At 65.8% G+C, this 115,343-nt stretch carries 93 protein-coding genes (2 of these 93 running past the window's edge); 54 read left to right on the top strand and 39 right to left on the bottom strand.

Annotated features, from left to right (window positions below):
- Positions 1–294 carry the final stretch of a hypothetical protein gene (locus ROV95_RS03280; protein WP_312542966.1) on the top strand. It extends 1,704 nt beyond the left edge of the window, so 294 of the gene's 1,998 nt are visible here — the last part of the coding sequence; its start codon lies off the left edge, out of view; it ends in the stop codon at positions 292–294.
- 41 nt (positions 295–335) lie between these two features.
- Here the strand turns inward: ROV95_RS03280 and ROV95_RS03285 are convergent, their stop codons facing one another.
- Both ROV95_RS03285 and ROV95_RS03290 read right to left on the bottom strand, forming a co-directional pair.
- Entirely contained in the window at positions 336–1,328 is a 993-nt protein-coding gene (locus ROV95_RS03285) for a patatin-like phospholipase family protein (protein ID WP_312542968.1), read from the bottom strand.
- A gap of 234 nt (positions 1,329–1,562) precedes the next feature.
- The gene (locus ROV95_RS03290) at positions 1,563–2,576 is read right to left on the bottom strand and encodes a TIGR00266 family protein (protein ID WP_312542969.1); all 1,014 of its coding nucleotides are present in this window, start codon (positions 2,574–2,576) and stop codon (positions 1,563–1,565) included.
- 159 nt (positions 2,577–2,735) lie between these two features.
- Here ROV95_RS03290 and ROV95_RS03295 point away from each other — a divergent pair, with 159 nt between their 5' ends.
- Positions 2,736–5,006: a TonB-dependent receptor gene (locus tag ROV95_RS03295; protein ID WP_058983198.1), complete on the top strand. Its 2,271-nt coding sequence runs from the start codon at positions 2,736–2,738 to the stop codon at positions 5,004–5,006.
- A 132-nt stretch (positions 5,007–5,138) separates the two neighbouring features.
- Here the strand turns inward: ROV95_RS03295 and ROV95_RS03300 are convergent, their stop codons facing one another.
- Positions 5,139–5,978 carry a phosphatase PAP2 family protein gene (locus tag ROV95_RS03300; protein WP_224328823.1) on the bottom strand — a complete coding sequence of 280 codons (840 nt, stop codon included), beginning with the start codon at positions 5,976–5,978 and terminating at the stop codon, positions 5,139–5,141.
- A 261-nt stretch (positions 5,979–6,239) separates the two neighbouring features.
- Between ROV95_RS03300 and ROV95_RS03305 the strand changes: the two genes are divergently transcribed.
- Both ROV95_RS03305 and ROV95_RS03310 read left to right on the top strand, forming a co-directional pair.
- Positions 6,240–7,118: a hypothetical protein gene (locus ROV95_RS03305; RefSeq protein ID WP_312542977.1), complete on the top strand. Its 879-nt coding sequence runs from the start codon at positions 6,240–6,242 to the stop codon at positions 7,116–7,118.
- 11 nt (positions 7,119–7,129) lie between these two features.
- Positions 7,130–8,332 (top strand): DUF4785 domain-containing protein, encoded by a 1,203-nt coding sequence (locus ROV95_RS03310; protein WP_019658840.1) that lies wholly within the window; start codon positions 7,130–7,132, stop codon positions 8,330–8,332.
- 128 nt (positions 8,333–8,460) lie between these two features.
- On the opposite strand, the gene ROV95_RS03315 is transcribed toward ROV95_RS03310, so the two are convergent.
- Positions 8,461–9,246, bottom strand: coding sequence for an ATP-binding cassette domain-containing protein (locus ROV95_RS03315; protein WP_227844187.1), 786 nt, complete (start codon positions 9,244–9,246; stop codon positions 8,461–8,463).
- Positions 9,247–9,433: 187 nt separating this feature from the next.
- On the opposite strand from ROV95_RS03315, the gene ROV95_RS03320 reads away from it, so the two are divergent.
- From ROV95_RS03320 to ROV95_RS03335, 4 genes are all read left to right on the top strand, one after another.
- Positions 9,434–10,636: a fatty acid desaturase gene (locus ROV95_RS03320; protein WP_312542985.1), complete on the top strand. Its 1,203-nt coding sequence runs from the start codon at positions 9,434–9,436 to the stop codon at positions 10,634–10,636.
- Positions 10,633–10,965 (top strand): EF-hand domain-containing protein, encoded by a 333-nt coding sequence (locus ROV95_RS03325; protein ID WP_155028744.1) that lies wholly within the window; start codon positions 10,633–10,635, stop codon positions 10,963–10,965. The genes ROV95_RS03320 and ROV95_RS03325 overlap by 4 nt, the downstream gene beginning before the upstream one ends.
- Before the next feature lie 19 nt (positions 10,966–10,984).
- Complete coding sequence (gene mutM, locus ROV95_RS03330; RefSeq protein WP_134731978.1) at positions 10,985–11,797, top strand: bifunctional DNA-formamidopyrimidine glycosylase/DNA-(apurinic or apyrimidinic site) lyase; 813 nt, start codon at positions 10,985–10,987, stop codon at positions 11,795–11,797.
- A gap of 105 nt (positions 11,798–11,902) precedes the next feature.
- Positions 11,903–13,507 carry a glucan biosynthesis protein D gene (locus ROV95_RS03335; protein WP_019658845.1) on the top strand — a complete coding sequence of 535 codons (1,605 nt, stop codon included), beginning with the start codon at positions 11,903–11,905 and terminating at the stop codon, positions 13,505–13,507.
- Positions 13,508–13,907: 400 nt separating this feature from the next.
- On the opposite strand, the gene ROV95_RS03340 is transcribed toward ROV95_RS03335, so the two are convergent.
- Positions 13,908–14,528: a thymidine kinase gene (locus ROV95_RS03340; RefSeq protein ID WP_021204637.1), complete on the bottom strand. Its 621-nt coding sequence runs from the start codon at positions 14,526–14,528 to the stop codon at positions 13,908–13,910.
- Positions 14,529–14,629: 101 nt separating this feature from the next.
- Between ROV95_RS03340 and ROV95_RS03345 the strand changes: the two genes are divergently transcribed.
- Both ROV95_RS03345 and ROV95_RS03350 read left to right on the top strand, forming a co-directional pair.
- Positions 14,630–16,606, top strand: coding sequence for a UvrD-helicase domain-containing protein (locus tag ROV95_RS03345; protein WP_312542995.1), 1,977 nt, complete (start codon positions 14,630–14,632; stop codon positions 16,604–16,606).
- A 261-nt stretch (positions 16,607–16,867) separates the two neighbouring features.
- A complete protein-coding gene (locus ROV95_RS03350; protein ID WP_058983216.1) occupies positions 16,868–17,395 on the top strand; it encodes a GNAT family N-acetyltransferase in 528 nt (175 codons plus the stop codon).
- A 71-nt stretch (positions 17,396–17,466) separates the two neighbouring features.
- Here the strand turns inward: ROV95_RS03350 and ROV95_RS03355 are convergent, their stop codons facing one another.
- Positions 17,467–18,120 carry a DUF480 domain-containing protein gene (locus ROV95_RS03355; RefSeq protein WP_019662241.1) on the bottom strand — a complete coding sequence of 218 codons (654 nt, stop codon included), beginning with the start codon at positions 18,118–18,120 and terminating at the stop codon, positions 17,467–17,469.
- A 101-nt stretch (positions 18,121–18,221) separates the two neighbouring features.
- On the opposite strand from ROV95_RS03355, the gene ROV95_RS03360 reads away from it, so the two are divergent.
- From ROV95_RS03360 to plsB, 4 genes are all read left to right on the top strand, one after another.
- A complete protein-coding gene (locus ROV95_RS03360) occupies positions 18,222–19,145 on the top strand; it encodes a 5'-nucleotidase, lipoprotein e(P4) family (protein ID WP_049432499.1) in 924 nt (307 codons plus the stop codon).
- Positions 19,142–19,867 (top strand): orotidine-5'-phosphate decarboxylase, encoded by a 726-nt coding sequence (gene pyrF, locus ROV95_RS03365; protein ID WP_021202271.1) that lies wholly within the window; start codon positions 19,142–19,144, stop codon positions 19,865–19,867. Before ROV95_RS03360 ends, pyrF begins: the two co-directional genes overlap by 4 nt.
- 424 nt (positions 19,868–20,291) lie before the next feature.
- The gene (locus ROV95_RS03370) at positions 20,292–21,245 is read left to right on the top strand and encodes a hypothetical protein (RefSeq protein ID WP_164145431.1); all 954 of its coding nucleotides are present in this window, start codon (positions 20,292–20,294) and stop codon (positions 21,243–21,245) included.
- A complete protein-coding gene (gene plsB / locus ROV95_RS03375) occupies positions 21,245–23,881 on the top strand; it encodes a glycerol-3-phosphate 1-O-acyltransferase PlsB (RefSeq protein ID WP_019662245.1) in 2,637 nt (878 codons plus the stop codon). The genes ROV95_RS03370 and plsB overlap by 1 nt, the downstream gene beginning before the upstream one ends.
- A 116-nt stretch (positions 23,882–23,997) precedes the next feature.
- Here plsB and ROV95_RS03380 read toward each other — a convergent pair whose 3' ends face one another.
- Entirely contained in the window at positions 23,998–24,201 is a 204-nt protein-coding gene (locus ROV95_RS03380) for a YdcH family protein (protein WP_005407501.1), read from the bottom strand.
- Positions 24,202–24,292: 91 nt separating this feature from the next.
- Here ROV95_RS03380 and ttcA point away from each other — a divergent pair, with 91 nt between their 5' ends.
- Genes ttcA through ROV95_RS03395 form a run of 3 tightly spaced genes read left to right on the top strand, consistent with a single transcriptional unit; the run spans position 24,293 to position 26,994 of the window.
- Positions 24,293–25,213 carry a tRNA 2-thiocytidine(32) synthetase TtcA gene (gene ttcA, locus ROV95_RS03385; protein WP_171953210.1) on the top strand — a complete coding sequence of 307 codons (921 nt, stop codon included), beginning with the start codon at positions 24,293–24,295 and terminating at the stop codon, positions 25,211–25,213.
- Positions 25,214–25,249: 36 nt separating this feature from the next.
- The gene (locus ROV95_RS03390; protein WP_021202267.1) at positions 25,250–26,155 is read left to right on the top strand and encodes a recombination-associated protein RdgC; all 906 of its coding nucleotides are present in this window, start codon (positions 25,250–25,252) and stop codon (positions 26,153–26,155) included.
- 59 nt (positions 26,156–26,214) lie between these two features.
- Positions 26,215–26,994, top strand: a complete 780-nt coding sequence (locus ROV95_RS03395) for a SprT family zinc-dependent metalloprotease (RefSeq protein ID WP_155028750.1) — start codon at positions 26,215–26,217, stop codon at positions 26,992–26,994.
- 351 nt (positions 26,995–27,345) lie between these two features.
- On the opposite strand, the gene ROV95_RS03400 is transcribed toward ROV95_RS03395, so the two are convergent.
- Positions 27,346–28,212 carry a methylglyoxal synthase gene (locus ROV95_RS03400; RefSeq protein ID WP_155028751.1) on the bottom strand — a complete coding sequence of 289 codons (867 nt, stop codon included), beginning with the start codon at positions 28,210–28,212 and terminating at the stop codon, positions 27,346–27,348.
- Positions 28,213–28,379: 167 nt separating this feature from the next.
- On the opposite strand from ROV95_RS03400, the gene ROV95_RS03405 reads away from it, so the two are divergent.
- Positions 28,380–30,788 carry an ATP-binding protein gene (locus tag ROV95_RS03405; RefSeq protein ID WP_312543805.1) on the top strand — a complete coding sequence of 803 codons (2,409 nt, stop codon included), beginning with the start codon at positions 28,380–28,382 and terminating at the stop codon, positions 30,786–30,788.
- Here the strand turns inward: ROV95_RS03405 and ROV95_RS03410 are convergent.
- The 3 genes from ROV95_RS03410 to ROV95_RS03420 all read right to left on the bottom strand — a co-directional run bounded on the left by ROV95_RS03410 (position 30,774) and on the right by ROV95_RS03420 (position 37,299).
- Positions 30,774–32,219 (bottom strand): FAD-dependent oxidoreductase, encoded by a 1,446-nt coding sequence (locus ROV95_RS03410; protein WP_019661976.1) that lies wholly within the window; start codon positions 32,217–32,219, stop codon positions 30,774–30,776. The genes ROV95_RS03405 and ROV95_RS03410 overlap by 15 nt on opposite strands.
- Positions 32,220–32,280: 61 nt before the next feature.
- A complete protein-coding gene (gene gltB / locus ROV95_RS03415) occupies positions 32,281–36,735 on the bottom strand; it encodes a glutamate synthase large subunit (protein ID WP_312543013.1) in 4,455 nt (1,484 codons plus the stop codon).
- Positions 36,736–36,909: 174 nt separating this feature from the next.
- A complete protein-coding gene (locus ROV95_RS03420; protein ID WP_312543015.1) occupies positions 36,910–37,299 on the bottom strand; it encodes an I78 family peptidase inhibitor in 390 nt (129 codons plus the stop codon).
- Between the two features lie 111 nt (positions 37,300–37,410).
- On the opposite strand from ROV95_RS03420, the gene ROV95_RS03425 reads away from it, so the two are divergent.
- Positions 37,411–38,469, top strand: coding sequence for a DNA topoisomerase IB (locus ROV95_RS03425; RefSeq protein WP_312543017.1), 1,059 nt, complete (start codon positions 37,411–37,413; stop codon positions 38,467–38,469).
- On the opposite strand, the gene ROV95_RS03430 is transcribed toward ROV95_RS03425, so the two are convergent.
- Positions 38,457–38,765 (bottom strand): hypothetical protein, encoded by a 309-nt coding sequence (locus ROV95_RS03430; protein ID WP_019661972.1) that lies wholly within the window; start codon positions 38,763–38,765, stop codon positions 38,457–38,459. The two genes, ROV95_RS03425 and ROV95_RS03430, sit on opposite strands and share 13 nt — an antisense overlap.
- 197 nt (positions 38,766–38,962) lie before the next feature.
- Between ROV95_RS03430 and ROV95_RS03435 the strand changes: the two genes are divergently transcribed.
- On the top strand, positions 38,963–40,069 hold the full coding sequence (locus ROV95_RS03435; protein ID WP_312543021.1) for an SDR family oxidoreductase: 1,107 nt from the start codon (positions 38,963–38,965) through the stop codon (positions 40,067–40,069).
- 30 nt (positions 40,070–40,099) lie between these two features.
- On the opposite strand, the gene ROV95_RS03440 is transcribed toward ROV95_RS03435, so the two are convergent.
- Entirely contained in the window at positions 40,100–41,167 is a 1,068-nt protein-coding gene (locus tag ROV95_RS03440) for a serine hydrolase domain-containing protein (RefSeq protein WP_312543024.1), read from the bottom strand.
- A 189-nt stretch (positions 41,168–41,356) separates the two neighbouring features.
- Between ROV95_RS03440 and ROV95_RS03445 the strand changes: the two genes are divergently transcribed.
- Together ROV95_RS03445 and ROV95_RS03450 are read left to right on the top strand one after the other, a co-directional pair.
- Entirely contained in the window at positions 41,357–41,743 is a 387-nt protein-coding gene (locus ROV95_RS03445) for a BlaI/MecI/CopY family transcriptional regulator (RefSeq protein ID WP_019661969.1), read from the top strand.
- 3 nt (positions 41,744–41,746) lie between these two features.
- Entirely contained in the window at positions 41,747–43,729 is a 1,983-nt protein-coding gene (locus tag ROV95_RS03450; protein WP_312543026.1) for a M56 family metallopeptidase, read from the top strand.
- 44 nt (positions 43,730–43,773) lie between these two features.
- On the opposite strand, the gene ROV95_RS03455 is transcribed toward ROV95_RS03450, so the two are convergent.
- The 3 genes from ROV95_RS03455 to ROV95_RS03465 form a co-directional block, all read right to left on the bottom strand.
- Positions 43,774–44,088 carry an I78 family peptidase inhibitor gene (locus tag ROV95_RS03455; protein ID WP_019661967.1) on the bottom strand — a complete coding sequence of 105 codons (315 nt, stop codon included), beginning with the start codon at positions 44,086–44,088 and terminating at the stop codon, positions 43,774–43,776.
- 78 nt (positions 44,089–44,166) lie between these two features.
- Positions 44,167–45,189 (bottom strand): ribonuclease H-like domain-containing protein, encoded by a 1,023-nt coding sequence (locus ROV95_RS03460; RefSeq protein WP_312543031.1) that lies wholly within the window; start codon positions 45,187–45,189, stop codon positions 44,167–44,169.
- Positions 45,186–47,675 carry a DEAD/DEAH box helicase gene (locus ROV95_RS03465; protein WP_312543033.1) on the bottom strand — a complete coding sequence of 830 codons (2,490 nt, stop codon included), beginning with the start codon at positions 47,673–47,675 and terminating at the stop codon, positions 45,186–45,188. Before ROV95_RS03465 ends, ROV95_RS03460 begins: the two co-directional genes overlap by 4 nt.
- A 333-nt stretch (positions 47,676–48,008) precedes the next feature.
- Between ROV95_RS03465 and ROV95_RS03470 the strand changes: the two genes are divergently transcribed.
- Both ROV95_RS03470 and ROV95_RS03475 read left to right on the top strand, forming a co-directional pair.
- Entirely contained in the window at positions 48,009–48,521 is a 513-nt protein-coding gene (locus ROV95_RS03470; protein ID WP_227852941.1) for a hypothetical protein, read from the top strand.
- A 39-nt stretch (positions 48,522–48,560) separates the two neighbouring features.
- Complete coding sequence (locus tag ROV95_RS03475) at positions 48,561–49,235, top strand: hypothetical protein (protein ID WP_312543043.1); 675 nt, start codon at positions 48,561–48,563, stop codon at positions 49,233–49,235.
- Positions 49,236–49,306: 71 nt separating this feature from the next.
- Here the strand turns inward: ROV95_RS03475 and ROV95_RS03480 are convergent, their stop codons facing one another.
- The 9 genes from ROV95_RS03480 to ROV95_RS03520 are packed head-to-tail and all read right to left on the bottom strand — an operon-like array spanning position 49,307 to position 61,652.
- Positions 49,307–51,115 carry a hypothetical protein gene (locus ROV95_RS03480; protein ID WP_171953222.1) on the bottom strand — a complete coding sequence of 603 codons (1,809 nt, stop codon included), beginning with the start codon at positions 51,113–51,115 and terminating at the stop codon, positions 49,307–49,309.
- Complete coding sequence (locus tag ROV95_RS03485) at positions 51,112–53,274, bottom strand: hypothetical protein (protein ID WP_312543047.1); 2,163 nt, start codon at positions 53,272–53,274, stop codon at positions 51,112–51,114. Before ROV95_RS03485 ends, ROV95_RS03480 begins: the two co-directional genes overlap by 4 nt.
- The gene (locus ROV95_RS03490; RefSeq protein ID WP_312543048.1) at positions 53,271–54,392 is read right to left on the bottom strand and encodes a BatA domain-containing protein; all 1,122 of its coding nucleotides are present in this window, start codon (positions 54,390–54,392) and stop codon (positions 53,271–53,273) included. The genes ROV95_RS03485 and ROV95_RS03490 overlap by 4 nt, the downstream gene beginning before the upstream one ends.
- Positions 54,389–55,285: a DUF58 domain-containing protein gene (locus tag ROV95_RS03495; RefSeq protein WP_312543050.1), complete on the bottom strand. Its 897-nt coding sequence runs from the start codon at positions 55,283–55,285 to the stop codon at positions 54,389–54,391. The genes ROV95_RS03490 and ROV95_RS03495 overlap by 4 nt, the downstream gene beginning before the upstream one ends.
- 7 nt (positions 55,286–55,292) lie before the next feature.
- The gene (locus tag ROV95_RS03500) at positions 55,293–56,276 is read right to left on the bottom strand and encodes a MoxR family ATPase (RefSeq protein WP_019661957.1); all 984 of its coding nucleotides are present in this window, start codon (positions 56,274–56,276) and stop codon (positions 55,293–55,295) included.
- A 16-nt stretch (positions 56,277–56,292) separates the two neighbouring features.
- Positions 56,293–57,000 (bottom strand): DUF4159 domain-containing protein, encoded by a 708-nt coding sequence (locus tag ROV95_RS03505; protein WP_312543055.1) that lies wholly within the window; start codon positions 56,998–57,000, stop codon positions 56,293–56,295.
- Entirely contained in the window at positions 57,000–58,334 is a 1,335-nt protein-coding gene (locus tag ROV95_RS03510) for a TldD/PmbA family protein (protein ID WP_019661955.1), read from the bottom strand. Before ROV95_RS03510 ends, ROV95_RS03505 begins: the two co-directional genes overlap by 1 nt.
- A 21-nt stretch (positions 58,335–58,355) precedes the next feature.
- A complete protein-coding gene (locus ROV95_RS03515; RefSeq protein ID WP_312543058.1) occupies positions 58,356–59,990 on the bottom strand; it encodes a TldD/PmbA family protein in 1,635 nt (544 codons plus the stop codon).
- Between the two features lie 30 nt (positions 59,991–60,020).
- Positions 60,021–61,652, bottom strand: a complete 1,632-nt coding sequence (locus tag ROV95_RS03520) for a TldD/PmbA family protein (protein WP_180877373.1) — start codon at positions 61,650–61,652, stop codon at positions 60,021–60,023.
- 667 nt (positions 61,653–62,319) lie between these two features.
- Between ROV95_RS03520 and ROV95_RS03525 the strand changes: the two genes are divergently transcribed.
- Positions 62,320–62,934 carry a DUF938 domain-containing protein gene (locus ROV95_RS03525; RefSeq protein WP_019661952.1) on the top strand — a complete coding sequence of 205 codons (615 nt, stop codon included), beginning with the start codon at positions 62,320–62,322 and terminating at the stop codon, positions 62,932–62,934.
- 85 nt (positions 62,935–63,019) lie between these two features.
- Here the strand turns inward: ROV95_RS03525 and ROV95_RS03530 are convergent, their stop codons facing one another.
- On the bottom strand, positions 63,020–66,706 hold the full coding sequence (locus ROV95_RS03530; RefSeq protein ID WP_312543060.1) for an indolepyruvate ferredoxin oxidoreductase family protein: 3,687 nt from the start codon (positions 66,704–66,706) through the stop codon (positions 63,020–63,022).
- 169 nt (positions 66,707–66,875) lie between these two features.
- On the opposite strand from ROV95_RS03530, the gene ROV95_RS03535 reads away from it, so the two are divergent.
- On the top strand, positions 66,876–67,511 hold the full coding sequence (locus tag ROV95_RS03535) for a tetratricopeptide repeat protein (protein WP_312543062.1): 636 nt from the start codon (positions 66,876–66,878) through the stop codon (positions 67,509–67,511).
- Between the two features lie 178 nt (positions 67,512–67,689).
- Positions 67,690–69,046 (top strand): IS3 family transposase gene (locus ROV95_RS03540; RefSeq protein WP_312543064.1). Its coding sequence is split into 2 segments (ribosomal slippage): positions 67,690–68,138 and positions 68,137–69,046, totalling 1,359 coding nucleotides; the frame shifts between segments, so codons are not numbered across the junction.
- Positions 69,047–69,538: 492 nt separating this feature from the next.
- On the opposite strand, the gene ROV95_RS03545 is transcribed toward ROV95_RS03540, so the two are convergent.
- The gene (locus ROV95_RS03545; RefSeq protein WP_019661949.1) at positions 69,539–71,023 is read right to left on the bottom strand and encodes an AAA family ATPase; all 1,485 of its coding nucleotides are present in this window, start codon (positions 71,021–71,023) and stop codon (positions 69,539–69,541) included.
- Between the two features lie 123 nt (positions 71,024–71,146).
- Here ROV95_RS03545 and ROV95_RS03550 point away from each other — a divergent pair, with 123 nt between their 5' ends.
- The 9 genes from ROV95_RS03550 (at position 71,147) to ROV95_RS03590 (ending at position 80,129) form a co-directional block, all read left to right on the top strand.
- Positions 71,147–71,776 carry a ParA family protein gene (locus tag ROV95_RS03550; RefSeq protein ID WP_010487235.1) on the top strand — a complete coding sequence of 210 codons (630 nt, stop codon included), beginning with the start codon at positions 71,147–71,149 and terminating at the stop codon, positions 71,774–71,776.
- A 49-nt stretch (positions 71,777–71,825) separates the two neighbouring features.
- Positions 71,826–72,302 carry a histidine phosphatase family protein gene (locus ROV95_RS03555; RefSeq protein WP_019661948.1) on the top strand — a complete coding sequence of 159 codons (477 nt, stop codon included), beginning with the start codon at positions 71,826–71,828 and terminating at the stop codon, positions 72,300–72,302.
- A gap of 4 nt (positions 72,303–72,306) precedes the next feature.
- A complete protein-coding gene (locus tag ROV95_RS03560) occupies positions 72,307–72,933 on the top strand; it encodes a YceI family protein (protein ID WP_019661947.1) in 627 nt (208 codons plus the stop codon).
- Positions 72,930–74,981 carry a phospholipase D family protein gene (locus ROV95_RS03565; RefSeq protein WP_312543069.1) on the top strand — a complete coding sequence of 684 codons (2,052 nt, stop codon included), beginning with the start codon at positions 72,930–72,932 and terminating at the stop codon, positions 74,979–74,981. Before ROV95_RS03560 ends, ROV95_RS03565 begins: the two co-directional genes overlap by 4 nt.
- Before the next feature lie 10 nt (positions 74,982–74,991).
- Positions 74,992–75,426 (top strand): hotdog fold thioesterase, encoded by a 435-nt coding sequence (locus ROV95_RS03570; protein ID WP_021204081.1) that lies wholly within the window; start codon positions 74,992–74,994, stop codon positions 75,424–75,426.
- 121 nt (positions 75,427–75,547) lie between these two features.
- Positions 75,548–76,339 carry a lysophospholipid acyltransferase family protein gene (locus tag ROV95_RS03575; protein ID WP_019661944.1) on the top strand — a complete coding sequence of 264 codons (792 nt, stop codon included), beginning with the start codon at positions 75,548–75,550 and terminating at the stop codon, positions 76,337–76,339.
- 52 nt (positions 76,340–76,391) lie between these two features.
- The gene (locus tag ROV95_RS03580) at positions 76,392–77,381 is read left to right on the top strand and encodes an alpha/beta fold hydrolase (protein ID WP_312543808.1); all 990 of its coding nucleotides are present in this window, start codon (positions 76,392–76,394) and stop codon (positions 77,379–77,381) included.
- 56 nt (positions 77,382–77,437) lie between these two features.
- Complete coding sequence (locus ROV95_RS03585) at positions 77,438–79,507, top strand: tetratricopeptide repeat protein (RefSeq protein ID WP_031270642.1); 2,070 nt, start codon at positions 77,438–77,440, stop codon at positions 79,505–79,507.
- Between the two features lie 10 nt (positions 79,508–79,517).
- On the top strand, positions 79,518–80,129 hold the full coding sequence (locus ROV95_RS03590; RefSeq protein ID WP_312543077.1) for a YbhB/YbcL family Raf kinase inhibitor-like protein: 612 nt from the start codon (positions 79,518–79,520) through the stop codon (positions 80,127–80,129).
- Positions 80,130–80,368: 239 nt separating this feature from the next.
- Here the strand turns inward: ROV95_RS03590 and ROV95_RS03595 are convergent, their stop codons facing one another.
- Together ROV95_RS03595 and ROV95_RS03600 are read right to left on the bottom strand one after the other, a co-directional pair.
- On the bottom strand, positions 80,369–81,196 hold the full coding sequence (locus ROV95_RS03595) for an META and DUF4377 domain-containing protein (RefSeq protein ID WP_312543080.1): 828 nt from the start codon (positions 81,194–81,196) through the stop codon (positions 80,369–80,371).
- A 73-nt stretch (positions 81,197–81,269) separates the two neighbouring features.
- On the bottom strand, positions 81,270–82,064 hold the full coding sequence (locus tag ROV95_RS03600; RefSeq protein WP_111097740.1) for an undecaprenyl-diphosphate phosphatase: 795 nt from the start codon (positions 82,062–82,064) through the stop codon (positions 81,270–81,272).
- Positions 82,065–82,289: 225 nt separating this feature from the next.
- Here ROV95_RS03600 and glnA point away from each other — a divergent pair, with 225 nt between their 5' ends.
- The 13 genes from glnA to ROV95_RS03665 all read left to right on the top strand — a co-directional run bounded on the left by glnA (position 82,290) and on the right by ROV95_RS03665 (position 99,106).
- Entirely contained in the window at positions 82,290–83,699 is a 1,410-nt protein-coding gene (glnA, locus tag ROV95_RS03605) for a type I glutamate--ammonia ligase (RefSeq protein ID WP_019661939.1), read from the top strand.
- A 346-nt stretch (positions 83,700–84,045) separates the two neighbouring features.
- Complete coding sequence (locus ROV95_RS03610; RefSeq protein ID WP_004134334.1) at positions 84,046–84,384, top strand: P-II family nitrogen regulator; 339 nt, start codon at positions 84,046–84,048, stop codon at positions 84,382–84,384.
- 22 nt (positions 84,385–84,406) lie between these two features.
- Positions 84,407–85,837: an ammonium transporter gene (gene amt, locus ROV95_RS03615; protein ID WP_312543084.1), complete on the top strand. Its 1,431-nt coding sequence runs from the start codon at positions 84,407–84,409 to the stop codon at positions 85,835–85,837.
- 221 nt (positions 85,838–86,058) lie between these two features.
- Entirely contained in the window at positions 86,059–86,805 is a 747-nt protein-coding gene (locus ROV95_RS03620; RefSeq protein ID WP_206621525.1) for an N-acetylmuramoyl-L-alanine amidase, read from the top strand.
- A 67-nt stretch (positions 86,806–86,872) separates the two neighbouring features.
- Complete coding sequence (locus tag ROV95_RS03625) at positions 86,873–88,048, top strand: MltA domain-containing protein (RefSeq protein WP_312543091.1); 1,176 nt, start codon at positions 86,873–86,875, stop codon at positions 88,046–88,048.
- Positions 88,049–88,132: 84 nt separating this feature from the next.
- Positions 88,133–88,447: a hypothetical protein gene (locus tag ROV95_RS03630; RefSeq protein WP_021204073.1), complete on the top strand. Its 315-nt coding sequence runs from the start codon at positions 88,133–88,135 to the stop codon at positions 88,445–88,447.
- A gap of 103 nt (positions 88,448–88,550) precedes the next feature.
- Positions 88,551–90,593, top strand: coding sequence for a TonB-dependent receptor (locus tag ROV95_RS03635; RefSeq protein ID WP_312543093.1), 2,043 nt, complete (start codon positions 88,551–88,553; stop codon positions 90,591–90,593).
- A 348-nt stretch (positions 90,594–90,941) separates the two neighbouring features.
- Positions 90,942–91,520, top strand: a complete 579-nt coding sequence (locus ROV95_RS03640; RefSeq protein WP_099472824.1) for a histidine phosphatase family protein — start codon at positions 90,942–90,944, stop codon at positions 91,518–91,520.
- A 1,563-nt stretch (positions 91,521–93,083) separates the two neighbouring features.
- Positions 93,084–95,504: a DDE-type integrase/transposase/recombinase gene (locus tag ROV95_RS03645; protein WP_081280415.1), complete on the top strand. Its 2,421-nt coding sequence runs from the start codon at positions 93,084–93,086 to the stop codon at positions 95,502–95,504.
- On the top strand, positions 95,504–96,505 hold the full coding sequence (locus ROV95_RS03650) for an AAA family ATPase (protein WP_065195971.1): 1,002 nt from the start codon (positions 95,504–95,506) through the stop codon (positions 96,503–96,505). The genes ROV95_RS03645 and ROV95_RS03650 overlap by 1 nt, the downstream gene beginning before the upstream one ends.
- Positions 96,506–96,517: 12 nt before the next feature.
- Positions 96,518–96,745, top strand: a complete 228-nt coding sequence (locus tag ROV95_RS03655; protein WP_155760248.1) for a hypothetical protein — start codon at positions 96,518–96,520, stop codon at positions 96,743–96,745.
- 80 nt (positions 96,746–96,825) lie between these two features.
- Complete coding sequence (locus ROV95_RS03660; RefSeq protein WP_228756461.1) at positions 96,826–97,764, top strand: AAA family ATPase; 939 nt, start codon at positions 96,826–96,828, stop codon at positions 97,762–97,764.
- 112 nt (positions 97,765–97,876) lie between these two features.
- The gene (locus ROV95_RS03665) at positions 97,877–99,106 is read left to right on the top strand and encodes a hypothetical protein (protein ID WP_155760249.1); all 1,230 of its coding nucleotides are present in this window, start codon (positions 97,877–97,879) and stop codon (positions 99,104–99,106) included.
- A 674-nt stretch (positions 99,107–99,780) separates the two neighbouring features.
- On the opposite strand, the gene ROV95_RS03670 is transcribed toward ROV95_RS03665, so the two are convergent.
- Entirely contained in the window at positions 99,781–100,149 is a 369-nt protein-coding gene (locus ROV95_RS03670) for an H-NS histone family protein (protein ID WP_081280417.1), read from the bottom strand.
- 298 nt (positions 100,150–100,447) lie between these two features.
- Here ROV95_RS03670 and ROV95_RS03675 point away from each other — a divergent pair, with 298 nt between their 5' ends.
- From ROV95_RS03675 to ROV95_RS03685, 3 genes are all read left to right on the top strand, one after another.
- Positions 100,448–101,545: a hypothetical protein gene (locus ROV95_RS03675; protein ID WP_049441715.1), complete on the top strand. Its 1,098-nt coding sequence runs from the start codon at positions 100,448–100,450 to the stop codon at positions 101,543–101,545.
- Positions 101,546–101,596: 51 nt separating this feature from the next.
- Positions 101,597–103,576 carry a choline BCCT transporter BetT gene (gene betT, locus ROV95_RS03680; RefSeq protein ID WP_065195975.1) on the top strand — a complete coding sequence of 660 codons (1,980 nt, stop codon included), beginning with the start codon at positions 101,597–101,599 and terminating at the stop codon, positions 103,574–103,576.
- Between the two features lie 123 nt (positions 103,577–103,699).
- Positions 103,700–104,971 (top strand): DUF2254 domain-containing protein, encoded by a 1,272-nt coding sequence (locus tag ROV95_RS03685; RefSeq protein ID WP_065195976.1) that lies wholly within the window; start codon positions 103,700–103,702, stop codon positions 104,969–104,971.
- Between the two features lie 72 nt (positions 104,972–105,043).
- Here ROV95_RS03685 and ROV95_RS03690 read toward each other — a convergent pair whose 3' ends face one another.
- Genes ROV95_RS03690 through ROV95_RS03710 form a run of 5 tightly spaced genes read right to left on the bottom strand, consistent with a single transcriptional unit; the run spans position 105,044 to position 108,064 of the window.
- Positions 105,044–105,805, bottom strand: a complete 762-nt coding sequence (locus tag ROV95_RS03690; protein WP_065195977.1) for a sulfite exporter TauE/SafE family protein — start codon at positions 105,803–105,805, stop codon at positions 105,044–105,046.
- Positions 105,806–105,823: 18 nt separating this feature from the next.
- Complete coding sequence (locus ROV95_RS03695) at positions 105,824–106,261, bottom strand: TIGR01244 family sulfur transferase (protein WP_005420843.1); 438 nt, start codon at positions 106,259–106,261, stop codon at positions 105,824–105,826.
- Positions 106,258–106,689 carry a DUF6691 family protein gene (locus ROV95_RS03700; protein WP_005420840.1) on the bottom strand — a complete coding sequence of 144 codons (432 nt, stop codon included), beginning with the start codon at positions 106,687–106,689 and terminating at the stop codon, positions 106,258–106,260. Before ROV95_RS03700 ends, ROV95_RS03695 begins: the two co-directional genes overlap by 4 nt.
- The gene (locus tag ROV95_RS03705) at positions 106,686–107,126 is read right to left on the bottom strand and encodes a hypothetical protein (RefSeq protein WP_065195978.1); all 441 of its coding nucleotides are present in this window, start codon (positions 107,124–107,126) and stop codon (positions 106,686–106,688) included. Before ROV95_RS03705 ends, ROV95_RS03700 begins: the two co-directional genes overlap by 4 nt.
- Entirely contained in the window at positions 107,123–108,064 is a 942-nt protein-coding gene (locus ROV95_RS03710) for an MBL fold metallo-hydrolase (RefSeq protein WP_312543113.1), read from the bottom strand. Before ROV95_RS03710 ends, ROV95_RS03705 begins: the two co-directional genes overlap by 4 nt.
- 171 nt (positions 108,065–108,235) lie before the next feature.
- Between ROV95_RS03710 and ROV95_RS03715 the strand changes: the two genes are divergently transcribed.
- Together ROV95_RS03715 and ROV95_RS03720 are read left to right on the top strand one after the other, a co-directional pair.
- The gene (locus ROV95_RS03715; protein WP_049441866.1) at positions 108,236–108,529 is read left to right on the top strand and encodes a metalloregulator ArsR/SmtB family transcription factor; all 294 of its coding nucleotides are present in this window, start codon (positions 108,236–108,238) and stop codon (positions 108,527–108,529) included.
- Between the two features lie 228 nt (positions 108,530–108,757).
- Entirely contained in the window at positions 108,758–109,477 is a 720-nt protein-coding gene (locus ROV95_RS03720; protein ID WP_155760250.1) for a GNAT family N-acetyltransferase, read from the top strand.
- 258 nt (positions 109,478–109,735) lie between these two features.
- Here the strand turns inward: ROV95_RS03720 and ROV95_RS03725 are convergent, their stop codons facing one another.
- From ROV95_RS03725 to ROV95_RS03740, 4 genes are all read right to left on the bottom strand, one after another.
- Positions 109,736–110,773 (bottom strand): MAE_28990/MAE_18760 family HEPN-like nuclease, encoded by a 1,038-nt coding sequence (locus tag ROV95_RS03725; RefSeq protein ID WP_180889749.1) that lies wholly within the window; start codon positions 110,771–110,773, stop codon positions 109,736–109,738.
- A gap of 15 nt (positions 110,774–110,788) precedes the next feature.
- Positions 110,789–111,976 carry a DUF262 domain-containing protein gene (locus ROV95_RS03730; RefSeq protein ID WP_196768664.1) on the bottom strand — a complete coding sequence of 396 codons (1,188 nt, stop codon included), beginning with the start codon at positions 111,974–111,976 and terminating at the stop codon, positions 110,789–110,791.
- Positions 111,977–112,431: 455 nt separating this feature from the next.
- Positions 112,432–113,661, bottom strand: a complete 1,230-nt coding sequence (locus ROV95_RS03735; protein WP_155760251.1) for a HEPN domain-containing protein — start codon at positions 113,659–113,661, stop codon at positions 112,432–112,434.
- Positions 113,662–114,840: 1,179 nt separating this feature from the next.
- Positions 114,841–115,343 carry the 3' end of an ATP-binding protein gene (locus ROV95_RS03740; RefSeq protein WP_065195982.1) on the bottom strand. 1,324 nt of this gene lie beyond the right edge of the window, so 503 of the gene's 1,827 nt are visible here — the last part of the coding sequence; the start codon falls outside the window, past its right edge; the stop codon is at positions 114,841–114,843.

The raw sequence follows: 115,343 nt of genomic DNA on the forward strand, positions 1-115,343 counted from the left end.
CAGGACACGCCTGCTGAAGGGCGGGTGGCGCTGTGCCTGGCCGAACACGCGAAGAACCTGCAGTTCGACGTGGTCTCACTGTCACCCGGTTGCTTCAGTGCGGGGCAGCGCGGGCGCATCTGGCACAACCCGGTGCGCGCGGTCTATCTGGCACTCACCCGTGCGCGACGCCAGCTGCATGTGCCGGCCGATGGCATGGAACAGCTGCAGCACACGGCGACACTGCAGGAGCAGGCCCGTCAGGCGCGCAGGCGCGAGCGGCAGCAGGCCAGCGGTTACCGGCCTGCGCGCTAGAACGCGCGCGTCGCTGTCTGGCAGCGACACGCCGGCTCAGCTCAGCACTTGTCCTTGCGCCCCATCAGCTTGCCCAGGCGCGAGGCTTCCTCGCACTTCGGCGCGGCCACGGGTGCCGGTGCGGCGGCCGCGGCGCGTGCACGCTGCAGCTGCTGGATCTTCGCGCGGATCTGCGGCATCGCGGCCATTGCGGCCTTTTCGCCCTCCAGGATCGCGGTGCCACGCTGGCTGAAATCGGCGGCGCCGATGTCCAGCACCTTCGGGCGGATGACGATGTCGGCGCGTGCCAGTTCCTGCTCGCCCAGGCGCTGGCCCATGATCGAGATGGACTGGTTGACGATGCCCAGCATGTCGGTCGGCGCCTTGCCGCTGGCCTTGCTGGAGATGTCCACGGCGATCACGAAGTCGGCGCCGAGCTGGCGCGCGGCATCGACCGGCACCGGGCTGACCACGCCGCCATCGATGTAGTTGCGGCCACCGATCTTCACCGGTTCGAACACGCCGGGAATGCTGCTGGAGGCGCGCACGGCCTGGCCGACGTTGCCGCGCACGAAGATCGCGCGCTCGCCTGTTTCCAGCTGGGTCGCGACTGCGGCGAACGGCTTCTTCAGGCGCTCGGCGGGGCGGTTGGCGACCTGCTCGTTGACGTAGTCCTGCAGCTTCTGGCCCTGCACCAGGCCACCGGAGAACAGGCGCACGTCGCGGATGCTGGCTTCATCCAGCGCCACTGCCTTGCTCTGCATCTGGAACGCATCCATGCCGCTGGCATACAGCGCGCCGACCACGCTGCCGGCACTGGTGCCGGACACCACGGCCGGTTCGAAGCCATTGGCCTCCAGCATCTTGATCACGCCGATGTGGGCGAAGCCCTTGGCTGCGCCACCACCGAGGGCGATACCGATCTTCACCGGCTTGGCCTGCGGTACCACGGTTGGCGCCGGCGGCGGCGCAGGGCGGACCGGGTCGCCACCGCAGCCGGCCAGCAGGCCGATCAGGGCGACGGACAGCAGCATGCGGGATCGGAACAGGCTCATCGGCAGTGCGCTCGCGGCGCCGGATTCAGGAAAGGGCGCCAGCATACCGAAGGTGCCGCAGGGCGGGCACGGTAGGTCGGCCCGCCCATTCATCGGATGCTTCGGGTAGTGCCCCCCCCCGCGCCCCCCCGCCCCCCCCCCCCCCCCCCCCCCCCCCCCCCCCCCCCCCCCCCCCCCCCCCCCCCCCCCGCACCCCCCCCCCCCCCCCCCCCCCCCCCCACTACCGCGAGGCGGTCAGAACCGGTTGTCGCCGTCCAGTATCCGGCCCAGGCCGCCCAGCACCGAGCCTTCGCCGCGGTTCTGGCCGCCGCCCTGCGGCGCGGCCATCCACATGCGGCCGGCCAGGCGCGAGAACGGCAGCGACTGCAGCCAGACCTTGCCTGGACCGGTCAGCGTGGCCAGGAACACGCCTTCGCCGCCGAACAGCATGCTCTTGATGCCGGCAACACGGCGCACGTCCATGTCCACCGTCGGGTGATACGCCACCACGCAGCCGGTATCCACGTCCAGGCGTTCACCGGCAGCCAGCTCGCGCTCGACCACGCAGCCGCCGGCGTGGATGAACACCCAGCCGTCGCCCTCCAGCTTCTGCATGATGAAGCCTTCGCCGCCGAACAGGCCGGTCATGATCCTGCGCTGGAACTGCACGCCGATCTGCACGCCGCGCGCGCCGGCCAGGAAGCTGTCCTTCTGGCAGATCAGGCGGCCGCCGTGCTGGTCCAGCTTCATTGCCAGCACCGTGCCCGGGTAGGGCGCGGCGAAGGCGACCTTGCCCTTGCCGTGGCCGCTCTGGGTGTAGACGGTGGCGAACAGGCTCTCGCCGGTCAGCACGCGCTTGCCGGCGGCCATCATCTTGCCCATGAAGCCGCCGCCCTGGTCGCCGTTGGCGGCGCCGAACACCGTGTCCATCTGTACCGTGGCGTCCTTGAACATCAATGCGCCGGCCTCGGCAATGGCGCTCTCGCCGGGGTCGAGCTCGATCTCCACGAACTGCATTTCATGGCCGACGATGCGGAATTCGATGTCGTCGGCGCGGCCGCTGGCGGAGGGGACCGGCGGCGGGCTGTTCGGCATGCCCGGGGCCGCAGATTGCAGCTCCGGCACCTCGGCAATCGAGGTCCATCCGCTCATGCCCTGGCACCAGGCCAGCGCGCGCGGGTTGGCCTGCGCATAACGGCGCGCAGCCTGGTCATCAAGCGGGCCGATACGCTCGGCCTGGGCGGAGGCATGGAAATACCACTGGGTCATCGCGGCGGCTCCGCAGGGCTGGAAACCCCCGAGTCTAGCGAGGGCGCCCGGGCCGGGGCGACAGGCCCATGAACGGCGGGCATTTGCGGGGCAGGTGCTGTATTGCAACAATTATCTGGTAGCGCCGTTATACCACCCCTCCAAACACAGCCTACCGCCATGTCCCCGACCCGTACTTCCCGTGGCCGCCTTCCGGTCGCGCGCCCCCTCGTTGCCGCTCTTTCCGCCCTGCTGCCGCTGGTTGCGGCCGCCCAGGAAACTCCCGCTGCCAAGGATCCGGTTGCCCTCGATGCCCTGCAGGTGACCGCGCAGCGGCGCGTCGAGAACGCCAAGGACGTACCGGTCGCACTGAGCGCGATCCAGGGCGAGAAGCTGGATGTGCTCGGCTCGGCCGGCGATGACATCCGCTTCCTGGCCGCACGCGTGCCCAGCCTCAACATCGAGTCGTCCTACGGCCGTGCCTTCCCGCGCTTTTACATCCGCGGCCTGGGCAACACCGATTTCGACCTCAATGCCTCGCAGCCGGTGTCGCTGGTGTATGACGACGTGGTGCAGGAAAGCCCGCTGCTGAAGGGATTCCCGCTGTTCGACCTGGCCAACGTGGAAGTGCTGCGTGGCCCGCAGGGCACGCTGTTCGGCCGCAACACCCCGGCCGGCGTGGTCAAGTTCGATTCGGCACGCCCGTCGCAGGATGCCGATGGTTACCTCCGTGTCGGCTACGGCAGCTACAACAGCTGGAACGTGCAGGGCGCCTACGGCGGCCCGCTGACCGACCGCTGGTCGGCACGCGTCTCGGCCATCTACCAGCGCCGCGACGACTGGGTCGACAACACCCGCGTCGGCGCTCCCAACAGTGGCTTCGAAGGCTATGACGAAGCCGCCGGCCGCGTGCAGTTCCTGTACGAAGGCGACGACTTCGAAGCACTGTTCAACCTGCACAAGCGCAAGCTCAACGGTACCGCCCGCCTGTTCCGCGCCAACATCATCCAGAAAGGTGGCAATTCGCTGGTCGAGAACTTCGACCGCGACAAGGTGGCCAACGACGGCGTCAACTTCTCCGACCTGGAGACCTGGGGCGGCAGCGCGCGCCTGCAGTGGAACCTCGGTTCGGTGACCCTGCACTCGATCACCGGCTACGAGACCGCTGAGTCGCTCAACCGTGGCGACATCGACGGCGGCTACGGCGCGGCCTTCCTCGGCGCCGGAAATTACGGTCCGGGCCTGATTCCGTTCTCGTCGGAGTCGGCCGACGGCCTGCCGCACCACCGCCAGTGGACGCAGGAAGTGCGCATCGAGTCCAACGAATGGGGCCGCTTCGACTGGCAGGCCGGCGTCTTCTACTTCGATGAAGACGTGACCATCAACAACTTCAACTACGACTCGCTGACCCCGGGCAATCCGCAGACCGGCCACGTGGTGCAGAACCAGCGCAACAAGGCGTGGGCCGTGTTCGCTTCGGGCGACTTCGATGTCACCGACCGCTTCAAGCTGCGTGCCGGCGTGCGCTATACCCAGGACAAGAAGGACTTCAGCGCCAGCGTGCTGCAGGCCGTTCCGTTCGGCACCCCGGTCAGCGGCCCGTACCTGGCCAACACCGACGTCAACGACGTCAGCTGGGACGTCAGCGGCGTGTACAAGCTGACCGACGACATCAACGCCTACGCCCGCGTCGCCAAGGGCTTCCGCGCGCCGTCGATCCAGGGCCGCCTGGCCTTTGCGCCGGGCCTGTCGCAGGCCGATTCGGAGAAGGTCATCTCGTACGAGGCCGGCATCAAGGCCGACCTGTTCGAGCGCCGCGCGCGCCTGGGCCTGAGCGTGTTCCGCTACAACGTTGACGGCCAGCAGCTGATCGCCGTGGGCGGTGCCAACAACACCGCCACCCTGCTCAACGCCGACAAGACCATCGGCCAGGGCGTGGAACTGGACCTGGAAGCCTACCTGGCCGACAACGTCCTGCTGACCTTCGGCAGCAGCTACAACGACACCGAGATCAAGGACAAGAACCTTGCGGTGGCGATCTGCGGCGGTGGCTGCACCATCAACGACCCGACCACGGTCATCAACGGCGGCACCTATGCGCTGGTGAACGGCAACCCGCTGCCGCAGGCGCCGAAATGGATCCACAACGCGACCCTGCGCGTGGGCTTCCCGCTCAGCGATGGCAGCGAGCTGTACGCCTACACCGACTGGGCCTACCGCAGCGCGGTGAACTTCTTCATCTACGAGTCGCCGGAATTCCGCGGCCGCAGTTCGCTGGAAGGCGGCCTGCGCCTGGGCTACAACTGGGATTACGGCCAGTACGACGTGGCGGTGTTCGGTCGCAACCTGACCAACCAGACCCGCGTGGTCGGCGCGATCGACTTCAACAACCTGACCGGCTTCCTCAACGAGCCGCGTACCTGGGGCGTGGAGTTCACCGCGAAGTTCTGATGCGGTGGCTGCGTTGATGCAATGCAGAAGGGCCGGCGCACTGCCGGCCCTTCTGTTTCCTGCTTCGTGTAGAGCCGAGCCTGCGCTCGGCTGCTCTGAGCCGAGCATGGCTCGGCTCTACAGAGGCATGGCCTACAGCGCGCTCTGCGGGCGCACCTTCAGCACCGCATTCTCGGTGGCGCAGTCGCGGCTGGAGTGCAGGCCGGCCTTGCGCGCCGCTTCGATCTCCTTGCGTGCGGCCAGCAGGTCCTTGTTGAAGGCCGCGTTGTCGTGCAGGCGGGCCACGGCGGCCGCGCCCATGAAGCGGCCTTCGAGGATGTCGCTCTGCCAATGCACGTTGCACACCAGGCGGCTCTCGCCGTAGTTGCGGCCGCGGGCCTGGATGGCATCGGCGCGGTCCGGCGCGATCTCCGACAGGATCAGTGCCCAGGCCCAGCCGATCGAGGTGTGGCCGGACGGGTACGAGCCGTTCTTGCGCAGGCCGTCTTCGTCCTTCGGCGAGCAGGTCGGTTCACCGTTGACCATGAACGGACGCGGGCGCTGGTAGTGGTTCTTGGCCGCCTTGGTCGCCGCACTGGCGTCGATCCGGCTGCGCTCCAGCAGGCGATACAGCGCCGGGGTCTTCACCGCATCGACGTCGATGTCGGCGGCGCAGGAGAAGTGGTTGGCGCCTTCGGGGAAACCGAGTTCCGCATCGACGCCGGCCTGGGCGAAGCGCGGGCTGCCACGCAGCGCGCGGGCCTCACGGCTGACCTGCTCGTCCAGGGCGAACGCGGCCGAACCGGCCACCGGTGGTGCCGGTACCAGGTCGAGGCTGGCCGGAACCGCGCTCTTGTCCAGATAACCCACCGCCTTGGTGGTGATGTTGGCTTCGACGGCGGTCGGCTTGGCGGCGGTGGCGGCACAACCGGCCAGGGCAGCGGCCACGGCAAGGCCGAGCAGCGGGCGGGCAGGGGGGGAGATCAGCGACATGGACGGGCTCCGGAGAAAGAACATCGCGTCATGATCGCAGTCCCAGTGCGGCACCGCAGTGGCCATCGGTCATACGGCCAGAACCGGCATGGTCATCGAAACAAGATGAAAAACGTCATCTAGTGACGCCAGTCTCCTGAATCCGGGCGCAGCGCACGGACTTTCACGCGCCCGCGCCGTGAGCATCGGCACATCGGCAGGCACCAGAGGCCGTCCAGTTCCAGCCGGGTCGGGGGGTCCGAAGACAGAGGGAGAGACGCGATGCGCAGCACCGCAACAGGAAGTACCGTCCTGGCCCTGCTCCTGGGGCTTGCAACAGCGCCGGCGCAGGCCGCCGACGTGGTCGGCGTGGCCTTCGTGCATGGCACCGGCGCGCAGACCAACGCCACCCAGGACTACTGGCAGCCGACCATCATCGACACCGTGCGCCAGGGCCTGCCCAACAGCAGCAATTACGTGGTCATCAACTGCGATTTCACCCAGTACATGTGGAAACCGGAAGCGGCCGGCTGCCTGGCCAACCAGCTGACCCGTTTCATCGACAGCCGTGGCATCACCCAGCTGGTGGTGATCACCCACTCCAACGGCGGCAACGTGGTGCGCTGGATCCTGTCCAACCCGACCTACGACAGCCGCTATCCGAAGATCATCCGCACGGTGCGCAAGGTCACCGCGCTGGCGCCGTCTTCGGCGGGCACGCCGCTGGCCGATGCGGTGCTCAACGGCAATACCTTCGAAACCTCTCTGGGCTGGCTGCTGGGCTACAAGAACGACGCGGTGCGCCAGCAGCAGGTGGCGAGCATGGCCACCTACAACGCGCAGAACCTGTACGGCACCGCAGGCCGTCCCGCCCTGCCCAAGCCGTTCCGTGCGGTGGTCGGCAGCGACGTGGAATCGGCGGTATGGGACAGCAACAGCTACTGCGGTGGCTACGCTGCCAATGTCGGCCTGGAGTTCACCCAGAACTGGCTGTCCTCCTGCTCCGATGGCTTCCTGGAGTGCAGCAGCCAGAAGGCCGCCGGCACCACCTGGTTCACCGACATGCAGCGCACCCAGGGGGCAGAGCCGCTCAGCCACAACCAGAGCCGCCGCGAGTGCTTCGGCCTCGGCACCCTGCTGCGCAACGACCTGACCCAGTGAGGGAGACGACCATGACGATTCATTCCACCCTGCTGGCCAGTGCGGTACTGGCAGTCCTGTCCCTTTCCGCCGCGCAGGCCGCGCAGCCTCTGCAGGCGGCCCGCGTGGGCGACCAGGTGCCTGCGGCGCTGGTTGCCGCGCCATTGCCGGCCGATGACAGCGAACGTGCACCGCTGTCCTTCGCCTGGGCGTTGGACCCGGCACAACCGCTGCAGGCGGCCACGCCGTATGCCTCGGTCAGCCGCAGCTACTGGCAGCAGGTCGATGGCTCGCAGCTGCAACGCGGCCTGGACCTGCCGCTGACGGCGCCCGATGCGGTGATCCAGCTGAGCCCGGCCGCAGGTGCCCGCGCGCTGCCTGCCAACACCCTGCAGATGCGCGACCCGGCTGGCCGCAGCAGCGTGGCCCGCAGTGTCGATGCGCGCGCGCTGCAGGATGCCGGCATGCCGGTGAGTGATGGCAGCAGCATGCTGCGCACCGGCGCGACCAGTTCGGCCGGTGCGTACACGCTGCAGAGCACGCAGGCGCAGGGCCGCTATGTGGTGCAGGTGCTTGAGCCGAACAGCCCGCTGCGGCTGGAAGTGCAGGCCAACCAGGCGCAGGTGCTGGCCGGTGGCAACGTGCAGCTGCAGGCACGCCTGCTGGAAGACGGCGCCACCACCGCGCAGCTGGCCTCGCGCCGTGGCGGCCTGGGCGGTGAAGCCCTGCTGGTCGCACCGGATGGCCGCAGCTGGCCGCAGCGCCTGCTGCGCACCACCGATGGTGCCCTGCGCGCACAGGTGCGGATTCCGGCTGATGTCGGCAGCGTGCAGGGCCTGTGGGAACTGCAGGTGTTCGCCCAGGCCGATGGCGTGCTGCGCGACGGCAAGGTGGCTTTCGCGGTGGCACGGCCCACTGCTCGCTTCAGTGGCCAGGCGGCACCTGACCCGGCCAGCCGCCAGGTCGCGCTGCCGCTGCAGGTGGCCGCCGCCGGTCGCTACGAGGCGCGTGGCACGTTGTATGCCACCGGCCGCGATGGCCAGCTGAAGCCGGTGGCGCAGGCGCATGCGGCCGCGTGGTTCGATGGACCGGGGCGTGGCCAGCTGGTGCTGCCATTCGACCAGGCCGCATTGCCGGCTGGCTTCGGCGCACCCTACGAACTGCGCGACCTGCAGCTGCAGGACCAGAGCCGGATGGCACCGATCGAGTCGCGCGCGCTGGCGTTGAAGTTCTGAGCAAGGGTGCAGCGGGCGGGGTTCCGGCCCGCTGTACCGTTTTCTGTAGAGCCGAGCCTATGCTCGGCTGCCGTTCCCCGCGACCAGAAGCAGCCGAGCATAGGCTCGGCTCTACAGTGGCATGTCGATTATCCCGCGTACGCGGTCAGCCGGCCTTCCTGCTCGCATACCGTGATCGCGCCACCGAACACCGCCGACAGCGGTTCGTTGCGCAGCAGCTCGGCGCGGGTACCGTCAGCCAGTACGCGGCCGTCACGCAGCAGCACCACGCGTTCGATCTCGGGAATGATCTCTTCGATGTGGTGGGTCACCAGCACCAGGGTGATGCCCTGCTGGGCCAGCACGCGCATGGTCGCCACCAGCTGCTCGCGGGCGACCAGGTCCAGCCCGGTGGAGGGTTCGTCCAGCAGCAGCGCCTGCGGCCGGTTGACCAGCGCGCGCGCGATCAGCACGCGGCGGGTTTCGCCGGCCGACAGCTCGGCGTAGGCACGTTCACGCAGGGACAGCGCGCCGGTCATCGCCAGTGTCTCGCCGACACGTGCGCGCATGTCGGCGGTCACCTCGCGGAAGGCCGGCACCACGTAGCTGGCGAAGAAGCCGGACAGCACCGCCTGTTCCACGGTCAGGCCGGGCATGTCGGCCAGGTTGCTGCTGAGGTCGCCGGTGACGATGCCCAGCTGCGAGCGCAGCCGGTCCACCTGCCAGCGGTTCTGGCCCAGCACCTTCACCGCCACCGTGCCGTCGCCCTGCGCCAGTGGATACAGTTCGCGGGTGATCAGCTTGATGAAGGTCGATTTGCCACAGCCGTTGGGGCCGAGCAGGGCGGTGTGCTGGCCCTGCGCGATGCGCAGGCTGAGCCCATGAAGCACCTTCACCTGGCCACGCACCACGGTGGCGCGGTCCAGTTCGATCAAGGGGGGCAGCTCCGCGACGGGCGGGGCGGCGGAAATGCGGCTGGCGCGTGGATCAAGGCTCGACAACTCAGGTCCCCAACTGTGAACGGTGCCACGGATGGCGATGCGATACATCGCCGCAGGGATGCAGTTTGCAACGCAAGCGCCCATCATGTCTGCCATCCCCGCGTGGATCCGGAGAGCCGTCATGCCTGATGCCCTGATGTCCCTGTTGACCGGTGGTGTGCTCGGCCTGGGGTGGTGGGCCATGCTGGCCGTGCTGCTGGTCTTCACCCAGATCACCATCTTCTCGGTGACCCTGTACCTGCACCGCAGCCAGGCCCATCGCGGGGTCGATTTCCATCCGGCGCTGGCCCACCTGTTCCGCTTCTGGCTGTGGTTGACCACCTCGATGATCACCCGGGAATGGGTGGCCATCCACCGCAAGCACCACGCCAAGGTGGAGACCGAGGACGACCCGCACAGCCCGGTTACCCGCGGCATCGGCAAGGTGTTCTGGCACGGCGTGGAGCTGTATCGGGAAGCGCGTGGCATGCGCGCGGACATTGAGAAGTACGGGCGCGGCACCCCGGACGATGCGATCGAGCGCCACCTGTACACACCGCACGCCACGCTGGGCCCGGTGCTGCTGCTGGCAATCAACAGCGTGCTGTTCGGCCTGCCCGGCGTGGCCCTGTGGGCGATCCAGATGGCATGGATCCCGTTCTGGGCGGCCGGCGTGGTCAACGGCCTGGGCCACTGGTGGGGGTACCGCAACTACGAATCGGCCGATACCTCCACGAACCTGACGCCGTGGGGGTTCTGGATCGGTGGCGAGGAGCTGCACAACAACCACCATGCCTTCCCCAGCTCGGCGCGCTTTGCGATGCGGCGCTGGGAATTCGACATCGGCTGGAGTGCGATCCGCCTGCTGCAGGCGCTGCGCCTGGCCAAGGTGCTGCGGGTGGCACCGGCCATGGACGTACGCCCGAACATCGCCGTGCCCGATGCCGAGACCCTTAAGGCGCTGCTGTCGCACCGCTTCCAGGCGATGACCGACTACCAGCGCAACGTGTTCATGCCGGCCCTGCGCGAGGAAGCCGCGCAGGCCGGGGCCAAACTGCGTCGCCTGCTGCCGCGCCGGCTGCGCCGCGGTCTGGTCAACGATGGCCGCTGGCTGAAGCCGGACAGCCGTGCCCAGCTGAGCGCCTGGGTGGCACAGCGCCCGCGCATCCGCACCCTGGTCGAGTACCGCGCGCGGTTGGCGGCACTGCTGGAGGCGCGCGGCCACGATGCTGCCGAGCGCCTGCATCAGCTGCAGGCGTGGTGCCGCGAGGCCGAGGGAAGCGGTATCGCGGCGTTGCAGGCCTACGCCGCACGCTTGAAGGGCTACAGCCTGGTGGGCGCGTGAGGGCAGGGTACGGGCTTCTGCTGGCGGCACTGCTGCCGGGCGCGGCGCTGGCCCAGGTCACCGACACCGCCAGCTATCTGCAGCGGATGGACCGCGATGGCGACGGCAGGGTCAGCGAGGCCGAGTACGTGCAGTGGATGCTGTATGCCTTCGACCGCATGGACCGCAACGGTGATGGTGTGCTGACGGCCGAGGAGCTGCCCGGTGGCAAGGGCAGGACGATCAGTCGCGAGCAGCAGCGGCAGGTGATCGTGCAGCGCTTTCATAAGCAGGATGCCAATAGTGATGGCTTCCTCGACGCCCGTGAGCTGTCCGCGCCGCCGCGTTGAGCGGGCGTAGAATCACCCCATGCCCGAACTGCCCGAAGTCGAAACCACCCGCCGCGGCCTGGCGCCGCACCTGCAGGGCCGTCGCGTGCATGGCGTGATCCTGCGCCGCGCCGACCTGCGCTGGCCGATTCCACCGGAAGTGGCCGAGCTGATGCCGGGGCAGCGCATCGAGGACATCCGCCGGCGCGCCAAATACCTGCTGCTGGATACCGCCGTCGGCAGCGCGGTGCTGCACCTGGGCATGTCCGGCAGCCTGCGCGTGCTGCCCGGTGATACCCCGCTGCGGGCGCATGACCACGTCGACATCAGCCTGGACAACGGCCGCCTGCTGCGGTTCAACGATCCGCGCCGCTTCGGCAGCCTGCTCTGGCAGCCGGCCGGCGAGGTCCACCCGCTGCTGCAGGGGCTGGGTCCGGAGCCGCTGGACGAGGCCTTCGACGGCGACTACCTGTTCGCCCGCAGCCGGGGCCGCAGTGCGCCGGTGAAGACCTTCCTGATGGACCAGGCGGTGGTGGTGGGCGTCGGCAACATCTATGCCGCCGAGAGCCTGTTCAAGGCCGGCATCAGCCCGCTGCGCGAGGCGGGCAAGATCTCGCGCGAACGCTACCAGCGGCTGGCCGGGGCGGTGAAGGAAATCCTCGGCTATGCGATCACCCGGGGCGGCACCACGCTGCGCGATTTCATCAGCCCTGACGGCGCACCGGGCTACTTCGAGCAGGAACTGCTGGTGTACGGCCGCGACGGCCTGCCATGCCCGAACTGTGGCCGCGCGCTGAAGCACGCCACCATCGGCCAGCGCGCCAGCGTCTGGTGCAACCACTGCCAGCGCTGAGCCGGGCGGCCAGCGGCAGCTGAACGGGCAGGGCGCGTCTCCGCTGCCCGTTAACGTTTGTCTGCCTATCATGGCCGACCTTCCCTTCGTGCCTGACGCGCCTGCATGCAACGACGCGACTTCATCCGCAATGCCTCCCTCGCCCTGGCAGCATTCGGCCTGCCGTCCCTGCCCGCGTGCGCGGCCAGCAGGAGCGGCCAGATGGGCCTGCGCCGCCTCGGCCAGCCGCAGCCGTTCGACTTCGCTACCCTCAAGGGCCAGGCGCGCGCGCTGGCACAGGCGCCCTACAAGAGCCACAAGCGGGTGCTGCCGGGCCGCCTGGAAGGCTTGGACTGGGACCAGTACCAGTCGATCGGTTACCGCCAGGACCATGCGCTGTGGGCTGACCAGCCAGGCAAGTTCCAGGCCAAGTTCTTCCATCTGGGCCTGTACTTCCATTCGCCGGTGCGCATGTTCGACGTGGTCGACGGCAAGGCGCAGGAGCTGGCCTATGACGGCGCGGCATTCAACTACGGCAAGAGCGGCATCAAGGACGGCGAGCTGCCGGCCGACCTGGGGTTCGCCGGTTTCCGCTTGAACACCCGCAAGGACACCGACCGCGATTTCGCCGCCTTCCTCGGCGCCAGTTACTTCCGCGCGGTCGGCAAGGAGGGTCAGTACGGCCAGTCCGCGCGTGGCCTGGCGATCGATACCGGCATGGGCAAGCCGGAGGAATTCCCGGATTTCATCGCCTACTACCTGGAACAGCCGTCGGCTGATTCGGACACGATCGTGGTCTACGGCCTGCTGGATTCGCCCAGCGTGGCCGGTGCCTATCGCTTCGCGATCACCAACGGTGACGTGCTGCTGATGGACATCGACAGCGCGCTGTACCCGCGCAAGGCGATCGAGCGGTTGGGCATCGCGCCGTGCACCAGCATGTACCAGGTGGGCGAGAACGACCGCCGCATGGGCTGGGACTGGCGCCCGGAGATCCACGATACCGACGGCCTGTCGCTGTGGACCGGTGCCGGCGAATGGATCTGGCGCCCGCTGCTGAACCCGCGCAACCTGCGCTTCAACATGTTCGTGGACCGCAACCCGCGCGGTTTCGGCCTGCTGCAGCGCGACCGCAACTTCGACCACTACCAGGACGACGGCGTGTTCTACGAGAAGCGCCCGTGCCTGTGGGTGGAGCCGAAGGGCGAGTGGGGCGAAGGCTCAGTGCAGCTGGTGGAGATTCCCACCGTGGACGAGACCTTCGACAACATTGTGGCGTTCTGGAATCCCAAGGAAAAGCCGCAGCCGGGCCAGGAGCTGCTGGTCGGTTACCGCCTGTACTGGGGCGCCGAGCCGCCGGCACGGCCGCCGATGGCGCACTGCGTGGCCAGCCGCACCGGCCTGGGCGGCGTGGTCGGCAAGAAGCGTGAGTACTTCAGCTGGCGCTTCGCGGTGGACTTCGAAGGTGGCGAACTGGCCAGGCTGATCGACAAGGGCGAGGTCGAGGCGGTGGTGGAAGCCAGCCGGGGCCGGGTCGAGATCGTGTCGGCGCGGCCGCTGCGCGAGATCAACGGCTACCGCGCGATGTTCGACCTGGTGCCGCCGGAAGGCAGTACCGAGCAGATCGACATCCGCCTGTTCCTGCGCAGTGGTGGCAAGACCCTCACCGAGACCTGGCTGTACCAGTACACCCCGCCGCCGGCCGGAGCGCCGGAGCGCACGCTGTACTAAGAGGGGGTTGGGTTTGCAGGGCTTGCAGCCCTGCACCCGCTTCAAGCCAAGGCAACGTCAAATGCGTGCATTCCGTGGGATGGCGGGGTCGGATCCCGTTGCTGCGCAACGTGCTCTGACCCCCAGATGAATTTCGATAGATGAATTTCGATATCTGACAGATGTGCCGACCAACGGTCGGCACCCACCAACAGCCGCGTGAAACTGTCAGAGGTGGGGCGGTGTGGGTGGGCAGGACCGTTGGCGCCATGGATGGCGCCATCGAGCCCCCAGGGACGGGTTTACGGCGGGTCCTGCCCACCCACACCGCCCCGCCATCCCGCGGAATGCCGCTTTGGCTTTGGCCGTTGCCGTTGCGTTGAGCAGGTGCAGGGCTGCAAGCCCTGCAAAAGAACACCCCTTACAGCGGCAGCGGGGCCTGCGCCGGATCGATACGCCCTTCACCGCGGGTGATCTTCTTGAACTCGGCGCGGCTGACCGACACGTAGCGGTCGTTGCCGCCGATCTCCACCTGCGGGCCGTCCTGTACTGCGTGGCCATGCTCATCCACGCGTACCGTCATCGTTGCCTTCTTGCCGCTGTGGCAGATGGTCTTGATCTCCTGCATCTCGTCGGCCCAGGCCAGCAGGTACTGGCTGCCCTCGAACAGTTCGCCGCGGAAGTCGGTGCGCAGCCCGTAGCACAGCACCGGAATGCGCAGCTGGTCGACCACCTCGCTGAGCTGCCAGACCTGGGCGCGGGTGAGGAACTGGGCTTCGTCCACCAGCACGCAGCCCATCGGACCGTTCGCCGCCAGGTCCTGCTCTACCCAGCGCTGCAGGTCGGTATCACGGTCGAAGGCCATGCCCTCGGCGCGCAGGCCGATCCGCGAGGCAACCACGCCGGCGCCGGCACGATCGTCCAGGCGCGGGGTCAGGATCGCCACCCGCATGCCGCGCTCGCGGTAGTTGTGGGCGCTCTGCAGCAGGGTGGTGGTCTTGCCGGCGTTCATCGCCGAATAGTAGAAGTAGAGCTTGGCCATCGACGGATTGTACGCCGCGGCCCCGCTTCGCCGAAGCCGTTCAGCAACCCCGCCGGCAGGCCGCTGTGGTCGTCACCCCGCCCCGCTACAATCCCCATCCCATGCACGGTCTCAATCCCCCCCAAGCCGCCGCCGTCCTGCACATCGAAGGTCCGCTGCTGGTGCTCGCCGGCGCGGGCAGCGGCAAGACGCGCGTGATCGTGGAAAAGATCGCCCACCTGATCAGCTGTGGCCGCTACCCGGCACGCCGCATCGCGGCGATCACCTTCACCAACAAGTCGGCCAAGGAAATGCGCGAGCGTGTGGCCAAGCGCCTGCGCGAGCAGGATGCCGACGAGGTGACGATCTGCACCTTCCATGCGCTGGGCCTGAAGTTCCTGCAGATCGAGCACGCGGCGGTGGGCCTGAAGCGTGGATTCTCGATCTTCGACGCCGACGATGCCGCTGCGCAGATCAAGGACCTGATGCACGGGGCCAAGCCCGACGACATCGAGGACATGAAGAACCTGGTGTCGCGCGCGAAGAACGCCGGCCTGTCGCCCGAACAGGCGATGGCCGCCGCACGCAGCAACCGCGAGAAGGAAGCGGCCAGCGTCTACGAGCGATACCAGCTGAGGCTGACCGCGTTCAATGCGGTCGACTTCGATGACCTGATCCGTCTGCCGGTGCAGATCCTGGAAGAGAATCCGGACATCGCCCTGGCCTGGCGCGAGCGCATCGGCTACCTGCTGGTGGACGAATGCCAGGACACCAACGACGCGCAGTACCGCCTGCTCAAGCAGCTGGCCGGCGAGAAGGGCAACTTCACCTGCGTCGGCGACGATGACCAGTCGATCTACGCCTGGCGTGGCGCCAATCCCGAAAACCTGCAGCAGATGGGGCGTGACTACCCCGCGCTGGAAATCATCAAGCTGGAGCAGAACTACCGCTGCTCCAACCGCGTGCTGCGCGCGGCCAACGCGCTGATCGCCAACAACCCGCACGAACACCTGAAGAAGCTGTGGAGCGACCAGGCCGACGGCGAACGCATCCGCGTGTGGGAATGCCGCAACAGCGAACACGAAGCGGAAAAGGTCGCCGCCGAGATCGCCTTCGTGGCGCAGTCGCGCAACGTGCCGTGGAGTGATTTCTGCATCCTGTTCCGTGGCAACTTCCAGTCGCGCCCGCTGGAAAAGGCGATGCAGCTGCTGCGCATTCCCTACCACCTGACCGGCGGCACCATGTTCCTGGAACGCCAGGAAGTGAAGGACACGCTGGCCTGGCTGCGCCTGCTGGTGAACCCGGACGACGACACCGCGTTCATGCGGGCGGTGCAGTCGCCCAAGCGCGATGTGGGTGCCGGTACGCTGGCCAGGCTGGCCGAGCTGGCGCAGGAAAAGGACATGCCGATGGCGCATGTGGCCGAGACCATCGGCGCCCTGCAGCAGTTGCCGCCGCGCGCGGCCAACAGCCTGGCGCGCTTCACCGACATCCTGCGCGACCTGCGTGCACAGATGCGCCAGGTGACGTCCGGCGACATGATCCGCAAGGTGGCCAAGGAATCCGGGTTGCTGAGCGAGCTGCGCCAGCAGGCCAAGGAAGAGGCCAGCTACCAGCGCCGCGCAAACAACATCGAGGAACTGGCGCAGTGGTTCGAGGGCGGCCCGCGCGGTGCAACCGCCGCCGACCTGGCCGGCCAGCTGGCGCTGCTGTCGCGCAGCGACAAGGACGAGGGCGGCAACCAGGTGCGCATGATGACCCTGCACGCTTCCAAGGGCCTGGAATTCCCGTACGTGTTCATCGTCGGCTGCGAGGACGGCGTGCTGCCGCACCAGGTCAGCCTGGACGAGGGCAACCTGCAGGAAGAACGGCGCCTGCTGTACGTGGGCATCACCCGCGCCAAGATCCAGCTGTGGATGAGCTACAGCAAGCTGACGCGCAAGTTCGGCGAACACGTACGCCTGAAGCCGAGCCGGTTCTTCGAGGAGATTCCGGCCGAGGAGATCCAGCGCGATGGCGCCGATCCGGTGGCGGATGCGGCGCGGAAGAAGGAACGGGCGAGCGCGGGGTTGGCGGCGATTGAGGCGCTGTTCGACTAGGGCGCTCCAACGGCGCCGCCCCTCCGTGGTGGAGCGCGCGTTGGTTCCGCAGTGTGGCCGGTCGGGGTGGGTTCGCGGGGGACGCCGTGAACCCGTCCTTGGGGGCTTAGCCGCGCCATCCATGGCGCGGATACCCCCGCGAACCCACCCCGACCGGCCTCTGACAGATTCCGGGCGCTTCCTTCCACGGCAATGCAGAGGAAATCAAAAGCAACAGCCGGGGGTTGAGGCAGAATCGGGGTTTCGGCTGGAGGTCTGCCTGTGCAACCGATCGAGAGTGAGCGCCTGCGGCTGCGGGCCATTGAACCTGACCGTGATGCGGCACCGATGCTGGCCCTGCTCAACGATCCGGGCTTCGTGCGTTTCATCGGTGACCGCAACGTGCGCGACGAAGAACAGGCACGCGAGTACATTGCGCTGCGGGTGCTGCACAGCTATGCGTTGAATGGCTTCGGCATGTATGCCATCGAGCGGTTGTCCGATGGTGCCTGGGTGGGTAATGCCGGGCTGGTGCGGCGGGATGGCCTGCCGGGGCCGGATATCGGCTATGCGGTGCTTTCGCAATTCGCCGGGCAGGGCTATGCCGGTGAGGCGGCGCGGGCGGTGTTCGCGCATGCACGCGGAGCGCTGGGCCTGCACGATCTGTATGGCATCACCGACCTGGACAACGTGGTGTCCGGGAAGATCCTGCTGGGCTTGGGCATGCAGGAGCGCGGGGTGATCCAGTTGCCGGGCGTGGACAGCCCGAGCCGGTTGTATGCCACGCCGGGTGCGGCTGACGTCGGGTAGTGCCGGCCGCTGGCCGGCAACCTGGTCATGCCGGATGCCGGCCAGCGGCCGGCACTACCGGATGTGGACGTTCAACCGCGCAGTTCGTCCAGCTGCGCCTGCAGCTCGGCCACGGCCGCTTCCAGCCGGGCCACGCGCTCGGCCAGGCCCGGGTCGGCCGCATCGCTGCTGCCACCGCCGCCGCTGGCGTACTTCGCTGCCAGTGCCGCGCCGTCCACTTCTCCGCACAGCAGGTGCATGTAGCGGTCTTCGCGCTGGCCGCTGGCGCGCGGCAGCACCACCAGCAGCGCGCGCTGCTGCAGGCGCTCGATGGCGTGGCGGGCTTCGTCGGTGTCGGCAAAACGGTACAGACGCTCGCTGCGCGACACCAGCTCGCCCAGGGTTTGCGGCCCACGCAGCAGCAGCAGCGCCAGCAGCACGGTCTGCTGCCGGGTCAGGTCCAGCGCGGCCTGCAGGCGGTGCTCGTAGCGGTCCGCGCGCGAGGAGAAGTGCTGGCGGGCCAGGCCCATCGTTTCCAGCTGGCGCAGCGCGTGCTGCACGCTGCCGGCATCGACGTTCATCACCGGCTCGCGCGCGGTCTTCTGGTTGGCGGCCGATTGGGCGGCGTTGACCGTCAGCGGGTAGGTGTCCGGTGTGGTCGCCTCCTTTTCCACCAGGCAGCCCAGCAGGCGTGCCTGCACGGCGTCGAGCAGGGGGACGTCGGGGGTCTGGGTGGAATCGGTCATGGCGGCCTCCGGAAGGGCAACGGGTCAACCGCCAAGCATAGCCGTCCCGGGGCCGCCTTTGCCGGTAAAATGCGCCGGTATATCTGATTGCCGGTGAATCCATGCGTCGTCCCGTTTCCCTGTCCCTGACCCTGCTCGCCACTGCGGCGCTGGGCCTGTCCGCCTGCAAGCGCGTGGATGCGCCTGCTGCCGAAGCCGTTGCCCCGGAGGCCCCGGCCGCCGCTGCCAAGGCTGATGGCGCGCTTGATGCGACCGCCAACGACAATCTCAACGCAGTGCTGTGGATGCAGCGCGCGCAGGAGTACAAGGCCATCACCGAGCAGACCTACCGTGCCGCCGCCGACCACCTGGACGCCGCGCTGAAGGAAGCGCACTGGGATGCGCTGGTGCCGGAGGAACGCGGCAACGAGGCCAAGGGCCTGAAGCCGGCCGTGGTGCTGGACGTGGATGAGACCGTGCTGGACAACTCGCCCTACCAGGCGCGTCTGGTGCGCGACGGCAAGGAATACGACGAGCTGAGCTGGGACCAGTGGGTGGCCGAGAAGAAGGCCAAGGCCATTCCGGGCGTGGTGGATTTCGCCAAGGCTGCCAACGCCAAGGGCGTGACCCTGCTGTACATCTCCAACCGCGCCGTGCACCTGAAGGACGCGACGCTGGCCAACCTGCGCGAGCAGGGCCTGCCGGTGGCCGATGACAGCGTGTTCCTGGGCCTGGGCACCGTGGTAGAAGGGTGCGAGCAGGCCGGTAGCGAGAAGAACTGCCGCCGCCGCCTGGCCGGGCAGAAGTACCGCGTGCTGATGCAGTTCGGCGACCAGCTGGGCGATTTCGTGGAAGTGACCGCCAACACCAACGAAGGCCGTGACGCACTGCTGCAGCAGTACCACGACTGGTTCGGCGAGCGCTGGTGGATGCTGCCCAACCCGACCTACGGTGGCTTCGAGCCGGCGCAGTTCAACAACGATTACAGCCAGTCGCGCCAGGCCCGCCACGACGCCAAGCGCGCTGCCCTGGACTACGCACCATGAGCCGCGCGCCGCTGCCGCTGCGCGACGACGAGCGCCTGATCTTCGCGCTGGACGTGCCTGATCGCGCGCAGGCGCTGGAGTGGGTCGACCGCCTCGGCGACAGCGTGGCGTTCTACAAGATCGGCATGGAACTGCTGGCGTCGGGCGAGTACTTCCAGGTGCTGGACGAGCTGGCCCGCCGCGACAAGCGCGTGTTCGTCGACCTGAAGTTCTTCGATATCCCGGCCACCGCCGCGGCGGTGATCAAGCGCCTTTCGCAGTGGCCGGTCAGCTACGCCACCATCCACGGCTGGCACCCGGCGATGATGGAAGCCTGCGCCGCCGCCAACAGCAGCGACATGCGCCTGCTGGCGGTGACCGTGCTGACCTCGATGGGCCGCCCGGACCTGGCGCAGATGGGCATCGACCGTGAACCGGTGGAGGTGGTGGTCGAACGCGCGCTGGCCGCGCAGGCGGCCGGCATCGATGGCGTGATCGCCTCGGGCCAGGAGGCCGGCCCGATTCGCGCCGCGACCGGCGCCGGCTTCTCGATCGTCTGCCCGGGCATCCGCCCCGGTGGCCCGGTTGGCGATGACCAGAAGCGTACCGTTGGCGTGGCCCAGGCCTTTGCCGATGGCGCCGATGCCATTGTGGTCGGTCGCCCGATCCGCCTGGCCACCGATCCGCAGGCCGCGGCCCGGGCCATCCAGCAGGAAATCGCGTCGGCACTGGGTGCGCGCTGAGGTTCCGTTGCGAAGGCTGCAGGCCCGAACGCCATCCCGGCCCGCGCGGGATGGCGTTTTTGCATCCGTCTACCGAGCGGTTGTGCCCGAATCGCCGCAAAACCTGCCGTAGATTTCATTGCTTCCACCCCCATCATCAGGTGAATCAATAAAATCAATAGTTTAAGGCGAACTACGTGAAGTGTTGCCTTAACTTGAGCGGCAGCGTAGGATCGCCGCCATCCGGTCCTCGGACCGGACATGTGCCACAACACTGTCCACCGGCCCTGCGCCGGTTTGAAGAGCCTGTGATCCCCGTGATCCCGGCTCTTTTTTTATTCCCGTCAGTGACTTGCACAGGCAACAGCGGAAACCGTGACGTCCCGGCTTGCCGCTGTCACGTCGCAGGCCGCAAGATGCGGACCGGTCCGGGGAGTCCGATTGCATGAGCGTGGCGGTGCGAGGAAGGTCTGCGCGTGGATGGGGGCTGGCAGCCATGCTGCTGCTGGCGGCGGTCGCGTGCCGCGAATCAGCCGATGATCCGGCCAAGCCGGCAGCCGAACCGGTCGCGGCGGTGCAGGCGATGGCCCTGCGCCTGGCCGAGGACGATCTGGTCGGCTACGCGAAGCTGTCGGTGCCGCCCAGCCAGTACCAGCGCCTGCAACAGGCCTGGACCGAAGGCCACAGCCAGTGGCCGCTGACCGAACTGCCGCTGGGTGACCAGCTGCTGCCGATGCTGGCCGCGCTGCGCAAGCCCAACGCCAGCGCCGAACTGCAGCGCAGCTTCGATCGCCAGCTGGCCGGACAGGCCGGCGCCGTTCGCCAGGCCGCGCAGTCGATGGGCAACTTCGGCGTGCAGTATCTGCGCCACCAGAAGGGCTATACGCCCGGCCAACAGGCGCACTACATCGCCCTGGTGGAAACCCTCGCCAGCTGGGCGCAGGGCGCACCGATCAGTGACCGCGCCCGCGCGCGCAGCACCATCGCCGCACTGGTTGGCGCGGCCGGCAAGGTTGGGTTCGATGATGAGGCCGGCCTGCAGGCCGCCGGCATGGAAGGCAGCCTGCAGCAGCTGGCGCCGTTCATCCACACCCTCAAGGCCGTGTTGGGCAGCTACGGACTGGGCGTGGACGAGGCGCTGCGCAGCGTGCGCGGTGAGCTGCTCTCGGTGGAGGGTGACAATGCGCTGGTACGCCTGCACTACGACCTGGCTGGCCGCGAAATGATCCTGCAGCTGCCGCTGAGCCGCCGCGAGGGCCACTGGTACCTGACCCGCACCCTGGCCGACACCGATGCGCTGCTGCGCAAGGCCGACGCGGCCCGCGCTGCGGCCTCGCCATCACCGGCTGAAGCCCCTGCTGGGGGTGGGGAAGCAGCAACGCCGCCGCCTAAGCCATAATGGCGCCGATGTCGAAACAGAACCCGCTGCCGTTTCCCGGCGAAGAATCCCAGTCGACGCCCGCCGATACGGTGCCGGCGTCCCCCTCGACCGGCACCGGCCCGAACCCGGTACCGCCGCCCGTGCACGCGCGTCCGGCCGGCCGCCGCCCGCTGTGGGCTCGCCTGCTGGGCCGCCTGGTCGAGCCGTGGCTGTCGCTGAAGATCGAGCCGGAAGACCCAGGCCAGTACAACGATGGCCGTCCGGTCGTGTACGTGCTGGAAGACTACGGCCTGTCCAACGCGCTGATCCTGGACAAGGCCTGCCGCCAGGCCGGGCTGCCCTCGCCGCTGGTGCCGCTGGCCGGTGACCCGACCGGGCGCAAGCGCGCCTACCTGGCGCTGTCGCGGCGCAGCTCCAGCAACTCGCTGATTCCCGAGCAGCGCGGCGCCAAGACCCACTCCGATTCGCTGGCCAAGGTCCTGCAGGCGCACCGCGTGCGCGACGACCTGGATGTGCACCTGGTGCCGGTGTCTATCTTCGTCGGCCGCGCGCCGGACAAGCAGAGCGGCTGGTTCGCGGTGCTGTTCTCGGAAAACTGGGCGCTGGTCGGTCGCTTCCGCCGCCTGCTGGGCCTGCTGCTGAACGGGCGCAATACCATCGTGCGCTTCGCCCCGCCGATCTCGCTGCGCAGCACCGTGGACGAAGGCCTGGAGCCGGAGCGCACGGTGCGCAAGCTGCAGCGCGTGCTGCGTACGCACTTCCGGCGCATCCGTGAATCGGTGATCGGCCCTGACCTGTCGACCCGGCGCCTGCTGGTGGACCAGGTGCTGGCTGCCGAACCGGTGCGCGAGGCGATCGCCGCACAGGCCAAGCGCGACAATTCGAAGCCGGCCGATGCCTGGAAGAAGGCACACGCCTACGCCTGGGAAATCGCCGCGGACTATTCCAGCCCGGTCGTGCGCTCGGCCAGCTTCATGCTCAGCCACGTGTGGAACCGCATCTATGCGGGCGTGCTGGTGCACCACCTGGACAAGTTCAAGGCTGCCGCGCCGGGCCACGAAGTGGTGTACGTGCCCAGCCACCGCAGCCACATGGACTACCTGCTGCTGTCCTACCTGCTGTACGACCGTGGCATCGTGCCGCCGCACATCGTGGCCGGCATCAACCTGAACCTGCCGGTGGTGGGTACCCTGCTGCGCAAGGGCGGTGCGTTCTTCATCCGCCGCTCGATCCGCGGCAACGCGCTGTACTCGGCGGTGCTCAGCGAGTACGTCGCGCAGCTGGTGGCCGGTGGCTATTCGCTGGAGTATTTCGTTGAGGGTGGCCGGTCGCGCACCGGCCGCCTGCTGCAGCCCAAGGGCGGCATGATCTCGATGACGCTGCGTGCGTTCCTGCGCCAGCCGCGCAAGCCGGTGCTGTTCCAGCCCGTCTACATCGGCTACGAGAAACTGATGGAAGGCGGCAGCTATCTGGACGAACTGTCCGGCCGGCCGAAGGAAAAGGAATCGATCTGGTCGCTGCTGTGGGGCATCCCCAAGGTGCTCAAGCAGAACTACGGCCAGGTGGTGGTGAACTTTGGCGAACCGATCGCACTGAACGACGTGCTGGCCGAGAAGGCGCCGGAGTGGAAGGGCGAGGCGGTGTCCGAGGACGAGAAGCCGGCCTGGCTGTCGACCACGGTGGATACGCTGGCCGAACGCATCCAGGTGCGCATCAACGGCGCTGCCGACGTCAACCCCATCAACCTGCTGGCGCTGGCCCTGCTGTCCACGCCGAAGCACGCGATGGGCGAGGCCGACCTGATCGCGCAGATCGAGCTGTGCAAGACGCTGCTGGTCGAGATGCCGTACTCGGACCGGGTGACGGTGACCCCGCACTCGCCGGAGCGGATCATCGCCCATGCCGAGGAGATCAACGTCCTCACCCGCATCAAGCACCCGCTGGGCGATGTGCTCAGCGTCAGCGGCGATACCGCGGTGCTGCTGAGCTACTTCCGCAACAATGTGCTGCACCTGTTCACCGCCTCGTCGTGGGTGGCCTGCTGCTTCCAGAACAACCGCCGCATGAGCCGCGCCGGCCTGGTCCAGCTGGGCCGTACGGTGTACCCGTTCCTGCAGGCCGAGCTGTTCCTGCCGTGGAGCGAGGACGAGTTCGCCCAGCGCATCGACCAGACCATCAACGTGTTCGTGCGTGAGGGGTTGCTGCAGAACGTCAATGACGACGACGGCGGTATTCTGGCGCGCAACACCGGGCAGACCGACGAGGTCTTCCGCCTGCGCGCCATCGGGCACTCGCTGCAGCAGGCGTTCGAGCGCTACTACATCGCCATTTCGGTGCTGGTCAAGAACGGCCCCGGCGTGCTTGGCGCCGCCGAACTGGAAAGCCTGTGCCAGCAGGCCGCGCAACGCCTGAGCCTGCTCTATGCGCCGGCGGCGCCGGAGTTCTTCGACAAGGCCCTGTTCCGTGGCTTCATCCAGAAGCTGCGCGAGCTGCGCCTGGTGTGGCCGGACGAGAACAGCAAGCTGCTGTTCGACGAGCGCCTGGATGCCTGGGCCAAGGATGCCAAGTTCATCCTCGGCCGCGAGCTGCGCCACACCATCGAGCGGGTCAGCCCGGAAGCGGCGCGCCCGGACGAGCCGGCGCCGCAGGATTGAACTGAATCCTGCGGTGGGTGTGGACCTTGGTCCGCACACCTTCCCGTCGTGCCGACCAGGGTTGGCACGTACCGGAGCAGGAGGCCAACCCGGGTTGGCACCCACCTGAACCCGGCTCAGGCCGGCTCGTCGGGAATCTGCAGGCTCTCCAGCCTGGCGATGCAATCCTTCAACTGCAGCTTGCGCCGCTTCAGGCGCTTGGCTTCCAGTTCGTCCTCGCCGTTGGCCGCCATGCGGGTGATCTGTTCATCCAGCAGGCGGTGCTCGGCGCGCAGGGCGGCGAGGCGTTCGACGATCTCGGCGGGGTCGTAGGTGTCCACAGGTCCCGAGCATACACAGCGATGATGACCGCCGGGAGAGGGGAATACCGACCCCCGGCCGGGGCCGCTCCGAGCCGTTAGAATGGAGCCCATGAGTGCCGTGATTTCCCTTCCCGATCCCCAGCCGCGCGCCGCCCGCGATCCACGCGTGGCCGAGCGCGAGCAGCACAAGCTGGCCAAGCGCCTGCGCCGCCAGGTCGGCGAGGCGATCGCCGACTTCGGCATGATCGAGGCCGGCGACAAGGTCATGGTCTGCCTGTCCGGCGGCAAGGACAGCTACACCCTGCTGGACGTGCTGCTTCAGCTGCAGAAGAAGGCACCGGTGCCGTTCGAGCTGGTGGCGGTGAACCTGGACCAGAAACAGCCGGGCTTCCCTGAGCACATCCTGCCGGAGTACCTGGCTGGGCTGGGCGTGCCGTACCACATCATCGAGCAGGACACCTACTCGGTGGTCAGCCGGGTCATCCCGGAAGGCAAGACCATGTGCTCGCTGTGCTCGCGCCTGCGTCGTGGCGCGCTTTACAACTACGCCGAAACCCACGGTTTCACCAAGATCGCGCTGGGCCATCACCGCGACGACATGGTGGCCACCTTCTTCATGAACCTGTTCCACCACGCCAAGCTGGCGGGGATGCCGCCGAAACTGCGCAGCGATGACGGCAGGCACGTGGTGATCCGGCCGTTGGCCTACGTGCGCGAAAGCGACATCGTCGACTACGCGCAGGCACGCCGGTTCCCGATCATTCCCTGCAACCTGTGCGGCAGCCAGGAGAACCTGCAGCGCCGCCAGGTCGGCCTGATGCTGAAGCAGTGGGAAAAGGACCATCCCGGCCGCATCGAGCAGATCGCGCGCGCCATGGGTGACGTCCGGCCCTCGCAGCTGGCCGACACTACCCTGTTCGACTTCATGGCGCTGGGCCGTCGCGACGACGCGCCGCTGCCCGATGCCCATGCCTGGCTGGCCGGTTCCCCGGCCGACGCCGACGCAGATCCCGAGACGCCCACCGTTTAAGGTCGGTCGCCCTTCCTCTTTGCCATCCGGAATTCCATGTTCTTTCGCAACCTGACGTTCTTCCGTTTTCCGACCGCCACCGATTTTTCCGAAGTCGATACCCTGCTGCCGCACGCCGTGCTCAAGCCTGTTGGCGCGCTGGAAATGAACTCGCGCGGCTTCATCTCGCCGTTCGGCCGCGAGGAAAAGGAGCAGCTCTCCCACCGCATCGCCGAACACCTGTGGCTGACCGTGGGCGGCGAGGACAAGATCCTGCCGGCAGCGGTGGTCAACGACCTGCTCGAGCGCAAGCTGGAGGAGATCGAGGAGAAGGAAGGCCGCCGCCCAGGTGGCCGCGAGCGCAAGCGCATGAAGGATGACCTGCTGCATGAACTGCTGCCGCGCGCCTTCGTGAAGTCCTCGCGCAACGACGCCTTCATCGACCTGCAGCACGGCTATGTGGCGGTGGATACCTCCAGCCGCAAGACCGGCGAGTACTTCATGTCCGACATCCGCGGCCTGCTCGGCAGCTTCCCGGCGATGCCGCTGAACGCCGAAGTCGCGCCGCGCTCGATCCTGACCGGCTGGATCGCCGGCGAGCCGCTGCCGACCGGACTGAGCCTGGGCGAAGAGTGCGAGATGAAGGATCCGGTCGAAGGCGGCGCGGTGGTCAAGTGCCAGCACCAGGAACTGCGCTGCGACGAGATCGACAAGCACCTGGACGCCGGCAAGCAGGTGACCAAGCTGGCGCTGATCTTCGAGGACAACCTGTCCTTCGTCATCGGCGACGACCTGATCGTGCGCAAGCTGAAGTTCCTCGACGGCGCCCTGGACCAGCTGGAGCATGCCGACGAAGATGGCCGCCGCGCCGAGTTCGACGCCCGCTTTGCCCTGCAGAGCGCCGAGATCCGCCGCCTGTTCCTGTTGCTGGAAGAAGCCTTCAAGCTCAGCAAGGCTGACTGAACAGGCAGCGCGACGGCCGCCGGTCATCCGGCGGCCCGAAGCGGCGCTATGCTGGGCGCATGAGCCGTCTGCTGCGCCGCCTGATCAGCCCGACCCCGCCCGCCACCGTACAGCGCGACACCGTTCGCCTGCGCCTGGAGGATGCCGAGATCGAGGTCCTGCGCGTGCGTGATCCGCGTGCGCGGCGCATCAAGCTGAGCGTGGACGAACGCGGCGCACGCCTGACCCTGCCGCCGCGCGCAAGCCTGGTGATGGGCGAACGCTTCCTGGAACAGCACCGCGACTGGTTGGCGCTGCAGCTGCGGCAGTACCAGGGCCAGGGCCTGCCGCCACCGTTGCAGCCGGGCGAAGACGGTGTGCTGCCCCTGCGCGGCGAACTGCTGCCGCTGCGCTGGCAGGAAGGCCGCTACGCGCGCCTGGAGATCGACGCGCACGGCGCCTGCGTGCAGTGGCCGACCCGCGGCGGCGACGCCACCCTGCGCCGTCTGCTGCGCGAATTCTACGAAGCCCAGACCCGCGCCGACGTCGGCCGCTGGCTGCCGAAGTACCTGCCCACTCTGCCGCGCGCCCCCAGCCGCCTGCGGCTGAAGGTGATGTCCTCGCAATGGGGCTCGCTGGCCCCCGACGGCAGCATGGCACTGGACCTGGCCCTGGTGCTCGGTCGTCCGGAAGCGTTCGAGTATGTGCTGGTGCACGAGCTCTGCCACCTGATCCAGCCCAATCACTCGCCTGCGTTCTGGCACGAAGTGGAACAACGCTTCCCCGCCTGGCGCGAGCAGCGCGACTACTTCCAGCTGGAAGGGCGACGCCTCAAAGCGATGCTGCACCAGCTGCTGTGACCGCACCCCGCGCCCTGTAGAGCCGAGCCCATGCTCGGCTGACGCGCGCAGCGCGGGGTTCCAGTCATCACGTTGAAGAGCAGCCGAGCATGGCTCGGCTCTACAGAAGAGCGCGCACAGCGCGCGACCCGCTTTGCTCCTGCTCTTCCTTCCTTCTTCCGTGGTGGGCACACAGGAAACTGTCCGTGGCCGGGCGGGGTGGGTTGCGCAGGGGCGTGAGCCGCATGGATGCGGCGACCGAGCTTACAAGGACGTACTTGCAGCGACCCCTGCGCAATCCACCCCGGCCGGCCGAGCACGGCTTCTGATTTGAACGACCCGCCACGAGGGCGCAGCCGTTGGCCGAAACCCTCACCCCGCCCGCAACGCCGCGGCCGCCGCCCACCGCGCCGCCACCCGCGGCGCCGTAATGCACACTGCCTGGTCGGTCACCGTCGTCACCGCACGCTCCAGCAGCTGGATATCCGCCTCATGCTGGCGCGCCACATGCGGGTCCTCGAAGAAGATCGCACGCTGGCAACGCCCCTCCAGTACCCGGTCGGCAATCTGCGCATCACCGCCCATCGGGCCACTCTGGTAGCGCGTCACCCACGGCGTATCACGCGGCCAGCCCCGGCTCCAGGCCAGTTCGTTCAAACGCTGGCCGGTGGTGCCGGTCGCCACCCGCTCGCCGAACCGGGCCAGCACATCGAAATGCTCATCGGCGAAGGCCAGCATCGCCGGCTTCATCGCATCATGCGCGATCAGTGCCAGCGTCTGGCTTTCGAACGCATGCAGGTCGTCAGCGCCGCGGTCTGCCGGCAGCCCGGCGTGGACGCGCTCCACTTCGACCCAGTCGCGTGCGGTGGCCACGGTCGAAATGAACGGCTTGCCGTGAATCACGCACTGCCGTTTCAGCGCCGTGGCTTCTGGAAACACCGAGGATGGGTCGACCGGATCGATCAGGTAGATCGCGCCATCCAGTGTCCGATCCGGACCCATGCCGACGACTTCGGCGACCAGCTTCATCAGGCCACCCTCGCGTCCGTACGGGTAACGGTGCAGGCCCGCGTACCCGGTCAGGAAGCCCTGTCGTTCGATCGCGTCATGGGTGCGACCGACCGCATGCAGCGACACGCCCAGCTCGCGCAGGCCGGGCTCGCTGCTGCGCAGCCAACGGAACAGCGCGGCGCGCGCGTCGTGGTGATGAAGACGGTTGGCAGCCAGGCCGATGCGCATCGAACGCTCCGCAGTTACGGGTGAAGGCGGCAGTGTATGTCGGCATTCCCCTATCTGGATGCTTTTACAACTTTCTTCATTGCCGTCGGTCCGCACGTCGATAGCGTGGCAGGCAGCGGTACCGCAGCGCGGCCGTTCCTTCCGCCCGCGAGATGAGGATGCCTACCGTGAATGTCGCCGGCCTCCCGGCAGCCATTGCTGTCATGGCCAGCCTGCTGCTGCCTGCCACGGCCTCCGCCACGGGCTGCAGGACACCGCTGCGCATTGCCTGGCCTTCCGACCGCGCACCCTTGTCGTCCAGCGAACAGGGTGAGGCACGGGGGCTCGGCGCGGTGTACCTGGAGCTGCTGGGCCGGCAACGGCCGCTGCAGCTGCTGCCCGTGCCGGCCGCCAGCGTGGAACGGGATGAGCTGCCGGCCGGCACCCAGGCGCTGCTGGGATGGCCACGCTCGCAGCTGCCCGCCGGGTGGGTGGCCAGCACGCCCTACCTGCAGCTGCCACAGGTGATCGTGCGCCGGGAGGGTACGCCGCCGGTGCTGGGCCTGGAAGATCTGCGTGAGCGAACCGTAGCCAGCCCCAGCCGGATGCCGCTGCAGGGGCTGCTGGCCGAGCAGGCAACGGGTGCACAGCTGCTGCCACCGGCAGCGCTGGACGATGCGCTCCCGCTGCTGGGCACCGGCCTGATCGATGCCGTGGTTGCCAACCTCGGCGAAGTCGAGGCCGCGTTGCGCCGCTACCAGGGCGATGCACTGCTGATCGCTGCGCCGGCCGGTTTCGATGATGCCCTGGTGCTGGCGACCACGCCCGCCTGCGCCGATGTCATCGCCGGCTTCGAGCAGGCGCTGTCGCAGCTGACCGATCCCGAGCGCGATCAGATCCGCGCGGCCTGGCTGCCGGACCGGCCGCGCAATTGGCCGTCATCGTCACCCCTGCGCTGGCTGGTGCCGGCCTCGTTGATCCTGCTCGCACTGGCGCTGGTACATGCCTACGGTTACTGGCGGGTGCATCGCGAAAGCGTGCGGCGCCGAGTCGTGGAGCAGCGCCTGCAGGAGGTGACTGCGAACCTGCCGGCGGTGGTCTACCAGGCGCGCCGTTCGGCGTGCGGTCACTACAGCTTTCCGCAGATCGCCGGCGACGTGCAGTCCCTGTTCGGAATCAGCGTGGAGAGCGCGCGCATCGATCACCAGTGGCTGCTGGCCGCGGTCCACCCCGAGGACCGCAGCAGGGTGATGGCCTGTATCGAGACAGCCGCATTGGCGCGTGGCCCGATCGATGTCACTTTCCGTACCCGTTCACCACAGGGCTGGCGATGGGTGCGTTCGCATGGGCGACCGTTGTCCTGCGACGATAGCTACGTCGAGTGGAGCGGCTACTGGATCGACGTCAGCGAGGTGCAGTCACGTACCCGCGCGCTGGCCGACGCGCGCCGCGAGGCCGAGCAGGTGGCACAGGCCAAGGCGCACTTCCTGGCCACGATGAGCCATGAGATCCGCACGCCGATGAGCACGCTGCTGGGCATGCTCGAACGGCTGGCGGGCAGCAGGCTGGAGCCACGCCAGCAGCAGGTGCTGGCCACGGTGGATGATGCGGCGCGGATGCTGCGGCAGATCCTCGACGATGTACTGCACAGCCAGCGCCTGCAGGGCGCACCGCTGCAGTTGCGGCCCACCGATCTGGCGGCACTGGTGCGCGCGGTGCAGCAGCTGCTGATGCCGGTGGCCGCCAGCCGCGGCCTGCACCTGCAGGTGGTGCTTGATCCGGAGATGCAGCCGGGATCGCTGGCCGATGGCCTGCGCCTGCGCCAGATCCTGTTCAACCTGGCCGGTAACGCACTGAAGTTCACCCGGCACGGCCACGTGGAACTGCGGTTGCAGGTACTGCAGCAGCACGCCCGCGGGCAGCGGCTGCGCCTGCAGGTAAGCGACAGCGGCGTGGGCATCAGCGAGGAACGACAGCAGGCGGTGTTCGCCGCCTATGCCCAGGCGGAGCGCTCGACCACGCGGCGCTTCGGCGGCAGTGGGCTGGGCCTGGCGATCTGCCGCGAGCTGGCAACCTCGATGGGGGCGGAGCTGCAGCTGCGCAGCTCCCCTGGGGAGGGCACCACGGTATGGATGGATCTGGACCTGGAGGCCTGCGAGGCACCCATGGCCGCACCTTCGGCGGCATCAGCGGATGAGCATCCATTGCCGGCGGCGTGCGTACTGGTGGCTGAAGACCATCCTACCAACCTGCAGCTGCTGGAGCAGCGCCTGTGCGCGCTAGGGCTGCGGGTCCACGCCTGTACCGATGGGCAGTCGGCGCTTGAAGCATGGCAGGCGCAGCCGTTCGAGCTGGTGATCACTGACTGCCACATGCCGGGCATGGACGGCTTCGCACTGGCGCGGGCGATCCGCGCTGATGCCTGCCCGGCACGTGCGCAGGTGCCGATCATCGCGCTCACGGCCAGCGTGATGGAAAGCACCCGCGAAGCCTGTCGCGCGGCTGGCATCGACCACTTCCTGGCCAAGCCGGTGGAGCCGCACGTGCTGCGGGCGCTGCTGGCGGTACTGCTGGCGCCGGACTCAGTGGGCCAGTAGCCGGACGATGCTGGCGGCGGCATCGCGGCCCTCGGCCACGGCGGTCACCACCAGGTCGGCACCGCGTACCGCATCACCACCGGCGAACAGGCGCGGATGCGCGGTCTGGAACGGCAGGCGATCCTTGCCTCCGGCCACGATACGGCCGTTGGACCGGCCTTCCACGCCGTGCTCGGCCAGCCATGCCGGAACGGTCGGCGAGAAGCCGAAGGCGATGATCACCACGTCGGCCTCTAGCAGCGATTCGCTGCCATCGATCGGCACCGCGTTCTGGCGGCCGTTCGCATCCGGCTCACCCAACCGGGTCTCGACCACGGTTACGCCGATTACTTCGTCATCGGCGCCGGCTTCGATCGACAGCGGCTGCCGGTTGAACAGGAAGCGCACACCTTCCTCGCGTGCATTGGCGACCTCGCGCGCGCTGCCGGGCATGTTGGCTTCGTCGCGGCGGTAGGCGCAGGTGACCTTGGCCGCGCCCAGCCGTATCGCGCTGCGCACGCAGTCCATGCCGGTATCGCCACCGCCGAGCACCACCACGCGCTTGCCGTTGAGATCGGGCAGGGCGATGGTGTCTTCCCAGCCGGCAATCGGCCGGCCCTTCGGATCATCACCACCGACGATGCGGCTGTTCTGCACCAGGAACGGCAACGCCGGCAGCACGCCTTTCAGGTCCTGGCCGTCGAGGCCGCCATCGGTGTAGCGGTAGGCGCCGGTGCCGACGAACACCGCATCGTGGGTATCCAGCAACTGCTGCAGGCTGATGTCGCGGCCGATCTCCACGCCGAGGCGGAACTGCACCCCCATGCCCTCCAGCACGTCGCGGCGGCGACGGATCACGTCCTTGTCCAGCTTGAAGCTGGGGATGCCGAACTGCAGCAGGCCGCCGATCTGCTCGTAGCGGTCATAGACCACGGCGGCAATGCCGGCGCGAGCCAGGCGGTCGGCACAGGCCAGCCCCGCCGGACCGGCGCCGATCACCGCCACGCTGTGGCCGGTCGGCTGCACCGCGGCCAGATCCGGGCGCCAGCCACTGGCCAATGCGGTATCGACGATGTACTTCTCCACCGCGCCGATGGTGACCGCACCGAACTCCTCCAGCGTGCAGCTGCCTTCGCACAGCCGGTCCTGCGGGCACACCCGGCCGCACACTTCCGGCAGCGGGTTGGTGCTGTGGCACAGCGTGGCCGCCTCGTGGATGCGGTTCTCCTGCACCAGCTGAAGCCACTGCGGAATGGCGTTGTGCACCGGGCACTTCCAGCTGCAGTACGGGTTGCCGCAGTCCAGGCAGCGGCCGGCCTGGTACTGCGCGTCTTCCTTGCCGAACCTGCCGTACAGCTCACCCCAGTCGCCGGAGGTGCGCAGTTCCACCGGAATGCGCTGCGGCATGGTGCGGGGCAGGTCGAGGAACTGGAAAGCGTGCTTGCGGCTCATGGCGGGCTCTGTAATGCGAGGGGGAACGTTGCCGGCCAGCGGCCGGCACTACCGGAAAACATCACGCGGCGCGTCGCAGGGTTTCGGTCAGCGACTCGATGCTGGCGGCCTTCGGTTTGACCAGCCAGAACTTGCCGATGTAATCGCGGAACTCGTCCAGGATCTGCTGCGCCCAGATGCTGCCGGTCAGCTCGCGGTGGCGGCCGATCAGGCGGTGCAGGTGCTGGCGATAGTTCTCGAAGCCCTCGGCGGACACGCGATGGATGTCGATCAGCTCGTGGTTGTAGCGGTCGACGAAATCGCGATCAACGTCCAGCACGTAGGCCAGGCCGCCGGTGAAACCGGCACCGAAGTTCAGCCCGACCTTGCCCAGCACCAGTACCACGCCATCGGTCATGTACTCGCAGCAGTGGTCGCCGGCACCCTCCACTACCGCCAGCGCGCCGGAGTTGCGTACCGCGAAGCGCTCGCCCGCCCTGCCCGCGGCGAACAGCTCGCCGCCGGTGGCGCCGTACAGGCAGGTGTTGCCGATGATGGCGGTGCTGCGTGCCTCGAAGCGGGCACCGCGCGGCGGTCGCACCACCAGGCGGCCACCGGCCATGCCCTTGCCGACGTAGTCGTTGGCTTCGCCTTCCACCTCCAGGTGCAGGCCACCCACGTTGAACGCGCCGAAGCTCTGCCCGGCGCTGCCGCGAAAGCGCAGTTCCAGCGGCGTGTCGGCCATGCCCTGGTTGCCGTGCGCACGCGCCACCGCGCCGGCCAGGCGGGTGCCGATGCTGCGGTCGGTGTTGTGGATCAGGAAGCGATGCTCGCCGCCGCGCTTGTGTTCAATGGCGGAGGCAAGCAGGCCATCCATCTGCGTGGCCAGGCTGTCCGGCGATTCGTACAGCCGCTGCGCGGCGCAATGGCTGCCCTCGTAGCGGCTGTCGGCCAGCAGGCGTGACAGGTCCACGCGCACGCCATCACGGGGCGCTGCCTCGATCTGCCGCAGCAGGTCGGTGCGGCCGACGATCTCTTCCAGCGAACGCGCGCCCAGGTAGGACAGCCAGCCACGCACTTCTTCGGCCAGCAGCCGGAAGAAGTTCTCCACGCGCTCCGGCTGGCCGGTGAAGTGGTTCTCGCGCAGGCGTTCGTCCTGGGTGGCCACGCCGGTGGCGCAGTTGTTGAGGTGGCAGATGCGCAGGTACTTGCAGCCCAGCACGATCATCGGCGCCGTGCCGAAGCCGAAGCTGTCCGCGCCCAGCAGCGCGGCCTTGACCACGTCCAGGCCGGTCTTCAGCCCGCCATCGGTCTGCAGCAGGGTGCGCCCGCGCAGGTCGTTGGCCAGCAGCGCCTGGTGCGCTTCGGCCACGCCCAGTTCCCACGGCACGCCGGCATAGCGGATCGAGCTGACCGGCGACGCACCGGTGCCGCCGTCATGGCCGGAGATGGTGATCAGGTCCGCACCGGCCTTGACCACACCGGCGGCGATGGTACCAACGCCGGCATGGCTGACCAGCTTCACCGATACCAGCGCGGTCGGGTTGACCTGCTTGAGGTCGTAGATCAGCTGCGCCAGGTCTTCGATCGAATAGATGTCGTGGTGCGGCGGCGGCGAGATCAGGCCGATGCCCGGCCGCGCGTAGCGCAGACGTGCGATCAGTTCGTTGACCTTGTGGCCGGGCAGCTGGCCGCCCTCGCCGGGCTTGGCGCCCTGCGCGACCTTGATCTGCAGCACTTCGGCATTGACCAGGTACTCGGCGGTAACGCCGAAGCGGCCCGAGGCGACCTGCTTGATCTTGCTGCGCTTCGCGGTGCCATAGCGCGCGGGATCCTCACCGCCTTCGCCGGAATTGCTGCGGCCGCCGAGGCGGTTCATGGCGATGGCCAATGCTTCATGTGCTTCCGGCGACAGTGCGCCCAGGCTGATCGCCGCAGTATCGAAGCGCGGGAACAGGGTACTGGCTGGAGCGACCTCGTCCAGCGGCACGGGCGCGGCCGCCGGCACCAGCTCCAGCAGGTCACGCAGCGCCGATGGCGGGCGCGCATGCACCGCATCGCAGTACTGCTGCCACGCACGCGGGTCACCGCTGCGCGCCGCGCGCTGCAGGGTGGTCACCACGTCCGGGTTGTACATGTGGTATTCGCCGCCGTGCACGTACTTCAGCAGGCCGCCGACATCCACGCCCTGCTGCGCGTCCCAGGCCTGCGCGCACAGTTCGCGCGCGTCGGCATCCAGGCGGGCAAAGCCGGCGCCGCCGATGCGCGAGGCGGTATCGGGGAAGCACAGGTCCACCACTTCCGCTTCCAGGCCGATGATCTCGAACAGCTGCGCGCCGCGGTAGCTGGCCACCGTACAGATGCCCATCTTCGAGATGATCTTCGACAGGCCCTTGTAGATACCCTTGCGGTAGCGGCGGCCGATCTGCGATTGCTCGCCGCCCTTGCTGAGCTTGAGGATGCCGCGACGGCCCAGGTCGAACAGGGTCTGGTAGGCCAGGTACGGGTAAACCGCCGTGGCACCGAAACCGAGCAGGCAGGCCATGTGGTGCGGGTCACGTGCAGTGCCGGTCTCGACGATGAGGTTCACGTCGCAGCGCAGGCCCAGCCGAGACAGGTGGTGGTGGATGGCACTGGTGGCCAGCAGCGCATGCACCATCGGCCGCCCGGCCACCGGGTAGCGGTCGGACAGCAGCAGCATCACCATGCCATCGCGCGCGGCCTGTTCCGCTTCGCTGCAGATGCGTTCGATGCCGGCGCGCAGGCCTTCGTCTTCGCTGTAGGAAAGGTCGAGCAGGCGGTTGGCCCGCACGTACTGGTCCATCTTCAACAGCTGGCGCAGCTTGCGCTGGCTCAGCACCGGCGAGTTGAGGATGACGTGGTTCACCGTCTCCGGGCCGGCATGGAAGATGTTGGTTTCCTTGCCGAGCTGGGTGGACAGCGACATCGCGCAGTCTTCGCGCAGCGGGTCGATCGGCGGGTTGGTGACCTGCGCGAAGGCCTGGCGGAAATAGTCGTACAGCGGGCGGCTGCGCTGGCTCAGCACCGCCATCGGCGTGTCGTCGCCCATCGAGCCGGTGGCTTCCTGCTCGGTCTCGGCCAGCGGCCGCAGCACCTGCTCCACCTCCTCGCTGCTGAGCTGGTACAGCTTGTGGTAGCTGCGCAGGGTGCCTTCGTCGAAGGGCTCTTCCACCAGCGACGGGTCGATCAGTTCGGTCTGCAGGTAGGTCACGCCCTGCTGCAGCCACTGCTTGTAGGGCGCGCGGCCGCGGTTGATGCGGTCGACCGCATCGGAGTCGAGCAGGTCGCCGCGCTTGAGGTCGATCGCGATCATCTCGCCGGGGCCGAGCTTGCCCTTGCGCACCACGCGCTCGGTCGGCACTTCCCACACGCCGGCTTCGGAGGCGACCAGGAAGTGGCGGTCGGCGGTGAGCATCCAGCGCGCCGGTCGCAGGCCGTTGCGGTCCAGCGTACACACCGCATAGCGGCTGTCGCAGGCGACGATGCCGGCCGGGCCGTCCCACGGCTCGCTGTTGAGGCCGTGGAACTCGTAGAAGGCCGCCAGGTCCGGATCCTTGAATTCCAGCGACTGCGTGGCAGGCGGCACCAGGATGCGCAGCGCCTGGATCAACTCCATGCCACCGGCGACCATCAGCTCCAGCATGTTGTCCAGGCTCTGCGAATCCGAACCGTGCATGGAGATGACCGGGTCGAATTCACCAATATCGAAGCGCGGCGTCTTCCACACCTTGCTGCGTGCCTGCGCCCAGCGACGGTTGCCTTCGATGGTGTTGATCTCGCCGTTGTGGGCGAGCATGCGGAACGGATGGGCGAGCGGCCAGCGCGGCAGCGTGTTGGTCGAGAAGCGCTGGTGGAACACGATCGCGCTGGAGGCCAGCTCGCGGCGCTGCAGGTCCGGGAAGAAGCGGCTGAGCTTGTCCGGCAGCACCATGCCCTTGTAGCTGATCGCATCCGGGGTGAGGGTGGTGACGTAGAAGTCGGCGTGATCGCGCAGCTGCTGTTCGCTGCGGCGGCGGGCCAGGAACAACGCCAGCGCGAAGCCGGCATCATCCTGGCCAACCCCCGCATCGACGAACACCTGCTCGATGCGCGGCAGCGTGTCGCGCGCCAGTTGGCCGCAGACGCTGTCGTCGGTCGGTACCTCGCGCCAGCCAGCGATCTTGCAGCCCACCGCTTCCACCTGCGCCTGCAGCTGCGCGCGGCAGGCCTGCGCCGCGTCGGCGTCGTGCGGCAGGAATACCAGGCCGGCGGCGAAACGCGCGGCGGTGGCGATGCCGGCTTCGCTGGCCAGCAGTTTCAGGAACGCATCGGGGCGGCGCAGCAGCAGGCCGCAGCCATCACCGGTCAGGCCATCGGCGGCAACACCGCCACGGTGGGTCATGCGCGAAAGCGCGGCGATGGCGGTATCAACCAACAGGCGCGATGGTTGATCGTCGAGCTGGGCGACCATGCCAAATCCACAGGCATCGCGCTCGGAGCGCGGGTCGTAAAGCCCTTGGCGGTTGCGGGGGGCCATCTCTACCTCGATGCGTATAGGGTTGGCGGCGACACTCGTCCCCGCTCATTCCCTGGAGCGCATCGTGAGGCCACCGGATGCCTCGACTAGATCACAGGTTGCTGCAACGCCGCAATACACGGTTGCAGGTGCAACAGAACGCGCCGGCAACCCAGTGCCGGCGCGGGGCGGGACTCAGCCGCAGCGCACGCCGCTGATGGCGCCCTTGGCGTCCACTTCGATGTTCAGGCGGTCGCCGAGGAACTCCATCGTGGCCATATCATTGGGCTTGAGCACGCGTACCTGGCTGGCGCCTGCATCTTCCTGCGCCTGCTTGCCCAGCCCATCGGTGTAGGCCTGGCCGACCAGGCTCTGCACCTGGCTGGCATCGCAGGTGCCGACCGGCGGCGCCTCGATGGCCTTGCCGGCTTCGTCGGCCGGTGCCTTGGCGGCTTCGGCCGCCTGCTGGGCGTGGGCCGTGGCCGAATCCTGTTCATCCAGCGCCGGTGCCTGGCAGGCGGTCAAGGCCAGCACGGCCGGCAGCAGCAGGGCGGAGAGCGAACGGGCGCGAATCGGGAACGACATCATGACTCCGGAAGGGGTTGTGAAGACCCGAGCATAGCGGCGAACCGGCCCTCACGTGTTTGTCTTGTGTTATCGACAGGATCGCGGCACGGCGACCGCGACACTACTGGCATGCCGACCGCCTCCACTCCCGAACGACAGGCCGCGCGCGCGGCCGGCCTGCGCTATGTCGACGACACCCAGCCGGGCATCAGCCGGCGCCGCGCCGGAAAAGGTTTCAGTTACCGCGATGCTGATGGCCACGCGATACGCGACGCCACCATCCTGCAACGCATCCGCGCACTGGCGATTCCACCGGCCTACACCGCGGTGTGGATCTGCGCCCACGCCAACGGCCACCTGCAGGCCACAGGCCGCGATGCGCGCGGGCGCAAGCAGTACCGTTACCACCCCGACTGGGCGAAGGAGCGCGACGCCGGCAAGTTCGACCGCATCATCGCCTTTGGCGAGGCCTTGCCCACGCTGCGGCGGCGGTTGTCGCGGGATCTGAAACGGCCGGGTTTCCCTAAGGAAAAGGTGCTGGCCATGGTGGTCGCGTTGCTGGCCGACACCCTGGTGCGGGTCGGCAATGAGACCTATGCGCAGCAGAACCGGTCATTCGGACTGACCACACTGCGTAACCGTCATCTGGAGCTGCTGCGTGGCGGCCGGGTGCGCATGCGTTTCCGCGGCAAGTCCGGGCAGCTGCAGGAGGTGACCGTGGGCGACCGCAGGCTGGGGCTGCTGGTGCGGCGCCTGCAGCAGCTGCCGGGGCAGGCGTTGTTCCAGTACCGCGATGACGACGGTGCGCTGCAGCCGGTCGACTCCGGTGCGGTGAACGACTACCTGCGCGAGGTGATGGGCGAGGACTTCACTGCCAAGGATTTCCGCACCTGGGGCGGGACCGTTGCGGCGGTGCAGGCGTTTGCTGCCACCGAGCTGCCGGAACCGGCCAGCCGGCGTGCGCTGGCGCAGGCACAGCGCAGCGTGGTGTGCCAGGTGGCGGCCCGGTTGGGCAACACGCCGGCGGTGTGCCGCAAGGCCTATATCGACCCGTGCGTGTTCGTCGGCTGGGAGCGCGGTGAACTGGCCAAGCTGGCCGGCCTGCGCGGGCCGCGCCAGTGGGAGCAGGCCACCCTGCGCGTGCTGCGCAGGGCACGCCGGCTCAGCCGCAGTCGTCAGCCGCAGTAGATCGCGACGATATTGTTGGTGCGGCCCTTCTCGATGGTCAGGCGGTCGCCGCCTTCGCTGGCCGGTGGCACCCGCGGGCCGTCGTGGCGCAGGACCCGCACGTGCAGGCTGTCGCTGTCCACGCGTGCACGGGCCACAGTGGCGTCCGAGGCGGCCAGGCCCACCGCGCCGCGCACCCTGTCGCTGTGGCACTGGCCGGAAATCACGCCGTCGATCGGCTGCACCTGGGCCATCGGTGTGCTGCTGCAGGCGGCGAGGGCAAAGCAGACGGCGGCGGTGGCGATGGCATGTTTCATGGAGGCGTTCCCTGTGTGGTTGCGTGCAGGGTGCGACGGCGCACGTGGTGGCGGAATGAATGCCGTGCACATCGTGGACACGGCGCGCTCACTGCCGCCAACAGCGTGCGTAGAGAGACTGCAGGTGCGGCGCGCGCCGCCCCCCCGGTAGTGTCGGCCGCTGGCCGGCAGCCCCGTTCCCTCCCGAGGAGACCTGCATGGCCACCACCAAGAAGACACCCGCCCGCCGAAAGGCATCGCCGAAAGTGCGTAAAGGCAGCCCCCCGGCCAAGGCGGTCGCCGACCCCGATCGCCCGCGAGTAGTGAAGACCGCGACCCGCAAGGCGGCCGCCAGCGATCCGCGGGCAGCACGCGTCGCGGCCCGGCAGCGGCGCCTGCAGGACCAAGAGAAGGCCAAGGACGCCCGGGCGGCCAGCAAGGCCACGAAGAAGACCGCGACCCAGGCCGGCGCACGGCGCCAGCCGGAGGCGATGCCGGCGCAGCAGCTGGCCAAGCCCGGGCATGAGCACGAACTGGAGCTGGCGCCCCGCTTCCTTGCACCCGACTACGCGGGCAGCGGCAAGCTGCAGGGCATGCGTGCGATCGTCACCGGTGGCGACTCCGGCATTGGCCGTGCGGTGGCGGTGTTGTTCGCACGCGAAGGCGCGGACGTGGCGGTCCTGCACCTGGACGAAGCCGAAGATGCCGACATTACCCGGCAGCACGTGGAGCGCGAAGGCGGCCGTTGCATCGTGATCGCCGGCGACGTGCGTGATCCGCGCTTCTGCGACAAGGCCGTCAAGCAGGTGGCCAAGGCGTTCGGCGGCATCGACATCCTGGTCAACAACGCCGCGTTCCAGCTGCACTGCGAGCGGCTGGAAGACCTGGAAGACGCGCACCTGCAGGAGACCCTGCAGACCAACATCGGCGGTTACATCCAGATGGCGCGCGCGGTGCTGCCGCATCTGGGCGAGGGCGCCAGTATCATCAACACCGGTTCGGAAACGGGCATCTTCGGCAGCAAGGCGCTGATCGACTACTCGGCCACCAAGGGCGCGATCCATGCGTTCACCAAGTCGCTGGCCAGCCAGCTGCTGCCACGTGGCATCCGGGTCAACTGCGTGGCGCCGGGGCCGGTTTGGACGCCGCTGAACCCGGCCGACAAGCAGGCCGAGGACGTCGCCGAGTTCGGCAAGGACAGCGACATGGGCCGGCCCGCACAGCCCGAGGAACTGTCGCCCGCCTATGTGTTCCTGGCCTCTCCGGCCTGTGCCAGTTACATCAGCGGGGTGATCCTGCCGGTGATGGGCGGTCCACGTGGGTGAGACGGGGCTGCCGGCCGCTGGCCGGCAGCCTCAGGGCACGGTCACCGCAGGCGCATAGAGATCGGCAATGCGTGGAATGAACTGCTGCGGATTGGCACCGACCAGGTTGGTCAGCACCACCACCGCCACGCCGCGCTCGGGATAGACCACGAACGCCGCACGCGCACCGCCGATACCTGCCACCTGCAGGTCGGGCGATGCGCGCAGTACCGGCCAGCCCTCCGCCCACGGGCCGGCACGGCCATCCGCCAAGCGCTCTGCGCTCCACATCCGCCGCAGGGCCGCCTCCGGCAGCAGGCGGCCTTCAGTCAGCGCGGCCAGCCAGCGCGCGGTGTCGTCGGCGGTGGTGAGGATGCCGCCACCGGCCCACAGCGAAGGCGGTATGTCGTAGAACCAATGCGACAGGCGTGGCGGTGCATCGGCCGCGTCGGTGGCACGCGGGGCCAGGCTGTACATCGTCGCCGCATCCGGAATCAGGTCGTAGCTGTCGCCGAAGGTGGTGCGTGCCATGCGCGCGCTGCTGAACTGGCCGGTGGCGAGGAAACGTTCGTAGGGCATGCCGGATTGCTTCGCGATGATCCGTGCCAGAAGAACGTAGTTGGTCTGGTTGTAGGCGAAGCGCTGCCCGGGCGCTGCTTCGAGTGGCCGGGTCGTCACCGCCGCCCATGCCTGTGCTTCGGAACCACCGCCCAACAGCCCGTTCGCATCAAGGATGTCCGGAAGGCCGGAGGTATGCGCCAGCAGCTGGTGTACGCGTACGTCTCTCCACGCTGGTGGAAGATCATCCAGGTAACGTGAGGCCGGCGCGTCCAGATCCAGCTGCCCCTGCTGAGCCAGCTGCGCGGCGGCTACGCCGGTGAACGCCTTGGTGGCCGAGTTGAGCGGGAAGCGGGTGTGGCGCGAGGCAAGCACGCCGTTCTCGACGTTGGCCAGGCCGTAGGCTTCAGACAGCACGATCTGCCCGTCCTTGACCACCGCGACCTGCAGCCCGGGGATGCGCTGCTGCATCATGATCTGGCGGATCAGGCGGCGGGTCTGGTCGTTGGCATGGTCCTGGCTGGCAGAGACGGCGGTGAAGGGCAGGGCACTGATGAGCATGAGCACGACTCGGAGCATTGGACGGAACATGCGGAATTCCAGCGGGCGTTGCGGATCGGATGCGGACAGCGCGCCAAAGGTTTAAGTGCTCGGCGCCGCTACCGTTCGTCGGCCCATGACTTCCGGGGGGTTGACTACAGCTGTCGTCAAGCTGACAGTGGCGACACGTGTAGTCAAGGGAGTGGTGTCATGCGTGGCAAGACCATCGGGGACCAGGAGCTGGCCCTGCTGCAGTACATCGATGAACATGCGCCGGCCAGCGTCGGCGAGGTCGCCAGTGGGTATGGAGAGGCCCGAGGCCTGGCCCGTTCCACCGTGCTGACGATGATGGAGCGGCTGCGGGCGAAGGGGTATCTTCAGCGCCGGCAGCAGGACGGCGTCTACCGCTACCAGGCCACCCGTGGCCCGCAGAGCGTGCTGCAGGGTGCCGTGGCCCAGTTCGTCGACAACACCCTGCAGGGCTCGGTGTCGCCGTTCGTGGCCTACCTGTCGCAGCGCCAGCAGGTCAGCGACAACGAGCTGGCCGAGCTGGAAGCGCTGGTCGCCCAACTCCAATCGCGTCGCCACGAGGGCTGAGCCATGGACACCACGATGCTGATCCCGATGCTGGAACGGCTGGGCTGGACCAGCCTGCAGACCGTACTGCTGGTGGCGCTGGTGTACGGCCTGTGCCGCGTGCTGCCGTCGCTGTCGGCGGCCACCCGCTGCCGCCTGTGGTGGCTGGTCTCGCTGCAGGCCGTGCTCGGCCTGTTCTGGAGCCAGCCGTTGCAGTTGCCCTGGCTGCCGGCCCCGCAGGCGGTGGCGATGACCGCAACCGACGTGGCCGCTGACATGGTCTACCCGCTGGCCCCGGAGGCCTCGGCACAGTTGCTGGCCGCGATGCCGATGCCTGCAGCGGACGTGCCGGCAGTGGCGTGGTGGGCCGTTGCACTGGCTGCGCTGTGGGCATCCGGCGTGCTGCTGATGGCGCTGCGCACCTTGGGTGAGTGGCGCCGCTGCCGCGCACTGCTGGCTGCGGCCTATTCCTGCGAGGACGAGGCGCTGGTACAGGCGCTGCAGCTGGCCTCCGATGCGCACGGCGTGCGTCCTGCGCCGCGGTTGTGGATGAGTACGCAGGTGGACGCACCGCAGCTGGTCGGGCCGTTCCGCCCGGTGCTGCTGCTGCCGGCCGGCGACAATGCCCTGCAGGGCGATGCGCTGGACCTGGCCCTGACCCACGAACTGCAGCACCTGCAGCGGCGTGACCTGCAATGGGGCCTGCTGCCTGCACTGGCCCAGCACCTGTTCTTCTTCCACCCGCTGCTGCGCCTGTCGGTGCGTGAATATGCACAGGCGCGCGAGGAAGCGGTGGATGCAGCGGTGGTTGGCCAACATGGCGCCAGCCGCCAGGCCTATGGCCGCCTGTTGCTGCAGTTGGGCGTGGCCCCGCAGCCGCATCTGGGCGTGGCCAGCGCCGCACCGAGCACCACCAGCCTCAAGCGTCGCCTGCTTTCGCTGCAGTCGCCCCGGTCCTGCCCGCGTCTGCTGGCGGTGGCGCTGACCGCTGCGGTGGTGGTGGTGGGCGTGGCGCCGATGCGGCTGGTCGCAGCGCCGGTGCCGCCCGCCCCGCCCGCCCCTCTGGCCGCGCCGAAGGCCGTGGCGCCGCCACCGCCTAAGGCCCCGGAAGCACCGTCCGCACCGCCGGCGGCCGCGGCTGCCCCAGCGGCACCTGCCGCACCGGCAGCCCCGGCCGAACCTGCTGACGCGACCGGGCCCGACGATGCCGACGTGGCCGACGTCGACGATGCCACCGGCATGGCCGAAGACGATGAAGGCACGGCGTCGGCCGCCCGCTCCATCACCACCTACGGCCGCCTGGACCTGGGCAAGTCGCCCCGGGAGGCCTTTGTGCTGGTCGATGGTGATTCGACTTTCGCCAACGGCGGCATGGACGACGTGACGGTGGCCCGCAGGCAGCTCGGCAAGGGCCCGGCGCTGTGGTTCCGCCAGGGCGACAAGCGCTATGTGGTGCGCGACCCGATGCTGATCCAGAGCCTGCAGCGTGCCTACAGTGGTGCCGCAGAGCTGGGTCGCCAGCAGAGCGAACTGGGCCGCCAGCAGAGTGCGCTGGGTCGCCAGCAGGGCGAACTCGGCAGGCAGATGGGTGAGATGAGCCGCCTGCAGGGCGAGGAGTCGCGCCGCATCGCACTGATTGCCGCCGAGGCTGCACGCAATGCGATGGCCGCCCACGACATCAACCGTGAGGCCGCCGCGGAAGCGGCGAAGGCAGCGCGCGGTGCAACCGGCGATATGGCCGTTGCGCGTGAGGCTGCACGCGAGGCCGCTGCCGAGGCACGTCGTGCGATGCAGGAAGCCCGCAGCGAGGCCACGCCGTCCGGCCGCACCCGTGACATGCGGCGTCTGGCCAACCAGCAGTCTGAACTGGCCAGCCGCCAGGCGGCACTGGGCAGCCAGCAGGCCGCGCTGGGTGAGCGCCAGGCACGCGTGCATGCGCAGGCATCGCAGCAGGCACAGCAGGTGATCGCGCGTGCACTGGCCAGCGGCAAGGCCGAGCGCCTCTGAAACGGCGGTAGCGCCGGGCCATGCCCGGCGCTACCAGCGGAACATCAACCGCAGCTGGCGCGTTCGATGCGGTTCTGCGCATCCACCTGCACGGTCACGCGGTCTTGGCGGAAGTCCATGGTCACCGCCATGCCAGGCTTGACCACCCGTGCATTGCGCGCGCCGCTGGCGCTGACCAGCTGCTTCACGGTGGCCTCGTCGGCGGTCTTGCCGGTGAAGGGTTCAAGCTTGTCGGGCTGGCACTCATGCGGGCCATCGGCCGCCGGTGGCGGCGTGGTCTCATGCGCGGTACTGCTGCCGGCATGGCTGCAGGCGGCCAAGGGCAGGATGGCGAGCAGGACCAGGGGATTGAGGCGCATCGTCGGGCTCCAGGCGTGGATGGTGGCGGCAGTGTCACCGCTGCCACCGTCAGGGCATGTCAACGCTGCCCCGTGTCATTACTGCCCGACCAGCGCCAGTGTCTCGCGCTCGCGCTGTTCCTCGTGCACCAGCCGTTGCAGCAGCAGGGCCAGGGTCACCACGTCCTGGTGGTTGTGCTCGGCGACCCGGCGCAGGTTCACCGCGTCGCCGCCACGCAGGAAACGCAGCCATGCACCGGGTGCTTCCGAACCGGGCAGGTCGTCCTCGCGGACCACGCGCAGCAATTGCCGCTCGATGGTGGACAGCTTGCAGTTCTCCCAGGTGCCGCGATAGCGGCGACGGGTGGGGTAGAGCAGGTCCACATGGTCCAGCGCGGTGATCGGATCGCGTTGGCGCGCCAGCCGGTAGCGCGCCTTCAGCAGCGGCGCATCGTAGCTGCGGCCGTTGTAGCTGCAGAACACGGTGGAGGGCTGCAGCCAGCTGGCGAAGGTGGCAAGCATGGCCTCTTCGGCGGCCATCGTCGACATCAGCAGCTGGCGGACGCGCAGGCCGTCGCCGCGTTGCGGGCACGTGTGCCAGTCTGCGGCGCCGATCATGAAGGCACGGGTGCCGGTGCCACCGGCCAGGCCGGTGGTCTCGGTATCGAAGAACAGCAGGTCGCGCGCAGCTACGTGCTGGTCCTCGCGCTTGGCGAAGGCCAATGACAGCGGGGTGGTCGGGATTGGTTGCGGCTGCAGCGATTCGATCAGGAACAGGCCCGGTGCGATCTCCTCGCCGGGCAGCTGACGATCCTGTGCGCTGGCGCGTGCCGGCGTGGCACTGCCGCGGGAGCGCAGGCCGAGCAGGCGATGCAGGCTGCCTACTTCCGGCCGACGCAGCGGTGTGGGTGCCGGTGCGGAGGCCGCAGCGCCGGTCGGCTTGTGGCGGATTTCCTGTTCGACCCAGGCGAACACCGAACGTTCGGCCGGTGGTTGCCGCGCATCGTTGGCGGCCACGGGCGCCGGTGGCGCAGGGGGCGCGTCCGGCGCGGCCGGTGTGATCGCCTTCGGGTCGCCGGCCTGCTTCCGCAGCAGGCGCAGCTTGTCCAGGCTCAGGCTCACGGTGCCAGCAACTCCATCGGCTCGCGCGTGGTGATCACCACGTCGGGCACATGCTGGCAGGCGTCGGCATCGAACAGGTCGAGCACGCGCAGCGCCAGCGTGCGCGGCGAAGTCTCATCGTCTTCCTGCGCGGCCAGCACCGGACCCACGCAGGCCGGGCAGCCAGCCTTGCAGTCGCAGCGCTGCACCAGTTCGCGCGCGCGCTGCACCAGCTCGGCCTGGCGTTGCCACAGCGGTTCGCTGAGGCCGACACCGCCGGGGAAATTGTCGTACAGGTACACGGTGGGCACGAATTCCTGCAGCAGCTCCACTCCAGCGGGATCGCCCTCGCTGCCGCGCAGCTGGCCACGGCCACTCTGGTCGGCGATGGCGAACCAGGAACCATCGCCGTTGCCGACCGACTTCTGCAGGTCGCGCGCATCGGCCATCACCGCCACGGTGGCAACGATGTGCAGCGCGTAGGCGGCGCCGAGAAAACCATCCAGCGCATCCTGCTTGCTGGCGAACGCACGCAGCAGCAGCGCCTGAGGCAGCTGCCACCACACCGCCGTGGTGTGCAGTTCCTGGTCAGGCAGGTTCACCGGGCCGTAGCCGATGTTTTCGTGGGTGTAATAGCGGATCTTCTTGTAGCCGGCCACGCGCCGCACTACATGCACTTCGCCATGGTGCGAATCGCCACGGCCGGCCACGCCGCCGTCGAAGCGGTCGAGCACCTTGAGCTTGGTGAAGTCGATGCTGTCGGTGTAGTAGTCCACGTGGGTGCGGGTGACGTAGGCCTTGCGCCCGTCCCAGTCCAGCGTCTCCACCTGGTACGGAGTGGACTGCACCATGTGGATGGCGCCTTCGTACAGGGTGAGTGCGGCGGCGGAATAATCGACCTCGGCGATGATCTGCTGGCGGCCATCGCTGCGGTCGACCACCACGAAGTTGCCATCGGCCACCGCACGCAGGCTGACCGCGTTGGCCGGATAGCTGTCGGCGATCCATTCCCAGCGCTCGCCTTCGCGGTGGATCACTTCGGTCTCGGCCAGCGCTTCCAGGAACACTTCCGGATCGATCGGGCCGAAGCCATCGCCGACCCGGAACGGCAGCTCGAAGGCCGCGCACCGGATATGGTCGAACAGGATCAGCGGCTGGTCCGGCGCGATACGCGCGTGCTCGGGCGAGGCCTCGGCGAAGAAGTCCGGATGCCGCACCACGTACTGGTCCAGCGGCTGCGAACTGGCCACCATCACCCCCAGCGCGGGCTGCTGGCGGCGACCGGCACGGCCAAAGCGCTGCCAGGTGGCGGCCACGCTGCCGGGGTAACCATTGAGGATGACCACGTCCAGGCTGCCGATATCCACGCCCAGTTCCAGCGCCGACGTGCTGACGATGCCGTCGATGTTGCCGGCACGCATCGCGCGCTCGGTCTCGCGCCGCTCGGTGGGCAGGTAGCCACCGCGGTAGGCGCGGATGCGCGGCGGTTTGCGCGGGTCGTGGTCGAAGATGTCCTTCAGGTACTTGGTCAGCACTTCGACCATCAACCGGGTCTGCGCGAACACCAGGGTCTTCAGCCCGGATTTGATCGCGATGCGCGCGATGCGGTTGCTCTGCGACCGCGCCGAGGCGCGCAGGCCCAGGTCCGGATTGATCACCGGCGGGTTCCACAGCAGCACCTGTTTCGGCCCGCTGGGCGCGCCGGATTCGGTGATGGCGGTGACCGGCGCCTCGATCAGCGCCTCGGCATGTGCCTGCGGGTTGCCGATGGTGGCCGAGCACAGGATGAACTGCGGTTGCACGCCGTAGAACGCGCAGATGCGCTTGAGCCGGCGCAGCACGTTGGTGACGTGGCTGCCGAACACGCCGCGGTAGGTGTGTACTTCATCGATGACGATGTAGCGCAGGTTCTCGAAGAACTGCGCCCACTTGGTGTGATGCGGCAGGATCGCCTGGTGCAGCATGTCCGGATTGGACACCACGATGTCGCCATGCAGGCGGATCGCCTGGCGCGCATCACCCGGGGTATCGCCATCGAAGGTGAAGGCCTTGACGCCCAGATCGCCAGCACGGTTGAGTTCCAGCAGCTCGGCCACCTGGTCCTGTGCCAGCGCCTTGGTCGGGAACAGGTACAGCGCCTTGGCCTTGTCCTGCATCGCCGCGCTGACTACCGGCAGGGTGTAGCACAGCGACTTGCCGCTGGCGGTGGGGGTGACGATGGCCACGTGCTCACCACGCTGGCTGGCCTCCCAGGCCTCGGCCTGGTGGCTGTAGAGCTGCTCGATGCCGCGTGCCTTCAGGGCCGCGGCCAGGGCCGGCGGCACCGACCTGGGAATGGGCGCGTAGCGGCCTTCGCGGCCGGGAATGGCGAAGCTGCCGGTGATGCGGTCCTGGTAGCGGCGCTGCAGGCGCGCGCTGAGCAGGGCGCCGTCGCGGGCGGGCAGGCCGTCGCGGGTGGCGAGCTTCTGCTCGGCGTCGGCGGTGCGCTTGGCGAGTTCGTAGGCCATGGAAAGTGGAGCCGGGACGGATTGCGAGGGGTCACATGGCACCACACTCACGTCTCAGGATGTGAGACACCGCACACGGCGGCCGTGAACCGTTCATTGCCACGGACGGGTCCGGACGCTGCGCGATGTCCGCGTCAAGCGCCTCGCTGCGGCGGAGGAACTGCACCATGGATGCCGTCCCCATCCCCCGGCGGGAATGAAGTTCGTTGCAAACTTCGGTGCCCGGTCAGCGCAGCGACGATGCGTGACACACCCTGAATGCCCCCGCCGATGCCAACGAAATCTGAAGCCCGCATCCGTATCCTTGTTCACTGGACGCAACCAACAGGGTGGATGGCTGTGGCACGACCGGGAACGCAGGGAGCACTGCTGGCCAGCCTGTTGCTGGCGGGCATCGCGCAGGCGCAGCAGTCGGTGCCTGCGTCTGGTCCTGCGCCTGCACCTCCTGTAGATGCGCCGGCCGCACCCCCCGCGCCGATCTCCACCACCCCGCCACAGGACGGCGTCACCACCTTGGGAGAAGTTCGCGCGCTCAAGCCGGATGACGAGCCGGTGGACCTGTACCGCTTCAAGAACCCGGTGAAGTTCGGCGACAACCGCTTCAGCCGTGACTGGAGCGAGCCGCCGTCGCCGGAGCAGGTCAGCATGGGCGGCGGCTACATCATGATGGGCGTGGTCAAGGGTGTGATGGCGGCAGCCAAAGGCATCAACAAACTCACCGGCGGGCCGGACCAGATCCAGGCGGCCGTGGCGCGGCCACCGCCAGAGCTCAGCGCCGAACAGCAGCAGCGCGCGCTGCGGTTCTCACAGGAGCAGGATGCCGGCGACACAGCGCCAGTGAAGTAGGCCGGTATATGCTGCTGGCCGCCCACCGGTAACGCTGTCATGTCCCTGCGTTCGTTCTGCCTGCTGGCCGCGTTGCTGCCGGCCTCCGCCTTCGCGTCCGATATCGCCGATGGCGGCGCCTGCCGCAATGGCGCATTCCCCTCCGAACAGAGCCGGTTCGCGCTGGCGCGGGTGGTCGATGTACCGCGCCTGTACCTGCTCGGCGACATGGATGGCTGCCCCGCCAAGGGCGAACCGGCCTGCCGCCAGCGCAGCTATGTGGTCAACGGCGATACGGTGGTGACCGGTCGCGACCTGGGCCGTTACCGCTGCGCGTTCTTCCCGAACAGGGTGGGTGGCAGCGCCGGTTGGGTCGACCGCAGCAAGCTGCAGGCGTTGCCGGTGGTCGTGCCAGCGCTGCAGGATTGGGCGGGCCACTGGAAAGATGGCGACAACGGCCTGCGCATCACCGTGCAGGGTGGACAACTGCACGTGGATGGCGACGCCTACTGGCCCTCCGCCAACCCCACGCCGGAACAGCGCCCGTATGGGCCGAACCTGGGCCAGGTGGAAGCGCGTGCCATACCGCGCGGTGCCGACGTCGAGTTCGCCGAGGACACGTGCCGGGTGCGCGTGCACTCGCTGGGTGAGGTGCTGATCGTGGCCGACAACAGCGAATGCGGTGGCATGAACGTGCGTTTCAACGGTGTGTACCGGCGCGCCGGAAAACGTTGAATGGCGCATGAGGATTGGGGCCAGTAGATCCACGCCACGCGTGGGTGCTGCCCGCGATTCAATCGATGCGGTCAGCGCCGCCGCTCCAGCCACCACAGCAATGATGCGCACAACACGAACGCCAGCCACCACGGCCAGCGCGAGCCCGGCACGGGTTGCATCACCGACGCGTCTGCAGGCGTGCTGGCAGCCAACGCCTGCGTGGTCGCATCGATCATCACCTGTCGATGCAGCGTCGGTGCATCCTTCGGGTCGAACACGTAGCGCCAGACAACGCTGTCGCCATGCTGCAGGCGTTGCCAGCCTGCCTCACGGGGCCACCAGCCGGCGCAGCGCAGCGCCGACGCCGTGCCATCGACGATCAGGGGCACGTCGTCGCCGCGTTTGTTGAAGGCCTGCAGTGGTGCCTGCACACCGCACAGCGCCTGTCGTTCACCTGCCCAGGCGATCGGCTGCGGTGACCACAGTGCATCAGCGCTGTCCTGCGCGCGTGCCAACGTGGCCACCGCGTCGCTCCAGAGTTCGCCGTGGTGGTCATCGCGGCCGGCCAGCACCCAACGCCAGCTGTCGGTGATGGGCAGCAGGCCGATGCGGCCCTTGCCGACCGCGCGCCAGCCACCGATGGCATTGCCGGCACGATCGTGCAGCAGCGCGTTGCTGCCCGGCGGCTGCAACGCCAGTGCTTCCAGCGAAGGCAGCGCGGCACTGTGCGAGCTGCGATCGGCCTCTTCGCCGTAGCCGGTCGGCAACGTGCCGGCGGCAAGCGGGCCACGGCGTGCGGCGAGGATCGCGCTTTCGCCATCGCCGGGAAGTTCAAGGGTGCGGCTGCTGCCATCGCCCTGCACGGGCAGGCCCAGATCGCGGAGGCGCTGGCGCGCACTGGCCGAAGGTGCGCCCGCACTGCGTACCAGCACGCCCAGTCCATCGCGCAGTGCCTGGCGCACGGTGGCCAGCTGGCCTGCACTCAATGCCGCGAGGCTGCGCTCGTCCAGCAGCAGCAGATCGCTGCGCGTGAGCGATGCTGCATCAATCGCCACCGCGCCATCGCCGATGCTGAGTCCGGCCCCGGCATCCGCCTGCACCTGCACACGGATGCCGGCATCGGCCGCCCAGCGGCGCAGGTACTTCAGCTCTGGGCCCGGCGCACTGGCGCGCACCAGCAGGCGCAGCGGTGCGGCCGGCAGGGTCTGCTGCGGCACCGGGACGCTGTCCACCACATGGCCGTCGGCATCGAGCAGGCGCAGCTTGAACACGCTGCGGCCTTCGGCGCGGGCGATGCCGCTCAGCTGCACGCGGCCGTCGTCGGCAACGTCCGTGCGATCGACTACGCTGTCGGCCGGGTCGAGCAGTTCTGCTTTGGCCTTTGCCGCGCCACGCGCCTGGGCCAGTACTTCGAAGCGTGCACCGGGGGCCACATCGGCCGGTGCTTGCAGCGCGATCCAGCCGCGCGGCTCCGGTGCAGCCTGCCAACGTATATCCGGTGGCAGCAGCGCGTCGCGGTCACGTGCGGCCAGGCCTGCACCGACCAGCGTCAGCGTGGCGGCCGGATGCTGGCGCAGCGCGGTGGCCAGGTCGGGAACGCGCTGTGCGCCGGGCACATCGGCAGCTTCGGGCAACAGCAACAGCTGGCCTTCGCTGGCCGGGGGTGCGCCGGCCTTGCCGGCATCGACGCCAAGCACGACCAGCCCGCCTGCGGGCTGCTGGCGGGTGGGCGGCATCAGGCAGAAGTACAGCAGCGTGGCGACGATGACCTGCAGTGCGATCACGCTCCACCGGCGGCCAGGGTGCATTGTGCTTCCACGCAACTGGCGCACGCTGGCGATGACCACGACCAGAGTGAGTGCCAGCGCAATCCACAGGTTCAGGCTGGTGGCGGTCATGGCTGCGCCTCCAGCGCATCGAGGTAGCGCTGGCCCATCGCATCGGCCGCACTGCGCCGCATCGCCTGCGGCAGTGGACGCTGCAGCGCGCGCCACAGCTGCGCACGCAGGCGCTGGCGACAGTCGATGCAGTCGGGCTCGATGCGCAGCTGCTCGATGGCCGCAGCCAGATCCAATGCATCGGGCAGGTAGGCCGCGTTGCGCTGCTGCCAGGCCGCGAGCGCATCGAGATCCGGTGCGCCGTTGTCATCACCGAGGCGCTGCCAGGCTTCAACGATGGCCGGATCGGGCGGGGTGCGCGCGGCCAATGGCAGTTCGCGACTGGCCAGTCCGGCGCGATCACCGCCCAGCCGGCGGCTTTCATCGATGGGTGGCAGCTCCGGCCCGACCCGGGCCAGGTAGATGCGCTCGGCCTGCTGCACCTGCTTGATGAAGCCCAGCGCCTTGTAGGCAAATGGCAGCGCCTGCTGCGGGCGGCCCTGGCGCAGCTCACCTTCGGCCGACCACATCTGGTCAAGCGCGGCCTTCAACGTGGCGCGGGTCTGCGGGTCGAGCAGGGTCGCCGCCTCGGCGTGGTCGTGGGTGTGGCCATACTCGGAGAGAACGTCGGTGTCGCTGCCGAACACCGGTGGCGTATCGGCATTGGTCGGCTTGCCGCCGTGATCATGGTCATGCGCGTCGTGCGCGCCGGCCTCGGCGCCATGGTCGTGATCGTCGTCGTGGTCGCCGGCGGCCGGCGTATCGCTGGTGGGCAGGTCGCTGGTCGGCGGTGGCTTCGGTGCACCTTCGCTTTCCTCGCCCAGGAACTGGCCGTAGCGCAGGCGCAGGATGCGCTGGTCGACACCGATCGCATCGCTGCGCTTCACGAAGTCCTCGTCGGCCAGGCTGCGTCGCTGCCGGATCAGCGCTTCGGCATCGATGATGATCTGCCGCTGGCTGCGGAAATACGCAGGCAGGGTCTTCTTGATGCGGCCCTCGAGCTCCGCACCGAGCGCGACTTCGGCGCTGGGCAGGCGCAGGATCACACTGCTGCTGCGCCCGGTCTGCGGCGTGGGCGCGTGATTGTCGCGCACCTCCAGCTGGGCGATCACATCGTTGCCGGGCTGCGCGCCCAGCGCAGCCAGATCCAGGGTATGGGCGAAACGTCGCGCGGTGGCTTCGCCGCTGCCGGCAAGCGTGATGCCGCGCTTCACGAAGGTGATGTTCTCCCCGCTGCCCTGGGTGGTGGTGATCGACAGCGTTGCCTGCGCCGCGACACCGTAATCGTCGTTGGCTTCGAAGCGCAGTGCCCACTGTCGTTGCCCCGGCTTGCCCAGCACCAGGCTGGCCGTGGGCTCCAGTACGCGCACGCTGGGTGCACGGTCGGCCACCACATCCAGCCGATGCAGGCGGGTCTCTGCCAGTGCCGGTTCGCTCACCACGCGGTACAGCACCGGCGCGCGTGCCACATCCTGCGCCTGCCACTGTCCTTCGTGCTCGCTCAGCGGCAACCTGCGACCATCGTGGAACTGCAGCCATGCCTTGTCCGGTGCGCGGTCGAAGCGCAGCGACCAGGACAGTCGGCTGTCGGCGGCGACCTTGGCGTCCAGCGCATTCTGGGTAAGCGTGGCCTGGCCGGTATAGGCCGGTGCGTCGATGCGCAGGCGGGTGGACTGCAGGCGTAGCGGGCCTGCGGCGGCCGTGCTGCCCGGCGCTGAGGTGCGGACTGGCGCGGAACCGGGGTTCGAACGTGGCCAGCCGACTGCCAGCACAACAATGGCCAGGCCCGCGATCCAGCACAGCGCCAATGCCCCAGGCGGCCAGTGTGGACGCAGCTCCGGCATCGCGCGTTCCAGCGTGGCCAGCACATGCGCACGCTGGCGCTGCTGCAGCGGATTGAGCGTGGCGGCATCGGCGAACAGCAGATCGGCACTGTCCTCGCTGGCACCGCTGCCATCAAGGTGGCGTTGCAGCCACTGCCGGTCCAGTTGGCGGGCATGCGCAGTGGCGAAGCCCGCACACGCGAGCAGGCTGATCGTACCGACGACGCAGGCGATATCGAAACCTGCCAGACGCAGGGCCAGCCCCGCCGCAGCCAGCGCCCATGGCAGGCCCAGCAGCAGGGTGATGAGCGCACGGCGCCGGCGCGCACGTTGCCAGGCGTGCTGCAAGGTATTCATGCGGCCACCCTGCGGCGGGCGCTGCTGGCCATCCAGCGTTCCAGGGCGAACAGCAGCACGATAGCCAGCAACAGCCAAGGCGTCGGCTCACGCAGCGGTGGTGTTGCAGCAGGCAATGCGGCCCGCTGCGGTGCCTGGTCACGTGCATCGCCCAGGCGCGGAGCCGTGGGTGGCTGCAGCGCCAGCAGCAGGGCACGCGGCAACTTCGGATCGCGCAGCGCGGCGTTGCTCGTGGTACTCCAGTCGCCCGGCAGCGCCAGCAGATAGCCGTGGCCGACGCGTTGTTGCCACAGCAGCGGTGCGCCCTCCGCGTCGCGCAGCAGGATGCGGGCGTCGGCAGCGGGCTTGCCGGCGGTGATGACACGACCGCCGTCGAGCAGCCACGCCTGCCAGTTCGCCGGCAGTGCATCGCTGCGGCTCCACACGCCGATCTCGCCGCGTTCGGGCAGGGCATCCACCGACAGCGGAGCAAGCGTTGCCTGCACGCCCCACGCGCGCTGCAGTGCGTTCAACCAGTGCTGGGCAGTGGCGGATGCCTCGCCGTGCGCGCGCAGCTGCGGCAATGCCGCTGCAGTCTGCGGCGGTGTGACCGGCATCGGCTGCGTGTGCCATTGCACGTCGCGCGACAGCTGCAGGCGGGCGCCATCCAGGCCGGGCAGGGGATCGGGAACGTGCACGGTCAACGCGGTGCCCGCAGGCAGCTGTGCGTCCAGTTCGCGCAACAGGCTGGGCAGGGATGCGCTGGATGCCGGTGGTGCCTGATCGATGGCGGGGAAGCCAGGTGCCAGCCAGTGCCAGTTGCCCTCTTCGGCGGTGCCGCGCAGTGCGGCGGCGTCCATCCCAGGTGCCACTACCGTCCAGGCAGCGGGGACAGGGGCAGGGCCGGTCAACGCAGGTCGTGCCAGCAGAAAGGCCAATGCAGCCAGCAACATCAGCCGCACCAGAAGCAACGGCCAGTCATCGAAGCGGATGCGCTGGCGCGGCCGGATCTGTGCACGCAGCCAGCGCAGTGCAGCGAAATCCAGTGGCGTGTACGGATGGCGCCGGGCCAGGTGGATCAGCAGCGGCAGCAGCCCTGCGGCGAGCGCGGCCAAGCCGAGCGGGAACAGAAGGGTCATGCAGCGCCCCCACGGCCGAACAGCGCCTGCAGCGGCTGGTCCAACGGTTGGTCGAGCCAGCCGGTGGCACTGGCGATGCCGCTGGCCTGCAGGCGCGCACGTAATGCGCTGCGTGCGTCAGCGAAGCGCTGCAGGTAATCGGCGCGGATCGCCGCGCCGTCGCCCAACAGTTCCTCGCCGGTTTCCGGGTCGCGGAAGCGGTGGCCGGCGTCGAACGGGAAGTCGCGCTCGTCGGCGGTCAGGATCTGCAGCAGTGCCACTTCGCGGCGTGCGCTGGCCAGCTGTTCGAGCAACACGATGCCGGCGTCGTCGAAGCCATCACCGATTGCCAGCAGCAGGTCGCCCGGGCGCACGCGTTCCCACAGCGGGCGCAGGCGTTCGGCCGCAGGCCACCCACCGCGGGCCTGTAGGGCGTTCAGTTGCAGATGCACACGGTCGCGCTGGCGCGCGCCGTTCGCTGCGGGTACCAGCTGCAGGCCATCGCCACTGATTGCCAGCAGGCCAAAGCGGTCGCCCTGTTGCAGGGCCAGTTCGACCAGGCATGCGGCCACGCCGCACATGTGGTCCAGGCGCGTGCGTTGCGGCACCGCGCGATCGGCCTGGCCGGCCGAGGCGGTGGCATCGAGCAACAGCCAGACCGTGATCGGGCTTTCGCGTTCGGACTCGCGCACGAAGAAGCGATCCGAGCGGGCGTATAGCTTCCAGTCGATCTGGCGCAGTTCGTCTCCCGGCTCGTAGGCACGGTACTGGGCGAACTCGAGGCCGGCACCGCGGCTGCGGCTGGCGTGCTGGCCGATGCCACTGGCACCGCTGGCCAGGCGCGGCCGCAGCCGCAGCAGGCGCAGGCGCGCACGCAAGTCCGGTGGCAAGGTCAGCGGGGTACCGGCGTTCACGCGTGGCTCAACCTGGGAACGGCACGGCCTGCAGCAGGGCAGCGACCACGTCGTCGGCACGCTTCTGCTCGGCTTCGGCGGCGAACGACAGCAGCAGGCGATGGCGCATCACCGGTGCGGCCAGTACCTGCACGTCCTCGCGGGTGGCGGCGAAGCGGCCCTGCAGCAGTGCGCGCGCTTTTGCCGCGAGCACCAGCGACTGGCCGGCGCGCGGACCGGCGCCCCACTTCACCCACTGGTTGATCGCCGCCGGTGCGCCTTCGCCCGGCCGGCTGGCACGCACCAGGCGGGTGATCCAGGCCAGCACATCGGGGCTGACATGCACCTGGCGCACGGCCGCCTGCAGTGCGGTCACCGCTTCGGCATCCATCACCTTCGGTACCGCGTCGGTGGTACCGCCGGTGGTCTGTTCCAGGATCTGCCGCTCCTCGTCTTCGCTGGGGTAATCCACCAGCACGTGCAGCAGGAAGCGGTCCAGCTGTGCCTCCGGCAGCGGGTAGGTGCCGGCCTGCTCGATCGGGTTCTGCGTGGCCAGCACGAAGAACGGCGCGGGCAGCGCGTAGGTGGTGCCGGCGTAGCTGACCGTGCGCTCCTGCATCGCTTCCAGCAGTGCGGCCTGGGTCTTGGGCGGGGTACGGTTGAGTTCGTCGGCCAGCAGCAGGTGGGTGAAGATCGGGCCCTGCTGGAAGCGGAAATGGCGATGGCCGGTGCCGTGGTCTTCTTCCAGCAGCTCGGTGCCGAGGATGTCGCTGGGCATCAGGTCGGGGGTGAACTGCACGCGCCGGAACTGCAGCTCCAGCGCCTGCCCGAGCGAGCGCACCAGCAGGGTCTTGCCGAGCCCGGGCGCGCCTTCCAGCAGGCAGTGGCCGCCGGCCAGCAGGCCGATCAGCAGCTGCTCGACCACGGTGTTCTGGCCCACCACTGCGCGTGCAAGCGCGGCGCGCAGCGCATCCAGGCGCGGCAGCAGGGAATCGAGGTCGGGGGAGGTCATGGGCGTGCAGGTCCTATCAGTTGTTCAACGCGTACATCACGATGTTGACGCCGAAGCGGGTGTTGTCTTCGGCCAGGAAACGCTTGTTGCGCCAGTCGTAGTCCCACTCGCAGCCGTAGTCCTTGTTGCTGTAGAGCAGCCCCAGGCGGCCATCGACCTCGATGCCCTTCAGGTAGTCGTGCACCAGGTCGTCGCCCCAGCCGTTGAGTTCGAAACTGGTGGCGGGCGGGCCGTCGGGGAAGCGGAAGAAGCTGCGGTACAGCGGGTGGCTGTTGGGCAGCTTCTGCAGTGCCTTCGGGCCGAACAGGCGACCCATCTGCGCCTCGAACGAGGTGGCGAACAGGCCATCGATGTCGTGGTTGCAGTCGTCCACGAAGACGAAGCCGCCATTGCGCACATAGCGCACGAAGTTCTGCCGCTCGGCGGCATTGAACTCCACCAGCTTGTGGCCGGCCAGGTAGCAGAACGGCGCTTCCAGCATGCGCGGGTCGGCCAGTGCCACCACGTGCTCCTGCGGGTCCACGCGCAGCGAGGTGTAGTCGATCAGCGAGGTGATCAGGTTGGACGGCATGCGCGCGTCCACGTCCCAGTCACCGGAGTCGTACTGCAGGCGGGTGAACCAGAAGTCGTAGCGCGAACTGCGCGGGCCTGCCTGTGCCCAGGCCGGCAGCGCCGCCGCCGAAGCGGCAGCAGCCAACCAGCGCAGGCAGGCCCGGCGATCCATCAGACCGCGTCGGACAGCGAGGTGAAGGTGAAATCGCGCAGCTTCATTGGCGGGATCATCATCACGAAGCTGGATTCATCACCGGCCACGCGCACCGGCCTGCCCAGCTCTTCGATGTTGTTGAGCATGATCACCGGCGATTCGTTGAAGCGGAAGTTCTTCACCGGATGCTTGATCTGGCCGTTCTCGATGTAGAAGGTACCGTCGCGGGTCAGGCCGGTCAGCAGCACGGTCTGCGGATCGACCATGCGGATGTACCACGTGCGGGTGACCAGGATACCCTTCTGGGTGCCGCGTACCAGCTCGGCGGTGCTCTTGTCGCCACCACTCATCAGCAGGTTGCCCGGCGAGGCCTTGGCGGTCTTGCCCTGCTTCTGCGCCCAGAAACGCGAGTAGTCCAGGTTGGCGATCCTGCCGTTCTCGATGATCGCCATGCGTTCGCGCGGCAGGCCTTCGTTGTCCCACGGCAGCACCGGCGCCTCCGGATGCCACGGGTCGGCGATCATGGTCACGCGCGGGTCGTAGACCTGCTCGCCCAGCTTGTTGCCGCCACCCTTTTTTGACAGGAAGCTGCGGCCTTCATCGGCCGAGCGTGCGCTGAAGAAGTTCATCATGAAGCTGATCAGGCCTGCCGCCGCGGCCGGCTCCAGGATCACCGTGTACTTGCCCGGTTCCAGCGCCTTGGCTTCGGCCGATTCGGTGGCCTTGCGCATGGCGATGCGGATGTCCTGGTCGGCCTTGAAGTCGGCGGCATCCTTCAGGTTGCGACCGACCCAACCCGAACCGCGGCCATCTTCGGTACGCACGGTGCAGGTGTAATCGAAGTTGGTGGTGCGCTGATAGGCGAAGTTGCCGTTGCTGTTGGCGGTCGCCTGGAAGCCCTGGCCGTCCTCGAGGAAGCCGGCGGCAATGAGCCCGTTGCCACGGCACGGGGCGATCGAATCGGCGGCGACCTTCGCGCGGAAGGCCGGATCGATCGCGGCGGTGGATTCGCTGAAGGTCGGGCTGGGACGGTAGCTCTGCTTGCCGATGGCCGGCATGAACTCCGGGTTCTCCGGGGCCAGGCGCGCCAGGTCTTCAGCACGGCGCACCACGCGTTCCAGCGCGGCGTCGTCGAACTCGTTGATCGAGGCGGTGCCGACGCGCTTGCCGAAGGCGACGGTGACCGCCAGCTCGGTGTTGTCGACGATGCCGCTGGTGGAGACATTGTTCAGCGCGAAACGGATGTTGCCGCTGATCGCGCCGGACAGCACGGCGGTGCACTCGTCGGCCTTGGACAGGGCGATGACCTTGTCGAGGATGGCCTTGGCCTGGGCTTCGGTGAAGATACTCATGGTGTAAGGGCTCCTGACCGATCAGCCGAGGCTGCGTGCGGTGTTGATGACGTTGATGCCGTTGAAGCGCGCGGTGGACGAACCGTGCGAGACCGCCGAGACCTGGCCCGGCTGGCCCTTGCCGTCGAAGAACGAACCGCCCAGGCGGTAGTCGCGCTCGTCGGCCACGGCGGTGCAGGCATTCCAGAACTCCGGCGTGCGGATCTGGTAGGCCACGTCTTCCAGCATGCGGGTGATCTGGCCGTTCTTGATCTCGTAGAACAGCTGGCCGCCGAACTGCGCGTTGTAGCGCTGCTGGTCGATCGAGAACGAACCGTCACCGATGATGTAGATGCCGTTCTCCACGTCCTTGATCAGGTCGGGCACGCTCAGCGGCTTCTTGCCCGGTGCCATCGACACGTTGGCCATGCGCTGGAACTGCACGCTGGACCACGAGTCGGCATAGCAGCAGCCGTCGGACTCGCTCTTGCCGAGGATGTGGGCCTGGTCGCGGATGGTCTGGTAATCCACCAGCTTGCCGTTGCTGATCAGGTCCCAGCGCTTGCACTTCACGCCTTCATCGTCGTACGCCACCGCGCCCAGACTGCCCGGCTGGGTCTTGTCGGCGAAGATGTTGACCAGCTCGCTGCCGTACTGGAAATGCTGTTCGCGCTTGTCCAGGGTGGCGAAGCTGGTGCCGGCGTAGTTGGCTTCGTAGCCGAGCACACGGTCCAGCTCCAGCGGGTGGCCGATCGACTCGTGGATGGTCAGCCAGGTGTGTGACGGGTCGAGCACCAGATCGTACTTGCCCGGCTTCACCGACGGTGCCTTCAGCTTTTCCTGCGCCTGCCTGGCGGCGGCGACGGCGTCCTCCTTCATGTCGTAGGAGGTGCTGTAGTTGACCACGCCATTGGGGCTGACCACCTTGCCGGCGGCGGCACCATCCAGGTACTCGTAGCCCAGCCCCATCGGCGAGGACAGGCCCTCGCGGGTGCGGAACTTGCCACTGGCCTTGTCGATCGCGGTGACCGTCATCGGCGCCCAGATGCGATGCACGTCCTGGTCGATGTAGGAACCATCGGTGGAGGCGAAGTACTTCTGCTCGTTGACCAGGAACAGCATCGAGTTGACGAAGCTGGCACCGGCGCCCATCGCGGCGGCATTGACGTCCAGCAGCAGATCGACCTTTTCCTTGATCGGCACCTCCATCGCATTCTTGCGGATCGGCGTGCGCCAGCTCACCTCACCCACGCCCGGCGCCTTGGCCAGCTGCACCGGCGCGGTCTGCACGCCAGCATTGGCCTTGGCGATCGCCGCGGCCTGCTGCGCCGCCCTGGCCACATCGGCGGTACCCAGCGCATTGGTGGCGGCAAAGCCCCAGGCGCCGTTGACGATCACGCGTATGCCCACCCCGGTGGACTCGGTGTTCACCACGTTCTGCACCTTGTCTTCGCGGGTGATCACGAACTGCCGCAGGTAGCGGCCGATGCGCACGTCGCAGTAGGTGGCGCCGGCGCTGCGTGCGGCCTGCAACGCAGCGTCGGCCAGGCGCTTCTTCAGCGCCGGGTCCAGGCTGGACTGCAGCTGCTCGGCGGCGATCACCTTGCCGAAGAAGGAGGGCACGATCAGCCCGCCCGCGGTAAGCCCGGTCAGGGCCAGGAAGTCACGTCTTTGCAAGGCTGCTCTCCATGTCGAAGGATGGGTGGCTCAAGCGCCGAGACTGCGCGCGGTGTTGATGATGTTGATGCCGTTGAAGCGGGTGGTGGACGAACCGTGCGAGACCGCCGAGACCTGGCCGGGCTGGCCCTTGCCATCGAAGAACGAACCGCCCAGGCGGAAGTCGCGTTCATCGCAGATGGCGGTGCAGGCATTCCAGAATTCCGGCGTGCGGATCTGGTAGGCCGCATCCTCAACCATGCCGGCAATCTTCCCGTCCTTGATCTGGTAGTACAGCTGGCCGCCGAACTGCGCGTTGTAGCGCTGCTGGTCGATCGAATACGAACCGCGGCCGTGGATCCAGATGCCGTTTTCCACGTCCTTGATCATGTCCTCGACACTGAGCCGCAGCTTGCCCGGTGCCAGAGAGACATTGGCCATGCGCTGGAACTGCACGCTGGACCAGGAATCGGCGTAGCTGCAGCCGTGCGATGCATCGCGGCCGAGGATATGGGCCTCGTCGCGGGTGGCCTGGTAGTCAACCAGGATACCGTCGCGTACGAGGTCCCAGCGCTGCGTCTTCACCCCTTCATCGTCGTAGCCGACGGCGCCGAGGCTGCCCGGCTGGGTCTTGTCGGCGAAGAAAGTGACGATGTCGCTGCCCCAGCGGAAGCCGGCATCGCGCTTGTCCAGCGTGGCGAAGCTGGTGCCGGCGTAGTTGGCTTCGTAGCCGAGCACGCGGTCCAGCTCCAACGGGTGGCCGACGTTCTCGTGGATGGTCAGGAACAGGTTGGACGGGTCCAGCACCAGGTCGTACTTGCCGGGCTTCACCGACGGCGCCTTCAGTTTCTCGCGCGCGTGGCGGGCGGCGGCGATGGCGTCTTCGACCGGGTCGTAGGAATCGCGGTAGGCGGTGATGCCGCCGGGCAGCTGGACCTTTCCACGCGCATCGCCATCGAGGAACTCGTAGCCCATGCCCATCGGCGAGGAGAGGCCGGCGCGGGTACGGAACCTGCCGCTGGCCTTGTCGATGGCGGTGGCGGTAAACGGCAGCCAGATGCGGTGAATGTCCTGGTCGATGAACGAGCCGTCGCTGGAGGCGAAGTACTTCTGTTCGTTGACCAGGAACAACGTGGAATTGATGTAGTCGGCGCCCGCATCCAGCGCGGCGGCGTTGAGCGCCAGCAGCAGTTCGACCTTGTCCTGGATCGGCACCGCCATGGCGTTCTTCCGCACTGGCGTCTGCCAGCGCACTTCGCCGACCGACGGCGTCGGCGCCAGCTGTACCGGCCGGGTCTGGATGCCGGCATTGGCGCGGGCGATTGCCGCTGCCTGCTCGACCGCGGCGCGCACGGCGGCCTCGGTCTGCTGATGGGTTGCAGCGAAGCCCCACGCGCCGTTGACGATCACCCGCACGCCCACACCGGATGATTCGCGGTTGGTCACATTGCCGACCTGGTGTTCGCGGGTGATGACCGACTGGTTGAGATAGCGGCCGATGCGGACATCGCAGTAGCTGGCCTTGGCGGTGCGTGCGGCGGCCAGCGCGACCTCGGCCAGGCGCCTGCGCTGGGCGGTGTCGACCGGGGCCAGCAACTGCTCGGCGGCGATGGCACGGGAATGCGGCAGCAGCAGGCCCGCCAGGCCCAGACCGGAAAAAGCCAGGAACTCACGTCGTTGCACAGCGTTTCTCTCTCTCGCTTGCGTGCGGCCGACAATGGGTCGAGCCGATCACGTCAACTTCTCGACTTTCGCCAGCGCGGCGCGTGCGGGCAAGTGACTGCAGTCATGGTTGGGAGGGTTTCGGCAGGGCTTGCAGCCCTGCACCTGCTTCAAGCCAGGGCAACGTCAACGTCAAAAGCGGGCATTCCGTGTGTGGGTGGGGCGGTGTCGGATTGCGGGGACGCCGTGAATCCGTCCATGGAGGCTTGGCAGCCGCATCCATGCGGCTGACACCCCGCACTCCGACACCGCCCCACCTTCGACAGATTTCGTGTGCTGTTGGTGGGTGTCGACCTTGGTCGACACAATCTGTCAGATATCGAAATGTATCCGGGGTCAGATCCGTTTTCCTGTGGAAAACGGATCTGACCCCAAGAGCCATTCCAACAGACCGCAGGAAACCGTCGAAGGCGGGGTGGGTCCGGTTGCGGGGGCGTGAGCCGCATGGATGCGGCGACCGAGCCTCCATGGACGGATTTACGGCGTCCCCCGCAACCGGACCCACCCCGCAATCCCACAGGAAGCCCGCTGTTGCTGTTGCCGTTGCTTCGGCGGGTGCAGGGCGCCGCCCTGCCGAGCAACACCCCCTCGTGCACAATGGGGCCGACCCCGCCTGGACCCCGTCCTGATGTCGAGCAAGCCGTATTCAGAAGCCTGCGAACGCAACCGCGAACCCATCGCCGCCGCGCTCGACCCGTGGATGGGCGACCGCCACCGGGTGCTGGAGATCGGCAGCGGCACCGGCCAGCATGCGGCCTTCTTTGCCGAGCGCTGGCCCTGGCTGCGCTGGCAGCCCAGTGATCATCCGGACCACCTGCCAGGCATCGAGGCATGGCGTGCCGAAACGGCATTGCTGAATCTGCTGCCGCCGGTAGCGCTGCAGGTGGAACTGCCGCCAGCGCCCGGCCTGAACCTGGCACCGGGCAGTACGTTCGATGCCGCATTCAGCGCCAACACCCTGCACATCATGAGCTGGGCACACGTCCAGTCATTGTTCGCGGCGCTGCCGCCCCTGTTGCGCCACGGTGCGCTGCTGGCGGTGTATGGCCCGTTCAACTACGGCGGCCGCTACACCAGCGACAGCAATGCGCAGTTCGATGCCTGGCTGAAGGCACGTGATCCGCGCAGCGGCATCCGCGACAGCGAAGCGGTGCAGGCGCTGGCGGCCGACAACGGATTCACCCGGTTGGGCGATGTGGCGATGCCGGCCAACAATCGCCTGCTGCTGTGGCGGCTGGGGTAATCCATCGGTAGTGCCGGCCGCTGGCCGGCAACCGATTGCCGGGATGAATGCCGGGATGAATGCCGGCCAGCGGCCGGCACTACCATCAAGCCACCTGCACGATATGCAGCGCCTTCGGATTGCGCCACTGCGCCAGCAGGGCCGCTTCGCGCGCCTTGGCCTGCTCGAAATGCGCTTCCTTGACGTGGCCGAAGCCGCGGATGTGTTCGGGAATGCTGGCGATCTCCACCGCCAGCGCCAGGCGGTCGTCATCCAGGCCATCCAGCAGCACCTGCACAGTGGCCTCGTAATCACTGATCAGCTTGCGCTCCATGCGCCGCTCTTCGGTGCGGCCGAACACGTCGAAGCGGCCGCCACGCAGGAACTTCAGCTTCGCCAGCAAGCCAAACGCCTTGAACATCCACGGGCCGTATTCCTTCTTCAGCAACCGGCCCTGCTCGTCCTTCCTGGCGAACAGCGGCGGCGCCAGGTGGAAGCGCAGCTGATAGTCGCCCTCGAACTGCTGCTGCAGGCGTCGCTGGAAGTCGCCGCTGGTGTACAGGCGGGCCACTTCGTACTCGTCCTTGTAGGCCATCAGCTTGAACAGGTAGCGGGCCACCGTCTCGGTCAACGCGGTGGAGCCGCCGATACGCTCGGCTTCGGTAGCGCGCACGCGTGCCACCAGATCACGGTAACGCGTGGCGTAAGCAGCATCCTGGTACTCGACCAGGAAGGCGGCGCGGCGCTCGATCATTTCATCCAGCGAGCGCGACAGGCGCGCGTCGTCCAGCGGCAGGAATGCCACGTCGCCACCGTGCGAGGGCAGGCCGCGCAGCTCGCGTTCGTCGCCGGTGTTGCGCGGTGCAGCGGTGGCGCCCCATTCGTTGCCCTCCCATTCGCCCGGCGGCAGCGGATGCAGCGGGCCCGGGGTGGATTCGGTATCGGTGTGGCGGTTGCGCACCAAGCCGGCTGCCTGCTGCACTGCCTGCGGATCGACCGCGGCCAGGCGGCCCCAGGCGAAGGCCTGCTGGTTCATGGCCACCGCAGCGCCATTGAGCTCGATGGCGCGCATCAGCGACTCGAACGACAGCGGCACCAGGCCCTGCTGCCAGGCGTAGCCGAGGATGAACAGGTTGGCGGCGATGGCATCGCCCAGCAGCGCGGTGGCCAGTTGGGTGGCATCCAGCAGCAACGGCTCCTGGCCGCCCAGTGCCACACGCACACCGGCGATGATGTCGGCGGCGGGGAACTGCATGTCCGGGCGGGTGGTGAAGGTACCCGGCATCGCTTCGTAGGTGTTCAGCACCACCTGCGAACGGCCGGCACGCACCTTCGACAGCGCCCAGTAGTCGTTGACCACCACCATGTCGCAGCCCAGCACCAGGTCGGCTTCACCGGCGGCGATGCGCACGGCGTGGATGTCATCCGGGCGGCGTGCGATGCGGATGTGCGTGGTCACCGCGCCACCCTTCTGCGCCAGGCCGGTCTGGTCGAGCACGGTCGCGCCCTTGCCCTCCAGGTGGCCGGCCATGCCCAGCAGCGCGCCAATGGTCACCACGCCGGTACCGCCGACGCCGGTGATCAGGATGTTCCAGGGCTGCTCAAGCGTGCCGCGGATCGTCGGCGCCGGCAGGTTGTCCAGCAGCGTGGAGGCATCGCGCTTGCTGCCCTTGCGCGGCTGGCCACCGTGCACGGTGACGAAGCTCGGGCAGAAGCCGTTCACGCAGGAATAGTCCTTGTTGCAGTTGGACTGGTCGATCTCGCGCTTGCGCCCGAACTCGGTTTCCTTCGGCAGCACCGACACGCAGAAGCTCTTCTTGCCGCAGTCGCCGCAGCCTTCGCAGACCAGCGAATTGATCAGTACCCGCTTCTGCGGATCTTCCAGCTTGCCGCGCTTGCGGCGGCGACGCTTCTCGGTGGCGCAGGTCTGTTCGTAGATCAGGATCGAAACACCCTTCACTTCGCGCAGGCGCTTCTGCACCTCTTCCAGTTCGCTGCGGTCGTGGAACTCCACGTCGCTGGGGAAGTGTTCGCGCTGGCCGGTCCACTTGCCGATGTTGTCCGACAGCACCATGATGGTGTGGATGCCTTCGGCGCGCATCTGCTTTGCCATGTCCGGCACGCTCAGCGGGCCGTCCACCGGCTGGCCGCCGGTCATCGCCACCGCATCGTTGTAGAGGATCTTGTAGGTGATGTTGACGCCGGCGGCGACCGCCTGGCGGATCGCCAGCGAGCCGCTGTGGAAATAGGTGCCGTCGCCCAGGTTCTGGAACACGTGCGGGGTGTCGGTGAACGGCGCCTGCCCGGCCCAGGTCACGCCTTCGCCGCCCATGTGGGTGAAGGTGTCGGTGCTGCGGTCCATCCAGGTCACCATGTAATGGCAACCGATGCCAGCCAGCGCACGTGAACCTTCCGGCACCTGGGTGGAGGTGTTGTGCGGGCAGCCTGAGCAGTAGTGCGGCACGCGCGGGAAGCTGGCGCGCGGCAGCGCAAGCTCGGCTTCCTTTTCCTGCATCCACTGCAGGCGCTGCTCAATCGACTCGTTGTTGAAGAACTTCTGGATGCGGCGACCGATCACGCCGGCGATGGTGGCCGGGGTCAGTTCACCGGTGGACGGCAGGATCCATTCGCCGCTTTCATCGTACTTGCCGACGATGGACGGGCGGTGGCCCCAGCTGGCCGGCCAGTTGAAGAACTGTTCCTTCATCTGGCGCTCGATGAAGGCACGCTTCTCCTCCACCACGATGATGTCTTCCAGGCCCTGCGCGAAGCGCGCGATGCCCTGCGGTTCCAGCGGCCAGGTCATGCCGACCTTGTACACGCGGATGCCGATGTCGGCGCACGCGGCTTCATCCAGGCCAAGGTATTCCAGCGCCTGCAGCACGTCCAGGTAGCTCTTGCCGGTGGTGACGATGCCCAGGCGCGCGCGCGGCGCGTCCATCACCACCTTGTCGATGCCGTTGGCGCGGGCGAACGCCTGTGCGGCCTTCACCGCATAGCGGTGCAGGCGCATCTCCTGGTCCAGCGGCGGGTCCGGCCAGCGGATGTTGAGGCCACCCGGGGGCATTTCGAAGTCTTCCGGCAGCACGATGCGGCGCGCCATCGGATCGACCTGCACCGAGGCCGACGATTCCACCGTCTCGGCAATGGTCTTGAAGCCGACCCAGCGGCCGGTGTAACGGCTCATCGCCCAGCCCAGCAGGCCCATGTCGAGGATGTCCTGCACGCCGGCGGGGTTGAGAACCGGCATCATCGCGCTGACGAATTCGTCTTCGCTGCCGTGCGGCAGGGTCGAACTGCGGCAGGCATGGTCATCGGCGGCCAGCGCCAGCACGCCGCCGTAGCGCGAGGTGCCGGCGGCATTGGCATGCTTGAACACGTCGCCGCAGCGGTCCACGCCAGGGCCCTTGCCGTACCACATGCCGAACACGCCCTGCACGTTGGCGCCGGGGAACAGGTTGGTCTGCTGCGTGCCCCACACCATGGTGGCGCCCAGGTCCTCGTTCAGGCCCGGGGTGAACTTCACCTTCGCCGCTTCAAGATGCTTGCGCGCGCGCCACAGTTCCAGGTCGAAGCCACCCAGCGGGCTGCCACGATAGCCGCTGACGAAGCCGGCGCTGTCGATGCCTTCGGCGGCATCGCGCAGGCGCTGCATCAGCGGCAGCCGCACCAGCGCCTGCACGCCACTCAGGTAGATCCGCCCCTCGTTGCGGGTGTACTTGTGGTCGAGCGTGTAGTCACGGTCGAGCAGGTCGGCGGAAGAGGGCGAAGTGAGTTGAGCGGTACTGGTCATGGCTGGCCCGGTAGGATCGGCTGGCACCGGCCGCGTGCACGCACGCAGCGGGAAAGGCGCGAATTGTAGCAGCGGGGCCGCGCAGGCCCCGGCACTCGCGCCCGTGGCGGTGCTGGGGTTAGGATCGGGGAGAGAGAGGGAGGCTGCAGTCGCGGCCTGGGGAGAAGGGATGTCAGTTCCAGGAAAGATCCTGGCCAGCGTGCTGCTGGCCTCGGGAGCGGCCACGGCGTGGGCCGCGCCGGCCATGCCGGCACCACAGGAGTTCTACTTCGACAATGACCCGGCGGCCACGCCGATGGTGGTGGTGCAGGGCGGGGGCGATGATCTGGTCGCCCAGCTGGTCAAGCTGCGTGAACGCGGCCGCCGTGCGGTCGAGGCCACGGTACAACTGGCCTCGGTGGCCGGTGCGCAGGGCCGTGGCGAGCTGGCCGAGCAGTTGTATGCCGAGGCGATGAAAGAGGCCCCGGCACAGAGCAGCAGTGGCCGCAGCGTGCGCTGGAACTACGGCTGGGACCTGCTGCGCCAGGGCAAGCCAGAGGCGGCGCTGGAACAGTGGCTGGCCTCGGCCGCCAATGCGCGTACCAAGCCGAGCTGGGTGCCGCCGACCTATGCGCTGGCATTGTGGCGGATGGGGCAGAAGCAGGAGGCGGTGCTGTGGTATGCGGCTGCGGTACGCACCGAGCCGACGCAGTGGAATACCACGGCCAACTATGCGCAGCTGCTGCCGCAGTGGCACGAGGATGAGCGTGCGTCGCTGGCCGAAGTGCAGCAGGCCTGGGCGGCCGCACCGCCTGCCTGGCCCTGAGGGAGGGGTTCGGCCGGGTTGCACCCGGCACCCGCAGAGGCAACAGCCAAAGCCAAAGCAACAGCAACAGCGGTCTTCCGGTGGGATGGCGGGGCACTGTGGGTTTGCGGGGACGCCGTAAACCCATCCATGAAGTGACCCCCGGGAGTTGGACGCCAGATCCAACCCCGAGGGATACATGAACAGATATGACGCTCGTTTCAAACTGCAGGTTGCCAAAGAGGCCTGCAAGACCTCCACATCAGTCAAAGCCGTTGCTCGTCGCCACAGCCTGGAGGCCTCCACGGTCAGGCGCTGGGTGGCGACCTATCGGCTGCATGGTTGGCGCGGATTTCATCGCCAGGCCCGGTTCTATGACCTCCCGTTCAAGTTGGCTGTCCTGGAAAAAATGAGCCAGGACGGCATGTCCGGGCGGGAGGCCACCACCTACTTCCAGATCGGTGATGCCGGCGCGGTGGGGCGATGGCGGCGCCTGTATGCTCAAGGCGGTGCCCAAGCGTTGGCACCGCCTCCGCCGCCCCGAAAGCCGATGAAAAAGACCCGTTCGTCCAAGCCACCTGAGGAAATGAGCCGCGATGAGCTGCTCAAGGAAGTCGCCTATCTGCGTGCGGAGACCGACTACCTAAAAAACTCGATGCCTTGATCCGGGAAGAGCAGGCGGCGCAAGACGCAAAGCGCAAGCCATCCAAGGATTGAGGCAGGTTCATACGCTGTCGCTTCTGCTCGAAGCGGCGGAGCTGTCACGCAGTACGTTCTATTACCAGAACCATGTCCTGGCCCATCCGGATCAGGACGAGGCAGCCCTGTGCGAGCGCATCCGTGCAATCTACGATCAAAGCCAAGGGCGCTATGGCTATCGCACGGTGACGCTGGAATTGGCCAATCAGGGTCATCGGACCAATCACAAGCGGGTACAGCGCCTGATGGGGGAAATGGGCCTGAAATCACGGGTACGGGGGAAGCGCTACCGGTCCTTCAAGGGGGCCGCCAATGTTGTGGTTGGCAATGACCTCAATCGCCAATTCCACGCCGAGCGCCCCAACCAGAAGTGGGTGACCGACGTGACCGAGTTCAAGGTACCAGGCATGAAGCTGTATCTGTCGCCGATCATGGACCTCTACAACGGCGAAATCGTGGCTTATCAGATCAAGCGCCAGCCCGTGTTCGATCTGGTAGGTCAGATGCTGGAGGAGGCCATCAAGAAGCTTTCGCCGGATGAGCGACCGATGATCCACTCCGACCAGGGCTGGCAGTACCAGCATGAAAACTACCGGCACATACTGGAGAAGCACTCTTTGAAACAAAGCATGTCCCGGCGTGGCAACTGCCTGGACAATGCAGCGATGGAGAGCTTCTTTGGGACGCTGAAGTCGGAGTTCTTTTACCTGAACAGCTTTGACAGCATCGAGAGTCTGGAGGCGGGGCTGGTGGAATACATCCAGTACTACAACCAAGAGCGAATCAAATTGAAATTGAAGGGCCTGAGCCCGGTACAGTACCGGGAGCAGGCCCAACAGGCCCAATCGGCCGCCTGACCCCTGTCCAAGTCTCGGGGGTCACTTCACCATGGGGGCTTGGTCGCCGAATCCATGCGGCTCACACCCCGCAAACCCACAGTGCCCCGCCTTCGACAGATTTTCGCAGCTGTGGGTAGGTGTCGACCTTGGTCGACACGGTAGATCCACGCCATGCGTGGATGAATCTGTATCGGAATCGACTATTCGATATCTGATCGAAGAGCAGCCGAGCGTGGGCTCGGCTCTACAGAAGGCGGCCAACCAACCGGCTTTTGCTTTTGCTTCTGCTTCTGCTTTTCTTTTTTCTTTTCCGTGGCGGACGCACTCGGAAATTGTCAGAGGCCGGGCGGGGTGGGTTCGCGGGGGTGTCCGCGGCATGGATGCCGCGGCCAAGCCCCCATGGACGGGTTGACGGCGTCCCCCGCGAATCCATCCCGCCCGGCCAAGCGCGGCTTTTGATGTTCACGGTCAACCAGCCGCCACGAGGGGCTGCGCCGTTCGCGGGAAACCTCAGTCGTCTGCGGAAACCGTCCGTCCCGACGCCCACGCCCGCAATGCCTCCACCTGCTCGGCCATCAGCACCGACAGCGGCCGCGTGGCGCGGATCTCGTTCATCAGCAGCTCGGTGTCCAGCGGCCGGCCTTCGGCGTGCGCTGCATACAGCCCGGCCACGATCGCCTGCTCGATCTCCGCGCCGGAGAAACCATTGGCCGCGGCCGCCAGCGCCGGCAGCGCGAAGTCGTCGCCATTGAGCTGGCGCCGGCCCAGGTGCAGCCGCAGCAGTTCCACGCGCACGTCAGGCGAAGGCAGGTCAACGAAGAAGATCTCGTCGAAACGGCCCTTGCGCAGCAGTTCGGCCGGCAGCTCGTGCACCTGGTTGGCGGTGGCGACGATGAAGACCGGCGCCTTGCGCTCGGCCATCCAGGTCAGCAGGTAGCCGAGCACGCGGCGCGACACGCCACCGTCCTCGCCACCGCTGGCCAGGCCCTTCTCGATCTCGTCCATCCACAGCACGCAGGGCGCCAGCTGCTCGGCCGAGGCCAGTGCCTGGCGCAGGTTGGCCTCGGTCTCGCCGTGGTACTTGTTGTACAGCGCGCCGACGTCCAGGCGCAGCAGGGGGACACCGAAGCCGGCGGCGGTGGCCTTGGCCAGCATCGACTTGCCGCAGCCCTGCACGCCCAGCAGCAGCATGCCACGTGGCGGATCGAGCCCGGCCGGCGCCGAGCCGGCAATGAAGGCGACCCGGCGCTGGTTGATCCAACGCTTGAGCCGGTTGGCCCCGGCCACGTCGCCGAAGCGCGCGCTGTCATGCTCGAAGAACAGGTGGCCGCTGCGGTTGAGCAGCTCGAATTTCAGTCGTGCCAGCTGCGGCAGGTCGTCGTCGCGCAGCGCGCCATCGGCGTAGATCAGCTGGCGCGCGATGCGCCGGGCATCGACCAGGCTCAGGCCCTGCAGGTTCTTCAGGATCTTCTTCACCGCCTCGCTGTCGACTTCGACCCGGCGGCCGCCGTGCTCGCGCGCATAGGCGTCGGCCTCTTCGCGCAGCATCTTCAACAGGGCGTTGGCATCAGGCAGGCGCGGGTTGAAGCGCACCGCCAACGCTTCCAGCTCGGCCGGCAGCTCCACCTTGGCACCGATCAGCACCAGCACATGCGGCTCGCTGTGGCGGCGCTGGATCAGGTCGCGCAGGGCGCGCTGATGGCTGGCATAGCCCAGGTACGGGTGGAAATCGAGCAGCAGGTAGACCCCGCGCTGGTCGGCCTGGCGGATCATCTGCAGGGCCGCGCTGGCATCGGGTGGCCCGACCGGCGGGTCTTCACTGTCCAGGTCGATGCGGCGCAGGCCCTCGGTGATCGACCAGCGGTGCAGCGCCCGCCATACGTGCATCAGCGTCTGCCGGAACAGCTCGACGATGCGACCCTCGTCCTGGGTCTCGATCACGATCAGTGGGGTATTGGCGCGGATCAACGCGCTCAGGTCCTGCAGTTCGCTCATGCCGGTTCGATCCTTCGGGAGCGCCACGATAGCAAAGGCGATGGCCGCTGGTTCAGCACGACGCTACCTCCCGTCACCATCGCCGGTGTACGCTCGGGGAACGTACCCGGAAGCGAGGCTGGCATGAAGACGATCCTGGTGGCCGGTTCCAAGGGCGGGGTGGGCAAGACCACCGTCGCCACCCACCTGGCCGCGTACGCGGCATTGCAGGGCAAGGCCACGGTGATTGCCGATGCCGACCCGCAGGGCTCCAGCACCCGCTGGGCACAACGCCGTGCCGGGCTGGAAAGTGCGGTGCTGCCGATCGACGTATATCGGAAGAAGCAGTGGGCGCAGAAGCTGCCCGACGGTACCGACACCGTCATCATCGATGCGCCGGCCGGCGCCCTGGCCGACGATATTCCCCATTTCCTCGACGCTGCCGACGCGGTGGTGGTGCCGGTGCTGCCCTCGGCGCTGGATATCGAAGCCATCGTCGGTTTCCTCAACAGCCTGGCCCAGAACCCGCGCGTGCACAGCCGCAAGCTGCCAGTGGGTCTGGTGCTCAACCGTACCAAGCCCTGGACCCAGACCTCGCAGCAGGCGCTGCAGATGCTGGGTGAATGGCCGTACCCGGTGGTCGCGCAGCTGCGCGACAGCCAGAGCTATGTGGTCATGACCGGCCTTGGCCGCAGCCTGTTCGACTACCGCTCGGCCCAGGTGCGCGAGCACCAGGCCGATTGGGAGCCGCTGCTGTCCTGGCTGAAGCTTTGATGCCTGCATCACCCTTCCTGCTGCATCCTCTTCTTCATGGAAACCCGCGATGCGTGAATTGATCCTGCTGCGCCATGCCCATGCCGAGCCGGCGACCCCCGGCCAGGCCGACCTCGACCGGCCGTTGTCGCCGGTGGGGCTGGCCGAAGCCGAAGCCGCCGGCAAGTGGCTGAAGGAGAACAACCTGCTGCCGGACTGCGTGCTGTGCTCGCCGGCGCGACGTACCCGTGAGACCCTGGAAGCGGTGATGACGGCCATCGGCTATGTCGAGAAGCGCCTGGAAGACCGGATCTACGAAGCCACCCCGGGCACCCTGGCGGCGCTGGTGGACGAGCGTCGCGACCTGGACCGGGTGCTGATCGTGGGCCACAACCCGGGCCTGGAGCAGCTGGTGGCCCTGATGACCGACGGCACCAGCAGCGACTACCGCGGCATGCCGCCGGCCGGCATTGCCGTGCTCGGCTTCCCGCGCGAGGCTTCGATCGAGCCGGGCGTGGCCAGCCTGAACGCGTTCTGGTGGCCGTGATCCAATGAGCCTGGCGCGGCGCAGCCGCTTTCTGCTGCCCGTGCTGCTGGCTTCCGGCGCGGCCTGGCCTGCCGCGCCTCCTCCGCCAACGCCAACGCCCCTGCCGCCGGTGGTCGCCGAAGCGCATCGGGTCCTGCGCCTGGACACCCAACGCTCGCAGATCGGTTTCGAGGTGCGCACCCGCTTCGGCCAGCGCATCGAAGGTGTGTTCCCGCACTTCGAGGGCCGCATCGAGATCCTCTCCGATGGCCGCCACCAGGTGCACCTCAAGATGTTCACGCGCTCGGTCGAGATCCCCGGCAAGGCGCGCTATACCGGCTGGATGCGCGGCGAGGAATTCTTCGACGCGGGCCGCCACCCGGTGGTCGAGTTCGACTCGCTGCCGTACTGGCCGGAGACCGTGGAAGAGGGGGGTGACATCAACGGCCGGCTGACCCTGCGCGGGGTCAGCCATCCCGAGAAGCTGAGGGTGGAGAAGGCGGAGTGCGCCCGACCCGGCTATGATTGCGACGTCGTCAGCCGCGGTACCGTGCAGCGAGGCCGGTATGGAATGGACAGCTGGCAGCTTGCCTTGAGTGATCGTGTGACCTTCGTATTGCGAGCGCGCCTGAGCGAGGCGCCGAAACCGTGAACCTCCTGCTGCGTGTACTGGCGCTGGCAACCGTGTTGCTGGGCAGCGGTTGTGCATCGCTGTCCAATACCGAGCGCGACCGCGCCGAAGCGATCGCCGTGCAGGCGCGCTCGACCCAGGTCGACTGCCAGCGCGCCGACCGCTGCGCACAGGACTCGCCGCTGCGGGCGCTGGCCGGCCGGGCGTTCACCGAATCCACCCCGGAGCAGCCGCGCCACTACGCCACCCTGCTGGACGAGGGAGAAGGCGCCCTGGTGGCGCGGCTGAACCTGTTGCGCAGCGCCACCCGCAGCATCGACCTGCAGACCTACATCTTCGACAAGGACGACAGCGCCCGGCTGGTCATCGACGAACTGCTGGCTGCATCGCGGCGCGGGGTGAAGGTGCGGGTGCTGATCGACCAGCTCTCGGCGATCTCCGACCTGCAGATCCTCGGCGCGCTGTCCGGCGCCCACCAGAACTTCCAGCTGCGGGTCTACAACCCGACGTTCGGCAAGGCCCGGCTGAATTACTTCGACTATGCCGGCAGCGTGCTGTGCTGCTTCCGGCGCTTCAACCAGCGCATGCACAACAAGCTGCTGGTGATCGACGACGCAATCGGCGTGGTCGGAGGCCGCAACTACCAGGACGACTACTACGACTGGGACCGCGAGTACAACTTCCGCGACCGCGACGTGCTGATTGCCGGCCCCGAGGCGCGTGCGATGGCGGCCAACTTCGATGCCTTCTGGCGTGCCCAGCGCAGCGTGCCGGCCGAGCGCCTGAATGATGTCGGCCGCACCCTGCTGCGCGAGGGCGTGCCGGCGCTGCCCCCCGCCACGTTCCGCCGCCCGGAACGGGTGCAGCGGGTCAGTGCCGAAGCCAATGACATGGACTTCGTCACCCGTTCCTTCGTGGATACCGCGCTGCCGGTGGCCTCGGTGCGCTATGTCGCCGACCTGCCGCGCAAGCACCGGCGCGAGAAGGCCGATACCCCGCTGGCTGGCCAGCACGTGACCGAGCCCCAGCTGGATGCGCTCATTGCCGGTGCGCAGAAGGAAGTGATCCTGCAGACGCCGTACCTGGTGCTGTCCAAGCCCGCGCAGAAGCTGTTCCGCGAGCTGCGCAAGCGCCCGCAGCCACCGCGCGTGGTGGTGTCGAGCAACAGCCTGGCGGCCACCGACAATCCCATCGTGTATGCGCTGTCGTACAAGTACAAGCGGCGCAACATGCGCGAACTGGGCTTCAACATCTTCGAATACAAGCCGTTCCCGCTGGATGCGCCGGTTGATTACCGCAACCTGCTGCCCGACCCGATCGCCGCCCCCGGGGCAGACGACGATGGCGGCCGCAACCCGCTGATCGGCGGCAGCGCCGCCGGCAGCAATGCCGGGGGGGGCAGCGAGGGGGACCGGGCAACAACGCGCAGGCAGGCAGTGGTGAATCATCCGCGTACCGGCAGTGCCTACCAGAACGCGCGCGAACGCCGCCGCGCGGCCGGCAGCGAGGTGGAAACGCGCCTGCTGCGCACCGAAACGCGGCCCTCGTTCCTGGGCAGCAAGGCGGTCAACAAGCCATTGCCGGTCACCCGCAAGGGCGCGCGCATGGGCCTGCACGCCAAGTCGCTGGTGGTCGACCGCCGCATCGGCGTGGTCGGCACCCACAACTTCGATCCGCGCAGCGAGAACTACAACACCGAAGGCGCGGTGATCATCGATGATCCGGTGTTTGCCGAGCAGCTGGCCGAGAGCATCCTGCGCGATACCCATCCGCAGAACTCCTGGACGGTGGCGCCGCGGGCCAAGCCGCCGGTGCTGTCGGGGCTGAACTACAGCGTCGGCAAAGCCTCCGAAGCGCTGCCGATCCTCGACTTCTGGCCATGGCGCTATGCCACCGACTACGAGTTCAAGCCCGGCCCGGACTGCCCGCAGCCGCTGCCACGGCAGGACCCGGAGTTCCATCGCTGCTACGTTGCCGTCGGCGACTTCCCCGAAGTCAACGTCGGCCCGAAGTGGCTGCTGGTGCGCATGCTGACCGCATTCGGTGCCGGCCTCGTTCCCATTCTCTGAAGGTGACCGCATGACCCAGGTGTTCCGCGAAGCCGTTTCCCTCGAGCAGCTCAATGCGCTCAGCCGCAACACGGCGATCGAATCCCTGGGCATCGTCTTCAGCGCAGCGGGCGAAGACTGGCTGCAGGCCACCATGCCGGTGGACCAGCGCACCCGCCAGCCCTACGGCATCCTGCACGGCGGGGCCTCGGTGGTGCTGGCCGAGACGCTGGGCAGCAGCGCCGGCAACCTGTGCGTGGATACCGCAAAACAGGTCTGCGTGGGCCTGGAGATCAATGCCAACCACGTGCGGGCGGTGCGCTCGGGGATTGTCACCGGCACCGCCCGCGCACTGCATGTGGGCCGCAGCACCCAGCTGTGGGAGATCCGCATCGAGGACGAGCAGGGTCGCCTGGTATGCATTTCGCGGCTGACCCTGGCGGTGGTGGCGGCCGGCCACGGTTGAGCCCCCGGTCGGGCGTGTTGACGACGGCAGAACCCAGCGTTCCCCACCGATTGCCCCGGTCAATGGCGGTTATGGCCTAAATCGGCTGGCAGCTGCTGCGACGCTCCGGTATCGTGCGCGGATGACTTCCCCCACTCCGGCCCCCCGTGGCGGCGTGGCGCGTGTGTGCCGTTACCTGTACCGCGTACCGCTGCTGTTGGTCCACATCACCGTGTTCCTGCCGCTGATCCTGATCGGCATGCTTCCGCCGTGGGGCGAGCTGCGCGTGGGCGAGGATACCCTCGGGGCGAAGGTGGTGAACTGGTGGCAGGGGGGCCTGATGTGGATCTTCGGCTTCCGCCTGGTGCAGATGGGCGCGCCGCTGCCCGGTGCCGTGCTGTTCGTGGCCAACCATGTCAGCTGGGTGGACATCTGCATCCTGCACAGCCAGCGCATGATGGGCTTCGTCGCCAAGCGCGAAATCGCCAGCTGGCCCCTGGTCGGCTGGCTCGCTGCGCGCGGGCAGACCATCTTCCACCAGCGTGGCAACACCGAGTCGCTGGGCGGGGTGATGCAGGTGATGGCCGATCGCCTGCGTGGCGGCAAGGCAGTGGGCGTGTTCCCGGAAGGGCGCACCCGCGGTGGCCACGAAGTGGGGCCGTTCCATGCCCGCATCTTCCAGGCCGCGGTTGAAACCGGCGTTCCGGTGCAGCCGGTGGCGCTGGTCTATGGGCTCAAGGGTGACGCACAGACCATCGTGGCATTCGGCCCCGGCGAGAGCTTCTTCGCCAATTTCCTGCGCCTGCTCGGTGAGCCGGCGCGGCGTGCGGAAGTGCACTTCCTGGCACCGATCGGTGCACAGGACCTGGAAGGCCGTCGGCGCATCGCGGAGACCTCGCGCGCGCGCATCGTGGCGGCCATGAGCACCGGTTGAGGGCACGGTGGCCCTGGTTCCGCCACCTGTCCTGGACGCCGGTACGCCGACGTTGCATGCGGCTGACTACCAGCCGCCGCGCTGGCTGCGCAACCCGCACCTGCAGTCGATGCTCAGCTCCAGCCGCATGCGCCTGCAGCGCGGCCTGCTGCTGCTGGCGGCCACCGGCGCGGTCAGCGAAGAGCTGATCCTCGACGGCGGCGATGGCGTGCGCCTGCAGGGCTGGCACAGCCATGTCGAAGGCCGCGAACCCAAGGGCATGGCCCTGCTGCTGCATGGCTGGGAGGGCAGTGCCGAATCCAGCTACATGCGCATGGCGGCCGCGCGCATGATCGAACAGGGTTTCGATGTCGTGCGCCTGAACTTCCGCGACCACGGCAACACCCATCACCTGAACCCCGGCATCTTCCACTCCAACCTGATCGATGAAGTGGTGCATGCCGCAGGAGACATCGCCCAGCGCTGGCCGCAGCTGCCGCTGGTGGCGGCCGGCTACTCACTGGGCGGCAATTTCGTGCTGCGCTTGGCCCTGCGCGCGCCGGCCGCCGGCGTGCCGCTGCTGCGCGTGGCCTCGGTGTGCCCGGTGTTGGACCCGGGGCTGACCATGGAGAGCATCGAGAATGGTCCGGCAATGTACGATTGGTACTTCCGACGCAAATGGGCCGGCTCGCTGCGCCGCAAGCGCGATCTGTTCCCCGAGCTGAGCGACTGCGACGACCGCGTGTTGAAGCTGGATATCCGTGCGCTGACCGCCTGGTTGGTTGAACGGCATACCAGCTTTGGCTCGCTGCAGGCCTATTTCGATGGCTACTCGATTGCCGGTGACCGCCTGTCGGCCCTGCAGGTGCCGGCCGACATCCTGATGGCGCAGGACGACCCGGTGATTCCCTATGCGACCTTCAGCGACTGGCAGCTGCCGCGCCACGCGCGCCTGGAGACCGCCTGCTGGGGAGGCCACTGCGGTTTCCTGGAAAACTGGCGGGGCGATGGCTTCTCCGAACGGTGGGTGGCGCAGCGCCTGCAGCGGGTGCTGACGGGCTGAACCGGCACCGGCGCGTGGACCGCTACAATGCGGGTTTGCACTCGAACCGGACCGCCATGCAAGACCAGATCATCCAAGCGTTGCGCCAGAACCAGGCCGACCAGGCCGTGCAGCTGGCCCAGGCGTGGACCCGTGACGAACCCGGCCAGGCCGGGGCCCACCGCTGGCTGGCGCTTGCGCTGCAGCAGCAGGGCAAGGCCGAAGATGCCATGGAGGCCCTGCAGCAGGCATTGCAGCTGGCCCCCGATGATGCCCAGCTGCACCTGCAGCACGCTGGCCTGCTGCTTGCCCTGCGCCAGTACCAGGGCGCGGACGAGGCACTGGCGCGCACCACCGGCCTCGACCCGAATTCCTTCGCCGCCTACCTGATGCAGGCGCACCTGGCGGTTGGCCGCAATGACTTCGACGAGGCACAACGCCTGTCCACCCTGGCCTCGCGCGTGGAGCCGGACCACCCCGAGCTGCTGACCATCGACGGCATGATCGCGCTGCGCCGCGATGACCCGGACCGTGCGCTGGTGCTGCTGTCGGCAGCCAACAAGGCCCAGCCGAATGACACCCGCGTGCTCTATGCGCTGGGCTTTGCCTACCTTGGCAAGGACATGCTGGCATTCGCCGAGCAGGCGTTCCGCCGCGTGCTGGAACTGAACCCGGCCATCAGCTCGCTGCATGGCCTGGTGGTGCAGCTGGCGCTGCGCCAGGGCAACGTGCCGGCGGCGGCCGAAGCCATGGAGGTGGCCCTGCGGCAGCCGGAGCTGGACGTGCCGGCGATGCGGCGCCTGGCCGGTGAGCTGGCGTTGCGCAACGGCCAGCCGCTGCAGGCGCTGGACCATCTGCTGCCCTTGCTGGAAGCGATCCCCGATGACCGCCAGCTGCTGCAGCTGCTGCTGATGTCCTGGCAGCGCCTTGGCCGCGAAGACGAGGCGCGTGCACGCCTCGACGCTGCCCTGGAGCAGCACCCGCAGCTGCATGATCTGTGGCTGGCGCGCCTGGCCGTGGAAGAAGTTGGCAGCCCCGCTGCCGCGGCGACCGTTGAACGCTGGATGGACGCCATGCCGGGCCACCTGCCGGCGCTGGAAGCACGCCTGCGCCTGCACGACATGGTGGGCGAGCACGAGCAGGCCGAAGCCATTGCCGAGCGTATCGTCAGCATTGAACCGGGGCGTGTCAGTGGCGAAACCCGCCTGGTTGAAGGGTTGCTGCAGCGTGATCCGCCTGCTGCAGTGGCCCGCGTGCAGGCGCTGGTCGAGCAGGCGCCGGAAGCGCATCGCGCCGATCTGCGCACCTGGATGGGCGAGATCCAGGACCGTGCCGGCCAGCCGCAGGAGGCCCTGCGTACCTGGCTGTCGCTGCAGGCCGACCAGGCCCCGCAACGCCTGCCGCTGCCACCGCAGGCCAAGTCTCCGCCAAGCTGGCCGGAGAAGGGTGAGATTGACGGCAACACCAGTTCCGCGCCGATCTTCCTCTGGGGCGCGCCGGGCTCGGGCGTGGAGCGCGTGGCGACCGGCCTGGCGGCCGCCAGCCCGGTGCTGCGCAGCGACCGCTACACCAGCAACCCGCCCGACGATGCGTTCCAGAACTACAACACGCTGCAGGATCTCGCTTCGGGCGTACTGACGCCGGAGCGGCTGGTGCAGCGTTGGCGCGAACAGCTGCCGGCGCGTGGCCTGCAGAGCGATACCGTCATCGACTGGCTGCTGTGGTGGGACAACGCCCTGCTGTGGGCGTTGCGCCCGCAGCTGCCGCAGGGGCGACTGGTGCTGGTGCTGCGTGATCCGCGCGACATGCTGCTGGACTGGGTGGCCTACGGTGCCGCCGCGCCGCTGGCGATGACCTCGCTGGCCGAAGCCAGTGAATGGCTGACCCGCGCGCTGAACCAGATTGCCACGCTGCATGAGGACGACCTGTACCCCCACGTGCTGCTGCGCATCGACCAGGTCGGCAACGATCCGCAGGCGATGGCCGAACTGCTGGGCCGCCTGTTCGAGCGGCCGATGCCGCCGGCGGCGCAGTTGGGCGCGCCGCGCTTCCCGCCCGGCCACTGGCGCAACTACCGCGACGTGATGAGCGCCGCCTTCGCCCAGCTCACCCCGGTTGCGGTGCGCCTGGGTTACCCGGAAGAGTGAGGAGATCCTGATGCAGCTGACCAGTAACAGCCTGACCAATGGCGCACCGATTGATAGTGAGTTCGCCGCCGGCGATGCCAATGGTTTTGCGCCCGACCGCAACCCGCACCTTGCCTGGAACGGGGCGCCGGCCGGCACCCGCTCGTTCCTGCTGGTGTGCGTGGACCCGGACGTGCCGACCGTGCCGGAGACGGTTGGCCGCAACGACATGAGCGTGCCGCGTGACCAGCCACGTTGCGATTTCGTGCACTGGGTGATGGCCGATATTCCGGCCTCGGTGCAGGAGATCGCCGCAGGAAGCTGCAGCGACGGCTTCGTGGTGAAGGGAAAGCCCGCACCCGCCGGTCCGGCCGGCAGCCGCCAGGGCCTGAACGACTTCACCGGCTGGTTCGCGGGCAACCCGGACATGGCCGGTGATTACCTGGGCTATGACGGCCCGTATCCGCCGTTCAACGACGAGCGCATGCACCGCTATTTCTTCCGGGTATTCGCGCTGGACGTGGTGTCGCTGGACCTGCCGCAGCGCTTCACCGCCGCCGACGCGTACCGCGCCATGCACGGCCACGTGCTGGCCGAAGCCGCACTGCACGGCACCTACACGTTGAACCCGGCGCTGGGCTGAGGCGGCATGACGGGTCGTGGGGGGGGGGGGGGGGGGGGGGGGGGGGGGGGGGGCGGCGGGCGGGGGGGGGGGGGGGGGGGGGGGGGGGGGGGGGGGGGGGGGGGGGGGGGGCTGGCGGGGGGGGGCGGGCGGGGGGCGGGCAACGCCCGTGTGCTGCCGGATCCGCGCATGGCAGCAGGCCAGCGGCCGGCTCTACCCACAACGAAGAAGGGCGGCCTCTCGGCCGCCCTTCCATCGTTTTATTTCTTCTCGATGGCCGACTCGACCACCATGTCCAGCACGTACGCCTGCGACGGCGCATCGGCCGGCGGGTTCTTCACCTCGTAGCGCTTCACGCGCACCACGTTGCGCACGCCGTCTTCGTGGGTGTAGCCCTCGATGGTGCCGTAGAAGTTCTCGAACTTGCCCGGCTCGCCCTGCTTCAGGCCCTTGTCGTCGAACTTCACTTCACGCACCTGCAGGCACTGGTAGTCCGGGATCAGCGGGTGCGAGCACTTCTCGGTTTTCGCGGCCACTTCCAGGAACACGGTTTCGCCGGCGCCGCCGTAACGGGTTTCAGCGGTCGGTTCCGGGTTGAAGACCAGCGTGTCGCCCTTGGCGGTGGTCAGGGTCAGCCTGCCATCAGCGTCCTGCTTGGCCTTCAGTTCGCCCTGCAGCCGGCTCGACACGGCCTCGTCCAGCGCCATCAGCGCCTTGTCGGTGCAGGCCATCATGGTCGAGGCCATCGCACTGACCGTCAGCTTGCCAGCGTCGAAGGTGTAACCACCGCCCATGCGGTTGCAGGTGTTGCTGACCGACAGGCGGCCGTCAGCGAAGTCGAGGGTGACCGGCTTGTCCTGGCGGGCGAACAGCGCGTCGATGCGCTTGCCGTCGGCGCCGGTGGCCTGCTGCAGCAGCCAGTGCTGGCTCTGCAGGCGCTGCGCGTCCAGATGCGCCAGCGTCTGCTGGTCCGCTGCCTTGGCCGCGGCCGGGGCCACGTCATCGCCGCCGGTGCCGGCCGGGGCCGGGGTCTGGCTGCACGCGGCCATCAGGGCCAGCGGGAGGAGCAGGGTGAGCTTGCGGTTCATGGTGATTCTCCTTGGGGAACCGTGGGGGAAACGGGGTGGGGCCGGCATTGGGGTTACCGTGCCCCGGTGCTGTTCAGCTGCCGGAGGGCAACCACAGCAGCAGCGCCGCGCCCAGCGCGATGCGGTAGAGGGCGAAGGCCGTGAACCTGTGCGACTTGATGTAGCCCATCAGCCACTTCACTACGACGAAGCCGGTGACGGCCGCGGCAAGGAAGGCCACGCCCACCTCGGTCCAGTTCTCGCTGCCCAGCTGCCCGTCCCTGGCCAGTTCCAGGAAAGTGTAGGCACTGGCGGCGAACATGGTGGGAATGCCGACCAGGAACACGAATTCGGCCGCCGCCGCGCGGCGGCTCAGGCCCAGCAGCATGGCCAGGAAGATCGCCGAGGCTGAGCGCGAGGTACCGGGGAATACGCCTGCCACCACCTGCGCCAGGCCGACGCCGATCGCCACGGTCCAGGTCACCTGGTCGCGGTCAGGCAGGCGCGCGGTGTAGGCCTCCACCAGCAGCATCCAGACACCGCCGATGATCAGCGCCCAGGCCACAGGACTGACCGTCTCCGGCAGCGACCAGCCGGCTTTGCGTACCACCAGGCCGACCACGGCGGTGACCAGGAAGGCCGCCCCCAGCTTGAATACATACTCCCGGTTCTCACGCTGGTTGAAGCCGGTGGCCAGCTGCAGCAGGCGCTGGCGGAACACCAGCACCACCGCGACGATCGCGCCGGCCTGGATGACGATGTTGAAGAAGTCCGAGCGGGCACCCAGCCAGTGCTGGGCAATGAGCAGATGGCCGGTGCTGGAGATCGGCAGGAATTCGGTCAAGCCTTCGAGGATGCCCAGCAGCAGGGCGGAGAGCAGGTCGGACATGGACGGTGCGGGCACGCGCGGCAGGAAGGAAGAAGGTCGAGAGGATAGACGATCCCTGCTGCACCAAACGGGTGCGCCTGCTGCCGACTGCACCCGTTTGGTGCGCGCTGTTCCGCACCGGTGCGGGGCGGGCTTAGGGAAATCAACGACTTGCGGGTCGCAAAAAAGTTGGCACGGTCATTGCTGTACCTCAGCAGGCATTCATCCCCATCCGAGGTCGTACCGATGTCCGTGGAAAACGTTGAGAAGCTGATCAAGGACAACCAGATCGAATTCGTCGATCTGCGTTTCGTGGACATGCGTGGCGTCGAGCAGCACGTCACCTTCCCGGTCAGCATCGTCGAGCCGTCGCTGTTCGAAGAAGGCAAGATGTTCGACGGCAGCTCGATCGCCGGCTGGAAGGGCATCAACGAATCGGACATGGTGCTGCTGCCGGACCCGTCCAGCGCCTACGTCGATCCGTTCTACGCCGATCCGACCCTGGTGATCAGCTGTGACATCCTCGATCCGGCCACCATGCAGGCCTATGGCCGCTGCCCGCGCGGCATCGCCAAGCGTGCCGAGGCCTACCTGAAGTCCTCCGGCATCGCCGAAACCGCGTTCTTCGGCCCGGAGCCGGAATTCTTCATCTTCGACTCGGTCCGTTTCGCCAACGAAATGGGCAACACCTTCTTCAAGGTCGACTCGGAAGAAGCGGCATGGAACAGCGGCGCCAAGTATGACGGCGCCAACAGCGGCTACCGTCCCGGCGTGAAGGGCGGCTACTTCCCGGTTCCGCCGACCGACACCCTGCACGACCTGCGCGCCGAGATGTGCAAGACCCTCGAACAGGTCGGCATCGAAGTGGAAGTGCAGCATCACGAAGTGGCCACCGCCGGCCAGTGCGAGATCGGCACCAAGTTCAGCACCCTGGTGCAGAAGGCCGACGAGCTGCTGCGCATGAAGTACGTCATCAAGAACGTCGCGCATCGCAACGGCAAGACTGTCACCTTCATGCCCAAGCCGATCGTCGGTGACAACGGCAGCGGCATGCATGTGCACCAGTCGCTGTCCAAGGGCGGCACCAACCTGTTCTCCGGTGACGGCTACGGTGGCCTGAGCCAGCTGGCGCTGTGGTACATCGGCGGCATCTTCAAGCACGCCAAGGCCATCAATGCCTTCGCCAACTCGGGCACCAACAGCTACAAGCGCCTGGTGCCGGGCTTCGAGGCGCCGGTGATGCTGGCCTACTCGGCCCGCAACCGTTCGGCCTCGTGCCGCATTCCGTGGGTGTCCAATCCGAAGGCGCGCCGCATCGAAATGCGCTTCCCCGACCCGATCCAGTCCGGCTACCTGACCTTCACCGCGCTGATGATGGCCGGCCTGGACGGCATCAAGAACCAGATCGACCCGGGTGCACCGAGCGACAAGGACCTGTACGACCTGCCGCCGGAGGAAGAGAAGCTGATCCCGCAGGTCTGCTCCTCGCTGGACCAGGCGCTGGAAGCGCTGGACAAGGACCGCGAGTTCCTGAAGGCCGGCGGCGTGATGAGCGATGACTTCATCGACGGCTACATCGCGCTGAAGATGCAGGAAGTGACCAAGTTCCGCGCGGCCACCCACCCGCTGGAATACCAGCTGTACTACGCGAGCTGACCGGGCGCGATGGCGGTGGGTTCCCCCTCCCACCCGCCGCCATCGCTTCCGTTCTCGCGGCTGGGGAGCCGCAGGGCGGGCGCAGGCCCGCCGTTGTAGAGCGGACTGTCAGTCCGCTGCATTGGAACGCGAGCCATTGGCCCGCTTATCCAGGGGCAAGAGAGAGACCGGATACGCGACCAGGGCCGCCCTCCCTCCCGCGTCGGTCGCGCAAGGAGAGAGGCACGGCCGTCCCGGCCCTGTACGTGTCCGGTGCAACAGCCACGGTCATCATCCTGATGACCCGTGGTTGCCTGATGCCAACGCGCGCTGGCGCGCTGGCCCCATCCACCCTCGGGACATGCGCATGAAACTGATCTCCGCCATCATCCGACCGTTCAAGCTCGACGAGGTCCGCGAGGCCCTGTCCGATGCAGGCGTGTCGGGCATCACCGTGACCGAAGTGAAAGGTTTCGGTCGCCAGAAGGGCCACACCGAGCTGTATCGCGGTGCCGAGTACGTTGTCGACTTCCTGCCCAAGATCAAGATCGAAACCGTCGTCACCGACGAACGTGCCGACGCGGTGATCGAAGCGATCCAGTCGTCTGCCGGCACCGGCAAGATCGGTGACGGCAAGATCTTCGTGACCGCTGTCGAGCAGGTCATCCGCATCCGCACCGGCGAAATCGGCGCCGACGCGCTGTAAGCCCCCTTCCGGAGACTCCCCCATGAAGATGCGCCTTCTCACCGGGTGGCAAGCCCGGTTCCATCTGGTGTGCCTGTTGATGCTGCTCAGCGCGCTGGCCGCTGGTGCCTGGCCGGGCAGCGCCCACGCCCAGGCACAGGTGTCGCCGCTGCCGAGCGAAACCGTGGCGGTCGAGCCGCTGCACGATCCGGCCGCCACCGCCGCCGCGCCGGCCGTGGCCGAAGCGGCCGCTGCCTATGATCGTGGCGACGTCGCCTGGATGCTCACCTCCACCCTGCTGGTGCTGTTGATGGTGGTTCCAGGCCTGGCCCTGTTCTATGGCGGCCTGGTGCGTTCGAAGAACGTGCTGTCGGTACTCAGCCAGATCCTGGTGGTGTTCTCGCTGGTGCTGCTGCTGTGGGTGGCCTATGGCTACAGTGCGGTGTTCAGCGCCGGCAATCCGTTCTTCGGCTCGTTCACCGAATTCGCCTTCCTCAAGGGCTTCACTCCGGAGTCGGTGGGCAATACGCCGATCAAGGGCCTGCCGGATTACCTGTTCGTCGCCTTCCAGTCGACCTTCGCCGGCATCACCACCGCGCTGATCGTCGGTGCCTTCGCCGAGCGCATCAAGTTCCGTGCGGTACTGCTGTTCTCGGCACTGTGGTTCACCCTCAGCTACATCCCGATGGCGCACATCGTCTGGGGCGGCGGCTACCTGGGTGAACTGGGCGCGATCGACTTCGCCGGTGGCACCGTGGTCCACATCAATGCGGGCGTGGCCGGCCTGGTCGGCGCGTGGCTCGTCGGCAAGCGCCTGGGCTACGGCCAGACCGCGCTGAAGCCGCACAACGTACCGTTTACCTACATCGGCGCCATGCTGCTGTGGGTAGGCTGGTTCGGCTTCAACGCCGGTTCCGCCGCTGCGGCCGATACGGTGGCCTCGCTGGCCTTCCTCAATACCGTGCTGGCCACCGCCGCCGCCGTGCTCGGCTGGACCCTGGTGGAAGCGATCGGCAAGGGCAAGCCGTCGGCGCTGGGTGCAGCCTCGGGTGCGGTGGCCGGCCTGGTCGGCATCACCCCGGCCTGTGGCACGGTCGGCCCGCTTGGCGCGATCGTCATCGGCTTCGTCGCCGGCGTGGTCTGCGTGTGGGGCGTGACCGGCCTCAAGCGCCTGCTGAAGGTGGACGACACCGCCGACGTGTTCGGTGTGCATGGCGTCGGCGGCATCGTCGGCGCGATCCTCACCGGCGTGTTCAGCGCGCAGTCGCTGGGCGGCACCAAGGCCGATCTGGATATCGGCCACCAGGTGTGGGTGCAGGTGGTCAGCGTCGGTCTCACCGTGGTGTGGTCGGCGGTGGTGACCGCGGTCATCCTGCTGCTGGTAAAGGTCGTGGTGGGCCTGCGCGTGACCGAAGAAGCAGAGCGCACTGGCCTGGATGTGACTTCGCACGGCGAGTCTGCCTACGAGGCCTGAGGTAGCGGCGTACTGACGTGGTGGGTGCCGACCGTTGGTCGGCACTTCCCCTGTCCTGGTTCTGGTAGGTGCCAAGCTTGCTTGGCACAGGGTCCGGGTCTGCTCTGGTGGGTGCCGACCGTTGGCTGGCACGGCCGGAGTGGCGCATCCACGCATGGCGTGGATCTACCGAATCTTTCTTGTGACATGCACCCTCGCGCCAGATCGCGCACAATCAGGCCATGCCTCCGATCCGCACCACACTGATGCTCTCGGCCTGCCTGTTGCTGGCCGCCTGCGCTTCCACGCCACGGGAAACGCGCAACCCGCTCGCCACCTGGGTGCCTTCGCCCAACCAGAACGCGCGCACGCCGGTCATCATCGTCATCCACCACACCGAGCAGAAATCGGTGCAGCAGAGCCTGCATACGCTGCGTACCGCCAACAGCGGTGGACCGGTCAGCGCGCACTACCTGATCGGCGCCGATGGCCATCGCTACCAGCTCGTCGCCGATGAGCGCCGTGCCTGGCATGCCGGCGCCGGGCGATGGGGCACCATCACCGATCTCAACTCGGCCTCGATCGGCATCGAGCTCGACAACGATGGCCGCAGCCCGTTCAGTGCGGCGCAGATCGAATCGCTGATCGTGCTGCTGCGCGACCTCACCACCCGCCTGAACATCCCGCCGCGCCAGGTGATCGCCCACGCCGACCTGGCACCGACGCGCAAGCAGGATCCGAGCCGCTTCTTCCCGTGGCAACAGCTGGCCGAGGCCGGCTTCGGCGTGTGGCCGCGCGCGGCCGACGGCGCGGCACCGGAAGGCTTCGACGCGTGGAATGCGCTGGCCCGCTTCGGCTATCCACTGGACAACCGAGAAGCCACCGTCGCCGCCTTCCACCGCCGTTTCCGTGGCCGCGACGACCTGCCCAAGGCGCTGGATGCCGAGGACGCCCGCATCCTGCATTCGTTGCTGCTGCAGATGCCGTGACTCCGCGCATGAACGCTTGACCCCGCGCCGGGTTGCCGCCCAGCGGCCGGCCCGCCACCATGGCGGCATGATCGATTCCGCTACCTTCTTCAAGCGCACGCACTGGACCCTGTTGGCAGCGGCGGTGCTCGCCGGTTGCGCCACCACCGCTCCCCGCACGGGTTCCGAAGCGCCCACGGCGACCTCACCGCCGGCGGCCACCTACGCCAAGGTCGACTGGAAAGCCCTGCCAGCGGTCTCAAACAGCGATCTGCAGGCCGGCTTCGTTGCCTGGCGCAGCAGCTGCACCCGCCTGAAGAACGACGCTGCCTGGGCCAAGCCCTGTGCCACCGCCGCAGCCGTGTCAGACAAGGACCCGGCCGCGATCCGCCAGTTCCTGCAGCGCGACCTCGATGCCTATGCGCTGCGTGCCGGTGGCCATCAGGCCGACGGATTGATCACCGGTTACTACGAGCCGATCTACCCCGGCAGCCTTACCCGTACCGATAAGGCCACGGTGCCGGTGTACGGCACGCCGGATGATCTGATCGTGGTGCAGCTGGACAGCCTCTACCCGGAACTGAAGGGCAAGCGCCTGCGCGGGCGGGTTGAGGGCAAAGTACTCAAGCCCTATGACGACGCCGGCACCATCGCCGCCAAAGGCGTAAATGCGCCGGTGCTGGCCTGGCTGACCGACCCGATGGACCTGCAGCTGCTGCAGATCCAAGGGTCCGGCCGCGTGCGCCTGGCTGATGGCACGCAGGTGCGGCTGGCCTATGCCGAGCAGAACGGCCACCCCTACCGTGCGATCGGTCGCTGGCTGGTGGACCAGGGCCAGCTGAAGAAGGAAGACGTCACCATGGACGCGATCCGCGCCTGGGCCCGGGCCAACCCCGCGCGCGTGCCGGAACTGCTGCGCAGCAATCCCAGCTACGTGTTCTTCGTGCGCACCCCGGACAGCCCGGAAGGCCCGCGCGGTTCACTGAACGTGCCGCTCACCGCGGGCTACAGCGTGGCGGTGGACCGCACCGTGGTGCCGCTGGGCAGCCTGCTGTGGCTGTCCACCACGCGCCCGGACGGCAGTCCGGTGGTGCGCCCGGTGGCCGCGCAGGACACCGGCGGCGCCATCGCCGGCGAAGTGCGCGCGGACCTGTACTGGGGCAGCGGCGATGCCGCCGGCAAGCTGGCTGGCGACATGAAGCAGAAGGGCAACATCTGGATGTTGTGGCCGAAGGGCGTGGCGTTGCCAGCGCCGGCCCGCTGAAGCGCCCACCTGCGCGCTGCGAGGTCGGGCGATAATGGCGCCATTCCGCACTTTCCGGCCGCGCCTGCGGCCAGGGCCCCTGCAATGACCTACGCAAAGCACAACGCAAAACCCGGCGCGAAGTCCGCCGCAAAGAAGTACTACAAGCACTGGGCCGAATCGGGCCTGGGCAAGGGCAACGTGCTGATGGAAGCGCGCGGCGAGAAGATCGTGCGGCAGGTGGAAATCTACGGCACCAGGATGGTCTGGGCCGACGAGCATGCCCACAGCGACGACCGCTTCCTGCTGGCCGACCAGCCGGTGTCGTTCCTGGATTTCGACGAGGACGACGAAATCTCCGCGCGTGAATTCGAAGCCGCCTGGAAGAAGGCACGGGAAGCCACCGGCTACCCGGTGTAATCCCCCCGGCTCCCGCCCTTGTAGCGCCGAGCTTTGCTCGACGCTGCAAAAGCGGGCGCGTGAAATGTTATATGATTACATTTCACCGTAACCGCCCCTTCCCATGACTCCCACCCTTTTGGCCGCCTTGGCGGCCGCGCCGTTCGCCCCTGAAGCTTTCGCACAGTCCGCCGATGCCGCGCTCACCCTCGGCAAGGTGCAGGTGCACCAGCACGGCGAAGGCCAGCTCAGTGCGCACCAGGTACTGACTTCGGTGGACGTGCTCGGCGCGGACCAGATCGAAGACCGCAACGTCTCGCACAGCTGGGAGCTGCTGGGGCAGATGCCCGGCATCCAGCTCACCGAAACGCGGCAGGGTGCCGAATCGGGCAAGGTCAGCTTCCGCGCCTTCAACGGCGAGGGCTACCTCAACGCGATCAAGACCCTCATTGACGGCATCCCCAGCAACGTCAACAGCGGCAACCAGCGCTTCATCGACATGCTGTTCCCGCTGGACATCAGCTACATCGAAGTGGTGCGCGGTACCAACGACCCGCGCTATGGCCTGCACAACATCGGCGGCAACGTGAACTTCGGTACGCGCCAGGGTGGCAGCTACACCGATGCGCGCCTGGCCTACGGCAGCTACAACACCCGCGATGTGCAGCTGGCGGTCGGCCGTGAAGCCAATGGCTTCGCGCAGAACTATTTCGTCGGCACCCAGGCCAGCGACGGCTACCGCGACCACGACACCTCGAAGAAGTATTCGCTGGGCGGCAAGTGGTTCCATGGCTCGCTGGACGACGGCTTGCGCTTGGGCCTGACCGCGCGCGCGTACCACCACGAAGCCGACGAACCCGGCTTCATGACCGCCGAGGAGCTGCGTACGCACCGCCGTGGCAGCGACCTGCGCAACGGCAACGATGGCGATGAACGCGACATGCGCCAGATCGCCGCGCACCTGGACATGAAACTGTCCGACGCGCTCACCTTCGGCACGCGGCTGTACTACAACCGCTATGAAGACGATCGCCGCGTGACCTTCAGCGACCTGCCCAACGGCAACCTGCCGCGCCAGCGCCGCGTGTGGGACGAGCGGCAGCATGGCCTGCTCACCACGCTCACCTGGCAGGCCAGGCCCACGCTTACCGTCGAGGGTGGCCTGAACTACGAGCAGCAGGACAACGGCTACATCCGCGAGCGCTACGCCTACGCCGAACCCACCGACTTCAGCCAGCCACCGGCGCGGGTGCAGAACAATGATCGCCACAGCTTCGACAACTGGGGCGCCTACGTGCAGGCGGTCTGCCAGCCCGTCGAAGCCTGGAAGGTCGTGCCGGCCTATCGCGTCGACCGCTTCAGCGGCCGCACGCACCTGATGAACGGCATCACCGCTCGGCTGCAGGATTACGGCAGCATCGGCCAGCCCAAGCTGAGCATCATCCACAGCCTGGGCCAGACCACCCACGTCTACGCGAACTGGGGCCGCACCTTCCAGGTGCTGACCGGGTCCACCGCACCGGCCTACCTCACCCCGGGACAGGCACCGATGCAGCCGTCCACCAACACCGGCATGGAGCTGGGCCTGAAGTTCCAGCCGTTCGCGGGCGCCCAGGCACGTCTGGCGGCGTGGCAGCAGGATGCGGAAAACGAGGTATCCAACATGCCGGCCACCGGAACCACGGTCATTCTGGGCAAGACCCGCCGGCGCGGCGTGGATGCGCAGTTGAGCCTGCAACTGGGCGACGACTGGACGGTGTGGGCGTCGCACGCCTACCAGGAAGCGAAGATCACCCGCGACGACCGCGATGCCGGCGTTTCCCTGCAGGGACGCCAAGTGGCTGCCACCCCGCGCCACATCAGCAATCTGGGCGTGGATTACCGCGCCGGTGATGCGCTGCGGCTGGGCCTGCAGGCGCGTGCACAGGGCGATTACTACCTGGAAGAGCGCAACGTAGCCGGCAAGTTCGGTGGCTTCGCCGTGCTCGACCTCAGTGCTGCCTACCAGCTCACCCCGCGATTCAGCGTGGACCTGCAGCTGAAGAACGCCACCAATCGCCAGTACGCCTACGCCTGGTACGACAGCTTCTTCTGGGACAGCGCCCGCCCGATGTTTTCGCCGGCCCCGGGACGCAGTGTGTTCGTCGGCCTCAACATGAAGCTGTAACCGGCCACGCATCTGGTAGTGGTCGAGCTCGCTCGACCTGCGGCAGGGGCCGGAGCCCTTTTGATCCCATCACCAAAGTAGGTGCCCACCGGAACCCCAAAGTCTGTGCAGCCTGTTAGGGTTTGGACCATGCTTTGTCCCCCCTTGAGTGGCAAAGATTGTGTGGTGCGAGGCAAACGAGCGTAGCCCGCCGCAGCAGACAATGGTCCAGAACCATTGCGACAATGCGAGGCGGCCTAACAGCACTAGGTACTGGCTTAAGAGGGCCTATGCGTCGGAGTCAGGGTGCATCCGAGACGGGCGGCAGGCACCTGCCCAGAAGACAAACAGAACAAGGGGAGAGGGAAGATGCTAGTGGTAGTTAGGCATGCGCAAAGCATGGCTAATGCGGGATTTGCAACCGCCGATCCCGAATCCATTGCCCTTACTGCCGCAGGGGAGGAGCAGGCTCGCGCATTGGCAATGACCTGGTCGGCTGCGCCTGACCGCATCTTTACCTCACCATTCCTCCGGGCTAGGCAGACATCACAACCACTCGCCGAACGCTTCAAGATGGTCGTTGCGCCCCTGGGGGTCCACGAGTTCACTTATCTGTCGCCTGAGCGGTGCGTGGGAACCTCGGCAGCAGACCGCAAGCAGTGGGTAGAGGACTACTGGTCCCGTTGCGATCCAAACTATGTGGATGGACCTGGTGCCGAGTCATTTGCCCAGCTAGTTGCCCGCGCTGCGCGAGCGCTGCGCATTCTTAAATCCTATTCCGCGCATGAGCAGGTGGTCGTGTTTAGCCACGGCCAATTGATGCAGGCGATGCGCTGGATTTGCGGGAGCAAGGCTCCCTCCGTGGTGAACGCTGCAGCGATGGGCGCATTTCGAAAGCTGGATTTGGATCAGCCTATAGCCCATTGCCAGAGGGTATCTTTCGAATAGAAGGCGATCGCGGATACTGCCAACCTCCCGGCCCCGCTCCCCGGCCGCAGATCTTTGGCCTGGTCGGGTCACAAGACTACCCGTTACGCGCGAACAGCAAAGGCTGTTGATGAGGGGCGCACTTTTGGTATCGGTAGGAGATGATTGGGCTCACAGGCTCTGGGATGTGAACGCCACGCCTTTCAGCAGCCCGCCTCATCAAGTAGGAGGGCTCGTGGACGTCGTTCCGGATCTGATCCCAGATCACGTCGTCATTCACGTGAATTGGAAAGCTCGTGTCCGGCAGCAGGCGAAGAAGTTGCTTCGTCTGTGTGATCAACTCATGAGCGTATGGGCGCACTCTAGGATCTCTGCAGGCTCCAGATAGTGCTCGTATCATGTGGCTTGCCGCATACCACTGGCGATCAGCCAACCGCTGCAAGTGGAACAGGCGATACGCGCAGGCGAGCATGAGAAAGCCATAGATGTCACCTCGTTGATAAAGGCCATCCAGGTCATATGCCATCACCGGCAAGCGGTTCTCATCAGTGCTGGCCGTGTCGCCTGGGAATGAATAGCGGTCTCCGAGTAGTCCGGCGCTGGACGTAAATAGGCGATTCCAGCCAACAACTGTCCTCATATCCCACTCTCGATGGCTGAGGGCTGTAAAGGGCCACTTAACCACCTCCTCAAGCTGGGGATGCTGCAGGGCAAGGTGTTTGCGCCGCCTGGGTGATAGTGACCGCAATCCCTGCCGATATGCACTGAACTCATCGCTGCGCATCATTAACGGACCATCTAGGCTGTGGCGCCGAAGAACATAGCGTGCCCTCAGCTCTTCCTCACCGCCTTCCACCATAGACCATGTATTCCAGACAATCCTGGAGTGCAGCCTGTCCGATGCATCAGAGGCAGGGCGACCTAAACTGGAGCACTGCATCGCTTGGAGTGCTTGGCAAGCTTCGTGTAACTCCCCCATCGGAAACCTCCAAAAAAACTAGACGTTGGAAGGGCAATTTCTCTGGATGAAAAGGCTACGGTAGAGCGCTAGGGTTACCTGGAACTTAGCATCACTGGAGCGTACGTGAGCCTACCAAGTAAAGAGCCGGATGCATTGTCTGTGGCTTGGGTGGCGCAAACCTATGGCGGGCTGGTGCCGGCCAAAGACCTGTCGCGACTGCTCGGATTCAATAGCCCGGCGGCACTTAGGCGGGCAAGCGCCACAGGTCGTTTGCCAGTGACGCTGTTTCGTCCACAAGGTCGTCGCGGGTGGTTCGCTCACGCCGCCGATGTCAGCGCATACCTTCGATCTCAGGCACCTCAATCTCCGAGGGAGGCAGGCAGCCCATGACCTAGTCCAATCTGAACTTCCCTTGCCGGAAGTTGGAAAGAAAAAACCCGTGAGGTAGGACTCACGGGTTTTCAGGTCGGCGACTTTTCAGGTCTTGCCGATACTTTCCCCTTCCCTGACTCCCCTGTCAAGCCTGCGCAGGCCTGTCACGGGCACCTATGTCCGACTCGCCTGGTAAGGCTCGCCCAGGCATTTTGGACGGTGCTCCCGTGGGGTGCGCATGAGGAATCGGCATGTCCACAGACGCTCAATCTGATGGCCTATCGTTTGAAGACCGTCACCAGCTTTACACCCGCATAAAGGCAAGTGAGCTCAGTATCCGGCAGATCGAGAGCATGGTTGCCGGCAGCGGAACAAAGACCGTAGGCAAGGCGGCGCTAAGAAACGTTCGTGTTAGGCACAACTCAATCAGGAACGGTAGTGCGCGAACAGTTGAAAGCCACACGTGCGAGTTGATCTTTGCCTATGAACTTGAGCTTGATCCCGAGGTGCTGGGCTACTACGTACAAGTACCATGCCGCCGCGTGCAGCGCACCACGGCGTCCGGGCGCAATCACATCAGCACTGCACATGTGGATTTTCTTGTATTTCGCAGGGACCACGTAGAGCTAGTGGAGTGCAAGCCGCTATCGTGGCTGGAGAGCCAACTGGGGCTTCCGGACTCCCTTTGGGTCAAGCAGGACGCGGTATGGACCTATTCCCCCTACGCCCAATGGGCACAGCAGCATGGCCTGGTGTTCAGAGTCTGGGTACCGCCCACTCCAACCGGTGTGTACCTCCAGAACCTTGAAGCGTGCTACGCGGTAGCCGGTGATGCCCTTCAGCAACATGAAACTACCGCAGTATCCAAGGCAGCTCGGATAATCGCCAAGCGCCCCGTACTGCTGGACAGTCTCCTCGCCGAGGTGCCCGGATTCACACCGCGCCTAGCGCTTTGGATGCTGGGAAGATCGGCGGCCTTCGGTCCATGGCAGAGCACTCCCGTGGCTAGGACTGACCGCTTCCATCTGTATGGCACGAAGGAGCAGGCCAAGGAGGCGGACGGGCTACTGTTTGGAGCCATTGTCAAAGGTCAGTCGCAACCAGCTGTGGACGATCCATTGCTGCTCGCAACCGCTACCGACCTCCAGCGGGCACGCCAGCGACTCAGTAGGCTTGCGCTGATTGAGGCCGGAAGTCTGCCCGCAACACGACGGATGGGCGCTCTACAGCGACAGGTTCGAAAGGCTGTTGCCGAAGGAAGATCCGCGCTTTCGGCTTGTCTTACCAAATATGCCTTTAGCGGAAACCGAGCATCGCGCCTGCTTCCGGAACACGAGCAAGCCATAGAGACCGTCATCGCGCTGCACTGGAACACCGGGAGGGTACATAGACCGAAGGACTTGCTCTATGTGTTCGAAGAGGAGTGCCTTCGGTTAGGAGTTGAGCCTTGCGGTAGGGGCCGACTGGATGCCAGACGAAGAAGCGAGAGCCCAACGCGCCATGCCCTATCCACGGGCGGCTTTCGCGCCTACCACGCGACGCGTACACGCACCGATCCTCGCCATCGCTCGCTGCCTCCGATCGGATATGGCCACACACTGCACGTGGATGCGTCGGATCTAGATGTTCGCTGCGCGCCGAACCTGATTCACTGCTTCCCAGCAAGCAAAGCAAAGTTCTATATCGGCATAGATGGAGCAACGGGCTATCCGATGGCTCATGCATTGGTATTTGGCTCAGCGAGAACCGACGCCTTGGCATTGCTCATGCGTGAGTACGTCAAAAGACAGGGCTTCCTACCCAAGTTGATCCATCTGGATAGAGGGCCGGAGAACACCTCCCGCTGGCTACAGGACTTCTGCCATGGCGAGATCAGTCTAAGGTTCTCACCAACGGCTGGTAGTGCCTGGAATGGCATTGCCGAGAACGCCATCAAGCAGGTCAACGAACAAGTAGCACAGCGATTCCAAGGAAGCACGCGGCCCGACCAGATGGGACGTAAGGTCGACGGCAAGTTCAAGAGCCGAAACAATGCCAGAACGGACTTTGTCCGCGTACACGAAGAATTCCTGAACTTCGTCTATCACGACCTTCCGATGACGCCGGGCCCCGATGATACAACGCCGATCGAGAGAAGGGCTGACGCGCTTGCAGCCTATGGCGCTCTAGGCACACCGTGCGAATGGAATGACGGATTCCTGATCAGAACTTCGATCAAGGTGGAGATCAAGAAGCGAATCGATCGGCAGCGTGGTGTACGTACCATCGATGGCTGGTTCACCAGCGACGAGCTCTTACAAGAGCTGCGAACTGAGGATGCCAGTGAAGTTCGTAGCGACTGCTGTGACCCAAATGTGATCTACGTGAAGGTTCACGGAAATTGGTTCAAGGCCTTCCACAACAAAGTGCAAAGCGATGCGCTTTTGTCGGATCAGGAGCGATTGTTTCATCTGCTGTGGGCACCCTCGTTGCGCTCACAATCGGCAAAAAGAAAAGAGGAAGTTGCCCGTGCGCGTCATTCGCGCCGAGTGCAAGCCCAAGCGGCAAGGCCCGCAACAGAGCACCTTGCCCCGGTTCCAATGACCGGCAGCGATGAGAGGCTAGATATCGAACCAGTGCCACCTGCGATCGCACAGGACATCGTTCCGTTCGATGAACGGGAGGACTACTGATGAAGATGGTTCAGCACCCAGCCTACGAGGGCCCACGCAAGCGATTGCGAATGGCGCTCGACCGTCATAGGCCAGGACATATGGTGTTCATTATTGGGCCATCGGGCGTGGGCAAGACCACGATGAGGCGCTCGGTAATGCAGGAGATGTTTGGCAATCCAGCATGCTGGGATTGTGGGCGGATACCCCTGGTCGAGACATTCGCCACACTTCCTCACGGCGCGTACTTCAGTTCGCGTCAGCTCGCTGTCTCTATTCTCCAAGAGTTGCACGCGCCCACGTTGGCGTGGCTACTGGACGGAAGCTATCTCGGGGAGGATGCAAAACTGCGAATACGACGCGAGCTCGCCGCAGCAACATCGGAGTGGGCGTCCTTAGCGCGAACAAGACAGACAGAAGGCGAGTACTGGGGGATGGTGCAGCGAAGCCTGAGAGCGCGTAGTTGCAAGTACGTATCAATCGATCAGGTCACAGCGCTACTAGTCAACCACAGAGACAAGTCCCCCGCTGACCACACCCTCCATCTGATGGCGATAGCTGAAGCCACAGGCGTGATGTTCGTTATGACTGGGGTGCACAAAGCCACGCAGTTGTGGTCGGTCAACTCCGAGTTGCGACGCCGAGTCACAACTGTTTGGGTGCCTCCATATAGCGATAAGCGTCGGGATGACAAACTGCCGTTCCTTCGTTTGCTCAAGTCATTGGCCACTCGCTACGGGCTATCACAGGATGATCTGCTAATCCGGATGGCCAACGATATCCTTGCTGCTACCGGCGGCGTATTCGCTGAGGTGGTCGAACTACTGGGGCGGGCAGATATTGCTGCGAAGCAGGAGGGATGCAGCAGAATTCTCAAGCGACACATCGAGATCTCCTACTACGGAAGTGAGGATCTTAGGAATCTATGGCGGGACATCGACGCCTTTGAGATGAGCATGGTTGCCGGCAGTGTCACTGAGCGATCAGAACATGTGAAGGCGCGCTGGGGATCTCCAACCTAAGGGAAGGAAATGGTGACTACCGACTCAAATCAGTTCCGGTGGGGCGCCGATGCAAGGCGGCGGCGCGACGATCTCGCGCGAAAACTGCACGCCAGGAGGCGGTTCGCGGCTGCATTAATCATTGCGATTGCACTCCTCTCCCACCTGGCAGAGCTGGCGGAATCCACCAGTCACGAGGGCCAAGATATAGGCCCTTCGCAGGAAGGTGTAGAAGCGCTCGACAAAGCGGAGGATTTCTGATGGAACTTCTCCAGCACTCAGCATACAGAGGGCCGCGAGATCGACTGAGGGCAGCCCTAGACAATCACAGACCGGGGCATATGGTCTACGTCATCGGTCCGTCCGGTGTAGGGAAGACCACGATGCGTCGGAGCGTTATGCGTGAGATGTTTGGGAATCCAAACCTGTGGGAAAAGGGAAAAGTTCCTGCCATCGAGACGTTTGCGTGCTTGCCAGTTGGAGCATACTTCAGTTCGCGATATCTCGCCCGCGAGTTGTTGCAAGAGCTTAACGCGCCGACTCTGACTTGGGCGCTGGAGGGCAGATCACCTCGGTCAATTCCCCCTTCGGACATTCAAGCCGAAGTGCGCGACAGAGACCTTCAGCTTGGACGGTATCAACTCAGGCTCACCGAAGCGGAGTGTTGGTCGTCTGTAAGGCGGTCCATGATTGCGCGTGACTGCAAGTATGTCGCTATCGATCAAATATCAGCGCTTCTGGTGAATCACAAAGACAAGTCACCTGCAGACCATGCATTGCACTTGATGACGTTAGCAGAGTCCGCCGGGTCGATGCTGATAATGAGCGGAATCCACAGGGCAGTTCAACTCTGGTCGATCGGATCCGAGCTTCGCCGAAGTGTGACGTCTATATGGGTTCCGCCATATAGCGTTAGAAGAAAGGAGGACCGGGCTCCATTCTTGCGCCTCCTTATGTCGCTAAGCGAAAGGCACAATTTCTCTAAACAGGACCTATTGATTCGAATGGCGGCGGATCTACTGGTCGCGACGGGAGGTGTCTATGGAGAGGTGGCTCAACTTCTGTCGCGAGCTGCGGATGCGGCCAAGCAGGAAGGAAGCGAGCGGATCCTTAAACGTCACATAGAGGCCTCCTACTATTCAGACAACGATCTTGCCAATCTTTGGCGAGATATCGAGGAATTCGAGGATGCAATGGAGGCTGGAAGCGTCACAGCCAGAGCGAAACAGCTCAAGTCTAGTTGGGCCTCCTCTTATGGGGAGGTGTGCCGTGAAGTCTAGCATTCACCGATTTACCTGGTCGTCCTTGCCTCCACTTCAATTGAAGGGTGTGGGAACGTCGCGAGTTGAATCCTTGGAGCACTACGTTCTACGGCAAGCGTGGACAGTCGGCGTGACCATGGCCAATATGATGTCGATAGTCGGTCCAGCTATTGCTGGTGGGCGTAGAGGACAAGTCATGGGCTCGGGCAAGTATTGCGGTCCCAGCCGTGACTTCAGTCACCGTATCAGCACGCTCAAGATGCTGACCGCCCAGGACGACCTGCAGTGCGGCACATTCTGGGTTTTGGAGGACGTACTGGCAACCTACGGAGGAGGCCGAGACACAACGCGCCGCCGCTGGTGCCCAGTGTGCTACCGCGATTGGGACGATGATCTCTCATATGAGCCGCTATCGTGGATCGTCGACATTCAAGCTGAGTGTGACCTGCATAAATGCAAGCTCGAAACCACCTGTTCAAGGTGTGGCGCGGACCAGCCGAGCTCAACAGACTACCAGCGGCGCAGAAGATGCCACAAATGCAAGCAATCGCTTTCCGGTGATGGCGCCGCCGCAGCGATTACTGGCGACGAGGCATGGGGTCAGCAGCAGCTTGCATCCATAATCGAACTTTGCGCGACGCCCTCACAACCCCAGATTCCCTTCGAAAACTATGTTCGATTCGTGAAACTGCTCGTTGACGGCCATCCGATGAGGCGGGCATATCCTAACGCTCTCAAGGCGGAATTCTACCGCGCTACCAAGAACTTGACCAGGGGTCGGACGACCATTCGTGCCATTGTCAATCTCTGCGCTCTCCAGTCCATCTCAGCACGCGACATCTTGCTAAGCCCGGATGCGGCGGCTTCCGAGCCGCTGTTGGATCTTTGGTTTAGCTATGCAACGTTAAAGCTACCTGTTGGGAGGCATGCGGAGCGGCTCGAGCGATGTGCCAAATGCTTTTCAGATGTTCTGAAAGCGTCCGAGAAAGACCACTATGTGCCGCAGATGAAAGTTGTACTTAGACGCTTCAGGCTCAATAGGCAGTTGCTAAGAGAGATGCACCTTGACGTCTACGAGGAGTACAAATTGAGATACGAAGAGCAAGGTCCGTACAGTCAAAGAGTTCACTTGAACAGGGCAATGGATCTTGCGCTACAGATGGTTGAAGGAGATGCAGACCAAGCGGGATCCCACCGCAAACTTCAGCAGGCAGCCAAGCAAATCGGCCAGCGATGCAATGTGTCGCTGGATGTGGGATTCTCGGTGATGCTCGGAGCACGAAACGTGCTGAAGGCGCTAAGTGAAAACCGCTTACGAAAACAGCCGTCTGGTCGCCGGCGACCACATAGCGTCGCCTAGCCCTCGCGGCCTCTGTCAATTTTCATTCGTCTCGTGAGCCAGTCCCAACTCGGCGCGAATACGCTTCAAGACCAGATCGCGCAACGGTCTACGGAGCGAACCATCAATGGCTGCGGCATAGATGTCATCATCTCGATCTCCGATGGGCAGGCCCTCCAAGCGTAGCGAAGCCGGAGCTTCAATGATTGCTTGGCGAAGCTGACTTCTACTGGCCATTGCCGCCCCGGAGGTTTAGCTGATTCTAGCGAGAGTTCACATGACGAGGGTTTGCCATGAGGGCTCTAATCCTTCGGATCCGACGCAACTTTGACCTAACGCAGTTGCTTTCGGTGACGCTAGTAGGCTGTACCGCTCGACACCGGCGTCTCTTGGAACCTGGTGAAGTGACCGAGTTGCCTAGGATCGCAGCGGCCCGAAGCTATCCCGGCCGCATTGGCCCTGGTCCAGGTCCGCTTCTGGCCAGAAGCGGATACTGCAATCATTGCTGCCTGAGCGCACTCTCCAAAGGCAAGGGGAGCGCCTGCTGTTCGCCCGCTGTCACATCAACTGCGACTAGCTGAAATCTTTGATCGCCTACCTGGCAGGGCATTCCGCGCACCAGCATCCTGTTCGATCTGATGACTAATGATTCTCAGGACTTGCTGCGGTACCGGTGTACGGCTGCCTCGCTATCACTACTTGATCAGGAAGTCATTCAGTGATTTTCCGCTTGCTACCAGCTCGGCTATCCATCGCGGTTGCCGCCCTCGACCGGACCACGTCTGGCCGCGCACTGCAGGATTGCGGTACTTGGGGGCGGTGTTGGGCACTTTCGATTTGGCAGACCTCCGATCACCTCGCTTCTTGGCGGTTTCGGAGGGCACGATCACTGAAGCGCCGTAGAGTTCCTCTATCGTGTATCCATGATCCTTGACGTACTTGTTGATCTTGGCGCGCATCGCTGTGGCCTTAGGGCGTGACAGCACTTTGGACTGCTGCTTCTCCGCCTGAGCAATCAGTGAGCGAAGTTCCTTGGCAGAAAGGCCGCTGATATCAATAGTCATGAATTCTTCCCCGGTGTCGAGGCCCTAGCCTATTCTCAAATGACATTGCGTGTCACTCCACATCCACTATGAGTCGCTCAATCACAGGATCGACTACTAAAAAGTGGATCGTGTTAGCTACTCTCTCACTGCACATGATTTTCACGTGGCATATGGAACTGAGGACTAAAGACGCGCCGTGAGTGATTGCTGTGGCGTCGCCAAGAGTTCTTTGAGATCGCCAGTTTGAGGCATTGGATGAATCGACGTTAGACTCAAGTGCTTTCCGTAGCAGATCAGGGAGGCAAGGCGCATAACCGTGAGATCAATTCCCTTCATTGTCGCTGCCGCGTTGGCGGGAACTTCGCTGGCTGCAGATGCTTCTGAGGATAACCTCCATAGAGATCCTTACTTTGATCCAGGAGGCGCCGTCAGGTTCAACTATGGCTGGCTCGACTACGGGCCGACCAGCCGCCTGCAGCTTGAACTGCTGCGCGCAGACCTTGACGCTGGATCCGGACCGTTTTCCTTCTCTGCCCAGTACCGCTGGTACGATGGTTTCGACGCCGTGCATCACGCGTACGCGGGCTGGCAGTTCTCCGATGTTACCCAGCTGAAGGCAGGTATCCAGCAAGTCCCGTTCGGGCTGCTCCCTACCGTTTCGCAGAGTTTCTGGTTCGGCTCCGGCTACTACCTGGGCGTCGAGGATGATTACGATCCGGGCCTTGTAGTGATTCACCGCAGCGGCAGCACAACCTGGCATCTTGGCTGGTTCTCCGGAGACGAATACGGGTCCGGGGCTCGCTACGATCGCTACTCCTTTGATGTCGCGCAGACCGAGGCGTTGCCGTATCGCGAGCGGCAACGACTGCATGCACGCGTGGAGAGCGCGCGCGACTGGGGCGGCGGCGAACTGTTGCTGGGCGCATCAGCGTTTGCTGGCAAGGTGCAGAACACTCAGACACGGCGTCACTACGGTCATCAGGGCGCTGCCCTCCATGCACAGTGGCAGCGCGATGGTTGGACCGCGCAGTTGCAGTGGGCGCGGTACCGGTATGACGTGCCCGGAGATCGCATCGCAATGTCGGCGTTCCAATCCCCCTTCCAGGTTGCAGCGCAGGCGGATGTGCCAAGCGCCAACATCGCCTATTCGTTCGGCCAGAAGGGCTGGCTGGATGACATCACCTGCTATAACAACCTCAGCATGACCCGCCCGGTCGGGCACCGCGCGGGCCTTCGTGATTCGTGGCAGAACGTGACCGGTTGCAGCCTGCAGAAAGGCATCATGCTCACCTATGTCGACTGGATCGCTGGCCGCAACATGTGGTTTGCTGGTGGTGATGGTATCGGCATCGACGAAGGAGGCCCTTCCAGCTGGCATTCGCGGCTGAACCTCAATATCGGCTTCTACTTCTGATCGGCCTCGCGCAAGCCGCAGGTTCTTCCACCCAATAACACGGAGGTATCCATGCAGAGCACGGCTCCGCAACATCCCCCCGTTCGCCAGCGGATCCTTCCGCAGGTGTTCATTCCCACGGCAGCCATCGTCATCGCGCTGCTCGCGCTTGCCGCCTTCGCGCCCGAAATGGCCACGCGGTGGTTCACCGCGGCCAAGTCATGGGCTGCCAATGATGCAGGCTGGTTCACCATCCTTGCAGTGGCCGGCTTCCTGGTCTTCGTCGTCGGCGTCGCCATCAGCAGTTACGGCCGCATCAAGCTCGGCCCTGACCACAGTACGCCGGACTACAGCTACGGCTCCTGGTTCGCCATGTTGTTCGCTGCCGGCATGGGCATCGGTCTGATGTTCTTCGGCGTTGCCGAGCCCATCATGCACTACGCCACCCCGCCGGTCGGTTCACCCGAGTCAGCCGCCGCTGCCCGCCAAGCCATGCGCATCACCTTCTTCCACTGGGGCATCCACGCATGGGCGATCTACGCGGTGGTGGCGCTGTCGCTGGCGTACTTTGCCTACCGGCACAATCTCCCGCTGCGTGTCCGTTCCGCGCTGTATCCGCTCATCGGCGACCGTATTCACGGCCCGTTGGGACATGCCGTAGACACGTTTGCCGCGCTGGGTACCATCTTCGGCCTGGCCACCTCGCTGGGACTGGGCGTCATGCAGATCAACGCCGGTCTGAACTACCTGTTCGGCCTGGAGGTCAGTACGCTCGCCCAAGTTGGCTTGATCACCGTCATCACACTGGTGGCCACCGGCTCCGTCGTGGCTGGCCTGGACAGCGGCGTACGCAGGCTGTCCGAGCTCAACATGATCCTGGCGGCGGCTCTGCTGGCCTTCGTGCTGGTCTGTGGACCCACCGTGCACCTGATGCAGGCACTGGTGCAGAACACCGGCATGTACGTTTCCCAGTTGTTCTCGATGACCTTCAACCTTTATGCCTACGAACCCACTGGTTGGCTGGGTGGCTGGACGCTGTTCTACTGGGGCTGGTGGATTGCCTGGTCGCCCTTCGTTGGCATGTTCATCGCGCGCATCTCACGTGGACGCACCGTCCGTGAGTTCGTGGTGGGGGTGTTGCTTGTGCCGCTTGGCTTCACATTCCTGTGGATGACCATCTACGGTAACACCGCGTTGCACATGGTGCGGGCGGAGGGCATCCAGCAGTTGGTGCAGGCGGTCTCAACCGACAGTTCTATGGCGCTCTTCGAGTTCCTGGAGCACCTGCCGCTGACCATGCTGACCTCTTCGCTGGCGGTCATCCTGGTTGCGCTGTTCTTCGTAACCTCAGCGGACTCCGGTGCCCTGGTAATCGACATGCTCACCTCGAAGGGTGAGGAGGAATCGCCGGTCTGGCAGCGGATCTTCTGGGCGCTGCTGGTCGGCGGCCTGGCGATTGCATTGCTGGTGGCTGGCGGGCTGGAATCGTTGCAGGCGGCCACCATTGCCAGCGCGTTGCCATTTACGATCGTCATGATCCTGATGTGCTGGGGACTGCTGAAGGCCATGCATCTGGATGCCACCAAGCGCTCAATCCTGCGCGAGGCACGTATCCTGCCAGGCACCAGCGAGGATTGGCGGGCGCGCTTGCGCCTGCTGGCGCACAACCCGTTGAAGATCGAGGTGACAGGCTTCATCGAGCAGCGCGTCATTCCTGCATTGGAAGAGGTTGCGGCGGAGCTGCGCAAGCAGGATCTGCCGGTGCAGGTCTCCAAAGGGGAGGACGGTCGTGCGTGGCTGCAGGTTGGCCATGGCGAGGAGATGGACTTCTTCTACTCGGTACGGCCCCAGCCCTATGAGGCGCCGACGTTCGCCCTGCAGGATCCCCGTCGGCCGGTCAGCGAGGGCACCCGTCATTACCGTGCGGAGGTCTATCTGCGGGAGGGCGGGCAGGACTACGACGTCATGGGGTGGACCAAGGTTCAGCTCATCCACGATGTGCTCGATCAATACGAACGCCACCGTCAGTTCCTGGACAAGGTGCGCTCGTAGAATCCGTACACAGATGCCGCCCGGAGGGGCGGCATCTGCCTTGGGCCGGGCATGACCCTGCCTTTGACGTGGCCTCGGCACCCGACCGTGCTATTGATGGTCGAACTGCCCAGGAAGTAGCCCATGCTCACCCGACTGAGGCTCGCAGCCAGCAAAGTTACCAAGCGGATGTGGTTCCGTTCGACCCTGTATGGCGCCCTGGGCATCATCACGGCGTTGGCCGGCGCGTTCCTGAAGTTCCTCATTCCCGTTGGCCTTGCCGCACGGATCGGCGCAGATTCCGTCGGCAACATCCTTGGCATACTTGCCGCGTCAATGCTGACGGTCACCACCTTCTCGCTGTCCACCATGGTCTCGGCATACGGCTCCGCATCCAGCAGCGCCACCCCGCGCGCGGCCCGCCTGCTGATCGAAGACGCCCGGGCCCAAGGTGCGCTGGCCACCTTCATTGGTGCCTTCCTGTTCTCGATCGTCGGCCTCATCGCGCTCAGCACCGGCATCTACGGAGACAGCGGCCGGCTTGTGCTGTTCGGGGCAACCATCGCGGTCATCATCGTCATCACAGTGACGTTGCTCCGGGCTATCGAGCAGTTCTCACGCTTTGGCCGCGTTGGCGAAACCATCGATCTGGTGGAGCGGGCGACCAAAGCAGCAATGAAGCGCCGCGCCGAGGAGCCTCGGCTCGGCGGAGCCAGTGCGGTTCCGGTAGGGGAGGGGGCGGTACTGCTGGTTGGCGATCAGGTTGCCTATGTTGAACATGTGGACGTCGCCCGGATTGACGGCATTGCACAAGAACATGATCTGCGAGTTCATCTGCTCTGCCAGCCGGGTACGTTCGCGACCCCAGCCCGTCCCTTGATAGCCATCGAAGGGAATCCACTTCCGGAAGTGCAGAGTGAAGTGATCTCAGCCATCTCCTTCAGTGACGCGCGCTCCATCGAGAATGACCCACGGTTCGGGCTGGTCGTGCTTGCGGAAATTGCCCAGCGAGCCATGTCACCTGCGGTGAACGACCCTGGCACCTGCATCGACGTCATCGGGACCTGTGTCAGGCTGCTCTGTGCATGGGCCAGCCACACCGGGGACGCTGCGACGTGTGAAGTGCTCTATCCGCGTGTGCACGTGCAGTGCCTCGATGTCCGCGACATGTTCGAGGATGCATTCACACCAATCTCCAGGGATGCCGCCGGCTCGCTGGAGGTCAACATCCGGCTGCAGAAGGCCTTCGTAGCGTTGGCAGGGTCCTCGAATGAAGCGACAAGAGTCGCATCACAGGCGCATGCCCGCATTGCGTTGGAGCGCGGCCTATTGGCCATGGATTTCGAAGCTGATCGCACGGCGCTTCGAGCCGTCGTATCTTATTTGACTCTGGAAGATGTGGACCAACGTTCGTAGTATCTTCCTATCAATGCCTTTGAAGCGCTGCGCTGGCTATCAGTGCTCGGCTGTGGTCTGGAACACATACGGTCAGCTCACCTTCCACAGCATGTATGCGGCAGTAATGAAGATCAGTACTGCAAATACCGTGTTCAGAGCTCCACGATAGCTGGCAAGCTTGGTCGAAGTTGCTGCTCCTGCAGTACCGCCAGCCATTCCGGCGACGACGAACACGGCCGCGAGCTTCCAGTTGATCAGACCCGCATGTGCGTAGTTCAGTGCGGTGGTCATGCCAAATGCGGCGACGGCGACGAGCGAGCTTCCGACTGCGGCGATCATCGGCATGCCCGTCGCAGCCACCAGTGCGGGCACGATCAGGAAACCTCCGCCAATGCCAAAGAAGCCGGAAAGCCCGCCGGCGGTGGCGCCCAGCCCAATCAGTGCGGGCGCGTTGCGTCTGCCGAGCCGAGCGTCCGCGAATCCAAGCGTGTTGCGCCTGCGAAGCATGGCGATGCCGACAATGACCATGACCACAGCAAACAGAGCCAGCAGTCTCTTGCCGTCGAACGCCTTGCCCAAGCTGGAACCCAGGTAGGCGCCCGCGATCCCCGCCAAGGCGAAGACCGAGGCACAGGGCCAGCGAACATTCCCTTTACGGGCATGCATCACCAGATTCGACACCGCATTGACCGCCACTGCCAGGGCGCTGGTGCCGATAGCCACATGCGGATCTTCCACCCCGACCACGTAGAGCATCAGTGGTACCGCAAGGATGGATCCGCCCCCACCAACCACGCCAAGGACGAAGCCGACCAGGACGCCAGACAGGCCGCCCAGCACCCACTGCAGCATAGATAGCGTTTCCATATGTCAGTCGGCGGACGCCGGACCTTGCTGCAGCCGTGTTGCGATGGAGGAAAGGTCGTAGCCTGCGTCCGAAGCAACAGACAGGACGTCAGCAAATGCCGCTCCATTGTGAACGACTTCCGACAGCGCCCACAGCATCGCAGCACGGGTGCCGGTTCTGCAGTACGCGACAACAGGGCGTGGCAGCGCGTCGATCAACTTGGCAAAGGTATGCACCTGATCATCGGTAATCACACCAGGCACTACCGGAAGATAGGCAAACTGCATGCCCGCCTGGTCGCAGGCAGCCTGCAGCGCATGGTGACTGGGCTGCTCCGGCTGTTCGTCGTCGGGCCGGTTGCAGATCACGCTCGCAAAGGCCTGCTCCTTCAGGGCTTCAATGTCCTTTGGCAGGAGCTGACCGGACACCTTGAGGCTGGCAGAGAGTGGCTTGAGGTTCATGGTTGTCCCGTAGTTGCGGTGGGGCGATGAATGAGGCCATGCAGGAGCACGCCAGCGATCATTGCCGTGGCAAAGATGATCGCGAAGGGCTGGCCGGTTCCCAGCAACGCGATGGCCGGGCCGGGACACACTCCGGCCAGTCCCCAACCCAGGCCGAATATCGCCGCACCGATGACCAGGCGCCGATCGATGATGCGAAGGGTGGGAATGTGCAGCGATGCGGCAAGCAGTGGTGTTCCTCGGGCGCGTATCCACAGGTAGGCTGCGCCGGAAGGAATCAGTGCGCCCAGCATGACCAGCGCCAGGGAGGGGTCCCAGGCGTCGCTCACATCCAGGAAAGCAAGCACGCGGGCTGGGTTGGCCATATCGGATACGACCAGGCCCAATCCGAAGAGTGCGCCGCACAGGAACGCGGCAAGACGGATCATGCCGGGCCTCCGGTCGCAATCTGTACCAGGGTTGCCGTGGCCATGCCCACGAGCATGAACACGCAGGTCGCCACCACCGAACGCGGCGATGCCCGGCCCAGGCCGCAGACACCGTGCCCACTGGTACAGCCAGCGCCAAGGCGAGTTCCGTAACCCACCAGCAGTCCGGCAATCACCAATACCACTGCTCCGTTTGCGGAGAGCGCCGGCAATAGTATGGGCCTGGCCGCCAATGCCAAGCCTGACGCCAGGGCAAGTCCTGCCATGAACAGGGCTGCACTCCCGCGTCCGCCGTCACCCGGCATGCCCAGTGTCTTGGCAAGCAGACCCGAGATGCCGGCAACGCGGCCGAGAAGGACCAGATAGGCACCGGCCGCTGTTCCGATCATGGCACCGCCAGCGAGCGGCCAATACCAGGCCAAATGAGAGAGCGTCATAGCAGGTCCACCGGCAGCTTGAGGTAGTGCACGCCGTTGTCCTCGGGTTCGGGCAGATGGCCGGCGCACATGTTGACCTGCACTGACGGCAGGATCAGCCGTGGCATCGGAAGCGTGGCATCACGAGCCTCCCGCAGTTCCACAAACATGGCTTCGCTCACGCCCTCGTGCACATGCATGTTTGTTGTCCTTTCGGCACCGATGGTTGTTTCCCATGCGAAATGGTCCCGGCCGGTGGCTTTGTAGTCATGGCACAGGAATACGCGGGTGGCGTCGGGTAGGGACAGCAGGCGCTGGATCGAGCGATACAACTGGCGAGCCGAACCACCTGGAAAGTCGCATCGGGCGGTGCCGTAGTCCGGCATGAACAGCGTATCTCCAGGAAACACGGCGTCGCCGATCACGTACGCCAGACAAGCGGGAGTGTGGCCTGGCACGTGCAGCGACATAGCCTGCAGATTACCGATTCGGAAGGAGGCACCGTCGGCGAACAGGCGATCGTACTGGCTGCCATCCCGCTTGAATGCAGTACCGGCATTGAAGACCTTGCCGAAGGTTTCTTGGACTGCGGTGATGTGTTCGCCAATAGCCAGCGCGCCTCCCACCTGCTCCTGCAGCCATGGAGCCGCGGACAGGTGGTCGGCATGCGCGTGGGTTTCCAGCAACCATTGCACCTGCAGGCGCTCGGCACGCACGTAGTCCACCAACGCCGATGCGGAGGAAGTGGACGTGCGGCCTGAGGCCATGTCGAAGTCCAGGACGCTGTCGATGACGGCGCACGCTGAAGAAGTTGGATCGCGTACGACGTGGCTGGCAGTGAACGTAGCAGGATCAAAGAACGTCTTCACGGAAGGCGAGGGAAGCAGGCCGGCACGCGCATCGCTGACTAGGCGCACAGCCTGCTCCAGGGGGGCGTCTATCTCTACGGATGGGATCATGACTGGCTCCAGGAGGCTTCGTGGCCTAAGAATTACATAGTTACGTAATGTGTGCAACTATTGAAACATGCTAGATTGAACGGGTTACCCATGGTGTTCGCATCACCTCAGCCGCCCAAGTTGCCATTGCCTGTGACCAGCCCCCCATTCAGCCCGTCTGACCTAGCCACGATGAAGGAGCGCGTGCCCGAAGTGGCCGAGTTGCTGCGCTTCATGGCCACCCCCTCGCGCCTGTTGCTGCTATGCCAGCTCGCGCAAGGTGAAATGACGGTGGGCGGACTTGAGGACGCAACTGGCATTCGACAGCCGGCGCTCTCCCAGCAACTGGCCGAACTCCGCCAACGAAAGCTTGTAGCGACCCGGCGGGAATCGCGGTCGATCATCTACCGCATGGCAGACCCGCGCGTTGCAGCACTGCTGGGCGCGATGCATGGGATTTTCTGTGCGGACGACGCATCAACTTGAAGTGGCCTTAGGCGTCCTAGAAGGGACGAGCTAGACTCACTGACCTAGGGGAATTTAGGCCATTGGCTTAGTCTGCCCCAAAACCAATTGACCGCAGCAGGCTCGAGGTCTGCTGCGGCCTAGGGATGTTTATCAGTGATGGGGTGGATGTCTGCTTATGGCCGGAAGCAGATAGCTGAGAGCCCCGCCTCTAGAATCGGCGTTGCCAGGCTAGGTTTGGGGGTAACAATGCAGCAGTGGAATTCCGCAGTCGACTCCTACTGGGATGGACTCTTCGACTCCGGTATCTGTGTGCCGACTGCAGATGAGTTCAGCCTGGTGATCAACCCGCACCTTGGCACTGCGCGGCGAGCAATGGTCATGGTGGCTAACAATGGGTGCACGCGTTCCGCAGTGTCTCCATGCGTGGCCTCTGCGCTGGGAATCGCGTCGGACGGTATTCCGGTCTCAGTATCATGGCTGCGCCAGGCACTTCACGCCGCAGGCGTTGAGATGCATGCGCCCGATGTCATCTATTACGTGGCAGCCGACGGAGTCTCCGCAACGCGGAGCACCACCTTGGTAGAGGTACGCCCGTTGGCGCCTGACGATGCAGCACTGTTCGATGGATTCATGGCACAGATATCACCAGCCGACCAGGACGATGCGTCCGTGGAGCTGGGGCACTGGGCGGCCTTTGGCGCGTTCGTGGAGTCGGAGCTGTTGGCTGTCTCCAGTCTCTACCCATGGGGTGGCGCGGCCATTGCCGATATGGGAGTGCTGACCATGCCACGAGCGCGCGTTAAGGGCATCGCCAGGTCTTTGATACTCGCGATGATTGAATACGCCGGCAAGCACGGGTATGAAGCTCAGTATCGCTGTCAGTTAGACAATGTGGCGTCGAATGGGCTTGCAGAATCTCTCGAGTTGGCGCCGTACGGAAAGTGGGAGGTCGCTTGCCTGCCTTAGAATCGCAGGGGTCTTGAAAGGAGGTCAAGGTAGCGATGTACGGCGAGGTCTGCGCTGCGGCATATGTCTGCTTCTGGCCGGAAGCGGACGTTCAGTGCCTATCGGGCAAGGAAGGTCATCGGCTTGCGGAATGGCGGCCCGGCAAAGATGGCGGAAGAGGAGAGTGGCTCGCACCTTTAACGGCATAACCCTTGAGAGAAGTCCACTCGGCGGTCCTATGAGGTGCCTACCTAAGTTTGGGGCAGCGCCTGAAAGCACCTATGAGTGAATTAACAGCGAAGCACCCTCCGGCAACTCCCTGCTTAGTCTCATGCCGAACTCAGTCCCCGCTTCAGCCTCGATTTCGGCTACGACGTCTTTTCCAATTCTGAGTTCCTCGATCGTGACCTCGTAAATCAGCCCCTTGCCCGCGAAGAATGAAAGGCCGGGTTCCAACCTAATTCTTCCAGAAGCACGCGAACCAAAAATTCTGCCTTTGTACTTCTTCACTGCTACGGCCACCTCTCTGGTCGCCCCGGTTGACCGCCCCGCATCGATTATTTGAGTACGGAGCAATGTGGCTAGGCATGTGCAAAGTGTCTCGACAAAGTCCGCGTAAGCAACGAGTTGATTCGATCCACTGATGTTCGATGCCCCTCCATGCGAGGCTTCATTACGCTCTCTGACAATCTTGTTCAGGTAGCTCGCAGGGGTATCTCCACCTCCCGAGATGCGGTCAAACAATGACCTAGCATCCGGCACGGCACATGCTCGGGTAAAAGCGTTTTCGATGCCCAATTTGGAAAATATCCTGTTCACGACATCCGCGCGATAGTTGTCGGAGTCGGTCAGAAACGCGTCTGTTAGGAGCTTATAAGTGTTCCCGCGGAGACCATCAACCAATCCATCCGCAATTGCCTCCTCAGGCAACGCGGAGAAAAGAGTGTTCACGGGTGACCACTTCGAGAGGATGTATCCGACGCCGACCCGATGGTTGATGCGAACGGCCTCAGCCAACCCAGCATAGGTGGGGTGGAGTCTGGATATCTCACCCACGTACTCTTCGACAAGATCGCAGATTGCCTGTTCCCATAGGGCATAAGTGCGGGTCACTGCTGCTGAGGAGTCAAGGATCTGCCAAGCCAGTTTGTCCGGTGCCCCATTCCTAAGAATATCGATCGCCGTCGGATCTAGCTCAAGCGTGGCAATACTCGGCGTTGCGGCATTCAAGGTCTGCCTAAGGCTCTCTTGCCATACGACGGCTGCCTTTAAGTCAGCCAGTTGCCGAGACAGCACTGCTGGTTGCGTGGTGAACATGAGATCAACCGTCGCTTAAGCCAAAACCGCGGTTAACATATCCTTGAAAGCGCCCATCCTCTCCTGGATTGCCTTCGCGGTGTTTCCTTGACCAGTGAAGGTGCCGGGACGGGCAGTGGCAACCAATTGGTGTGTCGCTTCAACGACCTGCTTTGATCGATGCAGCAACTTCTCCCGGTTGTCGAGATTCTCGCTCAGTCCGACCATTACAGCGTCGGCGAAGGCGACCTGGGGTTGTCGGGCAATTCGGCCTTGCTTCTGGACCCACGGTTTGAACAACTCTGCGCCGTAAACTTCAGTCGCGAGCTCAATGGTTTGACTAAAGATCGCACGCAGCTCATCTATGTCAGCCGAACTGAATTTCCGGCTTCTAACCATGTACCTATCAAGGAACTGCTGAAGCCCGCCACGATACTGAGTGCGGTGACGGAGAGAGAAGAATCGAAGCACGAATTCAACGTCTCTCATCTTGCTGAAATGAGGATTGTTGAGCAAAGAATCTGGTGGATTATCTTCCTCTTCTTGACTGAAATTCGGAAGGCCCCATGCGGCTCTCATGCTGGGATGGCGCGACAACTCCAGAAGGAGCTCCTCGAACTCATTATGATAAATACAGTGGCGAATCTCTTGGTTCTCGAGATGCACGCCGCCAGTATTGAGTCGCTCAAAAACCTGCTGCCGCAGAAGCATCTCATGCTCTCCGGTGGTGGCAGATTCCTTAAGCAAAACGATGTAGGAAATTGATCGGCGGTCCAATCCCTTGCGGATCTCGCTCGGCAGTGTGTTGTACTGCCTACCGTTAAGCTCGGGCCACTGCTCCAAGCCGCGGAGCTTGAAATTGTTCTCGTAGAACTCGCGTATTGTAGAAATGCGTTGTTGCCCATCCATTACTTCATATCGCGCGAAATCTGACTCGAACAAGAAACATGGAGGAACAGGAACGTTCATGATGAAAGACTCAATCAACTTAGACTTTCGCTTGACATCCCACCGCTTGCGGCGCTGGTAGAATGGCTGCAATCGCATCCAGTCAGGGCGCTTGAGTGCAGCAACGAAATTCGGTAGTTGCTCGCGATTTGACTCCGTGACAATTCGAAGTTCTCGAGCGGAGTATTTGCTGTTGATTTCTTCGTCTGTCGGCTTGCGGGTACGCACGGCTGGTTCGTCCAGCCACATGGTCTGCTCGCTCGGGGAAAATGGCACGTTATGTCTCCTTCCGCGGCGAGTACCCCAGGCCGCACAGACTGCACTATAGCAAAAATCGATGAAAGCCCAGGCGGCCTCGGCGACGTAGGGCATTGGCATCAGTCTGGCATGCTCTGGGTGGTACGCCAGTAGTCGCTTTTCACTTCGCTGGCTTCTGCGGATTTCGATACTTCCCTATCACCTTTCTTGCTGGAACCGCAGCGTGGCAATTGGCAGTATGCGACCGGCGTCTTGTCGCCTACTCCGGGGCTGTAGTTCTTTCACGGGTCCTCTGGATCCGAGGTCAGTTCGTGAGCTATAGGGGAAGGATGGGTCACTGCCGCAAGTGAGGTCCGATAATGGCCGGAAACGGACACTCTCTGAAGGAACTGCCTGTCTACTTCTTCCGGAACAGTTCACACGGGATTCGAGCTGCCTCAACGTGCCGAGAGCAGTCCGCGCCGCGTTTGAGGTCATGGCTTGATTGCAAGAAAGCGCTTGGCGAACAGGGCGCGCGCCATCGCAGCGTTAACATCTGATTGACTCACTGGGCCCGACAGTAAGGTGAGGGCTTCCTCGAAATTGGAAAAGCGAGTGTAGTTGCGGATATGGAAATTTAGCGTGGTGGCGAAGTAGTTCTGAAGTAAGTAGCAAAACGATTTAGTCAATGAGTTGTCCGATACGCGATGGACGCTAGCGTTTCTGTGCTCGGCGAGCTGTTTAAGAATTGATTCATGGTAATCGCGATCCTCGTACAGAAAAATGCATCGACGCACAAGTTGTTTGTAATCTGCCACGTTCGAGGAGAGGATGGACTCAAGTGCGGACCAGCACTTCAGGAATGCAGCGTCAGGGTCACTTTCATCGAAGCCGCTGGCGAAGCGAATGACCGCTTGTTCCAAGCGGCCGTTGTATGGGCAGTTGCGCATTCTCCGCAAGGTCTTCTTTAGCACATCAACCAGAACGCTTGGCTTCCTGGGGGTGAACGTGATTCTCGGGCTATAATTGGGCTCGTACCAGATCAAATCGGTTGCGACCGAGCCATCAGTATTATGGATCGTATGGAAGTGCCCTGTGCGCAGAACGTTGATGGGCTTGTGTTCTGAGCCAAGCAATGTTTTCTCAAAACTTGGATTCGACAGCAAACATATCAGGCCACGAAGAATTCTCAGCTCCCGATCCGATTTGGCGAACGCCGCGCCAGCGCTCTCCGCCTCTACATCAATTTGAACGAATGAATAGCTGTCAAGGTCTTGGTGAATAATTCCTGTCCGAATCTGTTCTTTTACTAGCTGCACGCGCGCAGATTTGAATTTTCGTGGAAGTGTTTTTCGAAACCGTGCTCGTAACTCACAAATTTGCAAGCTTCTAGGCAGCCATGCGCCATCCGTCGACAGTGTGGTTATAAGGCTAAATTTCTTTAGACCTCCCTTTCGCTGTGCAGATCGCGCGACATTTACTAGGCTGAGCAATTTAGTTGCTGAAATTGGGGCGTTGATCCCGTGCAGGACGTCCCAGATCAAGTCGACTCTGTCGATGCCGTCGTCGGCCTGTTGACCCTGAAGCATCGAGGCCAGGACGGCGATGTCTCCGTGCACGCTCAGCCGTAAGATCCCCACCGCGCCATCCGATAGGCTTACAGACTCCATAACTGATTCAAGGACCGGGTTGGGCTTGCTTCCCTCTGCCCATCGGTATGCCATGCGGTTGTTCCTGCTGTCCGGATATCCGAGTCCAGATTATGGGGATGGCGCCCGGGAGTCCACTGCGAGCGTCGTGCTGCCGTTGGGTCTAGCAGGTGGAGCGGTAGCCGTGTATGTACATTTGAACAGGAGTCGAGCGGATCCAAAGTCACAAACGAGGCTGAGTCGTTGGTGCGGCATTAGCCTTGGGTGGTCGGGCAAATGTTAAATTTAATCGCCCTGTCTAGCCGCAACTAATGGGTACGTATGGAATGAGTGCAAGCATCGGGGTCGCCGCACATCATGGACCTAATCCTCATGTATTAGTGGTATGGCCGGCTCAGAAACGAAGCCTGGATGCAGGTGCGCTTAGATGGAGAGATAGCGCCGTGGTTATGCGAAATGTCCAGTTCTGGCCGGAATCTGACATCAAGCTGGTCGTAGTGTTTGGCCATTGCAACTCCCCAGTAGTACTGGCTTGAAACTCTGATAAAGTTGGACCGAGCTCGAAAGATCCATAAGGAAAGGAAGACAGTATGGCTCGAAACTCACCTGGAGCAGCTGGGCTGGTGGTGGTCGGGTTCCTCGCATTACTTGTCGCAATGTGCAGTGCGGTCGGGCAGCGCGACTCGCAGCGCTCCTCATTGGCTCAGGCACCGGCCGCGCCCCAGGTTCCGACGGAATCCTCTCGTCCGGAGATGACCGAGACGCAGTTTGTGTCAACCAGTACCCTCAACCAACGATCTTCTCCCAACGGAAAGATCATCGGAAGGCTCGCCGGTGGCGATTCCGTTGTGGTGTATGAACGCAAAGGAGAGTGGGCGCGAGTGTCGGCCCAAGGCGTCCCTGCCAAATGGGTCAGCTCGAAGCTACTTTGCAGCGGAAGCGGCTGTTACCGGCCCACTAATCGGCCTGTGTCATCGTCGCGCAAAAATTTGCGGCCTGCCCGTAGCGACTATTCTGATGGGAGCTGTCCGTGCTCTGGATCACGAGTCTGTATTGGTCCCCGCGGCGGACGCTATTGCATTACGTCTGGAGGAAACAAGCGCTACGGTGTTTGACCAAGCGGGCTGCCTACGTCTGCTTCTGGCCGGAAGGGGGCATTTGCCAAAGCTCAGGCTTGGGGAGCAGATATCAAATTCTGGATCTACGGACTCTTATCGGGGGTAACGAAGGCCAGTTTCCGACCCAAAGGGGCATTTAAGCCAACATCTCGCCTAGCCGACGCATCCAACCACGAACTTCGCCATCGGGATCACGCTCTTCCAACATGGCTGCTGTCATGCAAGGGAACGCATGCTGAGCCAACTTTCTCTTGGCGTTGGAGTCTTTAAGCGGACTGCCTACGCCAGCGTGGGCGACAAAAGCCTCCCCGAAGACCTTTGGAACAGCTTTGCCCGCCATGGGGTGATCAGTGACTTCAATCTCAAATCCGAACGCGAGCGCAATTGCGTCCTTGTGCAAGTAGCTCTCAATCTCATGCTTGGTTGTGACGACAGCCCATGACCCGTCCCCACGGTCATTGACCTGCTGCGCGCTTAGGGCATATGCCGGGACATCGCCGTCGTAGATGTGCACCTCCTGCTTGCCTAGGCCCCGCAGGTAGTGGTGATTGACCCAGTGCTCCAGCGTTCCACCGCCTAGGACAACAAATGCAAGTCGCTCATCGGATGAAAGATTTGGCAGGTTGGAGTCGACCTCGT

The organism is Stenotrophomonas maltophilia group sp. msm1, from assembly GCF_032025805.1.
Lineage (GTDB): Bacteria > Pseudomonadota > Gammaproteobacteria > Xanthomonadales > Xanthomonadaceae > Stenotrophomonas > Stenotrophomonas hibiscicola.

Coding starts and splice junctions, on each gene's coding strand:
- ROV95_RS03285 (WP_312542968.1), bottom strand. CDS start 1,328: ATGAGCCTGTTCCGATCCCGCATGCTGCTGTCCGTCGCCCTGATCGGC.
- ROV95_RS03290 (WP_312542969.1), bottom strand. CDS start 2,576: ATGACCCAGTGGTATTTCCATGCCTCCGCCCAGGCCGAGCGTATCGGC.
- ROV95_RS03295 (WP_058983198.1), top strand. CDS start 2,736: ATGTCCCCGACCCGTACTTCCCGTGGCCGCCTTCCGGTCGCGCGCCCC.
- ROV95_RS03300 (WP_224328823.1), bottom strand. CDS start 5,978: ATGTCGCTGATCTCCCCCCCTGCCCGCCCGCTGCTCGGCCTTGCCGTG.
- ROV95_RS03305 (WP_312542977.1), top strand. CDS start 6,240: ATGCGCAGCACCGCAACAGGAAGTACCGTCCTGGCCCTGCTCCTGGGG.
- ROV95_RS03310 (WP_019658840.1), top strand. CDS start 7,130: ATGACGATTCATTCCACCCTGCTGGCCAGTGCGGTACTGGCAGTCCTG.
- ROV95_RS03320 (WP_312542985.1), top strand. CDS start 9,434: ATGCCTGATGCCCTGATGTCCCTGTTGACCGGTGGTGTGCTCGGCCTG.
- mutM (WP_134731978.1), top strand. CDS start 10,985: ATGCCCGAACTGCCCGAAGTCGAAACCACCCGCCGCGGCCTGGCGCCG.
- ROV95_RS03335 (WP_019658845.1), top strand. CDS start 11,903: ATGCAACGACGCGACTTCATCCGCAATGCCTCCCTCGCCCTGGCAGCA.
- ROV95_RS03340 (WP_021204637.1), bottom strand. CDS start 14,528: ATGGCCAAGCTCTACTTCTACTATTCGGCGATGAACGCCGGCAAGACC.
- ROV95_RS03345 (WP_312542995.1), top strand. CDS start 14,630: ATGCACGGTCTCAATCCCCCCCAAGCCGCCGCCGTCCTGCACATCGAA.
- ROV95_RS03355 (WP_019662241.1), bottom strand. CDS start 18,120: ATGACCGATTCCACCCAGACCCCCGACGTCCCCCTGCTCGACGCCGTG.
- ROV95_RS03360 (WP_049432499.1), top strand. CDS start 18,222: ATGCGTCGTCCCGTTTCCCTGTCCCTGACCCTGCTCGCCACTGCGGCG.
- pyrF (WP_021202271.1), top strand. CDS start 19,142: ATGAGCCGCGCGCCGCTGCCGCTGCGCGACGACGAGCGCCTGATCTTC.
- ROV95_RS03370 (WP_164145431.1), top strand. CDS start 20,292: ATGAGCGTGGCGGTGCGAGGAAGGTCTGCGCGTGGATGGGGGCTGGCA.
- plsB (WP_019662245.1), top strand. CDS start 21,245: ATGGCGCCGATGTCGAAACAGAACCCGCTGCCGTTTCCCGGCGAAGAA.
- ttcA (WP_171953210.1), top strand. CDS start 24,293: ATGAGTGCCGTGATTTCCCTTCCCGATCCCCAGCCGCGCGCCGCCCGC.
- ROV95_RS03390 (WP_021202267.1), top strand. CDS start 25,250: ATGTTCTTTCGCAACCTGACGTTCTTCCGTTTTCCGACCGCCACCGAT.
- ROV95_RS03395 (WP_155028750.1), top strand. CDS start 26,215: ATGAGCCGTCTGCTGCGCCGCCTGATCAGCCCGACCCCGCCCGCCACC.
- ROV95_RS03400 (WP_155028751.1), bottom strand. CDS start 28,212: ATGCGCATCGGCCTGGCTGCCAACCGTCTTCATCACCACGACGCGCGC.
- ROV95_RS03410 (WP_019661976.1), bottom strand. CDS start 32,219: ATGAGCCGCAAGCACGCTTTCCAGTTCCTCGACCTGCCCCGCACCATG.
- gltB (WP_312543013.1), bottom strand. CDS start 36,735: ATGGCCCCCCGCAACCGCCAAGGGCTTTACGACCCGCGCTCCGAGCGC.
- ROV95_RS03420 (WP_312543015.1), bottom strand. CDS start 37,299: ATGTCGTTCCCGATTCGCGCCCGTTCGCTCTCCGCCCTGCTGCTGCCG.
- ROV95_RS03425 (WP_312543017.1), top strand. CDS start 37,411: ATGCCGACCGCCTCCACTCCCGAACGACAGGCCGCGCGCGCGGCCGGC.
- ROV95_RS03430 (WP_019661972.1), bottom strand. CDS start 38,765: ATGAAACATGCCATCGCCACCGCCGCCGTCTGCTTTGCCCTCGCCGCC.
- ROV95_RS03435 (WP_312543021.1), top strand. CDS start 38,963: ATGGCCACCACCAAGAAGACACCCGCCCGCCGAAAGGCATCGCCGAAA.
- ROV95_RS03440 (WP_312543024.1), bottom strand. CDS start 41,167: ATGCTCATCAGTGCCCTGCCCTTCACCGCCGTCTCTGCCAGCCAGGAC.
- ROV95_RS03445 (WP_019661969.1), top strand. CDS start 41,357: ATGCGTGGCAAGACCATCGGGGACCAGGAGCTGGCCCTGCTGCAGTAC.
- ROV95_RS03450 (WP_312543026.1), top strand. CDS start 41,747: ATGGACACCACGATGCTGATCCCGATGCTGGAACGGCTGGGCTGGACC.
- ROV95_RS03455 (WP_019661967.1), bottom strand. CDS start 44,088: ATGCGCCTCAATCCCCTGGTCCTGCTCGCCATCCTGCCCTTGGCCGCC.
- ROV95_RS03465 (WP_312543033.1), bottom strand. CDS start 47,675: ATGGCCTACGAACTCGCCAAGCGCACCGCCGACGCCGAGCAGAAGCTC.
- ROV95_RS03470 (WP_227852941.1), top strand. CDS start 48,009: ATGGCTGTGGCACGACCGGGAACGCAGGGAGCACTGCTGGCCAGCCTG.
- ROV95_RS03475 (WP_312543043.1), top strand. CDS start 48,561: ATGTCCCTGCGTTCGTTCTGCCTGCTGGCCGCGTTGCTGCCGGCCTCC.
- ROV95_RS03480 (WP_171953222.1), bottom strand. CDS start 51,115: ATGACCGCCACCAGCCTGAACCTGTGGATTGCGCTGGCACTCACTCTG.
- ROV95_RS03485 (WP_312543047.1), bottom strand. CDS start 53,274: ATGAATACCTTGCAGCACGCCTGGCAACGTGCGCGCCGGCGCCGTGCG.
- ROV95_RS03490 (WP_312543048.1), bottom strand. CDS start 54,392: ATGACCCTTCTGTTCCCGCTCGGCTTGGCCGCGCTCGCCGCAGGGCTG.
- ROV95_RS03500 (WP_019661957.1), bottom strand. CDS start 56,276: ATGACCTCCCCCGACCTCGATTCCCTGCTGCCGCGCCTGGATGCGCTG.
- ROV95_RS03505 (WP_312543055.1), bottom strand. CDS start 57,000: ATGGATCGCCGGGCCTGCCTGCGCTGGTTGGCTGCTGCCGCTTCGGCG.
- ROV95_RS03510 (WP_019661955.1), bottom strand. CDS start 58,334: ATGAGTATCTTCACCGAAGCCCAGGCCAAGGCCATCCTCGACAAGGTC.
- ROV95_RS03525 (WP_019661952.1), top strand. CDS start 62,320: ATGTCGAGCAAGCCGTATTCAGAAGCCTGCGAACGCAACCGCGAACCC.
- ROV95_RS03530 (WP_312543060.1), bottom strand. CDS start 66,706: ATGACCAGTACCGCTCAACTCACTTCGCCCTCTTCCGCCGACCTGCTC.
- ROV95_RS03535 (WP_312543062.1), top strand. CDS start 66,876: ATGTCAGTTCCAGGAAAGATCCTGGCCAGCGTGCTGCTGGCCTCGGGA.
- ROV95_RS03545 (WP_019661949.1), bottom strand. CDS start 71,023: ATGAGCGAACTGCAGGACCTGAGCGCGTTGATCCGCGCCAATACCCCA.
- ROV95_RS03550 (WP_010487235.1), top strand. CDS start 71,147: ATGAAGACGATCCTGGTGGCCGGTTCCAAGGGCGGGGTGGGCAAGACC.
- ROV95_RS03555 (WP_019661948.1), top strand. CDS start 71,826: ATGCGTGAATTGATCCTGCTGCGCCATGCCCATGCCGAGCCGGCGACC.
- ROV95_RS03560 (WP_019661947.1), top strand. CDS start 72,307: ATGAGCCTGGCGCGGCGCAGCCGCTTTCTGCTGCCCGTGCTGCTGGCT.
- ROV95_RS03570 (WP_021204081.1), top strand. CDS start 74,992: ATGACCCAGGTGTTCCGCGAAGCCGTTTCCCTCGAGCAGCTCAATGCG.
- ROV95_RS03575 (WP_019661944.1), top strand. CDS start 75,548: ATGACTTCCCCCACTCCGGCCCCCCGTGGCGGCGTGGCGCGTGTGTGC.
- ROV95_RS03585 (WP_031270642.1), top strand. CDS start 77,438: ATGCAAGACCAGATCATCCAAGCGTTGCGCCAGAACCAGGCCGACCAG.
- ROV95_RS03590 (WP_312543077.1), top strand. CDS start 79,518: ATGCAGCTGACCAGTAACAGCCTGACCAATGGCGCACCGATTGATAGT.
- ROV95_RS03595 (WP_312543080.1), bottom strand. CDS start 81,196: ATGAACCGCAAGCTCACCCTGCTCCTCCCGCTGGCCCTGATGGCCGCG.
- ROV95_RS03600 (WP_111097740.1), bottom strand. CDS start 82,064: ATGTCCGACCTGCTCTCCGCCCTGCTGCTGGGCATCCTCGAAGGCTTG.
- glnA (WP_019661939.1), top strand. CDS start 82,290: ATGTCCGTGGAAAACGTTGAGAAGCTGATCAAGGACAACCAGATCGAA.
- ROV95_RS03610 (WP_004134334.1), top strand. CDS start 84,046: ATGAAACTGATCTCCGCCATCATCCGACCGTTCAAGCTCGACGAGGTC.
- amt (WP_312543084.1), top strand. CDS start 84,407: ATGAAGATGCGCCTTCTCACCGGGTGGCAAGCCCGGTTCCATCTGGTG.
- ROV95_RS03620 (WP_206621525.1), top strand. CDS start 86,059: ATGCCTCCGATCCGCACCACACTGATGCTCTCGGCCTGCCTGTTGCTG.
- ROV95_RS03625 (WP_312543091.1), top strand. CDS start 86,873: ATGATCGATTCCGCTACCTTCTTCAAGCGCACGCACTGGACCCTGTTG.
- ROV95_RS03630 (WP_021204073.1), top strand. CDS start 88,133: ATGACCTACGCAAAGCACAACGCAAAACCCGGCGCGAAGTCCGCCGCA.
- ROV95_RS03635 (WP_312543093.1), top strand. CDS start 88,551: ATGACTCCCACCCTTTTGGCCGCCTTGGCGGCCGCGCCGTTCGCCCCT.
- ROV95_RS03640 (WP_099472824.1), top strand. CDS start 90,942: ATGCTAGTGGTAGTTAGGCATGCGCAAAGCATGGCTAATGCGGGATTT.
- ROV95_RS03645 (WP_081280415.1), top strand. CDS start 93,084: ATGTCCACAGACGCTCAATCTGATGGCCTATCGTTTGAAGACCGTCAC.
- ROV95_RS03650 (WP_065195971.1), top strand. CDS start 95,504: ATGAAGATGGTTCAGCACCCAGCCTACGAGGGCCCACGCAAGCGATTG.
- ROV95_RS03660 (WP_228756461.1), top strand. CDS start 96,826: ATGGTCTACGTCATCGGTCCGTCCGGTGTAGGGAAGACCACGATGCGT.
- ROV95_RS03670 (WP_081280417.1), bottom strand. CDS start 100,149: ATGACTATTGATATCAGCGGCCTTTCTGCCAAGGAACTTCGCTCACTG.
- betT (WP_065195975.1), top strand. CDS start 101,597: ATGCAGAGCACGGCTCCGCAACATCCCCCCGTTCGCCAGCGGATCCTT.
- ROV95_RS03685 (WP_065195976.1), top strand. CDS start 103,700: ATGCTCACCCGACTGAGGCTCGCAGCCAGCAAAGTTACCAAGCGGATG.
- ROV95_RS03690 (WP_065195977.1), bottom strand. CDS start 105,805: ATGCTGCAGTGGGTGCTGGGCGGCCTGTCTGGCGTCCTGGTCGGCTTC.
- ROV95_RS03695 (WP_005420843.1), bottom strand. CDS start 106,261: ATGAACCTCAAGCCACTCTCTGCCAGCCTCAAGGTGTCCGGTCAGCTC.
- ROV95_RS03700 (WP_005420840.1), bottom strand. CDS start 106,689: ATGATCCGTCTTGCCGCGTTCCTGTGCGGCGCACTCTTCGGATTGGGC.
- ROV95_RS03705 (WP_065195978.1), bottom strand. CDS start 107,126: ATGACGCTCTCTCATTTGGCCTGGTATTGGCCGCTCGCTGGCGGTGCC.
- ROV95_RS03710 (WP_312543113.1), bottom strand. CDS start 108,064: ATGATCCCATCCGTAGAGATAGACGCCCCCCTGGAGCAGGCTGTGCGC.
- ROV95_RS03715 (WP_049441866.1), top strand. CDS start 108,236: ATGAAGGAGCGCGTGCCCGAAGTGGCCGAGTTGCTGCGCTTCATGGCC.
- ROV95_RS03720 (WP_155760250.1), top strand. CDS start 108,758: ATGCAGCAGTGGAATTCCGCAGTCGACTCCTACTGGGATGGACTCTTC.
- ROV95_RS03725 (WP_180889749.1), bottom strand. CDS start 110,773: ATGTTCACCACGCAACCAGCAGTGCTGTCTCGGCAACTGGCTGACTTA.
- ROV95_RS03735 (WP_155760251.1), bottom strand. CDS start 113,661: ATGGCATACCGATGGGCAGAGGGAAGCAAGCCCAACCCGGTCCTTGAA.